At 65.1% G+C, this 115343-nt stretch carries 98 protein-coding genes, 2 tRNA genes, 1 pseudogene and 2 riboswitches (2 of these 103 only partly in view); of the genes and pseudogenes, 65 read left to right on the top strand and 36 right to left on the bottom strand.

Annotated elements, in window-relative coordinates; genetic code table 11:
* On the bottom strand, positions 1 to 1202 hold the 5' portion of the coding sequence (gene ahcY, locus JZZ72_RS00765) for an adenosylhomocysteinase (RefSeq protein WP_054915763.1). 208 nt of this gene lie to the left of the window's left edge; 1202 of the gene's 1410 nt are visible here — the first part of the coding sequence; the start codon lies at positions 1200 to 1202; its stop codon lies beyond the left edge, outside the window.
* A 21-nt stretch (positions 1203 to 1223) separates the two neighbouring features.
* Positions 1224 to 1329, bottom strand: a riboswitch (S-adenosyl-L-homocysteine riboswitch).
* A gap of 183 nt (positions 1330 to 1512) precedes the next feature.
* On the opposite strand from ahcY, the gene JZZ72_RS00760 reads away from it, so the two are divergent.
* Positions 1513 to 1911, top strand: coding sequence for an acyl-CoA thioesterase (locus tag JZZ72_RS00760; protein ID WP_043863612.1), 399 nt, complete (start codon positions 1513 to 1515; stop codon positions 1909 to 1911).
* A 25-nt stretch (positions 1912 to 1936) separates the two neighbouring features.
* On the opposite strand, the gene JZZ72_RS00755 is transcribed toward JZZ72_RS00760, so the two are convergent.
* Together JZZ72_RS00755 and JZZ72_RS00750 are read right to left on the bottom strand one after the other, a co-directional pair.
* Complete coding sequence (locus JZZ72_RS00755) at positions 1937 to 3232, bottom strand: cation:dicarboxylate symporter family transporter (RefSeq protein ID WP_236066208.1); 1296 nt, start codon at positions 3230 to 3232, stop codon at positions 1937 to 1939.
* A gap of 45 nt (positions 3233 to 3277) precedes the next feature.
* Positions 3278 to 3691, bottom strand: coding sequence for a VOC family protein (locus JZZ72_RS00750; protein WP_043863611.1), 414 nt, complete (start codon positions 3689 to 3691; stop codon positions 3278 to 3280).
* A 92-nt stretch (positions 3692 to 3783) separates the two neighbouring features.
* On the opposite strand from JZZ72_RS00750, the gene JZZ72_RS00745 reads away from it, so the two are divergent.
* The gene (locus tag JZZ72_RS00745; RefSeq protein WP_043863610.1) at positions 3784 to 4665 is read left to right on the top strand and encodes a LysR family transcriptional regulator; all 882 of its coding nucleotides are present in this window, start codon (positions 3784 to 3786) and stop codon (positions 4663 to 4665) included.
* Here the strand turns inward: JZZ72_RS00745 and JZZ72_RS00740 are convergent.
* The gene (locus JZZ72_RS00740) at positions 4649 to 5884 is read right to left on the bottom strand and encodes a cation:proton antiporter (RefSeq protein WP_043863609.1); all 1236 of its coding nucleotides are present in this window, start codon (positions 5882 to 5884) and stop codon (positions 4649 to 4651) included. The two genes, JZZ72_RS00745 and JZZ72_RS00740, sit on opposite strands and share 17 nt — an antisense overlap.
* A 170-nt stretch (positions 5885 to 6054) precedes the next feature.
* Between JZZ72_RS00740 and JZZ72_RS00735 the strand changes: the two genes are divergently transcribed.
* The gene (locus JZZ72_RS00735) at positions 6055 to 6888 is read left to right on the top strand and encodes an EamA family transporter (RefSeq protein ID WP_210013894.1); all 834 of its coding nucleotides are present in this window, start codon (positions 6055 to 6057) and stop codon (positions 6886 to 6888) included.
* Positions 6889 to 6911: 23 nt separating this feature from the next.
* Positions 6912 to 7298: an MAPEG family protein gene (locus JZZ72_RS00730; protein WP_054915760.1), complete on the top strand. Its 387-nt coding sequence runs from the start codon at positions 6912 to 6914 to the stop codon at positions 7296 to 7298.
* Position 7299: 1 nt separating this feature from the next.
* On the opposite strand, the gene mltA is transcribed toward JZZ72_RS00730, so the two are convergent.
* Positions 7300 to 8457: a murein transglycosylase A gene (mltA, locus tag JZZ72_RS00725; RefSeq protein ID WP_054915759.1), complete on the bottom strand. Its 1158-nt coding sequence runs from the start codon at positions 8455 to 8457 to the stop codon at positions 7300 to 7302.
* A 131-nt stretch (positions 8458 to 8588) separates the two neighbouring features.
* Between mltA and JZZ72_RS00720 the strand changes: the two genes are divergently transcribed.
* Positions 8589 to 9032 (top strand): c-type cytochrome, encoded by a 444-nt coding sequence (locus JZZ72_RS00720; RefSeq protein ID WP_173925103.1) that lies wholly within the window; start codon positions 8589 to 8591, stop codon positions 9030 to 9032.
* Positions 9033 to 9130: 98 nt separating this feature from the next.
* Here the strand turns inward: JZZ72_RS00720 and JZZ72_RS00715 are convergent, their stop codons facing one another.
* The 4 genes from JZZ72_RS00715 to JZZ72_RS00700 form a co-directional block, all read right to left on the bottom strand.
* Positions 9131 to 9526: a DUF1090 domain-containing protein gene (locus tag JZZ72_RS00715; protein ID WP_043863604.1), complete on the bottom strand. Its 396-nt coding sequence runs from the start codon at positions 9524 to 9526 to the stop codon at positions 9131 to 9133.
* A gap of 59 nt (positions 9527 to 9585) precedes the next feature.
* Positions 9586 to 11238, bottom strand: coding sequence for an NAD-dependent DNA ligase LigB (gene ligB / locus JZZ72_RS00710; RefSeq protein WP_210013893.1), 1653 nt, complete (start codon positions 11236 to 11238; stop codon positions 9586 to 9588).
* A 112-nt stretch (positions 11239 to 11350) separates the two neighbouring features.
* The gene (gene metK / locus JZZ72_RS00705; RefSeq protein WP_210013892.1) at positions 11351 to 12541 is read right to left on the bottom strand and encodes a methionine adenosyltransferase; all 1191 of its coding nucleotides are present in this window, start codon (positions 12539 to 12541) and stop codon (positions 11351 to 11353) included.
* A gap of 19 nt (positions 12542 to 12560) precedes the next feature.
* Positions 12561 to 13556: an ArsR/SmtB family transcription factor gene (locus JZZ72_RS00700; protein ID WP_043863601.1), complete on the bottom strand. Its 996-nt coding sequence runs from the start codon at positions 13554 to 13556 to the stop codon at positions 12561 to 12563.
* Between the two features lie 257 nt (positions 13557 to 13813).
* Between JZZ72_RS00700 and tkt the strand changes: the two genes are divergently transcribed.
* The 9 genes and pseudogenes from tkt to JZZ72_RS00655 all read left to right on the top strand — a co-directional run bounded on the left by tkt (position 13814) and on the right by JZZ72_RS00655 (position 23250).
* On the top strand, positions 13814 to 15811 hold the full coding sequence (gene tkt, locus JZZ72_RS00695) for a transketolase (RefSeq protein WP_210013891.1): 1998 nt from the start codon (positions 13814 to 13816) through the stop codon (positions 15809 to 15811).
* Between the two features lie 150 nt (positions 15812 to 15961).
* The gene (gene epd, locus JZZ72_RS00690) at positions 15962 to 17029 is read left to right on the top strand and encodes an erythrose-4-phosphate dehydrogenase (RefSeq protein WP_043863599.1); all 1068 of its coding nucleotides are present in this window, start codon (positions 15962 to 15964) and stop codon (positions 17027 to 17029) included.
* Between the two features lie 12 nt (positions 17030 to 17041).
* Positions 17042 to 18205, top strand: coding sequence for a phosphoglycerate kinase (locus tag JZZ72_RS00685; RefSeq protein WP_043863598.1), 1164 nt, complete (start codon positions 17042 to 17044; stop codon positions 18203 to 18205).
* 32 nt (positions 18206 to 18237) lie between these two features.
* Positions 18238 to 18456 carry a hypothetical protein gene (locus tag JZZ72_RS00680; RefSeq protein ID WP_043863597.1) on the top strand — a complete coding sequence of 73 codons (219 nt, stop codon included), beginning with the start codon at positions 18238 to 18240 and terminating at the stop codon, positions 18454 to 18456.
* A gap of 51 nt (positions 18457 to 18507) precedes the next feature.
* A complete protein-coding gene (locus JZZ72_RS00675; RefSeq protein ID WP_043863596.1) occupies positions 18508 to 18834 on the top strand; it encodes an MliC family protein in 327 nt (108 codons plus the stop codon).
* A 100-nt stretch (positions 18835 to 18934) separates the two neighbouring features.
* Positions 18935 to 19999, top strand: coding sequence for a class II fructose-bisphosphate aldolase (gene fba, locus JZZ72_RS00670; protein WP_210013890.1), 1065 nt, complete (start codon positions 18935 to 18937; stop codon positions 19997 to 19999).
* Positions 20000 to 20265: 266 nt separating this feature from the next.
* Positions 20266 to 22374 (top strand): annotated as a pseudogene (locus JZZ72_RS00665) (putative bifunctional diguanylate cyclase/phosphodiesterase); the annotation flags it as partial.
* Between the two features lie 61 nt (positions 22375 to 22435).
* The gene (locus JZZ72_RS00660) at positions 22436 to 22936 is read left to right on the top strand and encodes a YgjP-like metallopeptidase domain-containing protein (RefSeq protein WP_043863594.1); all 501 of its coding nucleotides are present in this window, start codon (positions 22436 to 22438) and stop codon (positions 22934 to 22936) included.
* A gap of 17 nt (positions 22937 to 22953) precedes the next feature.
* A complete protein-coding gene (locus tag JZZ72_RS00655; RefSeq protein WP_043863593.1) occupies positions 22954 to 23250 on the top strand; it encodes a winged helix-turn-helix domain-containing protein in 297 nt (98 codons plus the stop codon).
* 68 nt (positions 23251 to 23318) lie between these two features.
* Here JZZ72_RS00655 and JZZ72_RS00650 read toward each other — a convergent pair whose 3' ends face one another.
* Positions 23319 to 23771 carry a GNAT family N-acetyltransferase gene (locus JZZ72_RS00650; RefSeq protein ID WP_054915757.1) on the bottom strand — a complete coding sequence of 151 codons (453 nt, stop codon included), beginning with the start codon at positions 23769 to 23771 and terminating at the stop codon, positions 23319 to 23321.
* A gap of 242 nt (positions 23772 to 24013) precedes the next feature.
* On the opposite strand from JZZ72_RS00650, the gene JZZ72_RS00645 reads away from it, so the two are divergent.
* Positions 24014 to 24751, top strand: coding sequence for a substrate-binding periplasmic protein (locus JZZ72_RS00645; protein ID WP_058541622.1), 738 nt, complete (start codon positions 24014 to 24016; stop codon positions 24749 to 24751).
* Here JZZ72_RS00645 and yccS read toward each other — a convergent pair whose 3' ends face one another.
* The 8 genes from yccS to putA all read right to left on the bottom strand — a co-directional run bounded on the left by yccS (position 24752) and on the right by putA (position 40103).
* Positions 24752 to 26932 carry a YccS family putative transporter gene (gene yccS, locus JZZ72_RS00640; RefSeq protein WP_210013889.1) on the bottom strand — a complete coding sequence of 727 codons (2181 nt, stop codon included), beginning with the start codon at positions 26930 to 26932 and terminating at the stop codon, positions 24752 to 24754.
* 121 nt (positions 26933 to 27053) lie between these two features.
* Complete coding sequence (locus tag JZZ72_RS00635) at positions 27054 to 28235, bottom strand: BaiN/RdsA family NAD(P)/FAD-dependent oxidoreductase (protein ID WP_210013888.1); 1182 nt, start codon at positions 28233 to 28235, stop codon at positions 27054 to 27056.
* A 121-nt stretch (positions 28236 to 28356) separates the two neighbouring features.
* Positions 28357 to 29694 (bottom strand): ATP-dependent RNA helicase DbpA, encoded by a 1338-nt coding sequence (gene dbpA / locus JZZ72_RS00630; RefSeq protein WP_229589801.1) that lies wholly within the window; start codon positions 29692 to 29694, stop codon positions 28357 to 28359.
* 105 nt (positions 29695 to 29799) lie between these two features.
* Positions 29800 to 31227 (bottom strand): multidrug transporter subunit MdtD, encoded by a 1428-nt coding sequence (mdtD, locus tag JZZ72_RS00625; protein WP_043863589.1) that lies wholly within the window; start codon positions 31225 to 31227, stop codon positions 29800 to 29802.
* Between the two features lie 110 nt (positions 31228 to 31337).
* A complete protein-coding gene (locus JZZ72_RS00620) occupies positions 31338 to 32669 on the bottom strand; it encodes a TldD/PmbA family protein (protein WP_210013887.1) in 1332 nt (443 codons plus the stop codon).
* The gene (locus tag JZZ72_RS00615; protein WP_210013886.1) at positions 32669 to 34111 is read right to left on the bottom strand and encodes a TldD/PmbA family protein; all 1443 of its coding nucleotides are present in this window, start codon (positions 34109 to 34111) and stop codon (positions 32669 to 32671) included. The genes JZZ72_RS00620 and JZZ72_RS00615 overlap by 1 nt, the downstream gene beginning before the upstream one ends.
* Positions 34112 to 34142: 31 nt before the next feature.
* Positions 34143 to 35945 (bottom strand): acyl-CoA dehydrogenase, encoded by a 1803-nt coding sequence (locus JZZ72_RS00610; protein WP_104573004.1) that lies wholly within the window; start codon positions 35943 to 35945, stop codon positions 34143 to 34145.
* A 204-nt stretch (positions 35946 to 36149) separates the two neighbouring features.
* Positions 36150 to 40103 (bottom strand): trifunctional transcriptional regulator/proline dehydrogenase/L-glutamate gamma-semialdehyde dehydrogenase, encoded by a 3954-nt coding sequence (gene putA / locus JZZ72_RS00605; protein ID WP_054915752.1) that lies wholly within the window; start codon positions 40101 to 40103, stop codon positions 36150 to 36152.
* Positions 40104 to 40454: 351 nt separating this feature from the next.
* Here putA and putP point away from each other — a divergent pair, with 351 nt between their 5' ends.
* The 9 genes from putP to JZZ72_RS00560 all read left to right on the top strand — a co-directional run bounded on the left by putP (position 40455) and on the right by JZZ72_RS00560 (position 51301).
* Positions 40455 to 41939, top strand: a complete 1485-nt coding sequence (gene putP / locus JZZ72_RS00600; RefSeq protein WP_210013885.1) for a sodium/proline symporter PutP — start codon at positions 40455 to 40457, stop codon at positions 41937 to 41939.
* Positions 41940 to 42067: 128 nt separating this feature from the next.
* On the top strand, positions 42068 to 42904 hold the full coding sequence (locus JZZ72_RS00595; protein WP_043863583.1) for a 23S rRNA (adenine(2030)-N(6))-methyltransferase RlmJ: 837 nt from the start codon (positions 42068 to 42070) through the stop codon (positions 42902 to 42904).
* Positions 42905 to 43115: 211 nt separating this feature from the next.
* Positions 43116 to 44873, top strand: a complete 1758-nt coding sequence (locus JZZ72_RS00590; RefSeq protein ID WP_043863582.1) for a carbamoyltransferase family protein — start codon at positions 43116 to 43118, stop codon at positions 44871 to 44873.
* Positions 44857 to 45987, top strand: a complete 1131-nt coding sequence (locus JZZ72_RS00585) for a glycosyltransferase (RefSeq protein WP_054915750.1) — start codon at positions 44857 to 44859, stop codon at positions 45985 to 45987. The genes JZZ72_RS00590 and JZZ72_RS00585 overlap by 17 nt, the downstream gene beginning before the upstream one ends.
* The gene (locus JZZ72_RS00580) at positions 45987 to 46883 is read left to right on the top strand and encodes an antimicrobial resistance protein Mig-14 (RefSeq protein ID WP_078479858.1); all 897 of its coding nucleotides are present in this window, start codon (positions 45987 to 45989) and stop codon (positions 46881 to 46883) included. The genes JZZ72_RS00585 and JZZ72_RS00580 overlap by 1 nt, the downstream gene beginning before the upstream one ends.
* Positions 46880 to 48289, top strand: coding sequence for a PIG-L deacetylase family protein (locus tag JZZ72_RS00575; RefSeq protein ID WP_078479859.1), 1410 nt, complete (start codon positions 46880 to 46882; stop codon positions 48287 to 48289). The genes JZZ72_RS00580 and JZZ72_RS00575 overlap by 4 nt, the downstream gene beginning before the upstream one ends.
* A gap of 49 nt (positions 48290 to 48338) precedes the next feature.
* Positions 48339 to 49295, top strand: coding sequence for a glycosyltransferase family protein (locus tag JZZ72_RS00570; RefSeq protein ID WP_058541615.1), 957 nt, complete (start codon positions 48339 to 48341; stop codon positions 49293 to 49295).
* A 71-nt stretch (positions 49296 to 49366) separates the two neighbouring features.
* Positions 49367 to 50140, top strand: a complete 774-nt coding sequence (locus JZZ72_RS00565; RefSeq protein ID WP_058541614.1) for a glycosyltransferase family 2 protein — start codon at positions 49367 to 49369, stop codon at positions 50138 to 50140.
* A gap of 48 nt (positions 50141 to 50188) precedes the next feature.
* Complete coding sequence (locus tag JZZ72_RS00560) at positions 50189 to 51301, top strand: glycosyltransferase (RefSeq protein WP_058541613.1); 1113 nt, start codon at positions 50189 to 50191, stop codon at positions 51299 to 51301.
* Here the strand turns inward: JZZ72_RS00560 and JZZ72_RS00555 are convergent.
* Positions 51287 to 51892 (bottom strand): BUD32 family EKC/KEOPS complex subunit, encoded by a 606-nt coding sequence (locus JZZ72_RS00555; RefSeq protein ID WP_058541612.1) that lies wholly within the window; start codon positions 51890 to 51892, stop codon positions 51287 to 51289. The genes JZZ72_RS00560 and JZZ72_RS00555 overlap by 15 nt on opposite strands.
* A gap of 152 nt (positions 51893 to 52044) precedes the next feature.
* Between JZZ72_RS00555 and msbA the strand changes: the two genes are divergently transcribed.
* Together msbA and hldE are read left to right on the top strand one after the other, a co-directional pair.
* The gene (gene msbA / locus JZZ72_RS00550) at positions 52045 to 53853 is read left to right on the top strand and encodes a lipid A export permease/ATP-binding protein MsbA (RefSeq protein WP_058541611.1); all 1809 of its coding nucleotides are present in this window, start codon (positions 52045 to 52047) and stop codon (positions 53851 to 53853) included.
* Positions 53854 to 53975: 122 nt separating this feature from the next.
* Entirely contained in the window at positions 53976 to 55397 is a 1422-nt protein-coding gene (gene hldE, locus JZZ72_RS00545; RefSeq protein WP_210013884.1) for a bifunctional D-glycero-beta-D-manno-heptose-7-phosphate kinase/D-glycero-beta-D-manno-heptose 1-phosphate adenylyltransferase HldE, read from the top strand.
* Between the two features lie 36 nt (positions 55398 to 55433).
* On the opposite strand, the gene JZZ72_RS00540 is transcribed toward hldE, so the two are convergent.
* The 4 genes from JZZ72_RS00540 to JZZ72_RS00525 all read right to left on the bottom strand — a co-directional run bounded on the left by JZZ72_RS00540 (position 55434) and on the right by JZZ72_RS00525 (position 58813).
* Positions 55434 to 56387: a hypothetical protein gene (locus tag JZZ72_RS00540; RefSeq protein ID WP_043863572.1), complete on the bottom strand. Its 954-nt coding sequence runs from the start codon at positions 56385 to 56387 to the stop codon at positions 55434 to 55436.
* A gap of 40 nt (positions 56388 to 56427) precedes the next feature.
* The gene (locus JZZ72_RS00535) at positions 56428 to 57240 is read right to left on the bottom strand and encodes an aldo/keto reductase (protein ID WP_058541609.1); all 813 of its coding nucleotides are present in this window, start codon (positions 57238 to 57240) and stop codon (positions 56428 to 56430) included.
* On the bottom strand, positions 57237 to 58412 hold the full coding sequence (locus JZZ72_RS00530) for an NAD(P)/FAD-dependent oxidoreductase (protein WP_210013883.1): 1176 nt from the start codon (positions 58410 to 58412) through the stop codon (positions 57237 to 57239). The genes JZZ72_RS00535 and JZZ72_RS00530 overlap by 4 nt, the downstream gene beginning before the upstream one ends.
* 68 nt (positions 58413 to 58480) lie before the next feature.
* A complete protein-coding gene (locus JZZ72_RS00525; protein WP_043863569.1) occupies positions 58481 to 58813 on the bottom strand; it encodes a DMT family transporter in 333 nt (110 codons plus the stop codon).
* Positions 58814 to 58898: 85 nt separating this feature from the next.
* On the opposite strand from JZZ72_RS00525, the gene JZZ72_RS00520 reads away from it, so the two are divergent.
* A complete protein-coding gene (locus tag JZZ72_RS00520) occupies positions 58899 to 59789 on the top strand; it encodes a LysR family transcriptional regulator (protein ID WP_043863568.1) in 891 nt (296 codons plus the stop codon).
* Between the two features lie 14 nt (positions 59790 to 59803).
* On the top strand, positions 59804 to 61078 hold the full coding sequence (gene waaA, locus JZZ72_RS00515) for a lipid IV(A) 3-deoxy-D-manno-octulosonic acid transferase (RefSeq protein WP_123753303.1): 1275 nt from the start codon (positions 59804 to 59806) through the stop codon (positions 61076 to 61078).
* 78 nt (positions 61079 to 61156) lie between these two features.
* On the opposite strand, the gene JZZ72_RS00510 is transcribed toward waaA, so the two are convergent.
* Entirely contained in the window at positions 61157 to 62587 is a 1431-nt protein-coding gene (locus JZZ72_RS00510; protein ID WP_043863566.1) for a TolC family outer membrane protein, read from the bottom strand.
* Positions 62588 to 62729: 142 nt separating this feature from the next.
* Positions 62730 to 62835: riboswitch (TPP riboswitch) on the top strand.
* Positions 62836 to 62981: 146 nt separating this feature from the next.
* Between JZZ72_RS00510 and thiC the strand changes: the two genes are divergently transcribed.
* Entirely contained in the window at positions 62982 to 64862 is a 1881-nt protein-coding gene (gene thiC, locus JZZ72_RS00505) for a phosphomethylpyrimidine synthase ThiC (protein WP_054915742.1), read from the top strand.
* Positions 64863 to 64991: 129 nt separating this feature from the next.
* The gene (cytX, locus tag JZZ72_RS00500; RefSeq protein WP_043863564.1) at positions 64992 to 66275 is read left to right on the top strand and encodes a putative hydroxymethylpyrimidine transporter CytX; all 1284 of its coding nucleotides are present in this window, start codon (positions 64992 to 64994) and stop codon (positions 66273 to 66275) included.
* On the opposite strand, the gene JZZ72_RS00495 is transcribed toward cytX, so the two are convergent.
* Entirely contained in the window at positions 66244 to 66990 is a 747-nt protein-coding gene (locus JZZ72_RS00495) for an RsiV family protein (RefSeq protein WP_043863563.1), read from the bottom strand. The two genes, cytX and JZZ72_RS00495, sit on opposite strands and share 32 nt — an antisense overlap.
* Before the next feature lie 182 nt (positions 66991 to 67172).
* On the opposite strand from JZZ72_RS00495, the gene JZZ72_RS00490 reads away from it, so the two are divergent.
* The 9 genes from JZZ72_RS00490 (at position 67173) to JZZ72_RS00450 (ending at position 76487) form a co-directional block, all read left to right on the top strand.
* On the top strand, positions 67173 to 67790 hold the full coding sequence (locus JZZ72_RS00490; RefSeq protein ID WP_043863562.1) for an NUDIX domain-containing protein: 618 nt from the start codon (positions 67173 to 67175) through the stop codon (positions 67788 to 67790).
* Positions 67781 to 68233 carry a DUF1249 domain-containing protein gene (locus tag JZZ72_RS00485; protein WP_043863561.1) on the top strand — a complete coding sequence of 151 codons (453 nt, stop codon included), beginning with the start codon at positions 67781 to 67783 and terminating at the stop codon, positions 68231 to 68233. The genes JZZ72_RS00490 and JZZ72_RS00485 overlap by 10 nt, the downstream gene beginning before the upstream one ends.
* Before the next feature lie 85 nt (positions 68234 to 68318).
* Positions 68319 to 69134 carry a 3',5'-cyclic-AMP phosphodiesterase gene (cpdA, locus tag JZZ72_RS00480; RefSeq protein ID WP_043863560.1) on the top strand — a complete coding sequence of 272 codons (816 nt, stop codon included), beginning with the start codon at positions 68319 to 68321 and terminating at the stop codon, positions 69132 to 69134.
* A 147-nt stretch (positions 69135 to 69281) separates the two neighbouring features.
* Positions 69282 to 69890: a YqiA/YcfP family alpha/beta fold hydrolase gene (locus tag JZZ72_RS00475; RefSeq protein WP_210013882.1), complete on the top strand. Its 609-nt coding sequence runs from the start codon at positions 69282 to 69284 to the stop codon at positions 69888 to 69890.
* A gap of 36 nt (positions 69891 to 69926) precedes the next feature.
* Positions 69927 to 71831, top strand: a complete 1905-nt coding sequence (gene parE / locus JZZ72_RS00470; protein ID WP_043863558.1) for a DNA topoisomerase IV subunit B — start codon at positions 69927 to 69929, stop codon at positions 71829 to 71831.
* Complete coding sequence (locus JZZ72_RS00465) at positions 71828 to 72814, top strand: esterase-like activity of phytase family protein (protein ID WP_058541604.1); 987 nt, start codon at positions 71828 to 71830, stop codon at positions 72812 to 72814. Before parE ends, JZZ72_RS00465 begins: the two co-directional genes overlap by 4 nt.
* On the top strand, positions 72811 to 73329 hold the full coding sequence (locus JZZ72_RS00460) for a retropepsin-like aspartic protease family protein (protein ID WP_043863556.1): 519 nt from the start codon (positions 72811 to 72813) through the stop codon (positions 73327 to 73329). The genes JZZ72_RS00465 and JZZ72_RS00460 overlap by 4 nt, the downstream gene beginning before the upstream one ends.
* 10 nt (positions 73330 to 73339) lie before the next feature.
* Complete coding sequence (gene parC, locus JZZ72_RS00455) at positions 73340 to 75604, top strand: DNA topoisomerase IV subunit A (RefSeq protein ID WP_054915737.1); 2265 nt, start codon at positions 73340 to 73342, stop codon at positions 75602 to 75604.
* A 172-nt stretch (positions 75605 to 75776) separates the two neighbouring features.
* Positions 75777 to 76487 (top strand): PqiC family protein, encoded by a 711-nt coding sequence (locus JZZ72_RS00450; RefSeq protein WP_043863554.1) that lies wholly within the window; start codon positions 75777 to 75779, stop codon positions 76485 to 76487.
* A gap of 17 nt (positions 76488 to 76504) precedes the next feature.
* On the opposite strand, the gene JZZ72_RS00445 is transcribed toward JZZ72_RS00450, so the two are convergent.
* On the bottom strand, positions 76505 to 77998 hold the full coding sequence (locus JZZ72_RS00445) for a HAMP domain-containing protein (RefSeq protein ID WP_104572993.1): 1494 nt from the start codon (positions 77996 to 77998) through the stop codon (positions 76505 to 76507).
* A gap of 135 nt (positions 77999 to 78133) precedes the next feature.
* On the opposite strand from JZZ72_RS00445, the gene serB reads away from it, so the two are divergent.
* Positions 78134 to 79348, top strand: coding sequence for a phosphoserine phosphatase SerB (gene serB, locus JZZ72_RS00440; RefSeq protein WP_104572992.1), 1215 nt, complete (start codon positions 78134 to 78136; stop codon positions 79346 to 79348).
* A gap of 153 nt (positions 79349 to 79501) precedes the next feature.
* Here the strand turns inward: serB and asd are convergent, their stop codons facing one another.
* Genes asd through JZZ72_RS00425 form a run of 3 tightly spaced genes read right to left on the bottom strand, consistent with a single transcriptional unit; the run spans position 79502 to position 82751 of the window.
* On the bottom strand, positions 79502 to 80368 hold the full coding sequence (asd, locus tag JZZ72_RS00435) for an archaetidylserine decarboxylase (protein ID WP_043863551.1): 867 nt from the start codon (positions 80366 to 80368) through the stop codon (positions 79502 to 79504).
* 9 nt (positions 80369 to 80377) lie between these two features.
* Positions 80378 to 81184 (bottom strand): rhodanese-like domain-containing protein, encoded by an 807-nt coding sequence (locus JZZ72_RS00430; RefSeq protein ID WP_043863550.1) that lies wholly within the window; start codon positions 81182 to 81184, stop codon positions 80378 to 80380.
* Positions 81185 to 81230: 46 nt separating this feature from the next.
* A complete protein-coding gene (locus JZZ72_RS00425) occupies positions 81231 to 82751 on the bottom strand; it encodes an HDOD domain-containing protein (protein ID WP_054916178.1) in 1521 nt (506 codons plus the stop codon).
* A 148-nt stretch (positions 82752 to 82899) separates the two neighbouring features.
* Here JZZ72_RS00425 and motA point away from each other — a divergent pair, with 148 nt between their 5' ends.
* Together motA and motB are read left to right on the top strand one after the other, a co-directional pair.
* Positions 82900 to 83751, top strand: a complete 852-nt coding sequence (gene motA / locus JZZ72_RS00420; RefSeq protein WP_043863548.1) for a flagellar motor stator protein MotA — start codon at positions 82900 to 82902, stop codon at positions 83749 to 83751.
* Positions 83752 to 83754: 3 nt separating this feature from the next.
* The gene (gene motB, locus JZZ72_RS00415; RefSeq protein ID WP_043863547.1) at positions 83755 to 84771 is read left to right on the top strand and encodes a flagellar motor protein MotB; all 1017 of its coding nucleotides are present in this window, start codon (positions 83755 to 83757) and stop codon (positions 84769 to 84771) included.
* A gap of 67 nt (positions 84772 to 84838) precedes the next feature.
* On the opposite strand, the gene JZZ72_RS00410 is transcribed toward motB, so the two are convergent.
* Positions 84839 to 85318, bottom strand: coding sequence for a TIR domain-containing protein (locus JZZ72_RS00410; protein WP_078479874.1), 480 nt, complete (start codon positions 85316 to 85318; stop codon positions 84839 to 84841).
* Positions 85319 to 85989: 671 nt separating this feature from the next.
* Between JZZ72_RS00410 and JZZ72_RS00405 the strand changes: the two genes are divergently transcribed.
* Positions 85990 to 86277, top strand: a complete 288-nt coding sequence (locus tag JZZ72_RS00405) for a DUF3077 domain-containing protein (RefSeq protein WP_058541598.1) — start codon at positions 85990 to 85992, stop codon at positions 86275 to 86277.
* A gap of 3 nt (positions 86278 to 86280) precedes the next feature.
* On the opposite strand, the gene rsgA is transcribed toward JZZ72_RS00405, so the two are convergent.
* Positions 86281 to 87312: a small ribosomal subunit biogenesis GTPase RsgA gene (rsgA, locus tag JZZ72_RS00400; protein ID WP_043863544.1), complete on the bottom strand. Its 1032-nt coding sequence runs from the start codon at positions 87310 to 87312 to the stop codon at positions 86281 to 86283.
* A 100-nt stretch (positions 87313 to 87412) separates the two neighbouring features.
* Here rsgA and orn point away from each other — a divergent pair, with 100 nt between their 5' ends.
* Both orn and JZZ72_RS00390 read left to right on the top strand, forming a co-directional pair.
* A complete protein-coding gene (gene orn / locus JZZ72_RS00395) occupies positions 87413 to 87955 on the top strand; it encodes an oligoribonuclease (RefSeq protein WP_043863543.1) in 543 nt (180 codons plus the stop codon).
* Between the two features lie 90 nt (positions 87956 to 88045).
* Entirely contained in the window at positions 88046 to 88660 is a 615-nt protein-coding gene (locus JZZ72_RS00390; RefSeq protein ID WP_173925102.1) for a trimeric intracellular cation channel family protein, read from the top strand.
* 87 nt (positions 88661 to 88747) lie between these two features.
* Here JZZ72_RS00390 and queG read toward each other — a convergent pair whose 3' ends face one another.
* Positions 88748 to 89815, bottom strand: coding sequence for a tRNA epoxyqueuosine(34) reductase QueG (gene queG, locus JZZ72_RS00385; RefSeq protein ID WP_043863541.1), 1068 nt, complete (start codon positions 89813 to 89815; stop codon positions 88748 to 88750).
* 64 nt (positions 89816 to 89879) lie between these two features.
* On the opposite strand from queG, the gene JZZ72_RS00380 reads away from it, so the two are divergent.
* From JZZ72_RS00380 to JZZ72_RS00325, 12 genes are all read left to right on the top strand, one after another.
* Complete coding sequence (locus tag JZZ72_RS00380; protein WP_058541594.1) at positions 89880 to 90740, top strand: NAD(P)H-hydrate dehydratase; 861 nt, start codon at positions 89880 to 89882, stop codon at positions 90738 to 90740.
* The gene (tsaE, locus tag JZZ72_RS00375; RefSeq protein ID WP_043863539.1) at positions 90728 to 91198 is read left to right on the top strand and encodes a tRNA (adenosine(37)-N6)-threonylcarbamoyltransferase complex ATPase subunit type 1 TsaE; all 471 of its coding nucleotides are present in this window, start codon (positions 90728 to 90730) and stop codon (positions 91196 to 91198) included. The genes JZZ72_RS00380 and tsaE overlap by 13 nt, the downstream gene beginning before the upstream one ends.
* A 3-nt stretch (positions 91199 to 91201) precedes the next feature.
* Positions 91202 to 92626 (top strand): N-acetylmuramoyl-L-alanine amidase, encoded by a 1425-nt coding sequence (locus JZZ72_RS00370; protein WP_196932996.1) that lies wholly within the window; start codon positions 91202 to 91204, stop codon positions 92624 to 92626.
* The gene (mutL, locus tag JZZ72_RS00365) at positions 92623 to 94530 is read left to right on the top strand and encodes a DNA mismatch repair endonuclease MutL (protein WP_210013881.1); all 1908 of its coding nucleotides are present in this window, start codon (positions 92623 to 92625) and stop codon (positions 94528 to 94530) included. The genes JZZ72_RS00370 and mutL overlap by 4 nt, the downstream gene beginning before the upstream one ends.
* Before the next feature lies 1 nt (position 94531).
* Positions 94532 to 95506: a tRNA (adenosine(37)-N6)-dimethylallyltransferase MiaA gene (miaA, locus tag JZZ72_RS00360; RefSeq protein ID WP_043863536.1), complete on the top strand. Its 975-nt coding sequence runs from the start codon at positions 94532 to 94534 to the stop codon at positions 95504 to 95506.
* Positions 95507 to 95601: 95 nt separating this feature from the next.
* The gene (gene hfq, locus JZZ72_RS00355) at positions 95602 to 95862 is read left to right on the top strand and encodes an RNA chaperone Hfq (RefSeq protein WP_043863535.1); all 261 of its coding nucleotides are present in this window, start codon (positions 95602 to 95604) and stop codon (positions 95860 to 95862) included.
* A gap of 12 nt (positions 95863 to 95874) precedes the next feature.
* Entirely contained in the window at positions 95875 to 97206 is a 1332-nt protein-coding gene (gene hflX, locus JZZ72_RS00350; RefSeq protein ID WP_058541590.1) for a ribosome rescue GTPase HflX, read from the top strand.
* A 66-nt stretch (positions 97207 to 97272) separates the two neighbouring features.
* Positions 97273 to 98439 (top strand): FtsH protease activity modulator HflK, encoded by a 1167-nt coding sequence (gene hflK, locus JZZ72_RS00345; protein ID WP_043863533.1) that lies wholly within the window; start codon positions 97273 to 97275, stop codon positions 98437 to 98439.
* Positions 98439 to 99308 (top strand): protease modulator HflC, encoded by an 870-nt coding sequence (hflC, locus tag JZZ72_RS00340; protein WP_043863532.1) that lies wholly within the window; start codon positions 98439 to 98441, stop codon positions 99306 to 99308. Before hflK ends, hflC begins: the two co-directional genes overlap by 1 nt.
* Positions 99309 to 99586: 278 nt before the next feature.
* On the top strand, positions 99587 to 100774 hold the full coding sequence (locus JZZ72_RS00335) for an ATP phosphoribosyltransferase regulatory subunit (protein ID WP_043863531.1): 1188 nt from the start codon (positions 99587 to 99589) through the stop codon (positions 100772 to 100774).
* A gap of 54 nt (positions 100775 to 100828) precedes the next feature.
* Complete coding sequence (locus JZZ72_RS00330; protein WP_058541589.1) at positions 100829 to 102118, top strand: adenylosuccinate synthase; 1290 nt, start codon at positions 100829 to 100831, stop codon at positions 102116 to 102118.
* 199 nt (positions 102119 to 102317) lie between these two features.
* Positions 102318 to 104252 (top strand): methyl-accepting chemotaxis protein, encoded by a 1935-nt coding sequence (locus JZZ72_RS00325; protein ID WP_043863529.1) that lies wholly within the window; start codon positions 102318 to 102320, stop codon positions 104250 to 104252.
* Between the two features lie 84 nt (positions 104253 to 104336).
* Here the strand turns inward: JZZ72_RS00325 and JZZ72_RS00320 are convergent, their stop codons facing one another.
* From JZZ72_RS00320 to JZZ72_RS00305, 4 genes are all read right to left on the bottom strand, one after another.
* The gene (locus tag JZZ72_RS00320) at positions 104337 to 105902 is read right to left on the bottom strand and encodes an ABC transporter permease (protein WP_043863528.1); all 1566 of its coding nucleotides are present in this window, start codon (positions 105900 to 105902) and stop codon (positions 104337 to 104339) included.
* Positions 105902 to 106915, bottom strand: coding sequence for an extracellular solute-binding protein (locus JZZ72_RS00315; RefSeq protein WP_043863527.1), 1014 nt, complete (start codon positions 106913 to 106915; stop codon positions 105902 to 105904). The genes JZZ72_RS00320 and JZZ72_RS00315 overlap by 1 nt, the downstream gene beginning before the upstream one ends.
* 222 nt (positions 106916 to 107137) lie before the next feature.
* Positions 107138 to 107224, bottom strand: a tRNA-Leu gene (locus JZZ72_RS00310).
* A gap of 83 nt (positions 107225 to 107307) precedes the next feature.
* Positions 107308 to 107394: transfer RNA gene (locus JZZ72_RS00305), tRNA-Leu, on the bottom strand.
* Positions 107395 to 107658: 264 nt separating this feature from the next.
* Between JZZ72_RS00305 and rnr the strand changes: the two genes are divergently transcribed.
* The 8 genes from rnr to JZZ72_RS00265 form a co-directional block, all read left to right on the top strand.
* Positions 107659 to 110298 carry a ribonuclease R gene (rnr, locus tag JZZ72_RS00300; RefSeq protein WP_058541588.1) on the top strand — a complete coding sequence of 880 codons (2640 nt, stop codon included), beginning with the start codon at positions 107659 to 107661 and terminating at the stop codon, positions 110296 to 110298.
* Positions 110295 to 111047, top strand: coding sequence for a 23S rRNA (guanosine(2251)-2'-O)-methyltransferase RlmB (rlmB, locus tag JZZ72_RS00295; RefSeq protein WP_043863525.1), 753 nt, complete (start codon positions 110295 to 110297; stop codon positions 111045 to 111047). The genes rnr and rlmB overlap by 4 nt, the downstream gene beginning before the upstream one ends.
* A gap of 264 nt (positions 111048 to 111311) precedes the next feature.
* Positions 111312 to 111737, top strand: a complete 426-nt coding sequence (gene rpsF / locus JZZ72_RS00290; protein ID WP_043863524.1) for a 30S ribosomal protein S6 — start codon at positions 111312 to 111314, stop codon at positions 111735 to 111737.
* A 28-nt stretch (positions 111738 to 111765) separates the two neighbouring features.
* On the top strand, positions 111766 to 111996 hold the full coding sequence (gene rpsR / locus JZZ72_RS00285) for a 30S ribosomal protein S18 (protein ID WP_003171373.1): 231 nt from the start codon (positions 111766 to 111768) through the stop codon (positions 111994 to 111996).
* 36 nt (positions 111997 to 112032) lie between these two features.
* Positions 112033 to 112923, top strand: a complete 891-nt coding sequence (locus tag JZZ72_RS00280; RefSeq protein WP_043863523.1) for a hypothetical protein — start codon at positions 112033 to 112035, stop codon at positions 112921 to 112923.
* A 21-nt stretch (positions 112924 to 112944) separates the two neighbouring features.
* The gene (rplI, locus tag JZZ72_RS00275) at positions 112945 to 113391 is read left to right on the top strand and encodes a 50S ribosomal protein L9 (protein ID WP_043863522.1); all 447 of its coding nucleotides are present in this window, start codon (positions 112945 to 112947) and stop codon (positions 113389 to 113391) included.
* Between the two features lie 110 nt (positions 113392 to 113501).
* The gene (gene dnaB / locus JZZ72_RS00270; RefSeq protein WP_043863521.1) at positions 113502 to 114899 is read left to right on the top strand and encodes a replicative DNA helicase; all 1398 of its coding nucleotides are present in this window, start codon (positions 113502 to 113504) and stop codon (positions 114897 to 114899) included.
* A gap of 101 nt (positions 114900 to 115000) precedes the next feature.
* Positions 115001 to 115343, top strand: the start of a protein-coding gene (locus JZZ72_RS00265) for a YgiQ family radical SAM protein (RefSeq protein WP_043863520.1). The gene runs 1961 nt beyond the window's last position; only the first 343 of its 2304 coding nucleotides appear in the window; its start codon is at positions 115001 to 115003; the stop codon falls past the right edge of the window.

Here is a 115343-nt window from a genome sequence, read left to right as displayed (position 1 = left end):
AGGAAGATCTGTGCCAGTACCTGGTTGGCGAACGAACCGTCCATGATGCGGCTCGGGTGGCCGGTGGCGTTGCCCAGGTTCACCAGGCGGCCTTCGGCCAGCAGGATCAGGTAGTCGTCGTTCTGCGCGTCGAAATCGCCAGGGCCGGTACGGTGGATCTTGTGAACCTGTGGCTTGACCTCTTCCCATGCCCAGTTCTTGCGCATGAAGGCGGTGTCGATTTCGTTGTCGAAGTGACCGATGTTGCATACCACGGCGCGCTTTTTCAGGGCCTTGAGCATGTTGGCATCGCACACGTTGACGTTACCGGTGGTGGTCACGATCAGGTCGATCTTGCCCAGCAGGGCCTTGTCGACGCTGGCTTCGGTGCCGTTGTTGATACCGTCGATGAACGGCGAAACGAGCTCGAAGCCGTCCATGCAGGCTTGCATGGCGCAGATCGGGTCGACTTCCGAGACCTTGACGATCATGCCTTCCTGACGCAGCGACTGGGCCGAACCCTTGCCCACGTCACCGTAGCCGATCACCAGCGCCTGCTTGCCCGACAGCAGGTGGTCGGTGCCGCGCTTGATGGCGTCGTTGAGGCTGTGACGGCAGCCGTACTTGTTGTCGTTCTTGCTCTTGGTGACCGAGTCGTTGACGTTGATCGCCGGGATCTTCAGCTCGCCCTTGGCCAGCATGTCGAGCAGACGGTGCACACCGGTGGTGGTCTCTTCGGTCACGCCGTGAACGCGGTCCAGTACCTGCGGGTACTTCTTGTGCAGCAGCTCGGTGAGGTCGCCGCCGTCGTCGAGGATCATGTTGGCATCCCATGGCGCGCCATCCTTGAGGATGGTCTGCTCCAGGCACCACTCGTATTCCTGCTCGGTCTCGCCCTTCCAGGCGAATACCGGGATGCCGGCGGCGGCAATGGAGGCAGCGGCCTGATCCTGGGTGGAGAAGATGTTGCACGACGACCAGCGAACTTCGGCGCCCAGCGCGACCAGGGTTTCGATCAGCACGGCGGTCTGGATGGTCATGTGGATGCAGCCGAGGATTTTTGCACCCTTGAGCGGCTGTTCAGCGGCGTACTTGCGGCGCAGACCCATCAGGGCCGGCATTTCGGACTCGGCGATGATGGTTTCGCGGCGGCCCCAGGCAGCCAGGGACATGTCGGCGACTTTGTAGTCGGTAAAATCTGCAGGCGTGTTTACAGCGCTCATCAAGAGCCTCCATTCGTAGTGTGCGAATGGGCGCCGTTGTGCGTTTAGTGCCCGTGCGGGGAACCCCGTGCAGGCAACGCCCCATCCGAGCCTGACAGGAGAACCTGCTGCAGCGCCCCTCGGACAGGTGGCGGGAACGGCATCGAGTGGTGATGACCGTCTGTGAAGCGTTGGCGATTATAGCTGCGCCCGCGCATCGGCCCAAGGCTTTCTGTCAATTAATCGAGACGATAGTCGATGTTCAATGGAGGCCGCCGGCAGGCTCTGCCATCATTGTCGGCATCGATTGGCAAGACGGTCAGGAGTACGCATGAACTTTCACACCCGCAAATGGGTAAAACCCGAAGACCTCAACCCCAACGGCACCCTGTTCGGTGGCAGCCTGCTGCGCTGGATCGACGAAGAGGCGGCGATCTACGCGATCGTGCAACTGGGCAATCAGCGTGTGGTGACCAAGTACATCTCGGAGATCAACTTCGTCAGCGCTTCGCGCCAGGGCGACATCATCGAGCTGGGCATCACCGCCACCGAATTCGGCCGCACCTCCATCACCCTCAAATGCGAAGTGCGCAACAAGATCACCCGCAAGAGCATCCTCACCGTCGACAAGATGGTCTTCGTCAACCTGGGTGAGGACGGCTTGCCGGCACCCCATGGGCGTACCGAGATCAAGTTCATCAAGGATCAGTTCGATACCTCGGTGGAATGACGGCGGTAGCTGCACAGTTCAAGCTTCAAGCTTCAAGCTTCAAGTCAGGGGCAGCGGGGCTGGCGGGGGCGGTTTGGCCAGGTGCCTTGAGCTGGCCCTCCCAGCGTGCGATCACAAGTGGCGCCAGCGCGTTACCCAGCACGTTGAGTGCAGTGACCGGCATGTCCATCAGCCGATACACCCCGGCGATGATCGCCACGCCCTCGACCGGCAGCCCTGCCGCGGTCAGCGTGGCGGTGAGGATGATGAACATGAAGCCCGGCACCCCCGCCGCACCCTTGGAGGTCAGCACCATGATCAGCACCAGCATCGCCTGGTCAGCCAGGTCCAGGTCGATGCCATAGGCCTGGGCGATGAACAGCGTGCCAAGCGCTGCGAACAGCGACGCGCCATCGAGGTTGAATGAATACCCCAACGGAATGACCATGCTGGTGATCGGGCGTGGCGCGCCGTAGCGCTCCATCTTCTCGATCAGTTGCGGCATCACCGTGGCCGAGGCGGCGCTGCTGTAGGCCAGCAGCAGCTCGCTGCGTATCTCGCGCAACAGGTGGAAGAACCGCACCCCCGCCAGCCTGGCCACCGCCCCCAGCACGCACAGCGCAAACAGCAGCACCGCCACGTAGGTAATGCCGATCAGCTTGGCCAGCGGCAGCAGTGCGCTCAGGCCGAAGCTGGCAACGGTGACGCCGATCAGCCCGAAGATACCGATGGGCGAGTAGTGCATCACCAGGTGGGTGACCTTGAACATGGTGTCCGATACGCCCTGCATCACGCTGATCAGCGGTGCCTTCTGCTGCTGGGGCAGCATCGACAGGGCGCAGCCGAACAGGATGGCGAAGAACAGCACCGACAGCAGCTTGCCCTCGGCCATGGCCAGTACGATGTTGTCCGGCACGATGGCCACCAGGGTGCGCCCCAGGTTCTGCGTTTCGGTGCTGGATGCCAGCGTGGTGACCGGTGCCTGCAGGGTGCTGCTGAAGTCCGCGCCGGCGCCGGGCTGGAACACGTTGCCGACCACCAGCCCGAACAGGATCGCGATGCTGGTGATGGTGAAGAAGTACACGAACGTCTTCATCCCGACCCTGCCCAGGGCGCGCGTGCTGCCGGCGCCGGCGATGCCGACGGTCATGCAGGCGAACACCAGCGGTACCACGATCATCTTCATCAGCTTGATGAACAGGTCGCCGGCCGGCTGCAGCAGGTTGTCGATGAACCAGGCCTTGTGCTCGGGGAACTGGTTGAGAAGGATGCCGACGATCACGCCGGCGACCAGGCCGATCATGATGCGCGTGACCAGGCTGGAAGGTGTGCGAATGCCCATGGGGTGCCCCTTGTTGTTGTGGTTGTGGGGAGTGCGAAGGGTGCGTTACTGCGCGAACAGGCCGGCGAAATCCTTGAAGCCCTTGACCTCGATCGGATTGCCGCTGGGGTCGAGGAAGAACATCGTGCGTTGTTCGCCCGGCTCGCCCACAAAGCGCACCACCGGCGGGATCTCGAATGCCAGGCCACGCCGGGTGAGGCGCACGGCCAGGGTCATCCACTCGTCCAGTGGCAGTACCACGCCGATATGCGGCATCAGTACCTTGTGCTCGCCAACCTGCCCGGTACGGGTGGTGGCGAACGGCGTGCCCAGGTGCAGCGAGAGCTGGTTGCCGAAGAAGTCGAAGTCGACCCAGGTCGCGGTGCTGCGCCCTTCGGTGCAGCCCAGAACATCTCGATAAAAAATACGCGCCTGTTCCAGGTCGCAAACGTGGTATGCAGCGTGAAAGGGTCTGTTCATGGCGTATCCCCCGTGTGGTTGAGCGTTGAGGGTAAGTAGGCCGTGTGACGGGGTAAAACGGCTTTGCCTTGCTCTGAGCGAAAGAAAAACTTATGGATGTGCGCTTTCTGAAAAGCCTGGTGGCAGTGGTGGAAACCGGCTCGATTGCCGCGGCCGCGCGTCGCGAGAACCGCACGGCAGCGGCGATCAGCCAGCGCGTGCAGGCGCTGGAACGCACACTGGGCTGCACCTTGCTGCTGCGTACTGCGCATGCCATCCGCCCCTCGGACCAGTGCCTGCTGCTGTTGCCCAGGATCCAGGCGATCATCGAGCAGGCGCGTGAACTGCAGCACGACCTGAGCCAGGACGGATTGACGGGGGACGTCAGGGTGGGCGCGGTGTCGACGGCGTTGACCGGGGTATTGCCGGGGCTCATCGAGCGTCTGGCGCGATCGGCGCCGGGGCTCAAGCTGCAGATCACCCCGGGTGATTCGCGCAGCCTGTACGAGAAGGTGCTCGGCGGCGAACTGGATGCCGCGATTCTGGTGCGCCCGCCCTTCACGCTGCCCAAGGCACTGGCGCTGCAGGTGCTCAAGGTCGAGCCGCTGATTCTGATCGCGCCGGCTGCACAGGCCGCGCTGACCCCCGATACGTTGCTGCGCGAGCACCCGTTCATTCGCTATGACGCACAGTCGTGGGGCGGGCAGATCGCCCAGCGCTACCTGGATGAGCAACTGATCACGCCGCAGTTGCTGTGCGAGCTGGATGCGCTGGAAACCATCGTGATGCTGGTGGCCCAGGGCATGGGGGTATCGTTGGTGCCGCAATGGGCCGGCATGCCCCATGAGGGCATCTGTGCCTGGCCGCTGGGCGATGACCCGCGCCACGCGCGGGCACTGGTGGTGCTGCACGGCTCGACGCCGCGCCGGCCAGTGGCGATGCGGCATCTGCTGGGGCTGCTGGGCAGCCCCTCGCCGGTCAAGGCTGCTCGGTAACCCCGCGCACCACGCGACCGATGCTCAGGCCCTGCAGCAGGATCGACGACAGCACCACGATGTAGGTGATGCTCAGCAGCAGGTCACGTTCGGGACCCGATGGCAGCGACAGCGCCAGGGCCACGGACACACCGCCGCGCAGGCCGCCCCAGGTGAGCACGCGGATGGTGCCGCGCGGCACCGTTCTCCAGCGGCGCAGCATGACGATCGCCGGTGCCACGGTCAGCAGGCGCGACAGCAGGATCGCCACTGCCAGCACCCCGGCCGCAGCCAGGTGCATCCACGAGAACGGCAGCAGCAACAGCTCCAGGCCGATCAGCGCGAACAGCAGCGCGTTGAGCATGTCGTCGATCAGCTCCCAGAAGCCGTCCATGTAGCGCCGGGTCATGTCGTTCATAGCCAGGTTGCGACCCAGGTTACCGATGATCAGGCCCGCTACCACCATCGCGATGGGCGCCGAGACGTGCAGTTCGTAGGCTGCGGCCGAGCCGCCGATCACCAGCGCCAGGGTCAGCATGACCTCCACCTGGTACTGCTCGATGCTCTTGATCATGCGGTAGGTGACGTAGCCGATCACCGCGCCGAACAGCGCGCCGCCGATGGCCTCGCGGGCGAACAGGATCGCGGTGTCGCTCACGCTCGGGGTCTCGCCCAGTTGTGCGATGCCCAGCAGCACGGTGAACACCACGACCGCGGTGCCGTCGTTGAACAGCGACTCGCCGACGATGGTGGTCTTCAGCGGCTTGGACGCATTGGCGGTACGCAGGGCGCCGAGCACCGCGATCGGGTCGGTGGGCGAGATCAGTGCGCCGAACAGCAGGCAGTACAGCAGGTTCACGTGCCAGCCGAACAGGGCGAAGATCCAGTGTGCCAGGTAGCCGATCACCACGGTGGCGATCAGCACGCCGACGGTGGCCAGGAGGCCGATCGGCCAGCGGTAGTCGCGCAGGTCGGCCAGGTTCACGTGCAGCGCCCCGGCGAACAGCAGGAACGCCAGCATCCAGTGCATCAGCAGGTCGTTGAAGTCGATCTGGCTCATCAGGCCCTGCACCCGTTCTTCCAGGCCCGGGTAGCCGATGACGCTCAGGCCCTGGAGGATCAGGGAAAACAGCAGTGCAGTGACCATCACGCCAATGGTCGGCGGCAGGCCGATAAAGCGGTAGTTCACATAGGTGAGGAGGGTGGTGAGGCAAATAAACGCGGCAACTAGCTCAAGCATCCTAGGTCCTGTAATGGCTTCCAAGTCAGTGCCCGAATGGCTCGGGCAGGGCTTGGATGCGCCGGCGCGAGGTTCAGGACACACTTTTTCGATCAACGTCGACCGCAGGCTGGCTGTTTTGTTGCGCCTGGTTGAAACTGCGCAGCCGTGCACTACCCAGGAACTCAACCGTGCTCGCCACTTCGCTGGTGCTGATCGCCGCCCTGCTGCATGCCACCTGGAACACCCTGATCAAGTTCAGCGGCGAGCGTCTGCTGGTGATTGCCAGCATGGACGTGGTGGCGCTGCTGTTCGCCCTGGCGATGGTGGCGTTCGTGCAGGTACCGCCGCCCGAGATCTGGCCGTGGATGCTGGCCTCGGCGGCGTTCGAGCTGTTGTACCGCTACCTGCTGATCAAGGCCTACCGGGTCGGCGACCTGGGCCTGGTCTACCCCCTGATGCGCGGGTTGTCGCCGCTGGTGGTGCTGGCGCTGACCCTGACCTTTGCCGGCGAGACGCTGAGCACCCAGCAGATCTTCGGCATTCTGCTGGTCCCGTGCGGCATGGCCTGCCTGCTGTGGCAGGGCGGTGGCGGCGAACGTCTGCCCTGGTCGATGCTGCCGGTGGTGGCGCTGATCGGCCTGTGCATCGGCTGCTACACCTGGCTCGACGGCAGCGCGATCCGGCTGTGGTCGCAGCCGCTGGACTACCTGGTGTGGCTGACGCTGATCAGCGCCTGGCCGTTCCCGTTGCTGGCGACGGTGGCCCGGCGCGCGCCGTTTGTGCAGTTCTGGCGCAGCCAGTGGAAGCTGGGCCTGGCCGTGGGGTTGTGCGTGCTGTCCAGCTACGCGCTGGTACTGTGGGCCATGCAACTGGGCTCGGTGGCCGAGGCTGCGGCGCTGCGCGAGGTGAGCGTGATCCTGGTGGTGCTGATGGGCATGCGCTACCTCAAAGAACCTTTCGGCGGGCCGAGGCTCTTAGCTTGTGCACTGGTACTGATCGGCATGCTGATCATGAAACTCTGACCCCAACAACAAGGACCCCTGCCATGACCGTCGCTTTCTGGTGTGTATTGATCGCGTTGCTGCTGCCGTTCGTGTGCACCAGCATCGCCAAGTTCGGCAGTGGTCGCTTCAGCCTGCGACAGAACCATGACCCGCGCGGTTTTCTGGACAAGCTCGAAGGCCTGCCGCGCCGCGCCCATGCTGCGCAGCTCAACAGTTTCGAGTCGATTCCGGCGTTCGTCGCGGCGGTGGTGATCGCCGACATCGTCGGCAATGCCGAGCAGGTCACCCAGGACGTGCTGGCGGTGCTCTACATCACCAGCCGCCTGCTCTACATCATCTGCTACCTGGCCGACTGGGCCGCGCTGCGCTCGGTGGTGTGGTTCGCGGGCATCGGCCTGATCGTCAGCTTCTTCGTGGTCTCGGCCTGAGCTACTTGCCTTCCACCTGCGGCACTACCGGCAGTGCCGCGCCCTTGGGCCACAGCAGCCAGATCTGACCCTGCTGCTTCATGTCCCCGGCCAGAGCGCCGGCCTCGCTGCCGGTACCCCAGAACAGATCGGCGCGCACTTCGCCGGTGATGGCCCCGCCGGTGTCCTGCGCGGCCACCGGGCGTACCACCGGCGCGCCGTCCGGGCGGGTGGTCGACAGCCACAGCAGGCTGCCCAGCGGGATCACCTTGCGGTCGATGGCCACGCTGTAGCCGGCGGTCAGCGGCACGTTCAGCGAACCGCGCGGGCCTTCGTTGCTGTCCGGGCGGGTGCTGAAGAACACGTAGCTGGGGTTGCTGGCCAGCAGCTCGGGCACGCGGCTCGGGTTGGCCTGGGCCCAGGCGTGGATGCTGCCCATGGTCACGTCTTCCTTCTTGAGCTGGCCCTGCTCGACCAGCCAGCGGCCCACCGGGCGATACGGGTGGCCGTTCTGGTCGGCATAGCCCACGCGCAGCTGCTGCCCACTTTCGAGCTGGATGCGCCCGGAGCCCTGGATCTGCAGAAACTGCAGGTCCATCGGGTCGGTCAGCCAGGCCAGCACCGGCGCCTTGACGCCTTGCTGCTGGATCACCCCGGCGGTGTCGTAGGGCTTGAGCACGCGCCCGTCCAGGCGACCGCGCAGGCGCTTGCCCTTGAGTTCGGGGTAGATGCTGTCGAGCGCCACCACCACCAGGTCATCGGGGATGCCATACACCGGCACGTTGGCCGTGGCGGTACGGGTCATGCTGCCGGGGTACACCGGTTCGTAGTAGCCGGTGATCAGGCCGTTGGCGTTGTTTTCGGCCGAGCGCAGGCCGTACACCTCGAGCTGGGTCTGCAAGAAGCCACGCACCTGGGTGGCGTCGTCGGGCACCTGCACCGCAGCAGCGCAGGGGGTGGCCCAGACCGGATCGTTCTTGAGGCGCTCGCACGCACTGCGCCAGGCATTGAAGCCGGCCAGCAGGTCGCTGTCGGAGACCTTGGGCAGGTCTTTCCAGGTGGCGGGGCTGTAGGTGGCGAGCGGATGCGGTGCGGATTTATCCGGGGCGCTGCCGTTGCAGCCGACCAGCAGGGCCAGCAACGCGGCGGTCAGGCCAAGGCGGCTCAGGGCGGTTTTCATGCGGGGTAGTCCTCTACGGTGTGCCTGGCGTTCAGGGCGGCCAGGCAACCCTTGTTTTTGGTAGGGGTATTGGTGTTTGCCGGCAAGGCGGGGATACTGGCCGCCTTTTTCCGTGTGCCGAGCCAAGCATGATGTTCAAGCGAATGACTGTGATCCTGGTGGCCTGCCTGGCCCTGAGCGCCTGTGGCGGTGTCGACCCCAACTCGCCGTTGGGCCAGCGCAAGGCGATTTTCAAGCAGATGCTCAAGACCAGCGAAGACCTCGGCGGCATGCTGCGTGGCCGGCTGGCGTTCGACGGGCAGAAATTTGCCGATGGTGCGGTGAAGCTCGACGCGTTGTCGCACCAGCCGTGGCAGCATTTCCCGCAGGTGCGCGAGGAGGACAGCAGCGCCACGCCCGATGTGTGGCAAAAGCAGGCACGTTTCCAGGAGCTGGCGCGGCAGATGGAGCAGGTGACCGGCGAGCTGGTCGCCCAGACCCGTACCCAGCCATTGGAGCCTGCGGCGGTCGCGGCCCCGATGGGCAAGGTGGAGGCGGCGTGCAAGGCCTGTCATACCGAGTTTCGCAATCATTGATGGGGTGAGCTGGCCGGCCTTTTCGCCGCACGGCCGGCTCCTACAGTTGGCGCGCTGTACGTAGGAGCCGGCCTTGCCGGCGAAGGGTTCAACGCGGACTACTTCTCCAGCTCATCCAGTGCCTGTTGCAGTTCCTTCTTCGACTCGGCCAGTTTGTCCTTGCGCTTGTTGATCTTGTCGGCGTCGCCTTTCTTCATGGCCTTGTCCAGGTCCTTGGTGCGCTGCGTCACTTCATGACGGGCATCCAGCACCTTCTGTTCACGCTGTTTCTTCAGGCCGGCATCGGTGCAGTGCTCGGTCACTTCGCTCAGGGCCTTCTCGAGGCCGGCCTGCTGGGCGCTGTTGCCGTGGGCGCGGGCCTGTTCGATCTGTTCGCTGATCGCCTGCTTCTTGGCAGCGCAGCCGGTCAGGCCGGGTTGTTCCTCGGCAGCCATCAGCGAAGTGGCGAGCAGCGAGCAGGCGGCGAACAGGGCAAGCGGGGAAAGCAGTTTCATAGTGGCTCCGTGGTCGCGGGCTTGGCAGAAACCCATGATGCTGCCCTGATCCGACAAATTTAGAAACCCTCGATTGTATGTTCACGTAACCGCGCCGCCAGGGCCTGCACCTGCGGGTGAGCGAAAAAGGCCAGCAACTGGCCGGCACGGTGGGCACCCACGCCGGGCTCGGCCTGCCATTGCGCCGCATCGCGGGCAGCCAGCGCGGCCCAGGTGTCCCCCGCTGCCAACGCACGCGGGGCCGGCATACCCAGGGCCCGCGCCCAGGTGGTAAAGGGTCGCCGACGGGCCTGTTCGAGGGCGGGGTACAACGGATGTTCGGCGGGCAGTTCCAGCACATCGGCCAGTGTGCGCAACTGGCCGGCGTCGACCAGGCGCTCCCAGCTGGCCGGCCCGGCACCTGGGAGTGCCAGGCCCTGCTTGCCGCCCAGCCATTGCAACCTGGCCAGGAACTGCTGACGACACTCGGCGCTCAGCTCCCAGCAGCTCAACGGATGAAATGCATCGGCCGCCGGTACCTCCATCTCGCGCCGTTCGAGGGCGCGGTGCACCACGCCGTCCAGACGGGGAATGGTCAGGCCTGCCAGGCTGATCGCCACCTGATCGCCCGGGCGAATGTCCAGTTGCTGCCAGCGTCTTAGCGAGCCCACGCTGACCTGGCGCACCGTGCGGTCATCCAACTGCACCGGTGCCAGTTGCAGTACCGGGGTGATGCGACCGGTGCGCCCCACGTTGAACTGCACGCGTCGCACCTCGGCCAGCACCTGGGCGAAGGGGTATTTCCATGCCGCTATCCAGTACGGCGCCCGGGCCTGCCAGCGCTCGCCGGGCGGACGCCGGCCCTGGCGCAGCACCACGCCGTCGCTGGCGAATGGCAGTGGCGTGCGGTACCAGTGCTGGCGCCAGTGGGCGGCCTGGTCGAAGGTCTGCACCGGCTGGCTGAACGCCTCGCTGTAGGCGAAGCCCAGGGCGCTCAGGCGTGCCAGGCGCTCGCGCTGGTCCAGGGGGCCCTGCGGCCAGGCCCAGGCGAACAGCTCGACCACCGCGCCCTGCGCGGGGGTGAGCTGCTTGCGCGCCAGCAACCCGGCGACGTTGCCGCGGGCATTCCGGCTGCCCGCTGCGGCCTGCACATGCCCGTCCAGGCGCCAGAACAGCTCGCCTTGCAGTATCAGGTCCAGAGGTTCGGGCAACGTGTGGGGAAGGGCGCCCAGTGCCGGCAGGTGGCGGCTCCAGTCATGCCCGTAGGCGCCGTCGCCGCGGCTGATCAGGCGCACCAGCCGGCCCTTTGCATAGACCAGCGTGGCGGCCACGCCATCCACCTTGGGTTGTACCCAGAGGTCCTGCTTGCCGTGCATCCAGGCGCGCACGGCGGCTTCGTCGGGCAACTTGTTCAGGCCGGTGTGGGGGATGGGGTGGCGCAACGGGCCGGTGGCGGTTCCGAGCGGGTCTGCCGGGGGCGCACCGGTGCCGGGGAAGCAGGCTTGCAAGTGTTGCAGGCGCGCCCGGCTCTGGTCGTACAGCTCGTCGCTGATCAACGCGACGCCCAGGCGATGGTAATGATCGTCCCAGTCGGCCAGGCGCTCGCCCAGCTGCTTGAGTTCGCTTTGCGCCACTGCCGGTGGCCAGTCGGGGCAGGACCGGGCGAGGGCGGTGGCTGGGGTACAGACGAGCGTGCTGGCGAACAGCAGGCCGGACAACAGCTTGAAGGGCATGGCGAGCGTCCTTGCTCGGCGGGTGGAACTTCAAGCCTAGGCAAGAAAAAGCCCCTGCCAGTCGCCTGGCAGGGGCTCTTGTTTACCGGGTGTTGCTTGTACCGGGTGTTGCTTACAGCCCGGCGGCCGCGCGCAGCGCGTCGACACGGTCGGTGCGTTCCCAGGTGAACGTGGTGAAGGTGTCGTCGCCCACGGTCTTGACCCGCGGGGTGCGGCCGAAGTGACCGTAGGCCGCGGTTTCCTGGTACATCGGGTGCAGCAGGTCGAGCATGGTGGTGATCGCATACGGACGCAGGTCGAAACACTCGCGCACGATCTGGATGATCTTCTCGTCGGCAACCTTGCCGGTGCCGAAGGTGTTCAGCGAGATCGAGGTCGGCTGGGCCACGCCGATGGCGTACGACACCTGGATTTCGCAGCGCTCGGCCAGGCCAGCGGCAACGATGTTCTTGGCCACGTAGCGACCGGCGTAGGCGGCCGAACGGTCAACCTTGGACGGGTCCTTGCCGGAGAAAGCGCCCCCCCCGTGACGGGCCATGCCGCCGTAGGTGTCGACGATGATCTTGCGGCCGGTCAGGCCGCAGTCGCCCACCGGGCCACCGATGATGAAGTTGCCGGTGGGGTTGATGTGAAACTGGGTGTCCTTGTGCAGCAGCTCGGCCGGCAGCACGTGCTTGACGATCAGCTCCATCACGCCTTCGCGCAGGTCGGCGTAGGACACGTCCGGGTTGTGCTGGGTGGACAGCACGATGGCGTCGATGCCCACCACCTTGCCGCCTTCGTAGCGGCAGGTGACCTGGGACTTGGCGTCCGGGCGCAGCCACGGCAACAGGCCGGACTTGCGCGCTTCGGCCTGACGCTGCACCAGCTGGTGCGAGAAGCTGATCGGGGCTGGCATCAGCTCCGGGGTTTCGTTGCTGGCGTAGCCGAACATCAGGCCCTGGTCGCCCGCGCCCTGGTCTTCAGGCTTGCTGCGGTCAACGCCCTGGGCGATGTCTACCGACTGCTTGCCGATGATGTTCATCACCGCGCAGGTGGCGCCGTCGAAACCGACGTCGGAGCTGTTGTAGCCGATGTCGACGATCACGTTGCGCACGATGTCTTCGAGGTCGACCCAGGCCGAAGTGGTCACTTCGCCGGCGATGATGGCCACACCGGTTTTCACCAGGGTCTCGCACGCCACGCGGGCGAACTTGTCTTCGGCGATGATGGCGTCGAGCACCGCATCCGAAATCTGGTCGGCGATTTTATCCGGATGCCCTTCAGACACGGACTCGGAGGTGAAAAGGGAGTATTCGCTCATCTCGACGGGTTCCTAAAATTTACCGATGGTGAGTGTCGCCAGGTGGTCGCTGAAAGTGGCGAACCTGAATCTGGAAACCATTACGTAAGCCCACATAGAGGCTGTCCTCGGGAACCAGCCCCGCGGCGCTGGCCCAACGGGCCAAATCATCCTGTTCAAAGCCCAGCCAGAGATCGCCGCACGCCTGGCGCGCCCAGCTCTGGTCGTGGCTGCACAGTTCTGTTACCAACAGGCTTCCGCCTGGTCTGACACGCTTGGCCAGGTGCCCGAGGGCCTGGGCAGGCTCGCTGAAATGGTGCAGCACCATGTTCAGCACCACGCAGTCGGCCTGTACATCCGTTGCATGCAGTGCATCGGCCAACAGCAGGGTTACGTTAGCCAGGCGCTCGCGCTGGCACACCTGGCGCGCCAGCTCGAGCATGGTCGGGCTGTTGTCCAGGGCGGTGACGTGGGTGAAGCGCCGCGCCAGTTCGGGCAGAAACTCGCCATCGCCGGGGCCGACCTCCAGGGCGCTGGCCAGCGGGTCGAAGCTGAGCTTGTCGAGCAGCGCCAGCAGGCTTTCGCGGTACTGCGCCAGGCCGGCGATCAGGTCCTGCTGGGCGCGGAATTTCTCTTCCACACGCAGGAAGAAGTCCTGGCTGGTGGCGGCCCGGCGCACCTGCACCTGGCCGATGCGCGCTTGCACCTCGGCCGGCAGTTCCAGCGCGTCGACCTCCTCCAGCAGCGCCCCGTGCAGCTTGCCGCCCAGGCGCTGGCTGTCGGGCAGTGCGCGGCGATAGAAGATCGCGTTGCCTTCGCGCCGGGTGGCCACCAGGTCGGCCTGGGCCAGTACCTTGAGATGGTGGCTCATGCCCGACTGGCCGATGGCGAAGATCTGCGCCAGCTCCAGCACCCCGAACGAATCGCTGGCCAGCGCGCGCAGCACGTTCAGCCGCAGCGGGTCGCCGCCGGCCTTGCACAGGGCGGCCAGCGCGTCGCTTTGCTCGGGGTCGATGGAGGGGGCGTGAAGGTTCATGGGCGGCAGTCTAGTCAGCGTGCAGCGGCCTCGCAAGTTCTATATCAAAAAGTTTTGATATTGCTCGATGGGCGGGCCCGGCCCGGCATGGCAGGCGACAATTTCTGCCGTTTTGTCTGCGCAACACGGGATTAGTCGCTCAATCGCACTAAAAACGTCCCTCATCGACCATCCGTGATTGCCCCCGGGCACGTGCCTGGGCGAAAATGGCCGCCTTTTTCCGTTCGTTAATATTCAAGCCCCCCAGGAGACAAGCGATGCCCAGCCGTCGTGAGCGTGCCAACGCCATTCGTGCCCTCAGCATGGATGCCGTGCAAAAAGCCAACAGCGGCCATCCCGGTGCCCCGATGGGCATGGCGGATATCGCCGAGGTTCTTTGGCGTGACTTCTTGAAGCACAACCCGAGCAACCCGCACTTCGCCGACCGTGACCGCTTCGTGCTGTCCAACGGCCACGGCTCGATGCTGATCTACTCGCTGCTGCACCTGACCGGCTACGACCTGTCGATCGACGACCTCAAGGCGTTCCGTCAACTGCACAGCCGCACCCCGGGCCACCCGGAATTCGGCTACACCCCAGGCGTCGAGACCACCACCGGCCCGCTGGGCCAGGGTCTGGCCAACGCCGTGGGCTTTGCCCTGGCCGAAAAAGTGCTGGGCGCCCAGTTCAACCGTCCAGGCCACGACGTCGTCGACCACCACACCTATGTGTTCCTGGGTGATGGCTGCATGATGGAAGGCATTTCCCACGAAGTTGCTGCACTGGCCGGTACCCTGGGCCTGGGCAAGCTGATCGCCTTCTACGACGACAACGGTATCTCCATCGACGGCGAAGTCGAAGGCTGGTTCACCGACGACACGCCGAAGCGTTTCGAAGCCTACCACTGGCAGGTGATCCGCAATGTCGACGGTCACGACCCAGAAGAGATCAAGACCGCCATCGAGACCGCGCGCAAGAGCGCGCAGCCGACCCTGATCTGCTGCAAGACCACCATCGGCTTCGGTTCGCCGAACAAGGGCGGCAAGGAAGACTGCCACGGCGCGCCACTGGGCGATGCCGAAATCGCCCTGACCCGCCAGGCCCTGAACTGGAACCACGGCCCGTTCGAAATCCCGGCCGACATCTATGCCGAGTGGGATGCCAAGCAGGCCGGCGCCGCCGCCGAAGCCGCCTGGGACCAGCGCTTTGCTGCCTACGCTGCAGCCTTCCCTGAACTGGCCAGCGAACTCAAGCGTCGCCTGAGCGGCGAACTGCCGGCCGACTTCGCCGAGAAGGCTGCCGCCTACATCGCCGAAGTGGACGCCAAGGGCGAAAGCATCGCCAGCCGCAAGGCCAGCCAGAACACCCTGAACGCCTTCGGCCCGCTGCTGCCGGAGTTACTCGGTGGCTCGGCGGACCTCGCCGGCTCCAACCTGACCCTGTGGAAAGGTTGCAAGGGCGTCAGCGCCGAAGATGCCAGCGGCAACTACATGTACTACGGCGTGCGCGAGTTCGGCATGACCGCCATCATGAACGGCGTTGCCCTGCACGGCGGCCTGGTGCCTTACGGCGCGACCTTCCTGATGTTCATGGAATACGCCCGCAATGCCGTGCGCATGTCGGCCCTGATGAAGCAGCGCGTGATCCACGTCTACACCCACGACTCCATCGGCCTGGGCGAAGACGGCCCGACTCACCAGCCGATCGAGCAGCTGACCAGCCTGCGCACCACGCCGAACCTGGACACCTGGCGTCCGGCCGACGCGGTCGAATCGGCCGTGAGCTGGAAGCACGCCCTGGAGCGCAAGGACGGCCCTTCGGCGCTGATCTTCTCGCGTCAGAACCTGCAGCACCAAACCCGCGACGCCGGCCAGATCGCCGACATCAGCCGTGGTGGCTACGTGCTCAAGGACTGCGCAGGCGAGCCTGAGCTGATCCTGATCGCCACCGGTTCCGAAGTGGGCCTGGCAGTGCAGGCGTTCGACAAGCTGACCGAGCAGGGCCGCAAGGTGCGCGTGGTATCGATGCCATGCACCAGCGTGTTCGATGCCCAGGACGCCAGCTACAAGCAGTCGGTTCTGCCACTGCAGGTGGGCGCGCGGATTGCCATCGAAGCTGCCCACGCCGACTTCTGGTACAAGTACGTGGGCCTGGAAGGCCGCGTCATCGGCATGACCACCTACGGTGAGTCGGCGCCGGCTTCGGCACTGTTCGAAGAGTTCGGCTTCACCCTGGAAAACATCCTGGGTACGGCTGAAGAGCTGCTGGAAGACTGATAAAACCAGTTGGAGCGGCGTTGAACCCATCGCGGGTCAAGCCCGCTCCCACAGGGATCACGAGTGTCCTTGTGGGAGCGGGCTTGACCCGCGATTGCCGCGACTCGGTTCCTGCAGGTTGCAGATAACATTCTGTTCCGTGAGCATCCCATGCCCCAACCGCGTCCCTACAAAGTTGCACTCAACGGCTACGGCCGCATCGGTCGTTGCGTCCTGCGCGCACTCTTTGAACGGGGGGCCAGCGCGGGCTTCGAGATCGTTGCACTGAACGACCTGGCCGATCAGGCCAGCCTCGAATACCTGACACGCTTCGACTCCACCCACGGGCGCTTTCCCGGTGAGGTCAGGGTCGACGGCGATTGTCTGCATATCAATGGCGACTGCGTCAAAGTACTGCGCAGCGCCACCCCCGAAGGCATCGACTGGGCCGCGCTCGACGTCGACCTGGTGCTCGAATGCTCCGGGGCCTACAACACCCGCGCCGACGGCCAGCGTTTCCTCGACGCCGGCGCACCACGGGTGCTGTTTTCCCAGCCGATGGCCAGCGAGGCGGATGTCGACGCCACCGTTGTCTACGGCATCAACCAGGATTGCCTTGAAGGCGGCGAACGGCTGGTGTCCAACGCCTCCTGCACCACCAACTGCGGCGTGCCGCTGCTGCGTGTGCTCGACCAGGCCTTCGGCATCGAGTATGTGCAGATCACCACCATCCACTCGGCAATGAACGACCAGCCGGTGATCGATGCCTACCACCACGAAGACCTGCGCCGCACCCGTTCGGCGTTCCAGTCGGTGATTCCGGTGTCTACCGGGCTCGCGCGGGGTATCGAACGCCTGCTGCCGGAACTTGCCGGGCGAATCCAGGCCAAAGCGGTACGCGTGCCGACGGTGAACGTGTCGTGCCTGGACATCACCCTGCAGACCGCCCGCGATACCACCGCGGCCGAAGTCAACCAGGTGCTGCGTGAAGCGGCCCTGAGTGGCCCGCTCAAGGGGTTGCTGGCCTACACCGAACTGCCCCACGCCAGCTGTGATTTCAACCATGACCCACATTCGGCCATCGTCGATGCCAGCCAGACCCGCGTTTGCGGCCCCCGCCTGGTGAACCTGCTGGCCTGGTTCGACAACGAATGGGGGTTCGCCAACCGCATGCTCGACGTCGCCGAACATTTTCTGCGCGTCGTGGACTCAACCAGCACCACTCGCAAACAGCCCTGAAGGACTGCATTCATGACCGTTTTGAAGATGACCGACCTCGATCTGCAAGGTAAGCGCGTACTGATCCGCGAAGACCTCAACGTGCCTGTGAAGGACGGTGTGGTCAGCAGCGACGCGCGCATCCTGGCCTCGCTGCCGACCATCAAGCTGGCCCTGGAGAAGGGCGCGGCCGTGATGGTCTGCTCGCACCTGGGGCGCCCGACCGAAGGCGAGTTCTCGGCCGAGAACAGCCTCAAGCCGGTGGCCGACTACCTGAGCAAGGCGCTGGGCCGTGAGGTGCCGCTGGTGGCCGACTACCTGGGCGGCGTGGACGTGAAGGCCGGCGACATCGTGCTGTTCGAGAACGTGCGCTTCAACAAGGGCGAGAAAAAGAACGCCGACGAGCTGGCCCAGCAATACGCCGCCCTGTGCGACGTGTTCGTGATGGACGCCTTCGGTACCGCCCACCGTGCCGAGGGCTCGACCCACGGCGTGGCCAAGTTCGCCAAGGTCGCCGCTGCCGGTCCGCTGCTGGCCGCCGAGCTGGATGCACTGGGCAAGGCGCTGAAGGCCCCGGCCAAGCCGATGGCCGCCATCGTCGCCGGTTCCAAGGTATCGACCAAGCTGGACGTGCTCAACAGCCTGAGCCAGGTGTGCGACCTGCTGATCGTCGGTGGCGGCATTGCCAACACCTTCCTGGCCGCTGCCGGCCACCCGGTGGGCAAGTCGCTGTACGAAGCCGACCTGATCGACACCGCCAAGGCCATCGCGGCCAAGGTCAACGTGCCGCTGCCGGTGGACGTTGTGGTGGCCAAGGAATTTGCCGAAAGCGCCACGGCTACCGTCAAGCTGGTGGGCGAGGTGGCCGAGGACGACATGATCCTGGACATCGGCCCGCAGACCGCCGAACAGTTCGCCGAGCTGCTGAAGTCGTCCAAGACCATCCTGTGGAACGGCCCGGTGGGCGTGTTCGAGTTCGACCAGTTCGGCAACGGCACCAGGACCCTGGCCAAGGCCATCGCCGACAGCGCCGCGTTCTCGATTGCCGGCGGTGGCGACACCCTGGCGGCCATCGACAAATATGGCGTGGCCAGCCAGATCTCCTACATTTCTACCGGTGGCGGTGCATTCCTCGAGTTCGTCGAGGGCAAGGTGCTGCCGGCGGTGGACGTGCTGGAACAACGGGCCAAGGCCTGACTCGCTCAGCCTGGCAAAGGGAGTGTGACCTGATGGTCAAGCGGTTGCCTGTGTTTATCCTGGCCGGTCTGCTCAGCGCCTGCGCTGGCAGCCCGGAGCCTGCGGCGGATGCCCCCGGCAAGCCGAAGGGCGGTTGCTACCAGTCGCAGTGGCAGGCAGAGACCGTGCCGGTGATCAACAAGAGGCTCGGCCCGGACGGGCTGGAGAAGTATGACGAGGAACACCAGCGCCAGGCCCCGGGTTGCCCTTGATCGGTTCGAGGCAACCTGTTGGCCGGTTCGTGGTCTTCTAGAGGATATTCGATGAAAAGCGTTGTAGCCCTGATGGCCCTGGTTCTGATGGCAGGTTGCGCAAGCCTCAAGCCAACCCCGGCCCCGACCGACAACTGGACCCGCTGGGTCTGTGACAGTCAGGCCGAGGTGCTGTGGCGGTTTGCCGATGCCAGCCAGGAAGAGGTGGATGTACGCCTTGGTGGCGGCGATCAGGTCTACCGGCTCAAGCCGGAGCCCGGTGCGTCGGGTGCGCTGTACAGCGATGGCGTGCTGGCCCTGCACACCAAGGGCGATGAAGGCCTGGTGTACTGGGTAGCGACCAACGATTTGATAGGGCGGGGCTGCAAGGCACCGTGACTGGCCGGGCCGACCGCTGTCGGCCCACACTACTTGAATAGCAACCGCCGCTGCGGCAGGCTTGCACGAAAAACGACGCTTGTCGGGAGAGAGATACACAATGGCACTCATTAGCATGCGCCAGATGCTGGACCACGCCGCCGAATTCGGCTACGGCGTTCCGGCTTTCAACGTCAACAACCTCGAGCAAATGCGCGCCATCATGGAAGCCGCCGACAAGACCGACTCCCCGGTGATTGTCCAGGCCTCGGCCGGTGCCCGCAAATACGCCGGTGCGCCGTTCCTGCGCCACCTGATCCTGGCGGCGATCGAAGAATTCCCGCACATCCCGGTGTGCATGCACCAGGACCACGGCACCAGCCCTGACGTGTGCCAGCGTTCGATCCAGCTGGGCTTCAGCTCGGTGATGATGGACGGCTCGCTGGGCGAAGACGGCAAGACCCCGACCGACTACGACTACAACGTGCGTGTCACCCAGCAGGCCGTGGCCATGGCCCACGCCTGCGGCGTTTCGGTAGAGGGCGAGCTAGGCTGCCTGGGTTCGCTGGAAACCGGCATGGCCGGTGAAGAAGACGGCATCGGCGCCGAAGGCGTGCTGGATCACAGCCAGATGCTGACCGACCCTGAAGAAGCCGCCGATTTCGTCAAGCGTACCCAGGTCGATGCCCTGGCCATCGCCATCGGCACCAGCCACGGCGCCTACAAGTTCACCAAGCCGCCTACCGGCGACGTGCTGGCGATCGACCGCATCAAGGAGATCCACAAGCGCATCCCCAACACTCACCTGGTGATGCACGGTTCGTCTTCGGTGCCGCAGGAGTGGCTGGCGATCATCAACCAGTACGGTGGCGACATCAAGGAAACCTACGGCGTACCGGTTGAAGAAATCGTCGAAGGCATCAAGTACGGCGTGCGCAAGGTCAACATCGACACCGACCTGCGCCTGGCGTCCACCGGTGCCATGCGCCGCCTGATGGCCACCAACCCGAGCGAGTTCGACCCGCGCAAGTTCTTCGGTGAAACCGTCAAGGCCATGCGCGACGTGTGCATCGCTCGCTACGAAGCCTTCGGCACCGCCGGCAACGCCTCGAAGATCAAGCCGATCTCCCTCGAAGCGATGTTCCAGCGCTATGCCAAGGGCGAGCTGGCCGCCAAGGTCAACTAAGCCTGGTTGGTTGTACGAAAAACCCGCAGCGATGCGGGTTTTTTTTTGTGCCCGTGCGGCCTGCTTCACCGGCCGGAACCGGGGGTTTTCGGCTGCGGGGCCGCCACGGACACCGGATCTGGCCCAACGCGACAGACCGTTAGTCGGGCAACACTTTGTTTATACCGATGATGCCAATGTGCTGACTTCAGATTTGTTTCAGCCAGGTCTAGAGTAAAGCCTCAAGTTCCATCCGGAATCTGGCGTCGTTACACAAGAGAAGCAGCATGGATTGCGCGCACCCTCACACTCACGACAGCGGTTCGGTTTTACTGATCGTCGATGACTACCCGGAAAACCTGATCAGCCTGCAAGCCTTGCTTGCACGTGAGGACTGGCGTGTGCTGACCGCAAGCTCCGGTACCGAAGCCCTGAGCACGCTGCTCGAGCATGAGGTGGACCTGGTGCTGCTGGATGTGCAGATGCCCGGTATGGACGGCTTCGAAGTCGCGCGCCTGATGCGCGGCAGCCAGCGCACCTGCCTGACCCCGATCATCTTCCTGACCGCCAACGAACAGTCCCAGGCGGCCGTGCTCAAGGGCTATGCCAGTGGCGCGGTGGACTACCTGTTCAAGCCATTCGACCCGCACATTCTCAAGCCCAAGGTCCAGGCCCTGCTCGACCAGCAGCGCAACCGGCGTGCCTTGCAGCGCCTGAGCCGCGACCTGGAGGCCGAGCGCGCATTCAACGCCTCGGTGCTGGACAACGCCGCCGAAGGCATCCTGGTGGTGGCCGAGGACGGTCGCATCCGCTTTGCCAACCCGGCCATCTCGCGCCTGCTCCAGGCCCCGGTGGAGCAATTGCAGGGCGCAGACCTGCTGGGCTTCGTGCAGTCGCCCGTGCCGACCCGGTGGCGCGACTCGGCGTTCTACCAGGCCTACCAGGAGCGCGACATCTACCGCCTGCACGACGCCGTGCTGCTTACCGCCTCCGGGTTGCCGCTGCCGGTGGCGTTGTCGTGCGCGGCGCTGCCCGGCGAACAGCGGGCGATGGTGGTGACGGTGCTGGACATGTCGGTGGTGCGCAACCTGCACCAGCAACTGGAGTTCCAGGCTGTTACCGACCCGCTGACCGGGCTGCTCAACCGCCGCGGGTTCTGCCAGGCCGCCGAAGCTGCGCTGCTGCGCAGCGAGCATTCCGACAAGGCCCAGGCCCTGATGTACATGGACCTTGACGGTTTCAAACGGATCAACGACTCGCTCGGCCATGCAGCCGGCGACCGCGTGCTGCACTGGGTGGGCGAACAGCTCAAGGAATGCCTGGGCGCCTACGCGATCCTCGGGCGCATGGGCGGCGACGAGTTCACGGCCTTGCTCGATACCCTGGAATACCCGGAGCAGGCGGCGCGCTTTGCCGAAAAGCTGATCGAGCGCATGTCCATCTGCCAGCAGATCGACGGCCTGGAGGTGACGCTTGGCGTGAGCATCGGCATCGCCACCTACTCCGATTGCGGGCCGCACCTGGACGGCCTGCTGCGTGCGGCGGACGCGGCCATGTATGCCGCCAAGCAGGCCGGCCGCCAGCAGTACCGCTACTACGACCAGGAGCTCAACGGTCGTGCTCGCTCGCGCCTGATGCTCGAAGACAGTGTGCGTGATGCGATCGAGCGGCACGACTTCAGCCTGGTGTATCAGCCGCAGGTGGCGTTTGCCGATGGTCGCCTGCGCGGGTTCGAGGCGTTGTTGCGCTGGCAGCACCCCAGTGTCGGCGATGTGCCGCCGGGGTTGTTCCTGCCGTTGCTGGAGGAGGCCAGGCTGGTCTCGCGGCTGGCCAGCTGGATCTACACCCAGGGTGCGGCGCAGCGGCGCGCCTGGGAGGCGCGGTTCGAGCCGGACCTGGTGCTGAGCATCAGCCTCAGCCGCGTGCAGTTCGCCATGCCCAACCTGGTCGAGGAACTGGGGCGGGTGATCGCCAGCCATGGCCTGCGCCCGGCCCAGCTTGAGGTGGAGGTGGCGGAAACCTCGCTGGCCGCCAACCTCGACATCGCGCTGCGTCAGTTGCGCAGGCTGCGCGAGCTGGGCGTGCGAGTGGCGCTGGACGATTTCGGCGCCGGAGAGTGCTCGCTGCGCCTGCTGCGCGACCTGCCCATCGACACGCTCAAGCTCGACCGGCACCTGGTGGCGCGCCTGCCCGGTTCGGCGGCGGACGCGGCGCTGGTCCGCAGTGTCATCGGCCTGTGCCGCGACTATGGCGTGTGTGTGGTGGCCGAGGGCGTCGAGACGCGGGAGCAGGCGCAGTGGCTGCAGGCAAACGGTTGCGCCTATGCCCAGGGCTTTCTGGTGGCACGGCCCCTGACGGCGCAGCGCGCCGGTGATTTCCCGGCTTTTTTCGACTGGCGCAACGAGGCGGCCGGGGAATTGAGTACACTGACGCCTTTGCCTGCAATGCCCCGTGCCCATGACCGTACTCAAGTACCTGCAAGCCTATCCGCCTGCCCTGCAAGACCAGGTGCGCCAGATGATTGCCCAGAACCGTCTGGGTGACTACCTGCGCCAGCGCTACCCCGAGCGCCATGCGGTACAGAGCGACAAGGCGCTGTATGCCTATGCCCAGGCCCTGAAGCAGGAGCACCTGCGCAATGCGCCGAACCTGGACAAGGTGCTGTTCGACAATCGCCTCGATCTCACCCACCGTGCGCTGGGCCTGCACACTGCGGTATCGCGCGTGCAGGGCGGCAAGCTCAAGGCCAAGAAGGAAATTCGCATCGCCTCGCTGTTCAAGGACGCGGCGCCGCAGTTTCTGAAGATGATCGTGGTGCACGAACTGGCGCACCTCAAGGAGAGCGACCACAACAAGGCGTTCTACCAACTCTGCGAATACATGCAGCCGGGCTACCATCAACTGGAGTTCGACCTGCGCATCTACCTGACCTGGCGCGACCTGTCCGGCGCCCAGTGAGCGAAAGGGAATTGCCAATGGAAGTGAGCAAGACCAAGACCAGTTTCTATCGTCGCCTGTACGTGGCGTGGCTGATCGACAGCCGTACCGCCAGCAGCGTGCCGGCGCTGATGGAGGCCACCGGCATGCCGCGGCGAACGGCGCAGGACACCATCGCGGCGCTGGCCGACCTGGACATCGTGTGCGAGTTCGAGCAGCAGGAAGGTGCGCGCAACCATGCCGGGCATTACCGGATACGTGACTGGGGCGCGATCGACAAGCAGTGGATCACCCAGCATCTGCGCAGTATCCGCCAGGTGCTGGGCTACCCCTGAAGCCCCTCCGCCGGCAAGCCCGGCCCCTGCACCTACCCCTGTAGGAGCCGGCCTTGCCGGCGAAGCGTCTAGCCCCGGCGCATGCCGATGTGCGGGATGCCATCCTCCAGATACGCCTCCCCGGCCACCTCGAACCCGTGCCGCGCATAGTAGGCCTGCAGGTGCGCCTGTGCGGACAGGTACACCGGCACCCCTGGCCAGTGCTTCTCGGCCTGCGCCAGCCCCTGCACCATCAGTGCATGCCCCAGCCCCTCGCCCCGCGCCGACGGCGCAATCACCACCCGCCCGATCACCACGTCGCCGCCCTGTGACTCGGGGTCCAGCAGACGCAGGTACGCCACCAGCTCGCCATCGCGCCAGGCCATCAGGTGGCAGGTGTCGCCCTCCAGGTCCTGGCCATCGGTTTCCAGGTACGGGCATTTCTGCTCCACCACGAACACCTCGATGCGCAGCGTCAGCAGCGCGTACAGCTGTTGCTTGCCAAGGTCGGTGTGATGCTTGCAGATCCAGTCGATGCTCATCGCGTTTCTCTCCTGTGTAATGCCCCGATCATAACCACGCCGAGCACCTCAGGGCGAAGGTCGCGAATTGCCATGGATCAAGTCGGCGCGGAATCGGCAAAAATAGAGGCAATTAGCTATCACCTGGCACTGCCCGATACCGGAATCTTTGTGTAATCTGGCCGTGCAGCCTAGCTTTGCGCCAACAGAAATCTCATGCCACTCAACAAGAACGCGGACCCGATCCGCTAAGGGATTTGAGCATGCGGCCACTGCTTCGAGCCTTGGGTTTGCTTGGATTGCTGCTCTGTGCCCAGTCGGCCCAGGCCGAAAAACTGCGGCTGGTGGCCGATGCCTGGCCCCCCTTCACCGACGCCCGCCTACCCAGGGGCGGGCTGGCCACCGCCCTTGTCACCACCGCCCTGGAGCGTGCCGGGTTTGCCAGCGAGTTCGAGCAGGCGCCGTGGGCACGCGCGCTGCTGGGCATCGGCGAGGGCCGCTACGATGTGCTGATCAACGCCTGGCAGAGCGATGCGCGTACCCGCATCGGGGCCTTCTCCCAAGGCTACCTGAGCAACCGCGTGCGGCTGCTCAAGCGCAAGGGCGACGTGCTGCGTTTCGATACCCTGAGCGATCTCTACCCGCACGCCATCGCGGTGGTGCGCGACTATGCCTATGCGGCCGAATTCGACAATGACGGGCGTCTGCAGAAGGTGCCGGTGCGCGACTTTTCGGTGGCGGTGGGCATGCTGGCTGCCGGGCGGGTGCGCCTGACCCTGGAGGACGAATACGTGGCGCGCTACTACCTGCAGCGTGAAAGCGCGGACGTGCGCAACCGCGTGCAGTTCTTCGGCAAGCCGGTGAGCGAGAACAGCCTGCACATCCTGGTCAGCCTCAGGCATCCGCAGCATGCCCAGATCGTGGCCGGCTTCGACAAGGCCATCGCCGCCATGAAGGCCGATGGCAGCTATGCCCGGTTGCTCAAGGACTACGGCCTGTAGTCAGGCCGGGGTGTCCTTGATCAGGTGCGCGGCCAGGGTGCGCAGCGGGCCCAGTTGGCGGCAGATCAGTGCCAGCTGGGTCTGCACCAGGCGCTGGTTCTCGTCCATTTCCTCGGGCATCTGCTCAAGGCTCGCCGCCAGGGCTTCCTCGGCGTCGCTGTGGATCGCCACCGGGGTCTTGCTGGCAAGGCCAGTGGCGATTTCGTCGAGGCTGGCGGCCAGGCTGGCACCCGCGCCGTCGATCAACTGCTCGTGGGCCTCGGGTGCCAGTGCGCTGTCACGGTGTGCACCCAGCCCGGAGAGGTAGCTGAGCAGGGTGTGCGAGAGCACCAGGAAGCGAAAGCCCACGTCGGCCTCTTTGCGAAAATGCCCCGGCTCCATGAGCATGTTGGCCAGCGTGGTCGACAGCGCCGCGTCGGCGTTGTGCGCGTTGCGCCGGGCCAGGCGGTAGGCCAGGTCGTCGCTCTTGCCCTGGGCGTACTGCTGCATGATCTGGCGCAGGTAGGTGCTGTTGCAGCTCAGGGTGTTGGCCAGCACCTTGTTCAGCCGACGGCCCTGCCAGTCGGGCAGGAACAGGAACACCGCCAGGATCGCGATCAGGCTGCCCACCAGGGTGTCGAACAGGCGCGGCAGGAACAGACCGTAGCCGTCACCGATCTGGTTGAAGCAGAACAGCACCATCAGCGTGATCGCCGCCGTGGCCAGGGTGTAGCGGGCGGTGCGGTTGACGAAGAACACCACCCCGGCGGCCACCGCGAACAGCGACTGGATGATCGCGCTGGGGAACAGGTCGAACAGCGCCCAGCCCACGGTCAGGCCGATGGCGGTGCCGATGATCCGCTGCACCAGCTTGCGCCGGGTGGCGCCATAGCTGGGCTGGCACACGAACAGCGTGGTGAGGATGATCCAGTAGCCCTGGGTGGGGTGGATCAGGTGCACCATGCCGTAGCCGATCGACAGCGCCAGCGGCAGGCGCAGGGCGTGGCGAAAGATCAGCGAGGTCGGCGTGAGGTGCTGGCGCAGGCGGCTCCACACATCCTTGAGGCTGCGCGGCGAACGGTCGAGCAGGCTCGAGTCGCTGTTGTCGGCCAGGTTGTCGGGGTTGCTGGCATCGCCGAGCAGGCGGTCGAGGGTTGCCAGGTTCGCCGCCAGCGCCCGCAGCGAGCGCAGCAGGCCACGCCAGGCCGGGTTGCTCTGGATGCGCAGGTGCTCGAGCGAGGCGTGCAGGTCTTCCAGTGCGGCGGCGAAGCTGGTGTCGTAGACGAACGGCTGGCGCAGCTGGATCGACTCGGACAATTGCACGCACGCCTTGCCCTGCTGGCGCAGCAAACGCTGGCAGCGAAACAGCACGTCGCTGTGGAAGAACGCCTCGGTGAGAGCGTTGTAGGGGTAGTGCGAGGAACTGGCGCGCTCGTGGATGTCCTGGGCCAGAAAGTACAGCTTCAGGTAGCGGCTCACCTTGGAGCCGGGGCGGCCATTGCCCACGCGGTGCAGGATGATTTCCTTGGCGGCGTTGAGGGCGGCCACCACCTTGCCGTTCTGCTGGGCCAGTTCCAGGCGGCGGGCCTCCACGTCCAGCTGGCGGATGGGCTCGAACAGGGTGGCCTTGAGCTTGAGGTAGCGGCCCAGTTCGCGAAACAGCCGCGCCAGGCTCTGCTGCACCGGCTGGTTGGAGAACAGCGCCTGCCACAGCACCGACAGCAATCCGTACCAGGCGGCGCCTGCCACCAGCAGCAAGGGCTCGTGCCAGAAGTCGGTGACCTGGCCGCCGCGCTGGTCCACGCCGATCATGGTGTACACCGACAGAATCAGTGTGGCCGAGGCGATGGCGCCGTAGCGCTCGCCCAGCGCGCCGAGCATGGTCAGCGCGAACGCCGCCAGCGCCAGGGCGCAGCCGAAGAGGATCGGGTAGGGGAACAGCAGCTCCACCGACAGCGCAGCGACGGTGAAGCACACCAGGGTCACGGCCAGGGCGTTGAGCCGGCCCTGCCAGCTGTCGTCGGTCTCGGCCAGGGCGCTGGCGATGATGCCCAGGAACAGCGGGATCAGCAGCCCCATCTCGTCCTGGTACCAGCACAGCGCCATGCTGCCGGTCAGCGCGATCAATACCCGGATGCTGTAGCTGAACTTGTCCAGGGCCCACAAACGACGCAGCGAGTGACGCAAGGAAGACGATGACATGATAGGGCGGCAGGCCTGCTTGGCGATGATCGAAATTGAGCCGGTCACGGTGGCAGCGAACTGTCACCGTGGTCACGTACCAGCAAAATTTGTTCCGTGATGCGCGATTCTAACGCGAAGGTTAGACGAACTGCGCGGCCGCGTAGGCCGATGCCCAGGCCCACTGGAAATTGAACCCGCCCAGGTGCCCGCTGACGTCCAGCACTTCGCCCACGAAATACAGGCCGGGGCTTTTCAGCGACTCCAGGGTCTTGGACGACACTTCGCGGGTGTCGACCCCGCCCAGGGTGACTTCGGCGGTGCGGTAGCCCTCGGTGCCGGCCGGCACCACCTGCCAGGCCGCCAGTTTGTCGGCGACCTCGGCCAGTTCGGCCGGGGTGTACTGCTTCATCGGCCGGGACACGAACCAGTGCTCGGCCAGCAGGTTGGCCATCTTCTTGGTGAAGACCTCGCCAAGCAGGGTCTTGAGTTCGCTGTTGGGGCGTTCGGCCTGTTGCTGTTGCAGCCAGGCGAGGGCGTCATGCTCGGGCAGCAGGTTGATCTCGACGCTGTCGCCGCTGTGCCAGAACGACGACACCTGCAGGATCGCCGGGCCGCTGAGGCCGCGGTGGGTGAACAGCAGGTTCTCGCGAAAGCTGGTGCCGTTGCAGCTGGCCACGCAGTCCACCGAGGTGCCCGACAGCTCGGTGCACATGGCCTTGAGCTGCGGCTCGGTGATGGTGAAGGGCACCAGCCCGGCGCGGGTCGGCAGCAGGGTGTGGCCGAACTGGCGGGCCACCTGGTAGCCGAAACCGGTGGCGCCCAGGGTCGGGATCGACAGGCCGCCGGTGGCGATCACCAGCGACTGGCATTGCAGCGTGCCCATGCTGGTTTCGAGCAGGTAGCCATGCTCGAGCTTTTCGATCTGCTCGATGCGCGTGTCCATGCGCAGCTCGGCGCCGGCGCTCTGAAGCTCGCTGAGCAGCATGTCGAGGATGTCGTTGGACTTGTTGTCGCAGAACAGCTGGCCGAGTTTTTTCTCGTGATAGGGCACGGCGTGCTTGCCGACCATCTCGATGAAGTCCCACTGGGTGTAGCGGGCCAGGGCCGACTTGCAGAAGTGCGGGTTGTGCGAGAGGAAGTTGGCCGGCTCGGTGTACAGGTTGGTGAAGTTGCAGCGCCCGCCACCGGACATCAGGATCTTCTTGCCGGGCTTGTTGGCATGGTCCAGCAGCAGCACCTGGCGGCCGCGGTTGGCGGCGTGGATGGCGCACATCAGGCCGGCGGCGCCAGCGCCGATGATGATCACTTCGGTGGAACGCACTGCAAAATCCTCAAATAGGTGTTGAAGCTATCGCGGGTCAAGCCCGCTCCCACAGGAGGTACGCAAGTCCTTGTGGGAGCGGGCTTGACCCGCGATGAGGCCCTGATAGGCGATAAACGACTCAGACGATGCGAACCCGCAGCGAGCGCCCCTTGATCTTGCCGCTGTTGAGCCGCTGCAGCGCCTGCTTGGCCACGCCGCGTTCCACCGCCACGAAGGCCTGGAAATCGAAGATCGCGATCTTGCCCACCTGGGTGCCCGGGATGCCGGCATCACCGGTCAGCGCACCCAGGATGTCGCCCGGCCGCAGCTTGTCCTTGCGCCCGGCACCGATGCACAGCGTGCTCATGGTCGGCACCAGCGGGCCGCCGGCCTGGGGCTTGAGGCTGTCGATCTGCTCCCAGCGCAGGGGCGCCTTCTGCAGCTGCTCGATGGCCTGGGCGCGGTGCGCTTCGGACGGGGCCACCAGGCTCGCCGCCAGGCCCTTCTCGCCGGCACGCCCGGTACGGCCCACGCGGTGCACGTGAATTTCCGAGTCCCGCGCCAGCTCCACGTTGATGACCATGTCCAGCGCATCGATATCCAGCCCGCGCGCGGCCACGTCGGTGGCCACCAGCACCGAGGTGCTGCGGTTGGCGAACAGGGTCAGCACCTGGTCACGGTCGCGCTGCTCCAGGTCGCCATGCAGCGACTCGGCGGCGATGCCCTTGGCCTTGAGGTGATCGACCACTTCCTGGCACTGCTGCTTGGTGAAGCAGAACGCCACGCACGACTGCGGACGAAAGTGCGCCAGCAAGGTAGTCACCGCGTCCATGCGCTGCTCGGGCGAGATCTCGTAGAAGCGCTGCTCGATCTGCGTGTCGGCATGCAGCGACTCGGCCTTGACCTGCTGCGGGTTGCGCATGAATGCGGCCGACAGCTGCTTGATGCCGGCCGGGTAGGTGGCCGAGAACAGCAGGGTCTGGCGACGCTCCGGGGTTTGCCCGAGGATGTCGGCGATGGCGTCGTAGAAGCCCATGTCGAGCATGCGGTCGGCTTCGTCGAGCACCAGGGTGTTGAGCCCGTCGAGCACCAGGGTGCCCTTGCGCAGGTGCTGTTGCACGCGGCCCGGGGTGCCCACGATGATGTGCGCGCCGTGTTCCAGCGAGGCGATCTGCGGGCCCAGGGACACGCCGCCGCACAGGGTCAGGATCTTGATGTTGTCTTCGGAGCGGGCCAGACGGCGCAGCTCCTTGGCCACCTGGTCGGCCAGCTCGCGGGTGGGGCACAGCACCAGGGCCTGGCAGCCGAAGTAGCGCGGGTTGATCGGGTTGAGCAGGCCGATGCCGAACGCGGCGGTCTTGCCGCTGCCGGTCTTGGCCTGGGCGATCAGGTCCATGCCCTTGAGGATCACCGGCAGGCTCTGGGCCTGGATCGGGGTCATCTGGGCGTAGCCGAGGGCGTCCAGGTTGGCCAGCATGGCGGCGGACAGCGGCAAGGTGGCGAATTCGGTGGCAATGGTGGTCACGAGGCGGGCCTGCAAAACAAAATGTCGCGCAGTGTACCAGCCTCGTGGCCATTAGCCCTAAGCCTCGATCTCCGGTTCCGGACGACGGGCACGCCTTCCGTCCGCCCTGGACAGCTGCATGAAGATCGCCGCCGCCAGCATCGACATCAGGCCGATGGTCAGGAAGGTCAGCTGGAACGCGCCCAGCGTGGTCTCCACCCCATCGCCGCTGCCAGCGCCGGTAAAGCCGCCCAGCAGTGCGCCAGCGCAGGCCACACCCAGGCTCAGCGAGAGCTGCGCCACCACCGACAGCAGGCTGTTGCCGCTGCTGGCGCTGGCGTCGTCCAGGTCGATCAGGGTCACGGTGTTCATCGCCGTGAACTGCAGCGAGTTCACCGCCCCCAGCAGCCCCAGTTGCACCAGCAGCAGGGCATACGGGGTGTGTTCGTTGACCAGCCCCAGGCTGCACAGCAGCACGCCCAGCAGCAGGGTGTTGCCGGTGAGGATGGTGCGGTAGCCCAGGCGCTCGATCAGCGGCCGGGCGATGGACTTGGCGACCATCGCCGAGGCGGCCAGCGGGATCATGCTCATGCCGGCCTGGGACGGCGAATAGCCCAGCGCCACCTGCAGCAGCAACGGCACCAGAAACGGCAGTGCGCCGCTGCCCAGGCGGGCGAACAGGTTGCCGAGGATGCCCACCGAGAAGGTACGGGTGCGAAACAGCCGGGGCGAGAACAGCGGGTTGTCGATGCTGCCGGCGCGCAGCCAGTAGGCGGCCAGGCACGCCATGCCGGCGAACAGCAGCAGCATCACGCGCAGGTGCGGCAGGTGCAGCTCGCCCAGGCCCTCCATGGCGATGGTGATCAGTACCATCGCGGCGCCGAACAGCACAAAGCCCACGCCGTCGAAGCGTGTGCGCTCGGAGCCGCGCAGGTCGGGGATGAACTTCCACACCGCGTAGCAGCCCAGCGCGCCGACCGGCAGGTTGAGCAGGAAGATCCAGTGCCAGCTCAGGTACTCCACCAGCCAGCCGCCCATGGTCGGGCCCAGCAGCGGGCCGAGCAGGCCGGGGATGGTGATGAAGCTCATGATGCGCACCAGTTCGGTGCGCGGGTAGGCGCGCAGCACCACCAGGCGCCCCACCGGCAGCATCAGCGCGCCGCCCAGGCCCTGGATCACGCGGGCACCGACCAGCATGCCGAGGCTGTTGGACAGTGCACACAGCAGCGAGCCGATGCTGAACAGCAGGATCGCGCTGAAGAAGATGCGCTTGGTGCCGAAGCGGTCGGCGATCCAGCCCGAGGCCGGGATCAGCAGGGCCACGGTGAGCATGTAGGCGATGATCACCGACTGCATGCGCAGCGGGTTTTCCGCCAGGTCGCGGGCCATGGCCGGCAGCGCGGTGTTGAGGATGGTGCCGTCCAGCGACTGCATGAAGAAGGCGATGGCCACCACCCAGGGAATCCAGCGGGCGGTGACGGGGTCCAGCGGGGTGCGGTTGGGCATGCTCTATGTCCTTGAGGGCCCCTTCGCGGGCAAGTCGAAGCGTCGAACCGCAGCTCCCACAGGGGCGGCGGTGATCCCTGTGGGAGCGGGCTTGACCCGCGATGGCGGCATCACAATGTCAGCGTCAGGCGTTTGACCAGCGCCCCCGGCAAATGGCTCGAACTGGTCTGGCGCTGTCCGTAGGTGCTGGTCGACAGGATCAGCTCGCGCTCGGTCGTGAGCGCCTCCAGCTGCGAGCCGAGCAGGCTGTACACGCTGTCGTCGAAGCGCATGGTGCTGACCGGCGCCTGGATCTGACCGTCCTCGACCCAGAATGTCGCAAAGCGCGTCAGCCCGGTCATGCGCGCCGCCGGCAGGTCGGAGTAGTTCAGGTACCACAGGTTGCTGATGTACAGGCCCGTACCCAGCCTGGCGAGCACCTCATCCAGCGCCAGCTCGCCGGCGGCCAGGCTCAAGGCGCTTGGCCACTCGTGGGCCTCGGCGCCATTGGCGACCTGCTCGAACTCGGCGGCGCTGCGCGCGTTGGTCAGCTGTTCGCGCGCCTGCCCTGCGTCCATCAGCTGCACGTCGCTGCGTGGGTAGCCTTCGCCGGAGAACGCCGGGCTCAGCGAGCCGCTGACCTGTTCGGTGATGTTCACCAGCGGGCTCAATGCCGCATCGCCGGCATACAGGCGTTGCAGCGGGCTGTCCTTGCTGGCGATGGCCTGCGCCGAAAAACCGCCCCAGCACAGCATGCCCATGATCTCGTCCATCGCTGCCGGTGCCAGGTAGGCGCGGTACTGGCCGGGGGCGAGGGTCTTGAGTGGACGACCCAGGTACTCCAGCTGCTCGCGGGCCTGGGCCAGGCGCCGGGCGAACGCGGCATTGTCCCACACCTGCCCGGCGTAGTTGGCCTTCACCGCCTGGCCGTTGGCGTGGAACAGGCTGAAGTCGAAATTGAAGCTGTTGGCCTGATGCCAGCCAGAGGCGCCGAACGAACTGGCAAAGCCGCGACTGATCGGCCCGGCGGCATAGATGCCCACCAGGTCCAGCGCGCCGGCGCCGTGTTCGATCTGCTCGAGCACCCGTGCGGTATCCGGCAGCGGGCCGTCCTGTACCTGATGGCTGTGCCAGGCACTGTCGTTGAGCAACAGGTACGGGTCGGCAGGGATCAGCGGCAGGATCTGGCGCAGCTCGGCCAGTGCCTGGTGCAGGCGCTCGCGGTCCAGCGCCGGCTCGCCGCTGAGGGTCAGGTGCAGGTCGGCCTGGCGACCGTCGGCAATCAGCTTCAGGCTCGCACCGGCCTGTTGCACGTCGCCGGCCTGGCGCACCCTGGCATGGTTGAATCGGATGAATTGCGACTGCTCGGCGCTGTAGCTCAGGGTGAACTGTTCGGGGGCGCGCACGTTGTCGCGCAGCCATGCGACCAGGTCCTGGAAGTTGTGCAAAGGGCTGGCGGCCATCAGGCGTCTCCTCCGAATACGTCGATCTGGCTGAACACGCAGGCCGGCGAGGCATGGCCCACGCGCACCACCTGGTTGGGTTCGCCCTTGCCGCAGTTGGGCGTGCCGAGCACCTGGAAGGTACTGGCGTCGCCCACGGCGCTGAGGTTGCGCCAGAAACCGGCGGAAATACCGCGGTAGTTGGGGTTCTTGACCACGCCCTTGAGTTCGCCGTGCTCGATCAACTGGCCCCATTCGCAGCCGAACTGGAACTTGTTGCGCGCATCGTCGATGGACCACGAGCGGTTGGTGCGCATCAGGATGCCGTGCTCGATGCCGCCGATCAGTTGCGCCAGGGACTTGTCGCCCGGCTCGATGTTGAGGTTGGCCATGCGGTCGATCGGTGCGCGGTTCCAGCCGCAGGCGCGGCTGTTGGCCACGCCGTCCAGGCCCGAGCGGAACTGTGACAGCGCACCGCCCAGCGGGCGCACCAGTACACCCTCGCGAATCAGGAACTGCTTGTGGGCCGGGGTGCCGTCGTCATCGTGCGCGTAGCTGGCCAGCTCTTCGGGGATGGCCGGGTCGAAGGTCACGTTGAGCAGTGCCGAGCCGTACTGCAGGTGGCCGAAGTCCTGGGCCTTGATGAAGCTGGTGCCGGCGTAGTTGCGCTCGTCGCCCAGGATGCGGTCCATCTCCAGCGGGTGGCCGATGGACTCGTGGATCTGCAGCATCATCTGGTCGGGCATCAGCAGCAGGTCGCGTACTCCGCTCGGGGTGTTGGGCGCCAGCAGCAGTTGCAGGGCCTGGTCGGCCACCTGGGCCCCGGCACCGAGCAGGCCGCAGCGCTCGATCACATCCACGCCGCCCTGCTGGCCGAAGTTCTCGCGGCCCAGGCTGCGGCTCTGGCTGTCGCTGCCGTCGAAGGCGGTGACGCTCATGCCGGGGAACACGAAGCGTTGCGCCTGGCGCAGTTCGGCGCCGGCACTGTTGAGGTAGATCTGCTCGACCGTGCTCAGGCCCAGGCTGGCCTGCCAGTTCACCAGGCGCGAATCGCCCGGCACGCTGGCCGATTCGCGGGCCAGCAGTTCATAGCAGTCGGCCAGGGCCGGGAAGGTGCTGTTGAGGTTGGGCGAGCAGTAGTCGGCGCGGGCGCTGGACACCGGTTGCTCGCGCAGGTCGAGCAGGGCGTGGCGCGCGATCTGGCGGGCCAGCGCCTCGGCCTGGTCAAGGGCGCGTTGCAGGCCGGCCTGGGACAGGTCGGCGGTGGCCGCGTAGGCCTCCACGCCGTTGACGCGCACGGTGAGCATCGCGCCCTGGTCGCGGGTCAGGCTGGGTGGTTCGGCGATGTTCTTGCGCACCGACAGGTGCTGGTGGGCTTCCTGCACATAGCGCAGGGAGAAAAACTCGGCGCCGCTGTTCAGGCCAGTGAAACGCTGGCGCAGCGGCGCGGTGAAATCGAACATGCGCGAACCTCCGGGTGACGGTGGTTCCCCCTCAGAACCACTCCTCGTGCATGCCCGGGCAGGTGTCGTCGCGGGCCTCGAGCAATGCGAGGTCATTATGGCAGGCCGGTACTTCCCAGGTGAGGAAAAACCGTGCGGCCTGCAACTTGCCCCGATAGAACCCGGTATCGGCCGGGTTGCCGCGGGCCAGGCCCTGTTCGGCGCGAATCGCCTGCTCCAGCCAGCGCCAGCCGATCACGCAGTGACCGAAGGCCTTGAGGTACAGCGCCGAGTTGGCCAGGGCGCTGTTGACCTGGCCTGTGGACAACTCGCCAAGCAGGCCCAGGGTCACGTGCTGCAGGCGGCTGAGCAGTTGTTCCAGCGGTTCGCGCAACGGGTCCAGGCGGGTGTAGGCCTGGGCCTGGGCGCAAGTGCCGGCGATCAGGCGTACCAGCTGCTTGAGGCCGGCGCCACCGTGCTGGGCCAGTTTGCGCCCGAGCAGGTCGAGTGACTGGATGCCGTGGGTGCCTTCGTGGATCGGGTTCAGGCGGTTGTCGCGGTAGTACTGCTCTACCGGGTAATCGCGGGTGTAGCCGTGGCCACCGAGGATCTGGATCGCCAGCTCATTGGCCTTGAGGCAGAACTCGGACGGCCACGACTTGACGATCGGGGTCAGCAGGTCGAGCAGTTGCTGGGCCTGTTGGCGCTCGTCTTCGGTGGCGGCGGTATGGCTGTCGTCGAACAGCCGGGCGGCGTACAGGCCCAGGTCGAAAGCGCCTTCGACGTAGGCCTTCTGCGTCAGCAGCATGCGTTTCACATCGCTGTGCTGGATGATCGGCACGGCGGCGGTGGCGGGGTTCTTGTTGTCGGGCAGGCGGCCTTGCGGGCGCTGGCGGGCGTAGTCCAGCGAGTACAGGTAGCCGGCGTAGCCGAGCATCACCGCGCCCATGCCCACGCCGATGCGCGCCTCGTTCATCATCTGGAACATGCAGGCCAGGCCCTGGTGCGGCTGGCCGATCAGGTAGCCGACGCACTGGCCGTTGTCGCCGAAGTTGAGTGCGGTGGAGGTGGTGCCGCGCCAGCCCATCTTGTGGAACAGGCCGGCCAGCACCACATCGTTGCGCTGGCCCAGGCTGGCGTCCGGGTTGACCAGGAACTTGGGCACGATGAACAGCGAAATGCCCTTTACCCCGGGTGGTGCGTCGGGGAGTTTGGCCAGCACCAGGTGCACGATGTTCTCGGACAGCGTGTGATCGCCCCCGGAGATGAAGATCTTGTTGCCCTTGAGGCGGAAGCTGCCGTCGGCGGCGGGTTCGGCGCGGGTGCGGATATCGGCCAACGAGCTGCCGGCGTGGGGTTCGGTGAGGGCCATGGTGCCGAAGAAGCGGCCCTCGATCATCGGTTGCAGGAACAGGCGCTTTTGCTCGTCGGTGCCGAAGTTCTCGATCAGGTTGGCGGCGCCCATGGTCAGGAACGGGTAGGCGGTGGTGCCGGCGTTGGCGGCCTGAAAGTGGGCGAAGCAGGCTTGCGAGAGCAGGGTGGGCAACTGCATGCCGCCGGCCTCGAAGTCGCGGTTAGCGTTGAGAAATCCGGCGTCGAGGAAGGCGTCGACGGCAGGTTTGACCTCGGGAATCAGTATGGCCTGGCCGTTCTCGAAGCGTGGCTCGTGCTCGTCGCCCTTGCGGTTGTGCGGGGCGAAGTATTTTTCGGCCAGGGTGCGAGCGGTGTGCAGCGCGGCGTCGAAGGTTTCGCGGCTGTGCTCGGCGAAGCGTGGGCGTTGGGTGAGGGCCTCGGCGTCGAGCACTTCGTAGAGTTCGAAGGCCAGGTTGCGGGCGCTGAGCAGGGTGTCGGACATGGCGGCCATACCTTGGTGGGGATGGGGCCGAGTCTAGGCATGCGGGCGGGAGGTGGACAGGTTAATAGGTGGGGGTGATGAGGGGTCAGAACCGTTGTCAGGTGTGTGTCCGCAAAAAAAATCGCGGGCCAGGCCGTCCCCCACAAGAATCTGCATCGATCCTGTGGGGGCGGGCCTGACCCGCGATTGGCAACGCCTCGGTGGTTAGCCGATGGTCATCAGGCTGGCATTGCCGCCCGCCGCGGCGGTGTTCACGCTCAACGCACGCTCGATCACCAGGCGCTCCAGCGCAATCGCGGTTTCACCCGACGACAAGCCCTGCACACCCACGATCGCACCGGCACGCTTGGCCACCTGCTCGCACACTGCGCGCAGCTGGTCCGAATGGCCGTGATGCAGCACCGCGTCGAACACCACCTCGTCCTTGGCCCAGTCGCTCACCAGCTTGATGCGCGCCTGCACATCCTTCGGCAAGCGCCCACGCAAGGCCTTGCCCGGCTCGCCGTCGACGAACACTGCCGAGCTGCCCACCGCCAGTACCGCTGCCAGTTGAGTCAGCAGATCAGCCTCCGACTCGGCCAGGCACAGCACGTGCTCGCGCGGCAGGATGGTGTAGCTGTTGCGCTCGCCGGTCGGGCCGTTGAGCAGGCGGGTGACGCCGCTCTGCGACTGCTGCGCGAACTGCTCGCACAGCTGCGCCAGTTCGGCCTGCTGGTTGCTGCCGGCCCACGCCTTGAGCGATTGCAGCGGCTTGAGCAACTGCTCGCGCAGACGCACGTCCGGGGCAGTACCGGCGTCGCTGCGCTGGAACGACTGCTCGATGGCATCGGCCGGGCGCGTGGACAGCAAACGGTACAGGTACAGCGGGCCACCGGCCTTGGGGCCGGTACCCGACAGGCCTTCACCACCGAACGGCTGCACGCCGACCACGGCGCCGACGATGTTGCGGTTGACGTAGACGTTGCCGGCATGGACGTTGTCGATCACCTTGGCGATGGTCTCGTCGATGCGGGTGTGCACGCCCAGGGTCAGGCCGTAGCCGGATGCATTGATCTGCTCGATCAACTGGTCGAGGTGCTTGCGGTTGTAGCGCACCACGTGCAGGACGGGGCCGAAGATCTCACGCTGCAGTTCGTCGAAGCTTTCCAGCTCGATCAGGGTCGGCATCACGAAGGTGCCGCGCTTGATCTCTTCACCGTCGGCAATGGCCACCTGATACACGTTCCGACCCTTGTCGCGCATGCCCTGGATGTGTTTTTCGATGCCAGCCTTGGCCTCGGCGTCGATCACCGGGCCGATGTCCACGCTCAGGCGCTCCGGGTTGCCCAGGCGGCTTTCGGCCATGGCGCCCTTGAGCATCTCGATCACGCGGTCGGCCGAGTCTTCCTGCAGGCACAGCACGCGCAGGGCCGAGCAACGCTGGCCGGCGCTGTCGAAGGCCGAGGAGACCACGTCGATGACCACCTGCTCGGTCAGCGCCGAGGAGTCGACGATCATCGCGTTCTGGCCACCGGTTTCGGCGATCAGCGGGATCGGACGGCCCTGGCTGTCCAGGCGGCCGGCAATGTTGCGTTGCAGCAGGCGCGCCACTTCGGTGGAACCGGTGAACATCACGCCCTTGACCCGGTCATCGCCTACCAGGCGCGCACCGACGGTCTCGCCACGGCCCGGCAGCAGTTGCACCACGCCTTGCGGGATGCCGGCCTCGAGCAGCAGGCGCACGGCCTGGGCGGCCACCAGCGGGGTCTGCTCGGCAGGCTTGGCCAGTACCGGGTTGCCGGCAGCTAGCGCTGCAGCCACCTGGCCACTGAAGATCGCCAGCGGGAAGTTCCACGGGCTGATGCACACCACCGGGCCCAGCGGGCGGTGGGCGTCGTTGCTGAAGTCGTTGCGTGCCTGCACCGCGTAGTAGCGCAGGAAGTCGACCGCTTCGCGCACCTCGGCGATGGCGTTGGCGTAGGTCTTGCCGGCTTCGCGGGCCAGCAGGCCCATCAGCGGCTGGATCTCGCCTTCCATCAGGTCGGCGGCACGTTCCAGGATCGCGGCACGCTCGGCCGGCGGGGTGGCCTGCCAGATCGGTGCGGCGTTGAGTGCGCACTGGATGGCGTTGTCGGCGTCCTCGACGGTGGCTTCCTGCACGTGGCCGACCACGTCACGGTGGTCGGACGGGTTCAGCACCGGTGCGGCAGCTTCGTCGCTGGACGCGCAACCGAGCATCGGCTCGGCCTTCCAGTCGTTGTGCGCGGTGGCCAGCAGGGCGCACGACAGCGAGGCCAGACGGTGTTCGTTGGCCATGTCGATGCCGCTGGAGTTGGCGCGCTCGGCACCGTACAGGTCACGCGGCAACGGGATGCGCGGGTGCGGCAGGCCGAAGCCGCCTTCCTGGGTGGCCATGCGCTCGATGGTCGCGACCGGGTCGGCCACCAGTTCCTGGATCGAGATCGACTGGTCGGCGATGCGGTTGACGAACGAGGTGTTGGCGCCGTTTTCCAGCAGGCGACGCACCAGGTAGGCCAGCAGCGTTTCGTGGGTGCCGACCGGGGCGTACACGCGGCACGGACGGTTCAGCTTGCCGTCGGCCACCTTGCCCACCACCTGTTCGTACAGCGGCTCGCCCATGCCGTGCAGGCACTGGAACTCGTACTGGCCTGGGTAGTAGTTCTGCCCGGCGATATGGTAGATGGCCGACAGGGTGTGGGCGTTGTGGGTGGCGAACTGCGGGTAGATGGCTTCGGGCACCGACAGCAGCTTGCGGGCGCAGGCGATGTAGGAGACGTCGGTGTACACCTTGCGGGTGTACACCGGGTAGCCTTCCAGGCCTTCGACCTGGGCGCGCTTGATCTCGCTGTCCCAGTACGCGCCCTTTACCAGGCGGATCATCAGGCGGTGACGGCTGCGGCGTGCCAGGTCGATGACGTAGTCGATCACGTAAGGGCAGCGCTTCTGGTAGGCCTGGATCACGAAGCCGATGCCGTTCCAGCCGCTCAACTGCGGCTCGAAGCACAGGCGTTCGAGCAGGTCCAGCGACAGCTCCAGGCGGTCGGCCTCTTCGGCGTCGATGTTCAGGCCGATGTCGTACTGCTTGGCCAGCAGGGTCAGCGACAGCAGGCGCGGGTACAGCTCGTCCATCACGCGCTCGTACTGGGCGCGGCTGTAGCGCGGGTGCAGGGCCGAGAGCTTGATCGAGATGCCAGGGCCTTCATAGATGCCGCGGCCATGGGAGGCCTTGCCGATGGCGTGGATGGCCTGCTCGTAGGAGGCCAGGTATTTCTGCGCGTCGTGCTCGGTGAGCGCGGCTTCACCGAGCATGTCGTAGGAGTAGCGGAAACCCTTGGCTTCGAACTTGCTGGCATTGGCCAGGGCTTCGGCAATGGTCTCGCCGGTGACGAACTGCTCGCCCATCAGGCGCATGGCCATGTCGACGCCCTTGCGGATCATCGGCTCGCCGCTCTTGCCGATGATGCGGCTGAGCGAGGAGGTGAGGCCGGATTCGTTGTGCGTGGACACCAGTTTGCCGGTCAGCAGCAGGCCCCAGGTGGCGGCGTTGACGAACAGCGACGGGCTGTTGCCCAGGTGCGGCTGCCAGTTGCCGGTGCTGATCTTGTCGCGGATCAGCGCATCGCGGGTGCCCTTGTCGGGGATGCGCAGCAGGGCTTCGGCCAGGCACATCAGCGCCACGCCTTCCTGGGACGACAGCGAGAACTCCTGCAGCAGGCCCTGGACGATGCCGGCGCGGCCGCTGGCGCTCTTCTGGTTGCGCAGCTTTTCGGCAATGCCGGCGGCCAGCTTGTGGGTGGCCTCGGCCATGGGCGCGGGCAGGCGTGCCTGCTCCAGCAGCATCGGCACCACTTCCGGTTCCGGACGACGGTAGGCGGCGGTGATCGAGGCGCGCAGCACCGACTGCGGCAGGATGCTTTCGGCGAACTCGAGGAAGCACTGGTGCGAGTGGTCGGCCTGCACATCGCCGGCGTCGTCGCCCTGATTGCCGGGCTGACCGCTGAGTTCGGTCAGGGTGGCGCCACCCTCGAGCTTCTCCAGGTAGTTGAAGATCGCCTGCTTGATCAACCAGTGCGGGGTGCGGTCGATGGACTGCGCAGCCGTTTTCAGTCGCTCGCGGGTAGGGTCGTCGAGTTTGACCCCAAGGGTGGTCGTCGCCATTTCTTATCCTCATTATTGCCACTGGGCCGTGGCTAAGCTGGCGCCAAGATTAGCCGGGCGCCTTTGTGGGTGCAACCTAGTGCAACCCAAATAATCGCGTTGAGGAGTGCAACTCGTCCGGTGGCTAAAACCCCACAGCATAAATGGCTGTTCAAGGTGCATTTGCTTATGTAAACGGCGGTTTTTGCTCCCAAATGGAGCAAAAACACGTTGTTATGCGAAATATCCGACCAGGTGCAACTTGACTGAAGAAACTGGTTGCACCTTGTTTGCGTTGTTGCATAGGATTCGCCGCCTGGGTGCAACCGTTAGCGGCTGTCACTACATAAAAACAAACGCCAGGGCGCAACAATGAGTTTTAGCAATCCAATCACGATCACGTTCGTGATCTATATCGCGGCAATGGTGCTGATCGGCTTCATGGCCTATCGCTCCACCAACAACCTTTCCGACTACATCCTCGGTGGCCGCAGCCTCGGCAGCGTGGTGACCGCGCTCTCGGCCGGTGCCTCGGACATGAGCGGCTGGTTGCTGATGGGCCTGCCGGGCGCCATCTACATGTCGGGCCTTTCCGAAGCCTGGATCGCCATCGGCCTGACCGTCGGTGCCTACCTGAACTGGCTGTTCGTGGCCGGCCGCCTGCGCGTGCAGACCGAGCACAACGGCGACGCGCTGACCCTGCCGGACTATTTCGCCAGCCGTTTCGAAGACCACAGCGGCCTGCTGCGCATCATTTCGGCAATCGTGATCCTGGTGTTCTTCACCATCTATTGCGCCTCCGGCATCGTGGCCGGTGCCCGCCTGTTCGAAAGCACCTTCGGCATGTCGTATGAGACGGCGCTGTGGGCCGGTGCTGCTGCCACCATCGCCTACACCTTCGTCGGTGGCTTCCTGGCGGTGAGCTGGACCGACACCGTGCAGGCCACGCTGATGATCTTCGCGCTGATCCTGACCCCGGTGATCGTGCTGATCGCCACCGGCGGCTTCGACACCACCTTCCTGGCCATCGAAGCCCAGGGCGCGGGCAACTTCGACATGTTCAAGGGCGCCACCTTCATCGGCATCATCTCGCTGATGGGCTGGGGCCTGGGCTACTTCGGCCAGCCGCACATCCTGGCGCGCTTCATGGCGGCAGACTCGGTGAAATCGATCGCCAATGCCCGTCGCATCTCCATGACCTGGATGATCCTGTGCCTGGCCGGTACCGTGGCCGTGGGCTTCTTCGGCATCGCCTACTTCTCGGCACACCCTGAAGTGGCCGGCCCGGTCACCGAGAACCACGAGCGCGTGTTCATCGAACTGGCCAAGATCCTGTTCAACCCGTGGATTGCCGGTGTGCTGCTGTCGGCCATCCTGGCAGCAGTGATGAGTACCCTGAGCTGCCAGCTGCTGGTGTGCTCCAGCGCCCTGACCGAAGACTTCTACAAGACCTTCCTGCGCAAGAACGCCTCGCAGGTCGAGCTGGTATGGGTCGGTCGCCTGATGGTGCTGGCGGTTGCGCTGATCGCCATCGCGCTGGCCGCCAACCCGGACAACCGCGTGCTGGGCCTGGTGGCCTACGCCTGGGCCGGCTTCGGTGCCGCCTTCGGCCCGGTGGTGCTGATTTCGGTACTGTGGAAGGGGATGACCCGCGACGGCGCACTGGCCGGTATCGTGGTGGGCGCGGTGACCGTGATCCTGTGGAAGCAGTTCGACACCATGGGCCTGTACGAAATCATCCCGGGCTTCCTGTTCGCATCGCTGGCGATCTACTTCGTGAGCAAGGCGGGCAGCCCGTCGGCTGCGATGGTCAAGCGTTTCGAAACCGCTGAAGCGGCGTTCCACGCCGACAAGTAACACGGCTGCATCATGCTGCCCGGCAACGGCCCGGCCTCTTCTGGAGGTCGGGCCGTTGTCATTCTGGCGGCTGTCACCTGACGGCGCGGGCCTGACAGGGTAAACTTCCGGGCCTTGCAGGAGTTGCCATGAACTATCGTCACGCCTTTCACGCCGGCAACCACGCCGACGTGTTCAAACACCTCGTATTGACCCGGCTGATTGCGCTGATGTCGCGCAAGGAGCAGCCGTTCGCCTACCTCGACACCCACGCCGGCCTTGGGCTGTATGACCTGCAGGGCGACCAGGCGACCCGCACCGGTGAGTGGCTGGAAGGCATCGGCCGGCTCTGGGGGCGCGACGACCTGCCCGAGGTGACGGCCGATTACCTGCGCATCCTGCGAAAGATGAACCCCGACGGCGAGCTGCGCTACTACCCGGGGTCGCCCGAGCTGGCACGGCGCCTGGCGCGCCAGCAGGACCGCGTGCTGCTCAACGAGAAGCACCCCGAAGACGGGCGCCTGCTCAAGGAAAACATGAAGAAGGACCCACGCGTGGCGGTGCACCTGGGCGAGGGCTGGCACGTGCCGAGGGCCTTGCTGCCGGTGCAGGAGAAGCGCGCGGTGATGCTGATCGACCCGCCCTTCGAGCAGGCCGACGAGCTCAAGCGCTGCACGGTGGCGATGAAGGAGACGATTGGCCGCATGCGCCAGACGGTCGCGGCCATCTGGTACCCGATCAAGGACCAGCGCCAGCTGGTGCGTTTCTATCAGGACCTGACCAGCACCGGTGCGCCGAAGCTGCTGCGGGTGGAGCTGTACGTGCACCCGCAGGACAGCCCGCAGGGCTTGAACGGCTCTGGCCTGGCGATCGCCAACCCGCCATGGGGCCTGGAAGAAGAGCTGCGCGCACTGCTGCCGTGGCTGGCCCAGGTGCTGGGGCAGACCCAGGGCAGCTGGCGCATGGACTGGCTGATTGCCGAGTAGGGTGTTGTGAATGTGTTGGCCTATCGCGGGTCAAGCCCGCTCCCACAGAGGCAATGATGTCCTTGTGGGAGCGGGCTTGACCCGCGATGGGTTCCACGCCAGCAGTGCGCCCTGCACTCCGTACCACGCTTTACGCTATAATCCCGCCCTTTCGCTGCCACCCGCCCATGAGGCCGGGGCGCACATCTACAGATTTGAAGAGGCTAGACCCTTGGCATTGACGATTCTTGGCCTGTCCGGCGCCCTTAGCCATGATCCTTCCGCGGCCCTGTACATCGACGGCAAGCTGATTGCCGCCGCTGAAGAAGAGCGCTTCGTGCGCGACAAACATGCAAAGAACCGCATGCCCTACGAATCGGCGAAGTTCTGCCTCGAACAGGCCGGCATCAAGCCGTCCGATGTCGATGTGGTAGCGATTCCGTTCGCCCCCATCAGCCTGTTCGGCAAGGCCCGCTGGCACTACGCCAAGCGTTACTGGTACGCCCCGGATCGCGCCCTCGACGCGCTGCTGATGGGCAACCGTCGCTACAAGCGCTACCGCAACAAGATCGTCTGGTGCCTGGAGCAACTGGGCTTCGATCCGAAAAAGATCAAGATCGAACCGGTCGAGCACCACCTGGCCCACGCCTCCAGCGCCTACCACTGCTCGGGTTTCAAGGAAAAGACCGCGATCCTGGGCATCGACGGCAAGGGTGAGTACGCCACCACGTTCTTCGGCTACGGCGAAAACGGCAAGATCCACAAGATCAAGGAATTCTTCGACCCGGACTCCCTCGGCGGCCTGTATGGCGCGATCACCGAGTTCCTGGGCTTCGAAATGCTCGACGGCGAGTTCAAGGTCATGGGCATGGCGCCGTACGGCGACGCCAGCAAGTATGACTTCTCGCGCCTGGCCAGCTTCGAAAACGGCGAGCTGGAGATCAACACCGACTACGCCAACGTCATCGGCCTGCGCCGCTATAAAGAGAAGGGCAAGGGTTTCTACTTCTCGCCCAAGCTGATCGAGTGGCTGGGCCCCAAGCGCGAAGGCGACATCGCCGACGAGCCGTACATCCACTATGCGGCCAGCATGCAGGCGCTGTTCGAGAAGCTCGCGCTGCAGATGATCGACTACTACCTGGGTGACGTGCTCAAGGAAACCGGCAAGCTGGCCTTTGCCGGCGGCTGCGCGCTGAACGTCAAGCTGAACCAGAAGATCATCGCCCGTCCCGACGTGAAGGAGCTGTTCGTGCAGCCCGCCTCGGGCGACGCCGGCACCGCAGTCGGTGCTGCCGCCTATGTGTCCCACGCCCGTGGCGTACCGGTCGAGAAGATGGAACACGTCTACCTCGGCCCGGCGTACAGCAACGAGGACGTGATCGCCGCCTGCGCCCGTCACGAGCACAAGCCGACCTGGCGCAAGCTGGACAACATGCCCGAGCAGATCGCCCGGATCATGGTCGACGGCAACCCGGTGGCCTGGTTCCAGGGCCGCATGGAGTTCGGCCCGCGGGCCTTGGGCGGACGTTCGATCATCGGCTGCCCGAGCGTGCCGGGCGTGGCCGACCGCATCAACCACCAGATCAAGTTCCGCGAGCGCTGGAGGCCTTTCTGCCCGTCGATGCTCGACACCGTGGCGCCGCAGATGATCAAGATCGATCACCCGGCCCCGTTCATGACCTTCACCTTCGAAGTGGCTGAAGAGTGGAAGACCCGCGTGCCGGAAGTGGTCCACGAAGATGGCACCTCGCGGGCCCAGGTGCTCAAGCGTGAGTACAACCCGCGCTACTACGACATGATGAAGGCGCTGGAGACCCTGACCGGCAACGGCGTGTCGCTCAATACCTCGCTCAACCGTCGTGGCGAACCGATGATCTGCTCGCCGACCGATGCCCTGAACATGTTCTTCGGCTCGGACCTGCAGTACCTGATCATGGAAGACATCCTGGTGGTCAAGGACGGCGCGAAAGCTTATGACAGCGTTGGCTGAACGGCACGTCCTGCAGTTTTGCCATGGCTATGACGGGCCGTTTCTCGACTGCGCCCGTCAGTACGCCAGCCTGTTCGCGGGCAAGGGCTACCGCGTCACCACGGTGTTTCTCACCGGCGCCGCCGATCCGCAGGTGGCGGCGGGCTGTGCGAGCGATGAAGTGCTGTTTCTCGAGTTCAGCTCCAAGGCCATTCGTGGCTTGAAGCTGGGCGCGATTCGCGAACTGCGCCGCATTGCCGCGTCGCGCCGATTCAGCTTCTGCATCGCCCACCGCTTCAAGCCGATCTACATCGCCCTGCTGGCCACCCGCCTGCCGGTGATCGGCGTGCACCACGCCTTTGGCGACTACCAGCGGCGTACCCGCCAGCTGTTCGCCAACCTGTTCAGCAAACGCCTGAGCCTGCTCGGGGTGTCGGACGCGGTGCGCGACGACATGCGCCAGTGCCTGCCCAAGTGGCCGGCCGAGCGTATCCAGACGCTGTACAACCGCATCGACATCGACGCCCTGCAGGCCAGCCTGGTGCCCGCCGCGCAGGCGCGCCAGGCCCTGGGCCTGGATGCGAAGGCATGGATCGTCGGCAACGTCGGCCGGCTGCACCCGGACAAGGACCAGGCCACCTTGCTGCGCGGGTTTGCCCAGGCGCTGCCGGCACTGCCGGCAGGCGCCCGCCTGGCGGTGCTGGGCACCGGCCGCCTGGAGCACGCGCTCAAGGCGCAGGCCGAGGCGCTGGGTATTGCCGCACAGGTGGACTTTCTCGGCCAGGTACCGGATGCACGGCGCTATTTCAGTGCCTTCGACGTGTTTGCCCTGAGCTCGGACCACGAGCCTTTCGGCATGGTGCTGCTCGAAGCGATGGTGGCCGGCGTGCCGTTGCTGGCCACCGCCTGCGGTGGCGCCAAGGAAGTGGTCGAAGGTGTCGGCATCCTGTTCCCGCTCGGGGATGCCGAGCGTCTGGCGCAAGGCCTGCAACACCTGGCCGAGCTGGACCAGGCGCAACGCCAGGCCTGTGCCGAGCGCATGCTCGAGCGCCTGCGCGAACGCTTCTCCGACACGGCCGTGCGCGAGACTTTCTGGCACCTTCCCCAGGTTGTCGAACTGACGGGGCAGGCCTGATGCTCAATTATGTACAAGGCTGGCGTGAGCGCGGCTGGCGCGTGATCGATGCGCCGGCCTACGCCGACGCCTGGCAGCGCTTTGGCGGCAGTGTGGCGACCCACCCGCTGGTGCTCGCGCAACTGGCCGAGATGGCCGATATTCCGGTGCGTTACCTGGGCTGGTACCAGGGTGACGAACTGAAGGCGGCCATACCCACCTGGGACCGCTACCTGGCACTGTCCAAGGACGTGCTCAAGCGCCGGGGCAAGAAGGGCCTGTTCGACCTGGGCAATGCCGAGCTGATTCTGCCGGCCGCTGCCGATGCACAGGCGCCGCTGCGCCATGCCGGGCGCTACCTGTCCGAGCTCAACCAGGGCCGTTTCAGCGGCCTCAAGGCGCAGCCCGAAGCCCTGGCCATGGCACGCCAGCCCGAAGAACTGTCGAAGAAGTTTCGCTACAACCAGCGCCGCGAACTGCGCTTGCTGGAAGAGGCGGGCGGGCAGGTGCGGGCCATCACCGAGTTCACCAGTACCGAGATCGCGTCGATGTATTGCGACCTGTTCCAGCGCCGCTGGGGCTTTGCGGCCACCGGTGCCGAGCGCATGGCCGAGATGGTCGAACGCCTGCGCGCGTTGCTGATCGGCTCGGTGCTGTTTCTGGAAGACAAGCCGATCGCGATCCAGCTGGTGTACCGCGTCGAGGCTCCCGAGTGGGTCAGCGTCGAGTACGTCAACGGCGGCGTCGACCCCGAGACGCGTGCGTTCAGCCCGGGCAGCGTGCTGAGCTTTCTCAACACCCAGAGCGCCTGGGAAGCCGCGCGTGCGCTGAACAAGCCGCTGCGGTTCTCCTTCGGCCGCGCCGATCGCGAGTACAAGGACCGATGGTGCAACCCCGTGCCGGTGTTTCAGGTGTGAGCCGCAAGCAGCAGTTGCTCAGGCGCCATCGGCGCAACAAGCGCGTGGGCCTGCTGGTCGCTCTGGTGGTGCTGATCGCCCTGGGCGTGCTGGTGAAATGGTGGCTGGCGCTGATGCTGTTGCCGCTGTTGTGGGTGGCTCACGAGGCATGGTTTGCCGATCACCTGTTCTATTCGCCAGGTGATGATTATCTGTACGAGTTCCCTGAACCCTGCGAGCGCGTGCCGGTGTCGCTGGATGGCCTGGTGCTGCGTGCGCCGGCATCATTGAGCCTGTCGGGCGATGAGACGCTGGTGCTGCAGGTGCGTGTCAAAAGCTCGCTGCTGGGGCGTTTTCGCGACCCTGGCGTCGAGGTGTCGGGCGAGGGGGAGGCGGACCTGCAGGGCTTGGAGCGCGGGGTCGACGGGCTGCGCTACCTCAATCTGACCGGGCAGGCGCCGGCGCTGCTGGCCGGCACTCTGCGCATCCGCGGGCGTTGCTGCCGGGTGGTCGAGGCTGCGTCGCTGATCGTGGTGCGCGCCAGCGACCTGCGCCAGCGCCGGGTGATGGTGATTGCGCCCCACGCCGACGATGCGGAACTGGCCGCCTACGGGCTGTACAGCCAGGCCGAAGAGGCGTGGGTCGTGACGCTTACGGCCGGCGAGATCGAGGCCGAGCATTACCAGCAGATGGGCCTGGAGCCTGCGCAGGCCGCACGCCTGAAGGGCCGCTTGCGCGCGTGGGACAGTATCGCCGTACCGCGCTGGGCCGGTGTGCCAGAAGCGCAGTGCGTGCAACTGGGCTATTTCTGCCTGCAGTTGCCCGCCATGCAGGCCGCACCGGATCAGCCCGTCGCCTCACGCGAAGCCGACCTGAGCGATACGCGGCTGTTCCGCCAGCTCAACGCCCTGTCGCTGCCGGGCGACCAGGACGGCGCGCCCACCTGGAACAACCTGCTGGCCGACCTGCGTGCACTGATCATGCAGGCGCGCCCACAGGTGCTGGTGATGCCGCACCCGACCCTGGACCCGCATCCGGACCACCTGTGTGCCCAGGCCGCCGTGCTCGAAGCGTTGCACGGCCTGCAATGGCAGCCCGAGAGCGTGCTGTACTACGCCAACCACCTGCATGACAACGATCGCTGGCCGATGGGTGACAGCGGTTCCGGCATTGCCTTGCCGCCGCAGGTCGAGCCTGGCCAGGCCTGGGCGCCCTACAGCCTGAGCCTGACGCTGGACACCCAGCGCGACAAGGCCATGGCCCTGGGCATGATGCATGACCTGCAGCCGCGTGCACCCTTCAAGCGTCGCCTGCGTCGCCTGCTGCAACGTTGGCTGGCCGGGCGTCAGCCTTCGCCTTACGGTGAGAACGAGTTCTTCCGCAAGGCGGTACGTCGACACGAATTGTTCTGGCGCCGGGACCTCTGAACCCGGTGCATGAATGCATAGCTGTGGCCCGAGCGCCGCAAGGAAGACAATGAAAGTTCTATTTCTGGTGCAGAAGGAACAGCGGGCCATTCTTGACCGGCTGTACGAAGGGGTTGCGGCCCATTGCGAATGCGACCTGCGCTGGTTGAGCAGTGCCGAACAGCGCGACCTGCGCGGGTATTTTCGCCGCGAGGTGGACGTCACCCGGTACGACCGCATCATCTTCTTCCTGCGCTTCAAGCAGGAGATCCGTCAGGTCGGTTTCATCCGTACCGTGCCCAATCTGGTCATTCTGGAGCACGATGCCTACCAGAACTACATTCCGTGCAAGTACACCGGCAAGTTCAGCGCGCATTACCGCAAGCTGCCCTGGGCCCGGGTGATCAGCTCGGGTTACATGGTCAGCGAGCGTCTGCGCCAGGAAGGCTTCGACGCGGTGTTCGTGCCCAAGGGCTACGACCAGCAGTTGCTGGCCGACCAGGGGCGCGAGCGGGACATGGAACTTGCCTTCGTCGGCAGCACCAACAGTGTGGCCTACAGCGGCCGCAAGGCGTTGCTCGACGAGCTGGGGCAAGTCGAGAACCTGGTGGTGACCCGTACCAATTCGGGTGCCGAGTATTGCGACACGCTCAACCGCATTCGTTTCTTCGTCAGCGCCGACGTCGGCATGGGTGAGTACATGATCAAGAACTTCGAGGCCATGGCCTGCGGTTGCGTGCTGCTGGCGTTCGACCAGGGCGAGGCGGAGAATCGTGCGCTGGGTTTGCAGGACATGCACAACGTCGTACTGTATGGCAGCATTGCCCAGTTGCAGGCCAAGTTGAAGGTCCTGCGTGCCGACGAGGCCCTGGTGCAGCGTATCGCCACCAACGGCCGTGATCTGGCGGTTTCACGTTTCAGTTTCGCCCAGGTCGGGCGCAGTATTGTCGAGCAGTTGCAGCCGGTACTCCGTCCTCACCCACCACTGAGCGCTTGGCAGCGTCTGCGTCTGAAACTGGGGGTCTGACTCCACTGGGCGTGCAGCCTGAACGGACTGGAGAGGTTGCAACTGCATGGACGCATTTACCGGGGGTTGCTGTGCAATTTAGTGAAAAGAGTGATGTGACGCTGGTAGTGACCAGCTGTGGGCGGTTCGATCTGCTCAAGCTGACGCTGGACAGTTTCGATCAGTTCAACACAGCGCCTATCCGTGAGGTTTTCATCACCGAAGACAGCGGTGACGAGGCCGTGCACGACGCCATTCCGGAGCACTGGAAGCCTTACTGCACGGTGTTCGTGAACAAGCCCAAGCTTGGGCAGCTGGCGTCGATCGATCTGGCTTACGGTCATGTCAAAACCCCGTACATCTTTCATTGCGAAGATGACTGGCGGTTCTATCGCCCGGCCTTCGTCGAAGATTCGCAGGTGATTCTCGAGGCGCGGCCGAAACTGCTGCAGGTATGGCTGCGCAATTTCGTCTACGACCTCAATGTCAACAGCCCCTACATTCACCTGGGCGAGCGCGAGATCATCGCTGGGGTCCCTTGCTACCCGCTGCTCTCGGACAAGCCCGAGTGGCAGTCTTTCTCGCTGAACCCTGGGCTGCGACGCCTGAGTGACTATCATCTATGTGCACCTTTCGCTGCGCATAGCGGCGAGAAGTCGCTTTCAAAGCGGTATGCCGAACTTGAGCTGACCGCTGTGACCCTTGAAGGCGATGCGGTGCTGCACACCGGATTCGGCAATCATGTCACGGTGCCTGAGGAGCGGCTGCGCAAGGTACGTCGCAAGCAGCGCGAGCGTGTGCGGTTGACGTTGGCGGTAATAGTGGGGTTGGTGGTGGGAGTGGGCCTTGCTCTTCTTTTTTTGTGAGTTGTTTTCTGTCTTTTCAGTAATATGTGAATCAAGGTGGGCTGGCCAGTGAACGTCATCAATATCATGTGGGCTGGTGGCTCGCCGTTCGTCTCGGTGCACAAGGTCCATCAGCAGATCCTTTCATTGGTGCCTCCTGAGATTTCCGTGAACAGCTGGCTGTTGCAAGGTCAGGGGGCGGCGTGTGTTCCTGGGCCGTCTCGAGAATGGAACTTGCCGCAACGCCTGATAAAGGGCCGTCATGTATGGGGGCTGCTGCAGCCTTGGTTACGCGCTCGTCTACGCAAGGCGTTGATCGAAGCCCAAGCCGACGCATTGCTGCTCGATGGGCTGGGGGTATCGCGCCTGATACTGCCTGTTCTCAGGGGGTTGCCTGAGGTGAAGGCTACTGTGGTGTTTCACGGCAAGACCCGTTTGCACCCCAGGGATGTGGCGCTGTTGTGCGGGTTCAAGCCGGCGCAGCTGTCACTGGTGGCGGTGTCGGCCACGCTGGCGGCGTCATTGCAGGCCGAGCTGGGCCTGAAGGTGACGGCCTTGCGTACCGCGTTGGAACCTACCCGTTTTTGTGACGAGCAACTGACAGCACAGCAAGCGCGCGAGGTCATGGGGTTGAGGGAGCCCGGTGTGCGGATCATGGGGGCTGTCGGTCGCCTGGTCATGGACAAGGGGTTCGACTACCTGATCGATGCATTTGCCGCCGCTAGCCGGACGCAACCCGATCTGCGCCTGGTCATTCTCGGCGAAGGCCCCGAGCGGCCATTGCTGCAGCAAAAGATCCAGGCGCTGGGTCTGCAGGGCAAGGTATCGCTGACAGGGCATTGTGACATTCTGGGCCGCCTGTACCAGGCGTTCGACTGGTTGCTCGTGCCTTCCCGGGCCGAGGGCCTGGGCCTGGTACTGCAGGAGGCAGTCATTGCCGGCGTGCCGGTACTGTGCAGTGACCTGCCGGTGTTCCATGAACAGTTGGGTGATAGCGGTCTTTACGCACGGGTCGGTGACGTGCAGGAGTGGGCCGCTGCCATCGAGCGTTGCGCCAGCCTGCCGGCAACCGCCGTTGCCCAGGCGCAGCACCGCTCGCTGGCCCCGGAGCAAGCCTGGGAGTGCTTCAGTCGAACCCTGCGGGAAATGTGGGCGGTCAAGCCTGACTCAGGGAGTCAGTAGAGCCTGCTCCAGCTCGGCGAGGGGGAAGCTCCCGTCGAGTTTTTCACGTGACAGGTAGCGGCCAAAGTGCTGTATGTTGCGCTTGATCATGCGCCGGCTCAGCGGCCCGCGCAGAAAACGCATGTCCGCCACATCGATCAGCCCCCACTGCTGGTCGGGCGTCACCACGATGTTGCCCAGGTGCAGCGAGCGAAAATACACCCCCGATCGATGCAGGGTCCGTACCAGGCGGACCATGTCCGGCAGTGCCTGCTGCCAGCTGAAACCTTCCTTGCGGCTGAGCTGGCTCAGCGTCTGGCCGGGCAGGGGGTGGTACAGCACCGCCGTCATGCCGGGCTTTTCCAGGCGGTAATGCGCCAATACACGCAGAGTCGGAATGCCCAACTGCTCCAGCCTGGCGGCGTTGTCGATGAAGCGGCGGGAGTAGGGCCGCAGCAACGCCGACGACAGCAGGCGCTTGCGCCGGAAAAGTTTAAGGATATTGCCGTTCTCTAGCAGGTAGACTTTCGCACCGTAGCTGTCAGCTTCCAGTATCTGGGCACCGACGATCAGTTGGTTGAGGTCGGCCTGAGGGAGCCGGGAGCATTGCATGTAGATGGCCTTGTCGAAGTAGCGAGCAGGAAAGACAGGGCATAATGCCGAAAACTTCACCAATGCACCACGCCAGCATGCCGGACCGGGCGCGTGCCCAATCGGCAGGCTGTGATAAAATCGATCGTTCAACCTGAACAGTGAGCTCGAAGATGGCTGAAACACCGCGCACGGCGCAGCAGAGCTCCAGTCTGAAGATCTATTTCCGACTGTTGACCTACGTAAAGCCCTACATTGGCATTTTCCTGCTGAGTATCCTCGGCTTCGTGATATTCGCCTCGACCCAGCCCATGCTGGCGGGCATCCTCAAGTATTTCGTCGATGGGCTGAGCAATCCCGAAGCGGTGTTGTTCCCCAACGTGCCTTACCTGCGTGACCTCCAACTGTTGCAGGCCGTGCCGCTGCTGATCGTGCTGATCGCCGCCTGGCAGGGCTTGGGCTCGTTTCTGGGCAACTTCTTTCTGGCCAAGGTTTCCCTGGGCCTGGTGCACGACCTGCGGGTGGAGTTGTTCAACAAGCTGCTGGTACTGCCCAACCGCTATTTCGACAGCCACAACTCCGGACACCTGATTTCGCGTATCACCTTCAACGTGACCATGGTCACCGGCGCCGCCACCGATGCAATCAAGGTGGTGATCCGCGAAGGCCTGACCGTGGTGTTCCTGTTCGGCTATCTGCTGTGGATGAACTGGAAGCTGACCATCGTGATGCTGGCGATCCTGCCGCTGATCGCGCTGATGGTCAGCAGTTCGAGCAAGAAATTCCGCAAGCAGAGCAAGAAGATCCAGGTGGCCATGGGCGATGTGACGCATGTCGCGTCCGAGACCATCCAGGGCTATCGCGTGGTGCGCAGTTTCGGGGGCGAGAACTACGAGCAGCAGCGCTTCGCCGATGCCAGCCAGAGCAACACCGAGAAGCAGCTGCGCATGACCAAGACCAGCGCGGTATACACACCGATGCTGCAACTGGTGATCTACTCGGCCATGGCCGTGCTGATGTTCCTGGTGCTGTACCTGCGCGGCGACTCCACCGCCGGCGACCTGGTGGCCTACATTACCGCGGCCGGTCTGCTGCCCAAGCCGATCCGCCAGCTGTCGGAAGTCAGCTCGACCATCCAGAAGGGTGTGTCGGGGGCCGAGAGCATCTTCGAGCAGCTGGATGTGGAGCCGGAAGTCGACCACGGCACCGTCGAGCGCGACCGGGTTACCGGGCGCCTGGATGTACGCCACCTGAGCTTCACCTACCCGGGTAGCGAGCGCCGCGTGCTCGATGACATCAGCTTCACCGCCGAGCCGGGTCAGATGGTGGCGCTGGTTGGGCGTTCGGGCAGCGGCAAGTCGACCCTGGCCAGCCTGATACCGCGTTTCTACCCGCATGCCGAGGGCGAGATCCTGCTCGATGGCGTGGAGGTGGAGCAGTACCGCCTGCGTAACCTGCGTCGGCACATTGCCCAGGTGACCCAGCATGTGACCCTGTTCAACGACACCGTGGCCAACAACATCGCCTACGGTGACCTGGCCGGTGCGCCGCGCGAGCAGATCGAGGCTGCGGCAGCCGACGCGTATGCCAAGGAGTTCATCGATCAGTTGCCTCAAGGGCTGGACACCGAGGTCGGCGAGAACGGCGTGCTGCTGTCCGGCGGCCAGCGCCAGCGTCTGGCGATCGCCAGGGCCCTGCTCAAGAATGCACCGCTGCTGATTCTGGACGAGGCCACCTCGGCCCTCGACACCGAGTCGGAGCGGCACATCCAGGCCGCCCTGGACCAGGTGATGAAAGGCCGTACCACCCTTGTGATCGCGCACCGCCTGTCGACCATCGAGAAGGCCGACCTGATCCTGGTGATGGATCAGGGGCGCATCGTCGAGCGTGGCACGCATGGCCAGTTGCTGGCCGAAAACGGCTATTACGCGCGCCTGCACGCCATGGGCCTGGATGAGCCGGCCAAGGCCGACATCACCTGAGTCACCCTGCCAGGGCGCGTTCTGCGCCCTGGTTGTCACAGCAGGTTACCGGCGCCGAACAGGCCGGTGCCAGGGCTGTGCTAATATCCCGCCCCTGTTCATTTTGTCTATATGGGTTGCCCATGAAGTTGTCCATGCCGCGTTTCGATCAAGCTCCGGTACTGGTGGTCGGGGATGTCATGCTCGACCGCTACTGGCATGGCGGTACCTCTCGCATTTCACCTGAAGCCCCGGTACCGGTGGTCAAGGTCGAGCAGATCGAGGACCGTCCGGGTGGTGCGGCCAACGTTGCGCTGAACATTGCCGCGCTGGGTGCGCCGGCCTCGCTGGTGGGCGTCACCGGCCAGGACGAGGCCGCCGACAGCCTGGCCAACAGCCTGCAGGCAGCGGGGGTGCGTTCGATCTTCCAGCGCATCGCCCATCAGCCGACCATCGTCAAGCTGCGGGTCATGAGCCGTCACCAGCAATTGCTGCGCATCGATTTCGAAGAACCCTTTGCCACCGACCCGCTGTCGCTGGGCGCCGAAGTCGACGCCCTGCTCGAAGGGGTGAAGGTGCTGGTGCTGTCCGACTACGGCAAAGGCGCATTGAAGAACCACCAGAGCCTGATTCAGGCCGCGCGAGCCAAGGGCATTCCGGTGCTGGCTGACCCCAAGGGCAAGGATTTCTCGATCTACCGCGGCGCCAGCGTCATCACGCCGAATCTGGGCGAGTTCGAGGCCATCGTCGGGCATTGCGCCGACGAGACCGAGCTGGTCTACAAGGGCGGCGAGCTGATGCGCGAGCTGGAACTGGGCGCCTTGCTGGTGACCCGAGGCGAGCACGGCATGACCTTGCTGCGCCCGGGCCATCCGGCCATGCACCTGCCGGCACGGGCGCGTGAAGTGTTCGATGTGACCGGTGCCGGCGATACCGTGATCTCCACCCTGGCGGCGGCGATCGCCGCCGGTGAGGAGCTGCCCCATGCGGTCGGTCTGGCCAACCTGGCTGCCGGCATCGTGGTCGGCAAGCTGGGTACGGCGGCCATCAGCGCGCCGGAACTGCGTCGCGCCATCCAGCGCGAAGAAGGCTCCGAGCGCGGGGTGCTGAGCCTTGAGCAGTTGCTGCTGGCCATCGACGATGCGCGGGCGCACAACGAGAAGATCGTGTTCACCAATGGCTGCTTCGACATTCTGCATGCCGGGCACGTGACCTACCTGGAGCAGGCGCGTGCGCAGGGCGACAGGTTGATCGTGGCGGTCAATGACGATGCTTCGGTCAGTCGCCTGAAGGGGCCGGGTCGGCCGATCAACAGTGTCGACCGGCGCATGGCGGTGCTGGCGGGGCTGGGGGCAGTGGACTGGGTCATCAGCTTCTCCGAAGGCACCCCGGAAAACCTGCTTTCCGAGGTCAAGCCCGACGTGCTGGTCAAGGGTGGCGACTACGGCATCGATCAGGTGGTGGGCGCCGATATCGTCAAGGCCTATGGCGGTACGGTGAAGGTGCTGGGGCTGGTGGCAAACAGCTCGACCACGGCGATCGTGGAGAAAATCCGCAAGAACTGAGTGGTTTGACCCGCGATTAGGGCCTGCAAAAACGTCCTACTTCTGCAACGCCAGCCCCAACAGCTGGCGGGCCTTGCCCGTCAGCCTTTTAAGTTTCGAGTCCGGCCTGGGCGCCACCAGCCCCTGCTGCCTCAGCCAGTCCTTCCAGCGAATCCGCTCTTCACGCACCAGCCAGCCATCCTGCCGGGCAAAGCTTTCGGCCAGGTAGATACCACGGGTACTCGCCGGCACCAATCGGTCCTTCTTCAGGGTGTACAGCTCGGCCTGCGGCTGACCGTCTTCCAGCGGCATCAGGTACAAGTCTGGCCGGCTGCGGTTGAGGCGTGCCACCAGTTGGTCGCCCTCAAGGCGCTCGTCCACATGGAACAGGCTCAATGATTTGGCTTCCCTGGGCACTTGCAGGCGCAGGTCATAAATCAGTTGCAGTGACGCCGTGGGCAGGTGGACATAGGCTCGCGGTCGCTCGATCAACGGCTGGTTGCCACAGCGCACCGGTCGCGCGGCCCCCGAGTGAGGGGTCAGCACGAAGGGCATCGCTTCACGGTAATGCAGCGCGTCGGCGTACGGCGCCGGCAACCAGGTGTCGTTGAAACGCCCGCCAAGCCAGCCTTCCGGGGTCTCCAGCAGGCATTCCTCGGCCACTTCCTGCACGGCCGTGTGCAAGGGCAGGTTCAGCTCCTGAGCGGGGACGTAACCGGAGATCAGCTTGAGCACCACATCACCGCGGTCCTGGCGGCGCTGGCGCACCAGCACCCAGTAGTCGCGGTTCTGCCACTGCAGGGTGAGGCGCACCGAAACGCCCAGGTTGGCCAGCTCCACGGCGAAACGCTCGGGGTCGGCCACCTGGATCGCTTTGCGCCGCTGCAGGGTCTGGGCAAAGTTCAGCGGCATGCCGATGCTCTGGTAGCTCAGGCCCTCGGGGCCGGCTTCCACATGCAGGGGCAGGGTCTTGAAGTTGCTGGGGTTCTTGCGGATCAGCGTGCGCGGCATCTCGGCTCCTTCTTGCGTTGGGGTCGGCCGCGACGGCGGCTCAGCGCTGGCTCAGGATCTTGGCAACCACGCCCACGTTGTGGGCCAGGTGCACGGGATTGATGGTGCCGACAATAGCACTGCTCACCCCGGGGTGGGCAAACAGCAGCTCGAAGCTGGCCCGCACCGGGTCGACGCCCGGGGCCAGACAGGCATGACCACTGGCCAGGGCCTTTTTCACCAGGATGGCCTTGCCGTGTTCGGCAGCATAGTCCAGCACCGGGCGTTCGCCCTGCTCGTCGAGGTTGTAGGTAACCATCGCGCAATCGCCTGATTGCAGGGCCTGCAGCCCACCTTCGACGGTTTTGCCGGACAGCCCGAAGCCGCGGATCTTGCCTTCCTGCTTGAGTCGGGCCAGGGTTTCGTACACCGCTTCCTGCTGCAGAATGCGCAGATCGTTGCCGTCGGAATGCACCAGTACAAGATCGATACAATCTGTTTCAAGGCGTTGGAGGCTGCGTTCTACCGAGCGGCGCGTGTGGGCGGCGCTGAAGTCGAAGTGCGAGTGGCCGTCGTCGAACTCTTCGCCGACCTTGCTGACGATCACCCAGTCGTGGCGCTGGCCGCGCAGCAATGGGCCCAGCCGCTCTTCGCTGCGGCCATAGGCCGGTGCGGTGTCGATCAGGTTGATGCCCAGCTCACGGGCCTGGCGCAGCAGCAGGCGGGCCTCGTCGTCGTCGGGGATGGTGAAGCCGTTGGGGTATTTGACGCCCTGGTCGCGGCCCAGCTTGACCGTGCCCAGCCCCAGCGGGGAAACGCTCAGGCCGGTGCTGCCCAGCGGGCGGTGATAGGGGTGCAGGGTCGGCAGGCTCATGGCAGCAGTTGCTCCCATACCGGTTGTGCCAGGGGCGGTTTTGGCAGGGGCGGCAGGGCAGGCAGGTTGCCTGGCTTGATACCGTCACGTTCCAGGCTGTTCAGCACGCGGTCAGCGAAGTCCGGTGCCAGGGCCAGCTTGGTCGGCCAGCCCACCAGCAGGCGCTGCTGGTCGGCGAGGAAGGCGTTGTCGGGGCGCACCAGGCCCGATTGCGCGGGTTCGGCGCGGTCGACACGCACGGTGGCCCACTGCACCTGGCTGAGGTCGACCCAGGGCAGCAGCCCCGCGACCTCCTTGCGGGCGGCAGCGATCTGCGCTTCGGGTTCGCGGGCAACGCCCTCGGCTTCGGCCAGGTCGCCGCCCAGGTACCACACCCACTGGCCGTCGGCGGCCGGGTGGGTGGTCACGGTGATGCGCGGCTTGGGCCCGCCGCCCAGGCAGTGGGCGTACAGGGGCTTGAGGCTCGGGCCCTTGGCCATGACCATGTGCAGCGGTCGGCGCTGCATGGCCGGCTGGCTCAGGCCCAGGCTTTGCAGCAGCGCGGCATTGCCGGCACCGGCGCTGAGCACCACGCGCTGGGCGCGGATATCGCGGCCATCGACACGCAAGCCGACCAGTTCGTTACCTTCATGCAGTGGTTCGATGTGTTCACCGGCCAGCAGGCTGTCGCCGGCCAGCTCTGCCAGGCGCGCGAGCAGGCTCGGCACGTCCACCACCAGTTCGGCCAGGCGGTACACCTTGCCCTTGAAGGCAGGGTCCTGCAGGGCAGGGGGCAACTGGTCGCCCTTGACCTGGTCGACCCGGCCGCGTACCGCCTTGCTGGCGAAGAAGCTGGTGAGGTTGCCGGCCAGGGTGCCGGGCGACCACAGGTAGTGCGCCTCGGACAGCAGGCGCACGCCGCTCAGGTCCAGTTCGCCGTTGCCGGCCAGGGCCTCGCGCCAGCGCCGCGGCATGTCGGCAATGGCCTCGGAGGCGCCGGTGAGCGCACCGTGCAGGGCGTACTTGGCACCACCGTGGATGATCCCCTGGGACTTGAGGGTCTGCTCGCCACCGAGGCTGGCGCGTTCCACCAGCACCGTCGAGTAGCCCAGGCGGCGCAGGCGGGCATTGAGCCAGAGGCCTGCGACCCCTGCGCCGACGATCAGCACGTCGGTGGAAATAACGGATGACATGCACGCACCTCACAAGCAAAGACAGGAGCGCAGTATACAGCCTGTGAGGTTTCGTACCCTGTCGCTCATCAATGCCCGGTGGTTTTGGAGAACACCTGGATCACCACCACGCCGCCGACGATCATGGCCATGCCGAGCATGGCCGGCACATCCAGTTTCTGCCCGTAGATCACCAGCGCCGCGATGCTGATCAGCACGATGCCCAGGCCCGACCAGATGGCGTAGGCAATGCCTACCGGAATGCTGCGCACCACCAGGGTCAGCATCCAGAACGCCACGATGTAGCCGCACACCATCAGAAGCAGGGGCAGCGGCGTACTCAGGCCCTTGACCGCCTTCATCGAGGCGGTGGCAATGACTTCGGCGCAGATGGCGATGGCCAGGTAGGTATAGGCGTTCATGGTAGTCCTCTGTTCTGGTCGCGCATTCTAGAGGATGGCGCAATGGGGTAAAGTCATTACCTATCTATTCTGGAGATAGGCTGGCATGCACGGTCAATGGAACCTCGAACAGCTGCGCACCTTCGTGCGGGTCGCCGAACTGCGCTCGTTTTCGGCGGTGGCGCGTGAGCAGCGCAAGGCCCAGTCGGCGGTCAGCAACGCCATCGCGTTGTTCGAGGCCGACCTTGGGGTCACGCTGTTCGAGCGTAGCAGCGGGCGTCAGCCGCGCCTGACCGATGCCGGCCAGGCGTTGCTCGAGGAGGCACGCGAGCTGCTGCGCCAGTGCGAGCGCCTGGACGGCCGGGCGCAGGCGCTGATGCGCGGGCAGGAGGCGCAACTGCGCCTGGCGCAGGACGAGGCCATGCCCTTCCAGCCGGTGCTCGACAGCCTCGACGAGCTGGCCGTGCAGTACCCGCTGCTGGAAATCCAGGTGGCCAGCGGGGCCCAGGGCGATGTGGCGCGCAAGCTGCTGGAGCGCCGTGCCGACCTGGGCCTGATGTTTCACCACGAGCACATGCCTGCAGCGCTGGAGCGCCAGGCGCTGGGCAGCGTGGAGATGGTCACCGTGTGCGCGGTGCATCACCCGCTGGCGCAACTGGCCAGCGTCAATCGCCAGCAGCTGGCGCAGCACCGTCAGTTGCTGATCACGCCCCAGCAGAGCGGCTACCCTGGCGGCGAACCGATCAGCCCGCAGATCTGGCGCGCCGACAGCTTCTACGTGATGGCCGAGATGCTCATGCGCGGGCTGGGCTGGGCCTGGCTGCCGCGCCATGTGGTGCAGTACCCGGCCTACCAGCAGCAGATGGTGGAGCTTGCCAGCGAGTGGCGCCCGCCGGCGCTGGTGGTGGAGTTGGCGTGGCGCCGCGACGAGCCGCTGGGGCCGGCCGCGCGCTGGCTGGCCGAGCGCTTCGCAGTGCATTTGTGCGCCATTGGCTAGTACACTTCGGCGCCATGAACAGAACCCTATATACCCTGCTGTTTCACCTGGGCCTGCCGCTGGTCGCGCTGCGCCTGTACCTGCGCTCGCGCAAGGCGCCGGCCTATGCCCGGCGCATCGCCGAGCGCTTCGGCCTGAAGCTGCCGCCCCTGCAGCCGGGGGGCATCTGGGTGCATGCGGTGTCGGTGGGCGAGAGCATCGCCGCCGCGCCGATGGTGCGTGCCCTGCTGCAACGTTATCCACAGTTGCCGATCACCATCACCTGCATGACGCCCACCGGTTCCGAGCGCATCCAGGCGCTGTTCGCAAACGAGCCACGCATCCAGCACTGCTACCTGCCGTACGACCTGCCGTGGGCGGCGGCGCGGTTTCTGGAGCGTGCTCGCCCGCAACTGGCGGTGATCATGGAGACCGAGCTGTGGCCCAACCATATCCACCAGTGCGCCCGACGTGGCATACCGGTGGCGCTGGCCAATGCGCGGTTGTCGGCGCGTTCGGCCAAGGGCTATGCGCGTTTTGCCGGGTTGACCCGGCCGATGCTGGCCGAGATGAGCCTGATCGCGGTGCAGACCGAAACCGAGGCCGAGCGTTTTCGCCAGCTCGGTGCGCGGCCCGAGTGCGTGCAGGTGACCGGCTCGATCAAGTTCGACCTGACCATCGATGCGCAGCTGCCGGTGCGCGCCAGGGCGCTGCGTGAAGAGTGGCAGGCGCTGCAACGGCCGGTGTGGATTGCCGCAAGCACCCATGAGGGCGAGGACGAGGTGATCCTGGCAGCGCATCGGCAGTTGCTGGCGCACCATTCGGACGCGCTGCTGATGCTGGTACCGCGCCATCCGGAGCGCTTCAACGCGGTGCATGGGTTGTGCGCAGCGCAGTTTTCCACGGTGCGCCGCTCTGGCGGTGCGCCGGTGACGGAGGATTGCCAGGTATTGCTGGGCGATACCATGGGCGAGCTGCTGTTTCTGTATGCGCTGGCGGACATCGCGTTCGTCGGCGGCAGCCTGGTGCCCAACGGCGGGCACAATCTGCTGGAGCCGGCTGCACTGGCCAGGCCAGTGCTGAGTGGGCCGCATCTGTTCAACTTTCTCGAGATCGCGGCAATGCTGCGCGAGGCGGGGGCGTTGTGCGAAGTGGATGATGCCCAGGGGCTGGCGGCCGAGGTGCGGCGCCTGATCGAGCTGCCCAGTGATGCACTGAAGATGGGCGAGGCGGGGGTCGGGGTGATGCGGGCCAATCAGGGGGCGTTGAAGCGCCTGCTGGATGGGCTGGGGAATCTGCTCAAGGCGTGAGGCCTGTTCGCCGGCAAGGTCGGCTCCTACACGGGGTGCGCAACACCTGTAGGAGCCGGCCTTGCCGGCGAAGCTGTTTCAGGGCCTTTCGAAATTGGCTTGCGCCGCCTTGGCCAGGTCCGGCGGCAGGAAGTCCTTGTCCGGGTTGTAGTCGGGCTTGAGGTAGCGACCCAGGTCATTCAGGTCTTGCGGGCTCAAGGTCCCGGCGGCCTGCTTCAGGCGCAGGTTGTCGAGGATGTAGTCATACCGGGTGTTGTTGTAGTCGCGCACCGAGGTGTACAGCTGGCGCTGTGCATCCAGCACGTCGACGATGTTGCGCGTACCCACCTGGTAACCGATTTCGGTCGCTTCCAGCGCACTCTGGTTGGAAATGATCGACTGCTTGCGCGCCTGCACCTGCTCCACGTCGGTGTTCACCGCGCGGTGCAGGTTGCGGGTGTTTTCCACCACCTGGCGACGCAGGCTCTCGCGCTGCTGTTCGCTCTGGCTCAGGCGCTGGTACGCCTCGCGCACCTGCGAGCTGGTCAGCCCGCCACTGTAGATCGGGATGTTCAGCTGCAGGCCGATGCTGGTCTGCTCCACGTCGCCGCGGTAGTTCTGGCCCGTCAGGTTGGGGTTGCTGAAGCCCAGGCTGTCGTTGTCACCCTTCTGGTAGCGCGCCACCGCGTCCACCGTCGGCGCGTGCCCGGCCTTGCGCTGGCGCAGGGTTTCCTCGGCCGCGTTGACCGCGTAGTTGGTGGCCTGCAGGTTCAGGTTCTGCTTTGCGGCGGTTTCTACCCAGGCCTTGGCGTCATTGGGCGTGGGTACCTGCACCGGCAGGGTGTGCACGATGCCCTGCACCGAGTTGTAGTCGCGGTTGGTCAGGGTCACCAGGGCCTCGAAGGCGTCGTCCACCTGGCGCTGCGCGACGATGCGGTTGGCGCGTGCGGTGTCGTAGCTGGCCTGGGACTGCAGCACGTCGGTCTTGTCCGACAGGCCCACGTCGAAGCGCTCGTTGCTCTGGTCGAGCTGGCGCTTGAACGCGGCTTCTTCGGCCTTGGTCGAGGCCAGGGTGTCCTGGGCGCGCAGCACGGCGAAGTAGTTCTCGGCACTTTGCAGAATCAGGTTCTGTTCGGTGGCCGACAGCTCCAGCGCCGCCTGTTCGTTCACCGCTTCGGCTGCCTGCAACTGGAACCAGCGGTCGGCGCGGAAGATCGGCTGGGCCAGGGTGGCCTGCCAGGAGTTGCCGCTGCGGTTGGCGGTGATCGAGGGGTGATCGATCTTCGTACGGCTGTTCATCATCTCGGCGCCGGCCGAGAGGTTGGGCAGCAGGCCGGCACGGGCCTGGGGCACCACTTCCTTGCGGGCGCCGTAGTCGGCGCGGGCAGCGGCCAGGTCGGCGTTGTTGTTCACCGCTTCCTGATACACGCTGACCAGATCGGTGCGTACCGACAGGGGCGGTTCTGCTGCCCAGGCCATTCCGTTGGTAGCACACGACACGGCGAGGGCCAGTGAAAGTTTGCGCAGCATAGGGCAGTCCTTGAACGGTTGAGTATTTCTGAACCGATGAGTGTAGTTGCGCAGGCATTTTGCAACAATCCGCTATTTGCGCCTTTTATCATGCTTGTGCTTGGACTGTTGGCGTTTCGCGTCGCACCGGTCTATGCTGGGCGCGTTCTTGTCGGGGTGCCTTGCGTTGAGGCTGAGATCGGATAATTCCGGATCCCGTTGAACCTGATCAGGTTAGCGCCTGCGTAGGGAACAAGATTGCTCGTCTCCCGCGAGCCCTCTTGTGTCGGCTGCGGGATTGTCATTTCAGCTTTTTGGCTGGTGTGGCATCTTCCGTTTTCGGCACAGCACCAGCCCTGGTGCGCCCGTGCCTTTCAGGTTCACTCCGACTGCCAACCCGTCTGGAGAGCCTGTGATGAGCCAAAAACAAAAATACCCCGCGCACCTGAGTGAATCGGCCAAGGTCGACGAGCAGTCCGTGCAGCCGTTCACCCGTTCGCGCAAGATCTACGTGCAGGGCTCGCGCCCCGATATCCAGGTGCCGATGCGCGAAATCAGCCTGGACGACACCCCCACCGATTTCGGCGGCGAAGCCAACGCGCCGGTGCTGGTGTACGACACCTCCGGCCCCTACACCGATCCTACCGTGCAGATCGACGTGCGCAAGGGCCTGGGCGATGTGCGCTCGGCCTGGATCGACGCGCGCGGCGACACCGAGCGCCTGGCCGGGCTGTCCTCCAGTTTCGGCCAGATGCGCCTGAACGACGTGGAACTGACCAAGCTGCGCTTTGCCCACGTGCGCAACCCGCGCCGGGCCAAGGCCGGCGCCAACGTCAGCCAGATGCACTACGCGCGCCAGGGCATCATCACCGCCGAGATGGAGTACGTGGCCATCCGCGAGAACATGAAGCTGCAGGAGGCCCGCGCCGCCGGCCTGCTCGACCAGCAGCACGCCGGGCACAGCTTCGGCGCAAGCATCCCCAAGGAGATCACCGCCGAATTCGTGCGCGAGGAAGTCGCTCGCGGCCGCGCGATCATTCCGGCCAACATCAACCATGTGGAGCTGGAGCCGATGATCATCGGCCGCAATTTCCTGGTGAAGGTCAACGGCAACATCGGCAACAGCGCGCTGGGCTCCTCCATCGAGGAAGAAGTGGCCAAGCTGACCTGGGGCATCCGCTGGGGCTCGGACACGGTAATGGACCTGTCCACCGGCAAGCACATCCATGAAACCCGCGAGTGGATCATCCGCAACTCGCCGGTGCCGATCGGTACGGTGCCGATCTACCAGGCACTGGAGAAGGTCAACGGCGTGGCCGAGGACCTGACCTGGGAGCTGTTTCGCGACACCCTGATCGAACAGGCGGAGCAGGGCGTGGACTACTTCACCATCCATGCCGGCGTGCTGCTGCGCTACGTGCCGCTGACCGCCAAGCGCGTGACCGGCATCGTCAGCCGCGGCGGCTCGATCATGGCCAAGTGGTGCCTGGCGCATCACAAGGAAAACTTCCTCTACACCCATTTCGACGAAATCTGCGAAATCATGAAGGCCTACGACGTCAGCTTTTCGCTGGGCGACGGCCTGCGTCCGGGCTCGATCGCCGACGCCAACGACGCGGCGCAGTTCGGCGAGCTGGAGACCCTGGGCGAGCTGACCAAGATCGCCTGGAAGCATGACGTGCAGTGCATGATCGAAGGCCCCGGCCACGTGCCGATGCAGTTGATCAAGGAGAACATGGACAAGCAGCTCGAGTGCTGCGACGAGGCGCCGTTCTACACCCTGGGCCCGCTGACCACCGACATCGCGCCGGGGTACGACCACATCACCTCGGGCATCGGTGCGGCGATGATCGGCTGGTTCGGTTGCGCGATGCTCTGCTACGTGACGCCCAAGGAGCACCTGGGGCTGCCGAACAAGGACGACGTCAAGACCGGCATCATCACCTACAAGATCGCCGCGCACGCGGCGGACCTGGCCAAGGGGCACCCGGGCGCGCAGATCCGCGACAACGCTTTGAGCAAGGCGCGGTTCGAGTTCCGCTGGGAAGACCAGTTCAACCTGGGCCTGGACCCGGACACCGCACGCTCGTTCCACGACGAGACCCTGCCCAAGGATTCGGCCAAGGTCGCGCACTTCTGCTCGATGTGCGGGCCGAAGTTCTGCTCGATGAAGATCACCCAGGAAGTGCGTGAATACGCCGCCAACCAGCCGGTCGAGGTGGCGGTAGAAGAGGGCATGCGCGAGCAGGCCGAGCGGTTCCGCCAGGAAGGCAGCCAGTTGTACCAGAAGGTCTGAAAGCATCGCGGGTCAAGCTCGCTCCCACAGGTATGCCGCTGCCCTAGAGATCAGCGATACCCCGTGGGAGCGGGCTTGACCCGCGAAAGGGCCTTCCATCCAACCCACATTTCCTGCCGAGTCTTCATCGTGAGCACACCCAGCCACTACTCCCCCGATTCCCCCATTCCCGACAGCCAGCGCGTCTTCGGCGCGCGGGACCTGTTCTCCCTGTGGTTCTCCCTCGGCATCGGCCTGATGGTGCTGCAGACCGGCGCCTTGCTCGGCCCCGGTCTGGGCCTGTCCGGCGCGTTGCTGGCCATCACCCTCGGCACGCTGGTCGGCGTTCTGCTGCTGGCCGCCGCCGGCGTCATCGGCAGCGACACCGGCCTGTCGGCCATGGGCACCCTGCGCCTGAGCCTGGGCCGCCACGGCGTGGCGCTGCCGGCCATTCTCAACCTGCTGCAACTGGTTGGCTGGGGCGCGTTCGAAATCATCGTGATGCGCGACGCCGCCAGTCTGCTCGGTGCGCGGGCCTTCGGCGCCGATAGCCTGTGGGTCAGCCCGCTGTTGTGGGCACTGTGCTTCGGCGCCCTGGCCACCGCGCTGGCGGTGGCCGGCCCGCTGACCTTCGTGCGCCGCATTTTGCGCAAATGGGGCATCTGGCTGCTGCTGGGCGCCTGCCTGTGGCTGACCTGGAACCTGTTCGCCAAGGCCGACCTGGCCGCCCTGTGGGCCCGCGCCGGGGATGGCTCGATGTCGCTGGGGGTGGGCTTTGACATCGCCATCGCCATGCCGCTGTCGTGGCTGCCGCTGATTGCCGACTACTCGCGCTTCGGCAGGCATTCGGGGCAGGTGTTCGTGGGTACCGCACTGGGCTACTTCATCGGCAACCTGTGGATGATGAGCCTGGGGGTGGCCTACATCCTGGCCTTCGCCACCGATGGCGAAGCCAGCACCCTGCTGCTGGCGCTGGCCGGCGCAGGCTTTGGCATCCCGCTGTTGCTGGTGCTGCTCGACGAGTCGGAAAAGGCCTTTGCCGACATCCACTCGGCGGCGGTGTCCAGCAGCCTGCTGTCAGGCGTGAAGGTCGAGCACCTGGCACTGGTGATCGGCGTGGTGTGCACCCTGATCGCCTGCTTCGCGCCGCTGGGCCAGTACGAGAACTTCCTGCTGCTGATCGGCTCGGTGTTCGCGCCGCTGTTCGGTGTGGTGCTGAGCGACCACTACGTGCTGCGCCGGCGTCGCCTGCCCAGTGTGGTCGACGGCCTGCACTACGGGGCGCTGGTGGCGTGGGCCTGTGGCGTGGCGACCTACCATGTGCTGGCGCATTACGCCGCAGACGTTGGCGCCACCCTGCCAGCCTTGCTGCTGGCAGGGGCGCTGCATCTGTTGCTGGGCTTCAACCGCGGCCGGGAAACAGCTCGGGCCTGATCACGCCGTTCAGGCGCGGGTAGGGGATCTTGAGCTCGATGTGGCCCATGGAGTACGGGGCGATGGCATACACCTCGTACTTCACCACCACCGCGCCGTAGGTCAGGGCGACGTGCGGTGACTTCTGGAATGGCCAGTTCTTCACGAACTCGGCGTCCTTGTCCATGCCGGTGCTGATCAGCCAGCCCTTGTGGGCCTCTTCGACGGTCTTCCAGAAGGTTGCCTCCTGGCCCGGCACCAGCATGTCCTGCAGGGTCAGCACCTTGTCCTGCTGGCGCGAATAGTTGATGAAGCCGCGCCCCGGCATGCCGTGCGCGCCGCCGGTGTCCAGGTAGCTGGACAACTCGATGATCACCAAGCCGTCATGCTGCTCGCGTACCTTGGCCTGCAGGTAGCTGCTGTTGCGGCTCTGGGCCGATTGCAGGTAGCTGTCCTCGTAGGACTTGAGCGAGGCCGGCAACGGTGCGCCCTCGCCATCGCTGGTGAGCTTGAGCAGGCTGCGCTCGACGATCGCATCGAGCTTGGGGTTGGTGGGGAAGTGCACCGTGTCGATGTTCACCAGCGGGCAGTCGGCTGCGGTGCAGCCCGGCTTGATGTGCTCCCACCTGTCGCGCTTGACCTCGAGCGGCACGCGCATGTTGGGCTGGAACAGGCTCTGGCAGGCGCCCAGGGTCAAGGCCAGGGCGGTCACGCAGGCTAATTTCGCAAGTGACATGATGATCCTTGTAGTGCAACGGTAATCGGGCTTGGACCGTCGGCAATGCCGTCGGTTCGCCACTAAGCTGACAAGAAAGGCTGCGCCTATCCTCGCAGCCCGCACGATTGTTTTAAAGGGGTGAAACCGCGCAGTGTGCAGGTTAGGATGGCGCGACGTGGTAATGGGGTAACGAGGTATCCATGACAGACAAGCCAAAGGCCATGCCGACCGACGTACAGATCGTGCGGCGCGAAAACTGCTTCAAGGGCTTTTACCGGCTCGACCGGCTGCACCTGCGCCACGAGCTGTTTGCCGGCGGCATGGGCCGCGAGATCAGCCGTGAGCTGTTCGTGCGCCACGACGCAGTGTGCGTGCTGCCCTATGATCCGCAGCGTGACGAAGTGGTGCTGATCGAGCAGTTTCGTGTCGGCGCCATGGGCAAGGTCGACAACCCCTGGCTGGTGGAACTGGTCGCCGGTCTGATCGACAAGGACGAACAGCCCGAGGAGGTTGCGCACCGCGAGGCGCAGGAGGAAGCTGGGCTGACATTCAGTGCGCTGTGGCCGATGACCAAGTACTTTCCGTCGCCCGGCGGCAGCGATGAATTCGTGCACCTGTACCTGGGGCGTTGCCACAGCGACGGCGCAGGCGGCCTGCACGGGCTGGAAGAAGAGGGCGAAGACATTCGCGTGAAGGCCTGGGCGTTCGAGGATGCGTTGCAGGCCGTGCGCGATGGGCGCATTGCCAATGCCGCGAGCATCATTGCCCTGCAATGGCTGGCGTTGAACCGTGATGAAGTCAGGGGGCTGTGGTCGTGAATCTGTTGCGCGAGCGCTACCGGGTCGATCTGGTCGGCTTGCAGGCTGCCTGCGAGGCCAACTATGCGCGCCTGATGCGACTGTTGCCCGACATGCGCACCACCCAGAGCTCGCGCCGCATCGGCATGACCCAGGGTGACCAGATGCTCGGCGTGCTGGTGCTCGACGTGGTGCTGGCCTGCCCTTACACCACCACCCTGCGCGTGCGCCAGGAGCACAGCCTGCCGTGGCTGCCGGTGCCGCAGTTGGAGGTGCAGGTGTACCACGACGCGCGCATGGCCGAGGTGGTCAGTGCCGAGCATGCGCGGCGCTTTCGCAGTGTCTATCCGTACCCCAATGCGGCCATGCACCAGCCGGACGAAAAGGCCCAGCTCAACCTGTTCCTGGGCGAGTGGCTGAGCCATTGCCTGGCCTGCGGCCACGAACTGGAAGCGGTTCGCTGAAAATGTGACCGGTGTCGTGGGCGCGGGGTTTGCCGTTGCCTGCATTCCCACCATAATCGTGCAGAATCCGCCCAAGGAGACGGCCTTGCCGCACTCGATCATCCCTTCCCGTGACGCCTCGGTGCTGCTGGTGCAGCTCTCCGACAGTCATCTGTTCGCCGAAGCCGAAGGCACGCTGCTGGGCATGAACACCCGCGACAGCCTGCGCCGGGTGGTCGAGCGGGTACTCGACGAACAGCCGGTGGTCGACCTGGTGCTGGCCACCGGCGACCTGTCGCAGGATGGCAGCGTCGAATCCTATCTGCAGTTTCTGGCCCTCAGCGGCAGGATCCCGGCCCCGGCCCGCTGGCTGGCCGGCAATCACGACGAGCCGTTCCCCATGGCCCAGGTGGCACGCGGCAGTTCGCTGCTCGAGCCGGTGGTGGATGCCGGCGCCTGGCGGGTGATCATGCTCAACTCGGCCGTGTGCGGCTCGGTGCCGGGGCTGCTGGCAGACGATCAGCTGCAACTGCTCAGGCAGGCCCTGGAGGCCGCACCGCAGCGCCATTGCCTGATCTGCTTCCATCACCAGCCGGTTTCCATCGATTGCGCCTGGATGGCGCCCATCGGGCTGCGTAACGCCGATGCGCTGTTCGACCTGCTCAAGGGTTATCCACAGGTGCGCGCGCTGCTCTGGGGGCATATCCACCAGGAGTGGGACCAGCTGCGTGACGGTGTGCGTCTGCTCGCCTCGCCGTCCACCTGCATTCAGTTCGAGCCGGGCAGTGAAGACTTCAAGGTGGGCGACCAGGCCCCGGGGTATCGCTGGCTGCGCCTGCATGACGACGGCAGGCTCGAGACCGGGGTCTCGCGCGTGACCGACTTTGCCTTCACCGTCGATTACGGCAGCAGTGGGTACTGAGCGCTGCAAGCTGCAAGTGAACGCGAATATCACCGCCCGGTTGTAACCTGATGTTTGAAAGTTGCCGCTCAAGGCTTCTCGAACAGGCTAAACTGCGCGTCTTTTGTGCTCGTTGCGACGGGCGTTGCATGGGCATCGGGGGCGATCATGTCGGGTTCGATTCTTTATATCCACGGGTTCAACAGTGCGCCCAGTTCGACCAAGGCCAGCCAGCTGAGCAGTGTGATGCAGCAGCTGGGGCTGGCCGGGCAGCTGCGCGTGCCCCTGCTGGACAACCATCCGCGCCAGGCCGTGGCGCAGCTTGAACGTGCCATCGCCGAGCTGGGTTCGCCATTGCTGGTCGGCAGCTCGCTCGGGGGCTACTATGCCACCCACCTGGCCCAGCGCCACGGGCTCAAGGCCCTGCTGATCAACCCGGCCGTCAATCCGCACCAGCTGTTCGACGGCTACCTGGGCCCGCAGCAGAATTTCTACACCGGGGAAACCTGGGAGCTGACACTGGACCACGTGCAGGCCCTGGCCGAGCTGGAAGTGCCCGCACCGAGCGACCCCGAGCGCTTTCAGGTATGGCTGCAGACGGGCGATGAAACCCTGGACTACCGCCGTGCCCAGGCCTTCTATCGGACCTGTGCGCTACGCATCGAGGCCGGTGGCGACCACAGCTTCCAGGGCTTCGCGCAGCACCTGCCGGCCATGCTGAGCTTTGCCGGCATTGCACCGCAGGTGTACCAGGCGTTCGATTTTTCTGTACTTTGACTGATTATTTTCACCTACGACTGACGACGAGAACCCATGGCCAATCCCAGCGCTAGCGCCTATAACGCAGACGCCATCGAAGTCCTCTCCGGCCTTGACCCGGTGCGCAAGCGCCCGGGCATGTACACCGACACCAGCCGGCCCAATCACCTGGCCCAGGAAGTCATCGACAACAGCGTCGACGAAGCGCTGGCCGGCCACGCTCGCACCGTGCAGGTCATCCTGCATGCAGACCATTCGCTGGAAGTGTCCGACGACGGTCGCGGCATGCCCGTGGACATCCACCCCGAAGAGGGCGTGTCGGGCGTCGAGCTGATCCTCACCAAGCTGCACGCCGGCGGCAAGTTTTCCAACAAGAACTACCAGTTCTCCGGCGGCCTGCACGGGGTGGGCATTTCGGTGGTCAACGCCCTGTCCAACCAGGTACGGGTACGGGTCAAGCGCGACGGCAACGAGTACCAGATGACCTTCGCCGACGGCTTCAAGGCCACCGAGCTCGAAGTGATCGGTACCGTCGGCAAGCGCAACACCGGTACCAGCGTGTACTTCGCGCCCGATCCCAAGTATTTCGACTCGCCCAAGTTTTCCATCAGCCGCCTCAAGCATGTGCTCAAGGCCAAGGCTGTACTGTGCCCGGGGCTGCTGGTCAGCTTCGAGGACAAAGGCACCGGCGAGAAGGTCGAGTGGCATTACGAGGACGGCCTGCGCTCGTACCTCGAAGACTCGGTAAGCGAGTTCCTGCGCCTGCCCGACGCGCCGTTCTGCGGCAGCCTGGCGGGCAACAAGGAGGCCGTGGACTGGGCCTTGCTGTGGCTGCCCGAAGGCGGCGACAGCGTGCAGGAAAGCTACGTCAACCTGATCCCCACCGCCCAGGGCGGCACCCACGTCAACGGCCTGCGCCAGGGCCTGCTCGATGCCATGCGCGAGTTCTGCGAGTTCCGCAACCTGCTGCCGCGCGGGGTCAAGCTGGCCCCCGAGGACGTGTGGGAGCGCATCAGCTTCGTGCTCTCGATGAAGATGCAGGAGCCGCAGTTCTCCGGCCAGACCAAGGAGCGCCTGTCGTCTCGCGAGGCCGCCGCATTCGTTTCCGGCGTGGTCAAGGATGCCTTCAGCCTGTGGCTCAATGCCCACCCCGAAGTGGGCATGCAACTGGCGGAACTGGCGATCAACAACGCCGGGCGCCGGCTCAAGGCCAGCAAGAAGGTCGAGCGCAAGCGCGTGACCCAGGGCCCGGCACTGCCGGGCAAGCTGGCCGACTGCGCCGGGCAGGACCCGATGCGCGCCGAGCTGTTCCTGGTCGAGGGTGACTCGGCCGGTGGTTCGGCCAAGCAGGCGCGCGACAAGGAGTTCCAGGCCATCCTGCCGCTGCGCGGCAAGATCCTCAACACCTGGGAAGTCGACGGCGGCGAAGTGCTGGCCAGTCAGGAAGTGCACAACATCGCGGTGGCCATCGGCGTCGACCCCGGTGCCACCGACATGAGCCAGCTGCGCTACGGCAAGATCTGCATCCTGGCCGACGCCGACTCCGACGGCCTGCACATCGCCACTTTGCTCTGCGCCCTGTTCGTGCAGCACTTCCGCCCGCTGGTGGAGGCCGGCCACGTGTACGTGGCGATGCCGCCGCTGTACCGCATCGACCTGGGCAAGGAGATCTACTACGCCCTGGACGAGGCCGAGCGCGACGGCATCCTCGACCGCCTGGTGGCCGAGAAGAAGCGCGGCAAGCCGCAGGTCACCCGATTCAAGGGCCTGGGCGAGATGAACCCGCCGCAGCTGCGTGAAACCACCATGGACCCGAACACCCGGCGCCTGGTGCAGTTGACCCTGGAAGACCTCGAAGGCACCCGCGAGATCATGGACATGCTGCTGGCCAAGAAACGTGCGGGCGACCGCAAGAGCTGGCTGGAGTCCAAAGGCAACCTGGCCGAGGTACTGGCTTGATCGCTCGGTGCCTGGCAGCGCTGTTGTCACTGCTGGGCGTGCCGGCGCTGGCCGAAACCTGGCCGGAGCTGGCGATGCAGAGCGAGCATCCGGTAGAGGGCATGCGTGGCGGCAACCTGTCGGGGCTGGCCCTGTGCAACGGCGAGCTCTGGACCGTCTCGGACCGCGACGACGACCTGCTGTACCGCCTGGACACCACCCAGACGGTGTGGCAGGCCGAAGGTATTCGCCTGGAGGTGCCGCCGGTGCCGGACAGCGGCCTGCCCTGGGGCCTGCGCTCGAGCAACTGGGCAATGTCCTACGTGCGCGGCGGCGAGCTGGATTTCGAAGGCATCAGTTGCGATGCCGCAGGCAATCACTACCTGGTCAGCGAAACCCATGTGGCGGTGCTCAAGGTACCAGTCGCAGGCGACCCCAGCTGGCTGAAGATCGACCCGAGCATGGTCCGCCAGGCGCGCGCCAGCGGCATGCTGCTGCACTTCAATGCATTGTTCGAAGGCATCGCCGTGAACCCGGCCGGCGATCGCCTGTGGCTGGCCGCCGAGCGCGAGCGCCGCGGGCTGATTTCGATCAATCGCCAGCAGACCACCTGGCACTGCGGTGATGGCTGCGTGCTGCTCAGCGAGGCCGGCACCGAGATGCAGCCTGCGCAGATGCCCAACGCCCGCGAGCGGCCCCGGGATTTTGCCGACCTGGCGCTGTTCGAAGGCAAGCTTTTCACCCTGGAGCGCAACGCCTACCGTATCTGCCGGCGTGATGCCGACACTGGAAGCGTGGAGCGCTGCTGGTCGTTCGCTGCCGATGCCCTGATCGAATCGCGGCAGTATTCGCAGCCGTTCGGCCTGGCCGAGGCCCTGGTGATCGATGCCAAGGGTGCCTGGATAGGCCTGGACAACAACGGCGGTCGCCGCGCCGATGGTGAAAACCGCCCGATCGTGTGGCGCTTTGCAGCGCCCCAGGGCGGCTGGAGCGCCAAACCGTGAGCCAGGCACCGGGCAAGCGTGCCGGCCGGGTGATGCTGGTGCTGGCGTGGGCGGCCGGCCTGTTCCTGGCCACGCGCTTTTTCGGCGACTGGGAACAGCGCCAGGCCAACCCCAACAGCCAGATCAGCTCGCAGCACGGCGATGGCTATGTCGAGGTGCGGCTGCTGGGCAATGGCCAGGGGCATTTTGTGGCCGACGGTCTGATCAACGGCCAGGCCGTGCATTTTCTGCTGGATACTGGCGCCACCGACGTGGCGATCCCCGAGAGCCTGGCCCGGCAGTTCAGCCTGGAGCGTGGTGCGCCCGTGACCCTTAGTACCGCCAATGGTCGTACCGAGGGCTATCGCACCCGCCTCGACAGCCTGCAACTGGGCGATATTCTGCTGCGCGACGTACGCGCCCTGGTGGTGCCGGGGCTGGACGGCGAGCAGGTACTGCTGGGCATGAGTGCCCTGAAACGACTCGAATTTACCCAGCGCGGCGGCACCTTGCTGCTGCGCCAGACCTTGAAATGATGAGGCCCGCATGAGCGACTCCCTTGATCTCAGCCTCGATGGCGTAGAGCGCCGGTCACTGGCTGACTTCACCGAACAGGCCTACCTCAACTACTCCATGTACGTGATCATGGACCGTGCGCTGCCGCATATCGGCGACGGTTTGAAGCCGGTGCAGCGACGCATCGTCTACGCCATGAGCGAACTGGGCCTGGACGCCGATTCCAAGCACAAGAAATCGGCGCGTACCGTCGGTGACGTGCTCGGCAAGTTCCACCCGCATGGCGATTCGGCCTGCTATGAAGCCATGGTGCTGATGGCGCAGCCCTTCAGCTATCGCTACACCCTGGTCGACGGCCAGGGCAACTGGGGTGCGCCGGACGATCCCAAATCCTTCGCGGCCATGCGCTACACCGAAGCGCGCCTGTCGCGCTATTCCGAGGTGCTGCTCAGCGAGCTGGGCCAGGGCACTGCGGACTGGGGCCCGAACTTCGACGGTACCCTCGACGAGCCCCTGGTGTTGCCGGCACGTTTGCCGAACATCCTGCTCAATGGCACCACCGGTATCGCCGTGGGCATGGCCACCGACGTGCCGCCGCACAACCTGCGCGAAGTGGCCACAGCCTGCGTGCGCCTGCTCGACGAGCCCAAGGCCACGGTCGAACAGCTGTGCGAGCACATCCAGGGCCCGGACTACCCGACCGAAGCAGAGATCATCACCCCGCGCGCCGACCTGCTGAAAATCTACGAAACCGGCCGTGGCTCGGTGCGCATGCGCGCCGTGTACCACATCGAGGACGGCGACATCGTGGTCACCGCGCTGCCGCACCAGGTGTCGGGCGCCAAGGTGCTGGAACAGATCGCCGCGATGATGCAGGCCAAGCCGTCCAAGGCGCCGCAGGTGGCCGACCTGCGTGACGAATCGGACCACGAGAACCCGTGCCGCATCGTGATCATCCCGGTGCACAGCCGCGTCGACCACGAAGCGCTGATGCAGCACCTGTTCGCCAGTACCGACCTTGAGTCCAGCTACCGGGTCAACATCAACATCATCGGCCTGGACGGCAAGCCGCAGTTGAAGAACCTGCGCACGCTGCTGGTCGAGTGGCTGCAGTTCCGTGTGCAGACCGTGCGCCGTCGCCTGCAGTTCCGCCTGGACAAGGTGGAGCGTCGCCTGCACCTGTTGGACGGCTTGCTGATCGCCTACCTCAACCTGGATGAAGTGATCCACATCATCCGTACCGAGGAGCACCCACGGGCCAGGTTGATCGAGCGCTTTGCATTGAGCGAGATCCAGGCCGACTACATTCTCGACACGCGCCTGCGCCAGTTGGCCCGTCTGGAAGAGATGAAGCTGCGCAACGAGCAGGACGAACTGCTCAAGGAACAGGCCAAGCTGCTGGCGCTGCTGGGCAGCGAAGCCAAGCTCAAGAAACTGGTGCGCACCGAACTGCTGCAGGACGCCGAAACCTATGGTGACGACCGTCGCTCGCCGATCGTCGAGCGCGCCGAAGCCCGTGCGATGACCGAGCACGACCTGCTGCCCAACGAAAAGGTCACGGTGGTGCTGTCCGAGAAGGGCTGGGTACGTTCGGCCAAGGGCCACGACATCGATGCCACCGGGCTCTCGTACAAGGCCGGCGACGGCTTCAAGACCGCAGCCGCGGGGCGCTCGAACCAGTACGCGGTGTTCATCGACTCCACCGGCCGCAGCTACTCGGTGCCGGCGCATACGCTGCCGTCGGCACGGGGCCAGGGTGAACCGCTGACCGGTCGCCTGACCCCGCCGCCGGGTGCTTCGTTCGAGTGCGTGCTGATGCCCGAGGATGACGGCTTGTACGTGATTGCCTCCGATGCCGGCTACGGCTTCGTGGTCAAGGGCGAAGACCTGCAGGCCAAGAACAAGGCCGGCAAGGCCCTGTTGAGCCTGCCGAACAACGCCAAGGTGATCCTGCCGCGCCCGGTGGGCAACCGCGAGCAGGACTGGCTGGCGGCGGTGACCACCGAAGGGCGCCTGCTGGTGTTCAAGATCAGCGACCTACCACAGCTGGGCAAGGGCAAGGGCAACAAGATCATCGGCATTCCGGGCGATCGCGTGGCCAGTCGTGAAGAATTTGTCACCGACCTGGCAGTGATTCCCGAAGGTTCGACCCTTGTATTGCAGGCCGGCAAGCGTACCCTGTCGCTCAAGGGCGATGACCTGGAGCACTACAAGGGCGAGCGTGGGCGGCGTGGCAACAAGCTGCCGCGCGGCTTCCAGCGGGTCGATGCGCTGCTGGTGGAAAACGTCGAATAAGCGACCTGGTGGCCGCAAACGGGTATTTTAGTGACCGTTTGCGGCTTAAACACTGGAGTCGCACGGAACTTTCGCGGATGATAGGCCCCTTGTGGTGCCAGCGTAGCTGCGTGCCCGACGTATTCATGAGTATCACTGCGGCAAGCCGTGTGGCGGCCGCCTGGATGGGATGATGACTTTTCTGCGCCTTCCATTTGTTCTACTGCTCAGTGGCGTGCTGGGCTTGGCCGGGTGCAGCATGCACCAGCCGGTAGCGCTGTATCAGCTCGACAGTGGCGAGCCGGGGCAACCTGGCCAGAGCAACGGCATGGCCGTGGTGCTGGGGCCGGTCTCGGTGGCCGACTACCTGCAACGCGAAACCCTGCTGCAACGCCAGCGTGACGGCAGCCTGACGGCGGCGACCGATGGTCGCTGGGCGGGCAGCCTGTCGGCCGACATCGACCAGTTGCTGGTGCGCCAGCTGGCCTGGCGCCTGGACAGCCAGCGTGTGGTGCTGGCACCGGCCAGCACCGGGTTCAACCCGGATGTGCAGGTGCTGCTGTCGATCACGCGCCTGGATTCGGGCGTCGGCCAGCCGGCGATCCTCGATGCCCAATGGCGCTTGCTTGATCGTCGCGGTCAGGTGCGTGACAACCGCATCGTGCATTTCGAGCAGCCCCATGAAGGCAGCTCGGCGGCGCAGGTACAGGCGCAGGGGCAACTGCTGCAGCGTCTGGCCGAGCAGCTGAGCGTGGCGTTGAAGCCGTTGGCCAATCAGCCGCCGATCGTGCAGGAACAGCCGAAGAAGGCCACGCCGGTACAGCAGGTGCGCAAGGAGCCGGAGAAGCCGAAGATTCCGATGGCGACACCGATTCGTACCGAGATGGAAGTGTTCCGGTTTTAACCGGCTCCTACGGGGCCTCAGGTCTTGATCTGGCGCTCGTGCATCCGTGCCAGCTGACGCTCCAGCATCGACGGATACGGCTCCATCAGGCGCTCCACACAGCACGCCCCTTCAGGGCTGGCAATCGGGCGGATGCGGGCACGCTGGCGAATCAGCGCATCATCACTGACCTTGCGCTCCACCAGCAGCAGGTTGCGGCTGTGTTGCGACAACGCCAGGGCATCCTGGGCCTTGTCGGTCAGCAGCAGGTCGATCTGGCTCAGGCCGTGCAGGTCTTCACCCAGCGCCAGGCCCAGCTGCAATTGCAGGGTAATCCCGCTGTCGGCCACTTCCACCTGCAACGCATGCCCCAGGGCACGCAGCAGTTCGCCACAGCAGATGGCGTTGGTCAGGTAGTCCTCGCCGCTTTCCGAGCTGTGGAACAACAGCAGCGTGCTGCCATCGTTGAGCGTGTGCACTTCGCTTTCATACAGCGACGCGGCCTGGTCGAGGCAGTCGCGGTAGCGGTCCAGCAGTTCGGTCAGACGTGCCCGAGGCAGGCGGCGCAGTTGCTCCTGGGAGCCCAGTTGCACCGCCAGCACCGCACTGGCCTGCGGCTCGCGTGGCGCAGTGGGTACTAAAGCCTGCGGCGCGGCATCGCTGTCGTCGCGCAGGTCGGCAAACGCCTCGTCGTCGTCTTCATCATGCGCTACTGGCCTGGGCAGCGCCGGCTTGGGCTCCAGCGCCGGCTCGCGCAGGTTGCGCACCTGCAAGGCCGGCTGCGCTTCATGTTCGTCGTAGTCGTCTTCTTCCTCGGGCTCTGCTTCAGGCTCCGGCGGTGGCGGGGCAAAGCGCGAATGCAGCTGGCGCGCCAGGTCGCCGATCTCGTCCTGGCGGTCGGTGGCCGGGGTGTAGGCATCCAGGTCGCGCAGCCACACCCGCAGTTGCAGCAGCGGCGTCGAAATAAAGCGCCCCAGGCGCAGGCTCAAGGCCAGGGCCAGGGCCAGCAGGATCGCCGCCAGAATGCCCATGCTCTGCAGGCTGATGGTCAGCGGCTGCTGGAACTGGCTCATGTCTAGGCTGATGCGCAGTTGCCCGGCCGTCACGTCCTGGAAGGTGATCTTGGTCTGGTACAGGCCCTCGACCTCGCCCAGCAGGCCGTTTTTCGGGCGCTGGCCGGCTTCGGCGAGGATCCGGTTGTCGACGCTGTAGATGGCGGCATGGGCCACCAGCGGGTTCTTCACCAGGTTGCCGAGCAGCACGTTGAGGCTGAGGATGTCGTTGGACACCAGCAGTTCGGTGGCAGACGTGGCGGTCTGCGTGGTCAGGCTCTGACCCAGGGCGTCGGCCTGCTCGTGCATGGCCTGCTTGAACTGCAGGCCCATGACCCCGGCGTAGATGACCAGCGCCAGCGCTACCAGAAACACGTTGTGGCAGGCGATCCGCAAGGCCAACGGCACACGGCGCTGGCGCAGGGCACGGAAGATCAGCAGGAAGAAATTGTCGGTTTTAACTGGCGTGGGCCGGTTCACAGAGCGCGGCTCTTTATGTCGGAGAAGGTGCTGCGCAGTATAGCGACAGGGCATGGGCCGGCAAAGTATCGACTGCGCCCGATGGTCTGCGAAAGTGGGTAGAATGCGCGTTTTGTCACTGTGTCGGAGCCCGTTTTGCGCGAAATCGTTCTGATTAACATCACCGGCGAGGACCGTCCGGGTCTCACCGCGGCCATTACCGGCGTGCTCGCCCAGGGCGGGGTGAACATCCTCGACATCGGCCAGGCGGTCATCCACGACACGCTGTCGTTCGGCATCCTGGTGGAAATCCCCAGCACCGAGCAGGCCAGCGCCGTGCTCAAGGACATCCTCTTCACCGGGTACAAGCTGGACCAGCAGGTGCGCTTCACCCCGGTTTCCGAGCAGGACTACCAGCAGTGGGTCGACGGCCAGGGCAAGGCCCGCCACATCGTGACCCTGCTGACGCGCAAGGTCACTGCCGAGCAGTTGCAGCGGGTGAGCTCCATCACCGCCCAGTACGGGTTGAACATCGACCATATCGACCGTCTGTCGGGTCGTATCGCGTTGGACACCCCGGCCGACCAGGGCAAGGGCTGCATCGAGTTCTCCGTGCGTGGCGAGCCGGCCGACCCGCAGGCCCTGCGTGCCGAGTTCCTCAGCGTGGCGCAGGAGCTGAACGTCGACATCGCCTTCCAGCAGGACTCGCTGTTCCGCCGCAACCGTCGCCTGGCGGTGTTCGACATGGACTCCACCCTGATCGAGGCCGAGGTCATCGACGAGCTGGCCAAGGCGGCAGGCGTGGGCGAGCAGGTGTCGGAAATCACCGAGCGTGCCATGCGTGGCGAGCTGGATTTTCGTGCCAGCTTCAAGGAGCGCCTGGCGCTGCTCAAGGGCCTGGACGTCAGCGTGCTGGACGAGATCGGTGCTTCGCTGCGCCTGACCGAGGGCGCCGAGGTGCTGTTCGCCGAGCTCAAGCGCCTGGGCTACAAGACCGCGATCCTGTCGGGTGGCTTCACCTACTTTGCCAAGCAGCTGCAGGCCAAGCTGGGCATCGACTATGTGTTTGCCAACGAGCTGGAAGTGGTGGACGGCAAGGTGACCGGCGTGGCCGTGGAGCCGATTGTCGACGCGCAGCGCAAGGCTGACCTGTTGACCGAGCTGGCACGCAAGGAAGGCTTGCAGATGGAGCAGACGATTGCCGTGGGCGACGGTGCGAACGACCTGCCGATGCTGGCGATTGCCGGCCTGGGCGTGGCGTTCCGGGCCAAGCCGCTGGTCAAGCAGTCGGCCAAGCAGGCGATCTCGACGCTGGGGCTGGATGGGGTGCTGTATCTGCTGGGCTTCAGGGATCGCGACGGTCGCGACTGAGAAAGCGCGGCCGCTGCGCGGGTCAAGCCCGCTCCCACAGGTTTGCCATCGCTCCAGAAGGCCGTGCAGCCCCTGTGGGAGCGGGCTTGACCCGCGATGAGGCCCGACAGCCAGGCACAAAAAAGCCCGCATCGCTGCGGGCTTTTTGTTGGGTCAGGCGTGCTGCGCCGGCAACCCCAGGCATTCGCCCATGTTCACCACCGACCCCGCACCCAGCGATTCGGCCCACTTCACCTGCTCTGGCCCGAACAGCACCACAGCCGTCGAACCCAGCTTGAAGCGGCCCAGCTCGGCGCCTTTTTCCAGGTGGATCGGTGCACGCGCTGCCTCGTCGTAGCGGAAGGTCTTCAGCTCGCGCTTGGGCGGCGTGACCAGCCCGGCCCATACCGTCTCGACCGACGCCACGATCATCGCGCCCACCAGCACCACGGCCATCGGCCCGCGCTCGGTATCGAACAGGCACACCACGCGCTCGTTGCGCGCAAACAGTTCCGGCACGTTTTCGGCGGTGGTCTGGTTGACCGAGAACAGCCGGCCCGGCACGTAGATCATCTCGCGCAGGGTACCGGCCAGCGGCATGTGCACGCGGTGGTAGTCCTTGGGCGACAGGTAGATGGTGGCGAATTCGCCACCCATGAACGGCGCGGCATTGGCCGGGTCGCCGCCCAGCAGCTCAAGGGCGCTGAAGCTGTGGCCCTTGGCCTGGAAGATGCGGCCATGCTCGATCGGGCCCAGCTGGCTGACAGCGCCGTCGGCCGGGCACAGGATCGCCCCCGGGGTCTGGTCCAGCGGGCGGGCATCCGGCTTGAGCGCGCGGGTGAAGAATGCGTTGAAGTGCTCGTAGGCGGTCAGGTCTTCGACCTGGGCCTGGGACATGTCGACCTGGTAGCGCTTGGCGAACCAGGCGGTGAAGGCATTCTTGAACCATTTAACGCGGCATTCGGCCACGCAGCCGGCCAGGCGCGACAGCAGGTGGTGGGGCAGCAGGTACTGGCTGATGATGAACAAGCGGGATTTCATTGAATTTCCTTAAACTTCTACAGGCGTGTCGGGGTGGTTGCCCCATTCGCCCCATGAGCCGGCATAGGCCTTGACCCGTGGGTAGCCCAGGTGTTTGGCCACAAGATAGGTGAAGCCGGAGCGGTGGTGGGTCTGGCAGTGGGTGATCACTTCCTTGTCGCGGGTGATGCCCAGCTGCTCGAGGATCTGGGGCATGTCCTTGCGGATGCGCAGGTGATCGTTCTGGTCCATGCCGGCCGTCCACTCGAAGTTGACCGCGCCCGGGACGTGTCCGCCCTTGGCGGCCAGCACTTTCTCACCCCGGTATTCCTGCGGGCTGCGCGCATCCCAGACCGCCAGGTCGGCAGCGCCCAGGCGGCTTTGCAGGTATTCGCGGGTGGCGGTGGGGGCTTCGTGCAGGGTCAGGCTGACGCTGCCGGCAGCGGGCGCGGGCACATCGGTCGAGAGCTCGCCGGTCCAGCCCAGCGCGCCACCGTCGAGGTAGTGGTAGCGGGTATGGCCGATCACATCCAGCAACCAGATGAAGCGCCCGGCCCAGCCGCCGCCTTCGTCGTCATACACCACATACACGGCGTCCGGGTTGTGCCCCAGCTCGCCGAACAGCTTTTCCAGGTCGCCTTGGCTCGGCAGCAGCCCGGGCGCCGGTGGCTGGCCCAGCTGGGTGCGCTTGGGGTCGACGAAGCGCGCACCGGGAATGTGCCCGCTGCCATAGCGTTTCGTGCTGGTCAGGTCGACCAGGATCAGCCCCGGCGCATCCAGGCGGGCTTGCAGGTCGGCGGGTTCAATCACCAAGGGCAAGCCGGAAAAGTCAGTCATCCAGAGTCTCCAGATCGGAACAGAGTGGGCGATTGTAGCGCATGGGTCAGGTGCTGCGGTTGCTGAAGGCGGTGAGGGCGCGCTCGATGCACTGGGCGGTCTTGCCGAACGCCTGCACGCTGATCTCCGAGAACGGGCCGCCGCCCTGGTCGGCCAGCACCACCATCACCACCTTGCCGTTGCTCGACAGCGAGCGCAGTAGCAGGTGCTGGCCACGGAACAGCACGCGCAGGGTGCCGGGCAGCAGGGCACCGAACTGGGCATAGTTGTCCGGGGTCAGGCGCAGTTGTGCCGACTGGGTCAGCAGGCGTTGCAGCAGCTTGCTCTGGGCGAGCGGCACCACCAGGCCGCCGGCCTCGGCGGGCAGCCCGGCGATCTGGTGCACGCGCAGGTGGGTCATGCCCTTGTCGGCCATCAGCATCATCACCCGCTGCATGCCGCAGGCCACCAGGGCATCGCGGGCGTAGGTGGTCAGGTGCATGGCGTTGGTGAATGCACTGGGCTCTACCAGCAGGTCGGCGCAGTACTTGCGCCAGGCCCCCAGCGATTCGGTCGAGGGCACGTCGGCAGGCCGCAGGCGGCGGTGCACGTAGTGCGAGCCGGTCGGCCAGATCAGCGATTCGGCGGGGTGGTAGAGGTCGTCGTCGGCGTGCAGGCGCGCACTGTTGGCGGCCTGCTGGTGCACCTGTTGCTGCACGTCGCTCAGCGGCACCTGCAGGTACAGGCTGGTCAGGCGTTGCCAGCGCTGGCTGTGCGGGCAGTCCCAGGCGTGCTGCGCCGCCAGGGCCAGGCCGTTGGCCAGCAGTACGGTGTTGGCCGGCTGGTTGAGCCAGCGGCGCAGGGCCGGGTCGGCGTCCAGCAGCTGTTGCTGGCGCAGCGGGTTGTCGTGCAGGCGGGCGATGTGCATGACCTTGACCAGCAGGCGGCGTTCTTCGCTGAGCACGTGGTAGCCCTGGGTGACCCAGTTGGGCAGGCGCCAGTAGTCGGCCAGGGCGCGGCACAGCGCCAGCAGGGGTACACCGAACAGTTCGCGCTCCACGCGCAGGGCCGGCTCGCCGCGGTGCACCACGCGCACTTCCCATTCCTCGATCAGCTTGGGGTGCGCCAGGGCCAGGGTCCACAACGGCGAGAGGAACAGCAGGCTGCCCCAGTGGATCTCCTGCCACAGCCGTGCCAGTTGGCTGGCGAACAGGCCGCTGGCCTGCTGGCTGGCATGCAGGCTGATCATCTGCAGGTGGCGCAGGGCCTTGGGGATCTGCGCCGGCGGCGCGGTGGGCAGGCGCAGCAGCAGTTCTTCGGCGCGCTTGAGGCCAAGCCGGTTGAGGGCGATTTCCAGGCTTTCGGCCGGCTCGGCCATGCTGGCGTGGGTATGCCGGTTGGCTTCGCGCATCACGCTGAGCACCAGCGCGGGGCTGTCCTGCATCAGATCGGCGATGTCACGCAGCGAGCGGCGGCTGTCGCCGATGGCGGCTTTTACCCGCTCGTGACTGTCCAGCGGCACCGGCAGTTGCACGCTGTCGAGCAGTTTGATCCAGGCGTCTAGGGTCTTTGGAATTTGAGTTGGCACGTGAGTTCACTAGGCATGCTGGGAGGTGGCCGAACTGGCTTTTCGCCTTGACTGGCTATAGTCTGGCGCAGAACTGCCGATAAGTAGAAGAAGAGTTTTACGAACTTCCGCCCCCGACCCTGACCACGACAGTAAGTGCTTCCAATCTATGGCTAAAATTATCGGCATCATTGTCGTATTCGCGAGCGTGCTTGGCGGATACGTTCTTTCTCACGGCAAGATCGCGGCCCTGATTCAGCCTTTCGAGGTGCTGATCATCGGCGGTGCCGCCTTTGGTGCGTTCCTGCAGGCCAACCCCGGCTACATGACCATGCATGTGATCAAGAAGTCGCTGAGCATGTTCGGCTCGCGCTTCTCGCACACCTTCTATATAGAAGTGCTGGGCCTGATCTACGAGATCCTCAACAAGAGCCGGCGCGAAGGCATGATGGCGATCGAGGGCGATATCGAAGACGCCGCGGCTAGCCCGATCTTCGCCAAGTACCCGGCGGTACTCAAGGATGAGCGCATGACCGCGTACATCTGCGACTACCTGCGCATCATGTCCACCGGCAACATGGCCCCGCACGAGCTCGAAGGCCTGTTCGACATGGAACTGCTGAGCATGAAGGAAGAGCTCGACCACCCGTCCCATGCCGTGACCGGCATCGCCGACGGCATGCCCGGCTTCGGTATCGTGGCGGCGGTACTGGGTATCGTGGTGACCATGGCCTCGCTGGGCGAAGGCGACCAGAAGTCCATCGGCCTGCACGTGGGTGCGGCGTTGGTGGGTACCTTCTTCGGTATTCTGGCGGCCTACGGCTTCTTCGGCCCGCTGGCCACCTCCCTGGCCCACGACGCCAAGGAAGAGGTCAACGTGTACGAGGCGATCAAGGCCGCACTGGTGGCGTCGGCCTCCGGCATGCCGCCATCGCTGGCGGTGGAGTTCGGTCGCAAGGTGCTGTTCCCCAAGCACCGTCCAAGCTTTGCCGAGCTGGAACAAGCAGTTCGCGGTCGCTGATCCATGGAAAACAATCAGCCGATCATCATCAAGCGCGTAAAGCGCTTCGGCGGCGGCCATCACGGCGGCGCCTGGAAAATCGCGTTCGCCGACTTCGCCACGGCGATGATGGCGTTCTTCCTTGTGCTGTGGCTGCTGTCCACCGCCACGCCCGAGCAGAAGATCGCGATTGCCGGCTACTTCAAGGACCCTATCGGGTTCTCCGAGAGTGGCACCCCGTACATCATCGACCTGGGCGGCTCGCCGGAGCTGGCCCCGGAAAAGACCATCAACCCTGAAGTGCAGTCCGAGCCGACGCCTGACACCAGCATCCAGCTGGACAAGGACGCGGTCGAGAGCATGGCCGAGCAGGTCGAGAAAGACCGCTTGAACCTGGTGCTGCAGGAGCTGCAGAACAAGGTCGAAGAAAACCCGCAACTGCAGAAGTTCAAGGACCAGATCCTGTTCGAGATCACCCAGGACGGCCTGCGCATCCAGATCATGGACGCCGAGAACCGGCCGATGTTCGACCTGGGCAGTGCGCGCCTGCAGCCGTACTTCGAGGACATCCTGCTGGCCATGGCCGACACCATCAAGGCGGTGCCGAACAAGATCAGCATCAGCGGCCACACCGATGCCAAGCCCTACGCCGGCACCGGTGATTACGGCAACTGGGAGCTGTCGGCCAACCGTGCCAACGCGGCGCGTCGGGCGCTGGTGGCCGGTGGCTATCCGGATGCCCAGGTGGCGCGGGTGGTGGGGTATGCATCGTCGTCGCTGTTCGACCGCGAGAACCCGCTCAACCCGGTGAACCGTCGTATCGACATCATCGTGCTGACCAAGAAGGCCCAGCGCACCATCGAGGGCGAACAGACCTCGCCGACGCCGCCGGACGCAGCCCAGCCGGGCGCGGCACCTGCGCCGGGCGCTGCGGCACCGACGCCCGAGCCCGAGCCGATGCAGCCGCGTGAACTGCGCGAGAAGCTGAACATCTTCGAGGATGGCGTGTTGAAGATGGACGAGCCCAACAAGCCGCAGTGAGCCGGCAGCCGACAACGCCCGCATGGAGTGATCCGTGCGGGCGTTGTGCTGTGTGGGGTTCGGCATTTCAGTAGCCGCGACCGATGCTGGCCTTGAGCTCGGCCTGGAAGTGCTGGGCATTGCAGCGATTGTCGCCAGGTGCGGCCTGCGTGGGCAGGTTGAGGGCACGGCCAAGGGTGTGTTCCAGGCGGTACGCGCTGACGAACAGGTCCAGGTCGGCGGCTTGCGCCATGGTCGGCAGTTCGCCCAGGTAGGTGGGGCTGGCCGGCTCGCCCAGCTGGAACGTGGCGACCCGTCGGTCGGCCAGCGCTGCGGCGCCCAGGGCGAAGGGCACCCACCAGGCGCCGCAGGTGTTGCCCGACACCAGTACGATCAGGTGGGTGCAGCCGTGCAGGCTGCGGCTGATGAGGGTGGTGAGGGTGCAGGCATCGTCGGCCTGGGGGTCGATGGCCTCCAGGCAGGTGGCGAGGCCCTCGAGGCGCAGGTGCTCGCCGATGGCCATGGCGGCGGCCAGGTCGTTGCGGCAGTAGAGGAGTGAGACTGGCATCCGGAGGTCCCTGGTGGGCGCAAATCTGGTGCGGGATACCTTTGATGATTACGACGCGTGGTGCAAGGCGTGGGATTGAATCAGGAGGTGGACTACATGCCTGGGTGAAAAGGCCTACAAATGTGTTGCGACAACTGACGCCTTCGCCGGCAAGGCCGGCTCCTACAGGTGTCCGCGTAAGGCGAATCTTCGGAATTTCCCTATTCCCTGTAGGCCCCTTCCCAATCATACTTTTGCCGCTTTCCCGCCATTGCGGTGGTCACGGTAGCGCTCTAGTCTGCGTCGCGTCGTTGGTGTTCAACGACCGGTTTTGACAGGCCGTATTTATCGTGGGCATGCGCAGCCTTTATGGCGACTGTGCGTGGGGCACATTCGTGTGCGCCGAGTCCCGGTGATCGGTCTGTCAACCCGCGTACAGTTGCCACCCATTTGTTTGACAGCAGATGTGGGCGACTCCACCACCGGAGGTCCCATGTTGAAAATCGTCCCCGATCCACCCCAATACGCCAATCTGCCCCTCGAAGACATCCTCTCGTGCACTGATCGCGAGCGCTGCGCGCTCGTTCGCCGGCAAGGCCGGCTCCTACAAAGGCTCGCAGTACCTGTAGGAGCCGGCCTTGCCGGCGAAGACGCCCGTAGAGCCAATTAAGAAAGTCGTCGGGAGATAACAGATGGAAAACAGCTCAGTCTTCAAGACACTAGGCGTCGGCACTTTCGGCGAAGGCGAGGGGGGCCCGAGCGCCGAGCGCCTGTTTCGCGTGCAAGCCGGCCACAACGCCGACTTCGCCCTGGAACAATCGGCCCTGCTGCTCAGTTGCGCCTACAAGCTCACCTTGCAAGCCGGCATCGAGCCGGATGGCACGCTTGTCTGGGCGGCACATTACCTGAGCGGCATGTCCAAGGCCCTGGTCGAGGATGTGGCGCACGCGATGTTCATCGAACAAACGCCTGCGCCATGACCGTCAGTAGCTGTCCTGCGGCAGGCTGGCAATGATCGAGCGATAGCTGTTCATGCGCTGCTGCTGCACGCGCCCGTCTTCCAGCGCCTTGAGCAGCGCACAGCCCGGCTCGCGGTCGTGCTTGCAGTCGCGGAAGCGGCAGGTGCCGATCAGGTCGTTGAACTCGATGAAGCCGGCCTCCACGTCCGCCCGGCTCACGTGCCCCAGGCCGAACTCGCGAATGCCCGGCGAGTCGATCAGCTCACCGCCACCCGGGAAGTGATACAGCCGCGCGGTGGTGGTGGTGTGCTGGCCCTGGCCCGACCACTCCGACAGCTCGCCCACGCGGGTGTCGACATCGGGCAGCAGGCTGTTGACCAGCGACGACTTGCCCACCCCGGACTGGCCGACGAACACGCTGATGTGCCCATCGAGCAAGGTCTGCAACTGCTGCATGCCGTCGCCATGGTGCGCCGACACTTCCAGCAGCGGGTAGCCCAGCTGACGGTACACCGCCAGCAGCGCATTCAGCGCCGGGGCGTTCTGCTCGTCGATCAGGTCGGCCTTGTTCAGCAGCAGCAGCGGGCGGATACCGGCATGCTCGGCGGCCACCAGGTAACGGTCGATCAGGTTGGCATGCGGCTCGGGGGCCGGGGCGAACACGATCACGATCAGGTCGACGTTGGCCGCCACCGGCTTGAGCTGGCCACGGCTGTCGGGGCGGCACAGCTCGGTGCTGCGCGGCATCTGCGCCACGATCACGCCGATACCCTGGTTGCCGGCGCGCCATACCACCTTGTCACCAGTGACCAGCGCCGGCAGGTTGGCGCGCAGGTGGCAACGGAACACCTGGCCGGCCACGTCGCCGTCCTGTGCTTCGACTTCTACCTGCACGCCGAAGTGTGCAATCACCAGGCCCAGTTGTTCAGGCCCCAGGTCGCCGCCTTCGAGGGTGTCCAGCGTGTGCTGTTCGCGTTTGGCAGCGCGGGCGGCGCGCTCACCCTGGATTTTTTCGATGCGCCAGTTCTGGCGGCGATTGAGCTGGCGTTTGGCCATGTAGGTCTCGTTTCGTCAAGCAAAGCATGTGAGGGTGCAACGGCGTCGAGTCTAGCACGCTCCACTAGGCTAAACTGCGCGCCTACCGAGGAGCAGAATCATGCAGAACCCACAGAACCTGATCTGGATCGATCTGGAAATGACCGGCCTGGATCCGGACAGCGACGTCATCATCGAGATGGCCACCATCGTCACCGACAGTGACCTGAACACCCTGGCCGAAGGCCCGGTGATCGCCATCCACCACAGTGACGAGGTGCTGGCGCGCATGGACGAGTGGAACACCCGTACCCACGGCAACTCCGGCCTGACCCAGCGCGTGCGCGAGAGCAAGGTGAGCATGGCCGAGGCCGAGGCCGAGACGATCCGCTTCCTGGAGCAGTGGGTGCCCAAGGGCAAGTCGCCGATCTGCGGCAACAGCATCTGCCAGGACCGTCGCTTCCTGTACCGCCACATGCGCGAGCTGGAAAATTTCTTCCACTACCGCAACCTGGACGTGTCCACCCTCAAGGAGCTGGCCGCACGCTGGGCTCCCGAGGTGCGCGACAGCTTCAAGAAGGGTGGCACGCACCTGGCGCTGGACGATATTCGCGAATCCATCGCCGAGCTGCGCCACTACCGCGAGCACTTCATCAAGTTCTGACCCGCACTGCGCCAACAATCGTTGGCGCGCCCCCTTTTGGTGCCTGGGGCAACTGGGTAGACTGCGCGCCTCTTTGCACGGACCTGCGCCATCATGCTGTTGATGCTCTATTTGATCGCCATTACCGCCGAAGCCATGACCGGGGCGCTGTCGGCCGGGCGGCGCGGCATGGACTGGTTCGGCGTGGTGCTGATCGCCTGCGTCACGGCCCTGGGCGGAGGCTCGGTGCGCGACGTGCTGCTTGGCCACTACCCGCTGACCTGGGTGAAGCACCCGGAGTACCTGGTGCTGACCAGCGTGGCGGCCTTGATCACCATTTTCATCGCGCCGCTGATGCGCCACCTGCGTTCGCTGTTTCTGGTGCTCGATGCGCTGGGGCTGGTGGCGTTCACCCTGATTGGCTGCATGACCGCGCTGGAAATGGGCCAGGGCATGCTGGTGGCATCGATCAGCGGGGTGATCACCGGCGTGTTTGGCGGCATCCTGCGGGATATCTTCTGCAACGACATTCCGCTGATCTTCCGGCGTGAGCTGTATGCCAGCGTGTCGTTTCTGGCGGCGTGGTTCTACCTGGGGTGCGTGTACTTCAAGGTGCCGGGGGAGCAGGCGATTCTGCTGACGCTGTTTGGCGGGTTGCTGCTCAGGCTGCTGGCGATACGGTTTCGCTGGGAAATGCCGAAGTTCCAGTACAACGACGAGCATTGAGGGCCTGTTCGCCAGCAAGGCTGGCTCCTACAGACGGTACCGGCCTGTGTAGGAGCCGGCCTTGCCGGCGAAGGCCGCACCGCCTGCCTAGAGGCGTGCCTGATGCTGACGCAGCGCCCACTCCACATGCTCCCTCACCAGCTCCGACGGATACTCCCGCCGCGCCTGGAGCGCCTCCAGCACCGGGATGGTCGAGGGCGCATTGCCCAGCCCCACCGCCAGGTTGCGCAACCAGCGCTCATACCCCGCCCGGCGCAGCGGCGAGCCTTCGGTGCTGGCCAGAAACGTCTCTTCATCCCACATGAACAGCTCCGCCAGCCCGGCATTGTCCAGCCCGTGGCGCGGCTTGAAATCCGCTTCGCCGGTGGGCCGGGCAAAGCGGTTCCACGGGCACACGATCTGGCAATCGTCACAGCCGAACACCCGGTTGCCGATCAGCGGCCGCAGCTCTTCGGGGATCGCGCTCTTCAGTTCGATGGTCAGGTACGAAATGCAGCGCCGCGCATCCAGCACATACGGCCCCACGAAGGCCTGGGTGGGGCAGATGTCCAGGCATGCACTGCACCGCCCGCAATGCTCGGTGGCCTGCGCCTCGTCCACCGGTAGCGGCAGGTCGACGAACAGTTCGCTGAGGAAGAAGTAGCTGCCCGCCTTGCGGTTGAGCAACAAGGTGTTCTTGCCGATCCAGCCCAGCCCGGCCTGTTCGGCGATGGCCTTTTCCAGCACCGGCGCGCTGTCGACGAAGGCGCGGAAGCCGAACGGCCCGATGTCTTTCTGGATGCGCTCGGCCAGGTGTTGTACGCGCTTGCGGACCAGCTTGTGGTAGTCGCGGCCCAGTGCATAGCGCGAGATGTAGGCCTTTTCGGGCTGGGCGAGCATCTGCGCCATCTGCGTGTCGCCCGGCAGGTAGTCCATGCGCAGCGACACCACGCGCAAGGTGCCCGGCACCAGCTCGTCGGGGTGCGAGCGTTTGCTGCCATGGGCGCCCATGTACTCCATCTCGCCGTGATAGCCCTCGGCCAGCCAGCGTTCCAGGTGTTTTTCGTGTTCGCCCAGCTCCACACCGGCAATGCCGACGTGCGCAAAGCCCAGTTCACGGCCCCAATCCTTGATCGATTGGGCGAGGGCGGGTAGATCGAGGGGGGAAGCAGACATGCGAAATAGGGCAACGATGACTCAGGTGCGTATAATTCTGCCAGACATCGGAGCCGAACGACGCATGCCTCAGACCAAACACCCTGCAAATCAGCCATTGGTGCTCACCAGCGTCACCCTGGCGAGCCTCGCGCCGCGCTCGAATGCCGCGCACAAGGGCGACTTCGGCCATGTGCTGGTGGTCGGTGGCGACCGTGGCACGGGCGGTGCGGTGCTGCTCAGTGCCGAGGCGGCGCTGCGCTGCGGCGCCGGCCTGGTGTCACTGGCCACCCGCAGCGAGCAACTGCCCGCCGCGCTGGCCCGCCTGCCCGAGGTGATGAGCCTGGGCGTGCATTCGGCCAACCAGTTGATGGCGCCGATTGAACGCGCCACCGTACTGGTGGTCGGACCCGGACTGGGGCAGGCCGCCTGGGGGCGCAGCCTGCTCTCGGCGGTGGTGCCGGCCAGGCACGCCCAGGTGTGGGATGCCGATGCGCTGAACCTGCTGGCGCAAGCACCCTTGCCGCTGGCGGCGGGTAGCATCATTACCCCGCATCCGGGGGAGGCGGCGCGCCTGCTGGGGATTTCCACCGAAGCGGTGCAGGCCGATCGCTCCTGGGCGGCGCTCAAGCTGGCGCGCAAGTACGCGGCGGTGTGTGTGCTTAAAGGCGCCGGCACGCTGGTGGCCGACCCGGCCGGGCAATTGGCACTGTGCCAGCGCGGTCACCCGGCCATGGCCGGTGCCGGCCTGGGCGATGTGCTCAGCGGCGTGCTGGGTGCGCTGCTGGCCCAGGGCATGCCGGCCTGGGACGCCGCCTGCCTGGGGGTGTGGCTGCACGCCTGTGCCGGCGAGCGCCTGGGCGTACAAGGTCGCGGGCTGGCGGCCAGCGACCTGATACCGGTCATTCGTCAAGTTCTGGAGGAGCATTCAGCGTGTCAGGTGTAACCCTGTTTATGGCCGACGAAGCGGCCATGTGTGAGTTCGGTGCCCGTATCGCCCAGGTGACCAAGGGTCACGGCGTGATTTTCCTCGAGGGTGACCTGGGGGCCGGCAAGACCACCCTGTCACGGGGCATCATCCGTGGTCTGGGACACATCGGCGCGGTGAAAAGTCCTACCTTCACCGTGGTTGAGCCCTACGAGATTGGCGACATTCGTGCCTTCCATTTCGACCTGTATCGCCTGGTCGATCCGGAGGAGCTGGAGTTCATGGGCATTCGCGACTACTTCGAAGACGACGCCCTGTGCCTGTTCGAGTGGCCCCAGAAGGGGGCGGGCATTTTGCCAAAGCCCGACCTGACCATTACCATAAGCCCCCAGGCGGACGGGCGTTCGCTGAACCTGTTGCCGCAGGGCTCTCGCGGTGAAGCCTGGTGTGCCGCTCTGGCCTTGGATATCAATTAGAAAATGGGGATAGGTATGCGCTTTCGCGCACTGTTTGGCGTTGTAGGACTGCTGCTGGCGGCAGTAACCGTCGATGCCTTCGCGATCACGCAAGTCAAGAGTGTCCGTTTATGGCGTGCGCCGGACAACACACGCCTGGTGTTCGACCTGTCCGGCCCGGTGCAGCACAGTGTGTTCACCCTGACGGCCCCGGATCGCTTGGTGATCGACATCAATGGCGCAACCCTGGGTGCGCCTTTGAACGTGTCCACCTCCAATACCCCGATCACCAGCGTGCGCTCGGCGCAGCGCACCCCTACCGACCTTCGCGTGGTCATCGACTTGAAAAAGTCGGTGACGCCCAAGAGCTTCACCCTGGCGCCCAACGCCCAGTACGGCAACCGTCTGGTGGTCGACCTGTTCGATCAGGAATCCGACGCCACGCCACCCACCCCGACCCCGTCGGTGGCCACCACGCCGGCCGTGCCGGTGACCCCGACGCAGCCGGCGATCAAGCTGACCCCGGTGCCCAGCGGCAAGCGTGACATCGTGATCGCCATCGACGCCGGTCACGGCGGCGAAGACCCGGGTGCGTCCGGCTCGCGCGGCCAGCATGAGAAAGACATCGTGCTGGCCATCGCCAAGGAACTGCAGCGCCAGATCAACAGCGAGAAGGGCTTTCGCGCCGAGCTGACGCGTACCGGCGACTACTTCATCCCGCTGCGCAAGCGTACCGAGATTGCGCGCAAGAAGGGCGCCGACCTGTTCATCTCGATCCACGCCGACGCCGCGCCGTCCAAGGCGGCCTTCGGTGCCTCGGTGTTCGCCCTGTCCGACCGTGGCGCCACGTCCGAGACGGCGCGCTGGCTGGCCGACAGCGAAAACCGCTCCGACCTGATCGGTGGTGCCGGCAACGTCAGCCTCGACGACAAGGACCGCATGCTTGCGGGCGTGCTGCTCGACCTGTCGATGACCGCCTCGCTCAGCTCCAGCCTCAACGTGGGGCAGAAGGTGCTGGGCAATATCGGCCGGGTCACCCCGCTGCACAAGCGCCGCGTGGAACAGGCCGGGTTCATGGTGCTCAAGTCGCCGGACATCCCGTCGATCCTGGTGGAAACCGGGTTCATCTCCAACGCCAACGAAGCCTCCAAGTTGGCCACTGCCAGCCATCAGCAGGCCCTGGCACGCTCGATCCACAGTGGCGTGCGCCAGTTCTTCCAACAAAACCCGCCGCCGGGCACCTACATCGCCTTCCTGCGTGACAGCGGCAAGATCGCCCAGGGCCCGCGCGAGCACACCGTGCGTCCGGGCGAGACCCTGGCCATGATCGCCGTGCGCTACCAGGTCAGCGTGGCCAGCCTGCGCAGCACCAACGGTCTGAAAACCGATGAGCTGAAGGTTGGCCAGAACCTCGACGTACCGGCCACCACGCTGGCTGGCCAGCCATGAGCAGCGGCGCTCGCATCGAGCTGCTCAGCCCGCGGCTTGCCAACCAGATCGCCGCAGGCGAGGTGGTCGAACGCCCGGCCTCGGTGATCAAGGAGCTGCTGGAAAACAGCCTCGACTCCGGTGCCCGGCGCATCGACGTCGAGGTGGAGCAGGGCGGGGTCAAGCTGCTGCGGGTGCGCGATGATGGCAGCGGTATCGCTGCCGACGACCTGCCGTTGTCCCTGGCGCGGCACGCCACCAGCAAGATCCGCGACCTGGAAGACCTCGAGCGGGTAATGAGCCTGGGCTTTCGCGGCGAGGCACTGGCGTCGATCAGCTCGGTCGCGCGCCTGACCCTGACCTCGCGCACCCGCGACGCCGACCAGGCCTGGCAGGTTGAAACCGAAGGCCGCGACATGTCCCCGCGGGTGCAGCCGGCAGCGCATCCGGTGGGTACCTCGGTCGAGGTCCGCGACCTGTTCTTCAATACCCCGGCCCGGCGCAAGTTCCTCAAGACCGAAAAAACCGAATTCGACCATCTGCAGGAAGTCATCCGGCGCCTGGCGCTGGCGCGCTTCGACGTGGCCTTCCATTTGCGCCACAACGGCAAGAGCGTCCTCAGCCTGCATGAAGCCCATGACGACACGGCCCGCGCACGGCGCGTGGCCTCGATCTGCGGCCCGGGCTTTCTGGAGCAGGCGCTGCCGATCGAGGTGGAGCGCAACGGCCTGCATCTGTGGGGCTGGGTCGGCCTGCCGACCTTCTCGCGCAGCCAGGCCGACCTGCAATACTTCTTCGTCAACGGCCGTGCCGTGCGCGACAAGCTGGTCGCCCACGCGGTGCGTCAGGCCTACCGCGACGTGCTGTTCAATGGTCGGCACCCGACCTTCGTGCTGTTTCTGGAGGTCGACCCCACCGGCGTGGACGTGAACGTGCACCCCACCAAGCACGAGGTGCGCTTTCGTGACGGGCGCATGGTGCACGACTTCCTGTACGGCACCCTGCACCGGGCGCTGGCCGATGTGCGCCCGCAGGATCACCAGCCGGGTGCAGCCGCTGCCCCCGAGGTGGAGCGCCCCAGTGGCCTGCAGGCCGGCGAGTTCGGCCCCCAGGGCGAGATGCGCCTGGCCGCCAACCTGCTCGAACAGCCCCCGGCGCAGCCGATGCTGAACACGGCAGGCAGCGCCGCGGGCAGTGGCTCGGGCGCCGGCTACCAGTACCAGTACACCCCGCGTCCGGCCCAGGCATTGCCCGCGGCCGAGGCCCAGGGGGTGTATCGCGAATTCTTCGCCCCGCTGCCCGGCAGCGAGCCGGCCAACCTGCCCCAGGGCCAGGGCGATGTTCCTCCGCTGGGCTATGCGCTGGCGCAGCTCAAGGGCATCTATATTCTTGCCGAGAACGCCCAGGGCCTGGTGCTGGTGGACATGCATGCGGCCCACGAGCGGATCATGTACGAGCGGCTCAAGGTGGCCATGGCTAGCGAGGGCCTGAGCGGCCAGCCGCTGCTGGTGCCCGAGTCCCTGGCCCTGAGCCAGCGCGAAGCCGATTGCGCAGAAGAACACGCGGCGTGGTTCCAGCGCCTGGGCTTCGAACTGCAGCGCCTGGGCCCGGAAAGCCTGGCTATTCGGCAGATCCCTGCGTTGCTCAAGCAGGCCGAGGCCAATCGCCTGGTGCAGGACGTGCTGGCCGACCTGATGGAATACGGCACCAGTGACCGTATCCAGGCACACCTGAACGAGCTGCTCGGCACCATGGCCTGTCATGGCGCGATTCGCGCCAACCGGCGCCTGGCCCTGCCGGAAATGAACGGCCTGCTGCGCGACATGGAAAACACCGAGCGCAGCGGTCAATGCAACCATGGCCGACCGACCTGGACCCAGATGGGCCTGGACGATCTGGACAAACTGTTCCTGCGCGGTCGCTGATATGGCAGTTCGCAATCCCCCGGCCATCTTCCTGATGGGCCCCACCGCCGCCGGCAAGACCGACCTTGCCATCGAGCTGACCAAGGTGCTGCCGTGCGAGCTGATCAGCGTCGATTCGGCGCTGGTCTACCGCGGCATGGACATCGGCACCGCCAAGCCGTCCAAGGCGTTGCTGGCCGAGCACCCGCACCGGCTGATCGACATCCTCGACCCGGCCCAGAGCTATTCGGCAGCCGATTTTCGCCGCGATGCGCTGCAGGCCATGGCCGAGATCACCGCGCGCGGCAATATCCCGCTGCTGGTGGGCGGCACCATGCTGTATTTCAAGGCGCTGCTCGAAGGCCTGGCCGATATGCCTGCGGCCGATGCGCAGGTGCGTGCCGAGCTTGAAGCCGAGGCTGCACAGCTGGGCTGGCAGGCCTTGCACGCCCAGCTGGCGGCGGTCGACCCCGAATCGGCGGCGCGCATTCACCCCAACGATCCGCAGCGGTTGGTACGGGCGCTGGAGGTGTACCGGGTCAGCGGCATGACGATGACGTCACATCGCGAGCGTCAATCGGCGCAAAGTAGCGTCGCAGGCGCTTCGGGCCAGGAACAATTGCCCTATACTGTCGCCAGCCTGGCAATCGCCCCGCAGGATCGAAAGGTGCTGCACGAGCGAATTGCGCTACGATTTGGGCAAATGCTGGAACAGGGCTTCGTCGACGAGGTCCGATCACTGCGTGCCAGAAGTGACTTGCATGCAGGGCTGCCGTCTATACGGGCAGTCGGTTATCGCCAGGTCTGGGATCACCTTGATGGCAAGTTGAGTGCAGCTGAAATGCAGGAGCGCGGCATCATTGCCACTCGCCAATTGGCGAAGCGGCAGTTTACCTGGTTGCGCAGTTGGGCCGATCTGCACTGGTTGGACAGCCTGGCTTGCGACAATCTGCCACGCACCTTGAAATACCTGGGATCGGTCTCCATATTGGGCTGAGTCCCTGCAATTGCCGTCTACTCTTGGGGGTGGGGCGGCCTGAGCCATCATATTTCTTTGATTTTTTACTATTGATCCTTACAGGAGTGCGGCATATGTCAAAAGGGCATTCGCTACAAGACCCTTACTTGAATACTTTGAGAAAAGAGAAGGTCGGCGTCTCGATCTATCTGGTCAACGGCATCAAGCTGCAGGGCACGATCGAGTCGTTCGACCAGTTCGTGATTCTGCTGAAGAACACCGTCAGCCAGATGGTCTACAAGCACGCGATCTCGACAGTGGTGCCGGTTCGTCCGATTCGTCTGCCAAGCGCAGCCGACGCCGAACAGGGCGACGCTGAGCCAGGTAACGCCTGATAGGAGTCTGCTTTGTTCTTTGAGCGCCACGGTGGTGGTGAACGGGCAATCCTCGTTCACTTGGAAGGTCAGAGCCCTGAGGCGCGCGAAGACCCGCAGGAGTTCCGCGAGCTGGCCCTGTCGGCCGGTGCCGATATTGTCGCGTTCGCCAATGTGGCGCGACACCAGCCTACCGCCAAGTTCCTGATTGGCAGCGGCAAGGTCGAGGAATTTCGCGACCTGGTCAAAGCCGAACAGGCCGATTTGGTCATTTTCAATCACACCCTCACGCCCAGTCAGGAACGTAACCTCGAACGTATCTTCGAGTGTCGCGTGCTTGACCGCACGGGTCTGATTCTCGACATCTTCGCCCAGCGGGCACGTACCCACGAAGGCAAGCTGCAGGTCGAACTGGCCCAGCTCGAGCACATGAGCACGCGCCTGGTGCGCGGTTGGACTCACCTCGAGCGGCAGAAGGGCGGTATTGGTCTGCGCGGGCCGGGTGAAACCCAGCTCGAAACCGACCGGCGCCTGCTGCGCATACGCCTGCGCCAGATCAAGGGCCGCCTGGAGAAGGTGCGCAGCCAGCGCGAGCAGGCACGGCGCGGGCGCAAGCGCGCGGATATCCCCTCGGTGTCGCTGGTGGGGTACACCAACGCCGGCAAGTCCACCCTGTTCAATGCGCTGACCCAGTCCGAGGTGTATGCGGCCGACCAGCTGTTCGCCACTCTCGACCCGACCCTGCGTCGGCTCGAGCTGGATGACGTCGGGCCGGTGGTGCTGGCCGACACCGTGGGCTTCATCCGTCACCTGCCGCACAAGCTGGTCGAGGCATTTCGGGCTACGCTCGAAGAGTCGAGCAACTCCGACCTGCTGCTGCACGTGATCGACGCCCATGAGCCGGAGCGCATGGAGCAGATCGAGCAGGTCATGGCGGTGCTCGGCGAGATCGGTGCCGAAGGCTTGCCGATCCTCGAGGTGTATAACAAACTCGACCTGCTCGAAGGGGTCGAGCCGCAGATCCAGCGCGATGCCGACGGCAAGCCGCAGCGGGTATGGGTGTCGGCCCGTGACGGTCGTGGCCTGGAGCTGGTGGGGCAGGCGATTGCAGAACTGCTGGGGGATGACCTGTTCATCGGTACCCTGCGCCTGGAACAGCGTTTCGCGCGGTTGCGCGCGCTGTTCTTCGATCTGGGGGCGGTGCAGAGCGAAGACCATGACGAAGACGGCAACACCCTGCTGGCGGTACGCTTGTCCCGGGTCGAGTTCAATCGCCTGGTAAGCCGCGAGGGGATGAAACCGCTGGAGTTCATCGAGCAACACACTTTGCAATACAAGCCCGACCTCGCGGTCGGGCAGCCGTGACAGGCATTCTGTAGCATTGGACGGCGCGCCGTGGGCGCGTCTTTGCTTTATCAGATGGAGAGCGCTATGGCTTGGAATGAGCCGGGTGGCAACTCGAACAATCAGGATCCTTGGGGTGGGCGCCGTGGTGGCGGCGACAAGAAGGGACCACCGGATCTCGACGAGGCCTTCCGCAAGCTGCAGGATAGCCTGAACGGCATGTTCGGCAGTGGCAAGAAACGGGGCGGCGACAGCGGCTCCGGCAAGGGTGCCGGTTTCGGTCTGCTGGGTATCGGCCTGGCCGTACTGGCGGCCATATGGCTGTACAGCGCCGTGTACGTGGTGGACGAACAGGAGCAGGCCGTGGTGCTGCGCTTCGGCAAATACTACGAAACCGTAGGGCCGGGCCTGAACATCTACTTCCCGCCGATCGATCGCAAGTACATGGAGAACGTCACCCGCGAGCGTGCTTATACCAAGCAGGGCCAGATGCTGACCGAAGACGAGAACATCGTCGAAGTGCCGCTGACCGTGCAGTACAAGATCACCAACCTGCAGGATTTCGTGCTGAACGTCGATCAGCCTGAAGTCAGCCTGCAGCACGCGACCGACAGTGCCCTGCGCCACGTGGTGGGTTCCACCTCGATGGACAAGGTGCTGACCGAAGGTCGTGAGCAGATGGCCGTGGAAATCAAGGAGCGTCTGCAACGCTTCCTCGACACCTATCGCACCGGCATCACCGTGACCCAGGTCAACGTGCAGAGCGCGGCAGCCCCGCGTGAAGTGCAGGAAGCCTTCGACGACGTGATCCGTGCCCGTGAAGACGAGCAGCGTGCGCGCAACCAGGCCGAGTCCTACGCCAACGGCGTGGTGCCGGAAGCCCGTGGTCAGGCACAGCGCATCATCGAGGATGCCAACGGCTACCGCGATGAAGTGGTCTCGCGTGCCAAGGGTGAGGCCGACCGCTTCACCAAGCTGGTGGCCGAGTACCGCAAGGCTCCAGAGGTGACCCGTCAGCGTCTGTACCTGGACACCATGCAGGAAGTGTATAGCAACACCAGCAAGGTCCTGGTATCCGGCAAGGACGGTCAGAGCAACCTGCTCTACCTGCCGCTGGACAAGATGATCGACAGCCGCCGCAGTGGCAGCACCCCGGTCACCAGCGTCACGCCGTCGGCCAATGACGCCGCCAACCGTGCCGCCGCAGACCTGCAACAGCAACAGCGCGAGACGCGCTCCAGGGAGAGCCGCTGATGAGCAATAAATCCCTGATCGCCGTGATCGTCGCCGTGGTGCTGGCGATCGTCGCCTGGAACAGCTTCTACATCGTGGCCCAGACCGAACGCGCCGTGCTGCTGCAATTCGGCCGTGTGGTACAGGCCGATGTGCAGCCTGGCCTGCATGTGAAGGTTCCCTACGTCAACCAGGTGCGCAAGTTCGACGCGCGGCTGATGACCCTTGACGCACCGACCCAGCGGTTCCTGACCCTGGAGAAGAAAGCGGTGATGGTCGATGCCTACGCCAAGTGGCGCGTGCAGGACGCCGAGCGTTTCTACACCGCGACTTCGGGCCTCAAGCAGATCGCCGACGAACGTCTGTCGCGCCGTCTGGAAAGCGGCCTGCGCGACCAGTTCGGCAAGCGCACCCTGCATGAGGTGGTATCCGGTGAACGTGACGCGCTGATGGCTGACATCACCGCTTCGCTGAACCGCATGGCCAGCAAGGAGCTGGGCATCGAAGTGGTCGACGTTCGCGTCAAGGCCATCGACCTGCCCAAGGAAGTGAACCGCAGCGTGTTCGAACGCATGAGCACCGAGCGTGAGCGTGAAGCTCGCGAGCACCGCGCCAAGGGTAACGAGCTGGCCGAAGGCATCCGTGCTGACGCCGATCGTCAACGCCGCGTGTTGCTGGCTGAAGCCTATCGCGAGTCGGAAGAAACCCGTGGTGATGGTGATGCCCAGGCAGCAGCCATCTACGCCAAGGCCTATGGCCAGGACCAGGAGTTCTACGCGTTCTATCGCAGCCTGAAGGCCTACCGCGAGAGCTTCGCCGACAAGAGCGACGTGCTGGTGCTGGACCCGAGCAGCGAGTTCTTCCGCTTCATGGGCAAGACCAAACCGTAAGCATGCACACCCCGCCCGGCGGCTAAAACGTCGGGCGGGGTGCCTCCCGCGAGAAAACGGGTGTATGATGCGGCAGCCGGGAAATTCCCGGCTTTTTTGCGTCTGCAAGATCGATTGGCCTTTATCGGGCCCGGGCTTGTGGCGCACTTCAGGTTTTACGAGGGTATCGGTACTGCGGTTTCGCTGGAATCAGCGCTGCCCGTCATTGTGTGCCGATAGCTGCTTCACTCAAGGCTCGCCCGCGGGCAGGCCGCCCGGACCATAGGGGAAATGGCGTAATGGCAACGGTAGACCGCTGGCTGCTGCCAGATGGCATCGAAGAAGTACTGCCACCTGAGGCGGCGCGCATCGAGATCGCGCGTCGTCAGGTGTTGGACCTGTTCCAGAGCTGGGGTTACGAGTTTGTCGTGACCCCGCATATCGAGTACCTGGAATCGCTGCTCACCGGTGCCGGCCAGGACCTGGATCTGCGCACCTTCAAGGTCATCGACCCGCAATCCGGGCGGCAGATGGGCTTTCGGGCCGACATCACGCCACAGGTGGCGCGCATCGACGCGCACACCCTGCGCCGTGAAGGGCCGAGCCGCCTGTGCTATGCCGGCAGCGTGCTGCACGCCTTGCCACGTGCCCTGTCGACCTCGCGCAGCCCGATTCAGCTGGGCGCCGAGCTGTACGGCGATGCCAGCCCGGTCAGCGACGTCGAGGTCATCAGCCTGATGCTGGCCATGCTGCAACTGGCCGACGTGCCGGATGTGCACATGGACCTCGGGCATGTCGGTATCTACCGCGGCCTGGCCCGTGCGGCCGGCCTGTCGGGCGCGGTCGAGCAGCAGTTGTTCGACGCCCTGCAGCGCAAGGCCATCGACGAAGTGATCGAGCTGACCGCCACGCTGCCGGCTGACCTGGCCGGCATGCTGCGTTCGCTGACCGAGCTGTGCGGTGGGCGCGAAGTGCTCGAGCAGGCACGTGTGCGCCTGGGCCGTGCCCCGGCCGCAGTGCTGGCGGCGCTGGATGACCTGATGGCGATCGCCGAGCGCCTCGCCACGCGTTACCCCGAGCTGCCGCTGTATTTCGACCTGGGCGAGTTGCGCGGCTACCACTACCACACCGGTGTGGTGTTTGCCGCCTTCGTGCCAGGCGTCGGCCAGTCGATCGCCCAGGGCGGTCGCTATGACGACATCGGAGCGGACTTTGGCCGGGCACGCCCGGCTACCGGTTTCTCCACGGATTTGAAGACCCTGGTCACACTGGGGCGAGCCGAGGTGGTGTTGCCGTCTGGCGGGATCTGGATGCCCGACAGCAGCGATGCAGCACTTTGGCAGTTGGTCTGCCAATTGCGCAGTGAGGGCCAGCGGGTGGTTCAGGCCTTGCCTGGGCAGCCGCTGACCGCCGCCGTCGAGGCGGATTGCGATCGGCAATTGATTCAGCAAAACGGGCTTTGGCAGGTTCTGCCGCTGGCCATTTGAGATTCCACGCCGGCACGAGCCGGCGCCAAGTTTGCGCGAATGAGGACAAGTGTTATGGGTAAGAATGTCGTAGTCCTGGGCACCCAGTGGGGTGATGAGGGCAAAGGCAAGATCGTCGATCTGCTGACCGAACATGCTGCCGCCGTAGTGCGCTACCAGGGTGGCCACAACGCCGGCCACACCCTGGTGATCGACGGTGAGAAGACCGTGCTGCACCTGATCCCTTCGGGCGTGCTGCGCGAAGGCGTGCAGTGCCTGATCGGCAACGGTGTGGTGGTTGCTCCCGACGCCCTGCTGCGCGAGATCACCAAGCTGGAAGAGAAGGGCGTACCGGTGCGCGAGCGCCTGCGCATCAGCCCGTCCTGCCCGCTGATCCTGTCCTTCCACGTGGCCCTGGACCAGGCCCGCGAAAAGGCCCGTGGCGAGCTGAAGATCGGCACCACCGGTCGCGGCATCGGCCCGGCCTACGAAGACAAGGTTGCGCGTCGTGGCCTGCGTGTGGGCGACCTGCTCAACATGCCACGCTTCGAAGACAAGCTGCGCGAGCTGGTGGACTACCACAACTTCATGCTGGTGGGTTACTACAAAGAGCCGGCCATCGAGTTCGAAAAGACCCTGGCCGAGTGCAAGGAATACGCCGAACTGCTCAAGCCGCTGATGCTGGACGTGACTGCCGAGCTGCACGACCTGCGTCGCGCCGGCAAGGACATCATGTTCGAAGGTGCCCAGGGTTCGCTGCTGGACATCGACCACGGTACCTACCCCTACGTGACCAGCTCCAACACCACCGCCGGTGGCGTTGCGACCGGTTCGGGCGTTGGTCCGATGTTCCTGGACTACATCCTGGGCATCACCAAGGCCTACACCACCCGCGTGGGTTCGGGCCCGTTCCCGACCGAGCTGTTTGACGACGTTGGTGCGCACCTGGCCAAGCAGGGCCACGAATTTGGCGCAACCACCGGCCGTGCCCGTCGTTGCGGCTGGTTCGACGCCGTCATCCTGCGTCGCGCCATCGACGTGAACAGCATCTCGGGCATCTGCCTGACCAAGCTGGACGTGCTCGACGGCCTGGAAACCATCAACATCTGCGTCGGCTACAAGGACGCAGAGGGCAAGGACGTTGCACCTACCGACGCCGACAGCTACGTGGGCCTGCAGCCTGTGTACGAAGAAGTGCCGGGCTGGAGCGAGTCGACCGTGGGCGCCAAGACCCTGGAAGAACTGCCGGCCAACGCCCGTGCCTACATCAAGCGTGTGGAAGAGCTGATCGGTGCGCCGATCGACATCGTCTCCACCGGCCCGGACCGTAACGAGACCATCGTGCTGCGCCATCCGTTTGCCTGATTCGCTGTAGGCAGTAAAGAACGCCGCTGTCCCTCCGGGCCAGCGGCGTTTTTTTTGGCCAGTTGGTGAAAGGGTCATAAAGGTCAGCCCTGGCTATAAATTTGACCGGTATGCCTGCTGCCCGGCACGGCCTTTGCTGTAAGAATCGTCCTATAAGGTGCCATCACTATAATGGCCCCGCGATACGGAGGGTTCTTGTGTGTCGGCCGTTCTCTCATTGTTACGAAGCCGCCTGTTGCGGCCTGTCTTTGTTGCGTTGGGTATCGCTCTTTTGGTGCAGGTGCTGGTTGCGGTCGCGCTGACGCGGAGCACGGTGACTGCGCTGGAGGCCGATCTGGGTAATCGCCTGGGTGCAGATAGCCAGAAACTGTCGGGTGAACTGGAGCAAGCCGGGCGTGAGCTCAGCTCGGGCCTGGACAGCCTTTCGGCCAGTACCCGCCAGCGTTTGTCCGCCGGGCTATCCGCACGCCTTCAGGAGGAGCAGGCGCAACTGCGCGTCACCCTCGAAAAAAGCCTCAAGGAGTCGGCCAATCACATGGCCGAACTGCTGGCATCGGTTGCGCCGCGGGCCATCTGGGATGACGACATACCGGCACTGTCGGAGTTTTCCCGGCGCGCCCAGCGCAATGCCAACGTGCTCTTCGTGGTCTACGACGACGCCCAGGGCCAGCACCTGACCCGCTACCTGAACCGGCAGAACCCGATCAACCAGGCCCTGATGGAAAAGGGCCAGGGCGAACGGGCGCTCGACAAGGTGCTGGATGCGGCGCGCAACGACCCGGCGGTGTACATGATCGAAGCCTCGATCAACCCCAACGGCACCGAGATCGGCAAGGTGGTGATGGGCGTCTCCACGGCGTCGGTCGACAACGAGCTCAAGGCGCTGGACGCGCGCTTCTCGGCGCTGATCGCCAGCGGCGACCAGTTGGTCGGCGACAGCCTGGTGGGCGCTGCGGCCGACAGCAACAAGGCCCTGAGCGCCCGCCTGCAGGCGGCCCAGGCCAGTGCTGCGGCGATGCAGGCCAACACCTCGCAGACCGTGCAGCAAGCAGCGGCGACCCTGCGCTGGAACATCGGCCTGGGGCTGGTGGCGGTGGGCTTCGGCGTATTGCTGGTGGTGGCCGTGGTACTCGGCCGGCGCGTGCTGAGCAAGCTGCGCCTGCTGATTGCCGCGCTCAACGACCTGGCGGCCGGCGACGGCGACCTGACCAAGCGCGTGCCGATCGACAGCCGAGACGAGATCGGCGACATGGCTGCAGCGGTCAACCAGTTCGTCGACAAGCTGCAGCCCATCGTGCGCGAAGCGGGCGAGGTGGCGCAGCGCACCGGGGTCGAGATCGGCACCATGGCGCAGAACAACGCGGGCGCCGATGCGGCGGCCGCTTCGCAGCGCGATGAAGTGGCCGAGAGCCTGCGTGCCCTGTCGAGCATGGCCGATGAAGCCCAGGCCGAAAGCCAGGCCATGCAGGCAGCGTTGCAGCAGGTGGTGGACATTCGCCAGGCCACCGACGAGAACAGCCGTACCTCGGCCCAGGTGGCCAAGCTGATCGAAGCGTTGGCCGGGCAGGTGGGGGCGGGCTCCAAGGTGATCGAGCGGCTGGCCGAGCAGAGCCAGCAGATCGAGGTGGTGCTGGAGGTGATCCACGGGATTGCCGAGCAGACCAACCTGCTGGCGCTCAATGCCGCCATCGAGGCGGCGCGGGCTGGCGAGACCGGGCGCGGGTTTGCCGTGGTGGCCGACGAAGTGCGGGCGCTGGCGAGCAAGACCCAGAGCTCGACCGGCGATATCCAGGCGCACATCGGTGCCTTGCAGCAGGGCGCGCGAGAGGCGGTGGCAGCCATCAGCCAGGCCGGGCGTCAGGCCAGCGAAGGCTTGACCGTGCTCAAGGACAACGCGCGCCTGCAGCAGTCGGTGCAGGTGTCGGTGGAGCAGGTGCATGCGGCGATCGGCCTGGCCACCCGGGCGGCCGAGCAGCAGGCGCAGGGGGCGCAGGCGGTGCGTGGGCGGGTCGAGACGATTCATGCCCAGGCCGAGCGTGCAGCGCAGGTGGTGATGCAGACCACGGCCAGCAGCAAGGTGCTGGATGACCTGGCGGCGCAGTTGAAGGCCAGCCTGGGGCAGTTCAGGGCGTGAGCCACGTTCGCCGGCAAGGCCGGCTCCTACAGGGTTTGCGTCGTCTGTAGGAGCCGGCCTTGCCGGCGAAGGATGCGTCGCGGTCTAGGCGCGGTTCAGGTACATCCGCGTCGTCAGCAGGTACACCGGCAACCCCGACACCACAATCAACAGCGCCGCATAGGGCGCCGCCGCCGCGAATTCGACGTTGGCGGTATGCGCCCACACTTCGGTCGCCAGCGTGGTCATGCCGGTGGGGCTGAGCAGCAGGGTGGCGGTCAGTTCCTTCATCGCATCCAGGAACACCAGCGCAAACGCTGCCGCCAGGGCCGGGAAGATGATCGGCAGGGTCACCTTGCAGAACGCCTTGAACGGCGTCGCGCCCAGGGTGCGCGCCGCCTCTTCCAGCTGTGGTGCGGCCTTGGTCAGCGCGGTACGCACCGGCGCCTGCGCCAGCGGCAAGAACAGCAGCGCATAGGCCAGCAACAGCAGGCCGGTGGTCTGGTACAGCGCCGGCACATAGTGCAGGGCGAAATACACCAGGGTCAGCGCAATCACCAGCCCCGGCAGCGCGTGCAGCAAGTAGGGCAGGCGCTCGGCCCAGATCGCCAGGCGGCCCTTGTAGCGCACCACCAGAAAGCTCACCGGTAACGCCAGCAGCAGGCTCACCCCCGCGCCGCCCAGTGCCAGCGACAGCGACGAGAACAGCGCCCGGCTGATGTCGGCCACCGGGAAGGCCGCCGACGATCCCACGCTCAGCCAGTAGCCCAGCATGCCCAGCGGGATGCCGCTGCCCAGCACTGCCAGCAGCAGGCAGCTCAACTGCCCCAGTACGCTCCAGCCACCCAGGCGGATCGGCTTGGCGCGGCGTGCCACGCCCTGGCCGATGCGCACGTGCCGCGCCTTGCCGCGTACCCGCAGCTCGAACCACAGCAGCAACAGGCACATGAACAGCAGCACCGCCGAGAGCATCGCCGCATTGGCGTTGCTGAACTCCAGCTCGAACTGCTGGTAGATCGCGGTGGTGAAGGTCTGCAGGCCCAGGATCGACAGCGCGCCGAATTCCACCAGCATGTGCAAGGCAATCAGCAGGCTGCCGCCCAGGATCGACGGCCACAGCAGCGGCAGGGTGACCCGGCGGAACACCCCCCAGCGGTTGTAGCCCAGGGTGCGGGCCGATTCTTCAAGCGAGGTGTCGAGGTTGCGCAGGGTCGCGGCCACCGGCAGGAACACCAGTGGATACTTGGACAGCGCCATCACCAGGATCGCCCCGCCCAGCCCCTCGAAGCGCGGGCTCAGCGAGACCCAGGTGAAGCCGCTGACGAACGCCGGCACGGCAAACGGCAGGCACAGGATCACGCCCCACAAACGCCGCCCGCGCAGGTCGCTGCGCTCCAGCAGCCAGGCCAGGGCCAGGCCGACCACGGCGCAGGCCACGGTCACCCCGGCCATCAGCAGCAGGGTGTTCTTCATCAGGCCCCAGACGAAGGGCCGCCACAGCAGGTACAACGCCTCGCGCCAGCCGGCCTGCCAGGCCTTGAGGCCCACGTACAGCAACGGCAGCAGGCTCAGGCCCACCAGCAGCAGCACCGGCAGCACCACCCAGATCGAGGGGCGCTTGCGGCGCGGAACATAACGCGCCACAGACGGCGCAGGCAGCACGGCTTCCATCAGAGCAGGCCGACCTCGCGCTCAAGTTCCAGGGCTTCCTCGGCATTGCCCAGGTCGGCCGGGGTGATCTTCGGCGGGCGCAGGTCTTCGAACGGCTTCAGGCCCTGGTCCGAGACCATGCCCTTGTGCAGCGGATACTCGGCGGTGGTCTGGGTGATCACGCGCTGGCCTTCTTCGCTGGCCATCCAGGCGAGCAGGGCCTGGGCTTCCTTGGGGTGCTTGCTGGCCTTGACCGCCGCGGCGCTGGAGATGGTCACCAGGCCACCGACGTCGCCGTCGGCCAGGTAGTAGAGTTTGGAGTCCAGCTGGCCGCGCTCTTTCTTGAGGGCGTACCAGTAGTAGTTGTTCACCAGTACGGCAGCCACTTCGCCGTTTTCCACGGCCTTGAGGGCAACCATGTTGTTGGTGTAGGTCTTGCCGAAGGCCTTGAGGCCGGTCAGCCATTCTTCGGCCGCTTCACGCCCGTGCAGCTTGAGGATGGCCACGGCCTGTTCCTGGAACGCGCCGCTGGTGGGCACGAAGCCGACCTTGCCGTCCCACTCGGGGTCGGCGAAGTCCATCACCGATTGGGGCAGGTCTTTTTCGTCGATCACCTTGGGGTTGAAGGCCACCACGCGGGTGCGTGCGGTCACGCCCATCCAGGTGCCGTTGCTGGCCACGTATTCCTTTGGCAGCACTTGCAGGGTCGAATCGTCGATCTTGGCCAGCAGGCCCTTCTCGCCCAGGTTGTTCAGCGGCGGCGATTCTTCGGTATAGATGACGTCGGCCGGGGAGCGTGCGCCTTCCTCCTCGATCTGGCTGGCCAGCTGGTTGCTGCTGCCCTTGCGGATATTGATGTGAATGCCGGTCTTGGCCTCGTAGGCCTTGGCGATGGCTTCGCCGATTTCCTTGTGCTGGCCGTTGTACAGGGTCAGCGTCACAGGGTCGGCGGCCATGGCGGCGGGTGCTGCGAGCACCAGGCTGAACACGGAAACGGCCAGGCCGCGCAAAATCGGGTTGATGCGGATCGTCATGCGGGTGGTTCCTCGCTTGCGGGCTACAAATCTTGAAACAATGATAAACGATATAGTTTCTCAAGTACGCCCGTGAGGAAAAATTCATGAGCTGACTATCGGTTAACTCACTTGATTTGTTGGGCGGGGCGGGGTGGCAACGCAGCGTCCGAATGGGCGGCAGTGGGGTGAGCTCGAATCGCAGGCATAAAAAAACCCGCTTTCGCGGGTTTCTCTAGAATATGGTGCCCAGAAGAAGACTCGAACTTCCACGACCGTAAGGTCACCAGCACCTGAAGCTGGCGTGTCTACCAATTTCACCATCTGGGCAAAGTTGAAGCATTGAAACATGAAACGGTGTAGCGTGTGTTGCGTAAATTCCAGACAGGCAAGCTAATCTGAAACTTGAAAATTGGTGCCCAGAAGAAGACTCGAACTTCCACGACCGTAAGGTCACCAGCACCTGAAGCTGGCGTGTCTACCAATTTCACCATCTGGGCATATCGTCGAGGCTTCATGATGCTTCACATCGCGCCGCTTCTCAACTATAACGACGCTGTCCGTCGTTGTGGTGCGCACTATACGGATGCCCTCGAAGGCTGTAAAGCCCCGTTCAGAAAAAATCTCAAAAATTTCAAGTCGTTGTTCCTTGGGCTGTTTTGGCATCACTCAAGGGCCCTGACGGGGCTGTCAAAGCCTCGGATTTCCGGTTTCAATACGGCTATGCCAAACTAACCCTATATAGACAAGGTGAACCCCTACTAATGGCCGATTGGCAGACCCTCGATCCCGAGGCCGCTCGTGAAGCGGAAAAATACGAAAACCCCATTCCTAGCCGTGAGCTGATCCTCCAGCGCCTTGACGAGCGCGGCTCTCCCGCCGCCCGCGAGCAACTGGTGGAAGAGTTCGGCCTGCAGACCGAGGACCAGATCGAGGCCTTGCGTCGCCGCCTGCGCGCCATGGAGCGCGACGGCCAGCTGATCTACACCCGGCGCGGCACCTATGCCCCGGTAGACAAGCTGGACCTGATCCTGGGTCGCATCTCGGGCCACCGCGACGGTTTCGGTTTTCTCGTCCCCGACGATGGCAGCGACGACCTGTTCCTGAGCCCGGCGCAGATGCGCCTGGTGTTCGATGGCGACCGAGCGCTGGCGCGCGTGTCCGGGCTTGACCGGCGCGGCCGGCGTGAAGGCGTGGTGGTCGAAGTGATCTCCCGTGCCCACGAAAGCATCGTGGGGCGCTACTTCGAGGAAGGCGGGGTGGGCTTCGTGACCCCCGACAACCCCAAGGTCCAGCAGGAAGTGCTGGTAACCCCGGGCCGCAATGCCGGCGCCAAGGTCGGCCAGTTCGTCGAGGTGAAGATCACCCACTGGCCGACCCAGCGCTTCCAGCCGCAGGGCGATATCGTCGAAGTGATCGGCAACTACATGGCGCCGGGCATGGAAATCGACGTGGCGCTGCGCAGCTACGACATTCCCCATGTATGGCCCGAGGCGGTCATCAAGGAAGCGCGCAAGCTCAAGCCTGAAGTCGAAGAGAAGGACAAGGAACACCGCATCGACCTGCGTCACCTGCCGTTCGTCACCATCGACGGCGAAGACGCACGGGACTTCGACGATGCCGTGTACTGCGAAAGCCTGGGCAAGTTGCGCCTGTTCTCCGGTGGCTGGCGCCTGTTCGTGGCGATTGCCGACGTGTCCAGCTACGTGCGCCTGGGCTCTGCCCTGGACAACGAAGCCCAGGTGCGCGGCAACTCGGTGTACTTCCCCGAGCGGGTGATCCCGATGCTGCCCGAGGAACTTTCCAACGGCCTGTGCTCGCTGAACCCGAACGTCGACCGGCTGGCGATGGTCTGTGAAATGACCATCAACAAGTCCGGCCAGATGGTCGATTACCAGTTCTACGAAGCGGTCATCCACTCCCACGCGCGCCTGACCTACAACAAGGTCAGTAGCATGCTCGAACATGCCCGTACCCGTGAAGGCAAGGCGCTGCGCGAGCAGTACAGCCACGTGGTGCCGGACCTCAAGCAGCTGTATGCGCTGTACAAGGTGTTGCTGGCGGCCCGTCACACCCGTGGCGCGATCGACTTCGAAACCCAGGAAACCCGCATCATCTTCGGTGCCGAGCGCAAGATCGCGGAAATTCGCCCGACCGTGCGCAACGATGCGCACAAGTTGATCGAAGAATGCATGCTCGCGGCCAACGTGGCGACGGCCGAGTTCCTCAAGAAGCACGAGATCCCTGCGTTGTACCGCGTGCACGACGGTCCGCCGCCGGAGCGCCTGGAAAAACTGCGCGCCTTCCTCGGCGAGCTGGGGCTTTCGCTGCACAAGGGCAAGGATGGTCCGTCGCCCAAGGACTACCAGGCGCTGCTGTCGCAGATCGCCGGTCGCCCTGACTTCCACCTGATCCAGACCGTGATGCTGCGCTCGCTGAGCCAGGCGGTGTACAGCGCCGACAACAACGGCCACTTCGGCCTGAACTACGAGGCGTACACCCACTTCACCTCGCCGATCCGGCGTTACCCCGACCTGCTGACCCACCGTGCCATCCGCAGCGTGATCCGTTCGCGCCAGGAAACCCCGCACGTCAAGCGGGCCGGCGCGATGAGCATTCCCAAGGCGCGCATCTACCCGTACGACGAGGCGGCCCTGGAGCAGCTGGGCGAGCAGTGCTCGATGAGCGAGCGACGCGCCGACGAAGCCACCCGCGACGTGACCAACTGGCTCAAGTGCGAGTACATGAAGGATCGCGTGGGCGAAAGCTTCCCGGGTGTGATCACCGCGGTGACCGGTTTCGGCCTGTTCATCGAGCTGACCGACATCTACGTCGAAGGCATGGTGCACGTCAGTGCCTTGCCGGGTGACTACTACCACTTCGACCCGGTACACCACCGCCTGGCGGGCGAGCGCACCGGTCGCAGCTTCCGCCTGGGCGACACGGTCGAAGTGCGCGTGATGCGCGTGGACCTCGAACAGCGCAAGATCGATTTCGAGATGGCCGAAAACACCCTGAATGCGCCGATCGGTCGCAAGCAGCGTGGTGCCGAGCCTGCCGCCAAGGGCAAGACGGGCGCTGCCCCGGCCAAGTCCAATGGTGCCGCCAAGCCCTACAGCGCGCCGGCCAAGGCCGCCAAGGTCGAAGCGGCGCCGGCCGAGCCGCCGCGCCGCAGCCGCAAGAACGAAACCTCCGAAGCCTATTTCCCGGCCGATGCCGCAGCCAAGAACGCCGAAGTGCGCAAGAGCCGGGAAATGAAGAAGGCGTTGCTGTCCGATGCCAAGAACGCCGTGGGCAAGCCTGCGGCCAAGGGCTCGAAGACGTCTTCGGAGAAACCGAGCAAGCACCGCAAGGGGCCGCCAAAAGCCGGTTCCGCTTCACGTAAACCCAAGGGCAAGTCATGAGTCAGCTGGAAAAGATCTACGGTGTGCATGCGGTGGAGGCCCTGTTGCGCCACCACCCCAAGCGGGTCAAGCAGATCTGGCTGGCCGACAGCCGCAGCGAACCGCGGGTGCAGGCCCTGCTGGAGCTGGCCGCACAGAACCGAGTGACGGTCGGCCAGGCTGAACGCCGCGAGATGGACGCCTGGGTCGAGGGCGTGCACCAGGGCGTGGTCGCCGAGGTCAGCCCGAGCCAGGTGTGGGGCGAGGCGATGCTCGAAGAGCTGCTGGACCGCACCGAAGGCGCGCCGCTGATTCTGGTGCTGGACGGTGTGACCGACCCGCACAACCTGGGCGCCTGCCTGCGCACCGCCGATGCGGCCGGTGCGCTGGCGGTGGTGGTGCCCAAGGACAAGTCGGCGACCCTGACCCCGGCGGTACGCAAGGTGGCGTGTGGCGCTGCCGAGGTGATTCCGCTGGTGGCCGTGACCAACCTGGCGCGTACCCTGGAGAAACTCCAGCAGCGCGGCCTGTGGGTGGTGGGCACGGCGGGGGAGGCCGAACAGGAACTGTATCAGCAGGACCTGACCGGCCCGACCATCCTGATCATGGGCGCCGAGGGCAAGGGCATGCGCCGCCTGACCCGCGAGCACTGCGATTTTCTGGTGAAGCTGCCGATGGCCGGCAGCGTCAGCAGCCTGAACGTGTCGGTGGCCACGGGCGTGTGCCTGTTCGAGGCGGTGCGTCAGCGTCAGGCCAAGCGCAAGGCCTGATAAGGCGTTGCCACTTTCGCGGGTCAAGCCCGCTCCCACAGGGCTTTCGGTGGCCTGTGTGGGGGCTGGCTTGGCCCGCGATGCTTTCAAGGCTGTTCAAATAATCACCAATTACCTTGCGTGCGCCCCGGCGCTTCTCTACAATTGCGCCCCTTGCCCCGCTGGCAGGCGCGCATGCGCCCACCGCACAAGGCAAGACAAACAGTGTCATTCACTCCTTGTCTGACCACCCTGGTGGCAGACTACAACCCGTAAGGAGCATTCATGCGTCATTACGAAATCATCTTTCTGGTCCACCCTGACCAGAGCGAGCAAGTCGGCGGCATGGTTGAGCGTTACACCAAGCTGATCGAAGAAGACGGCGGCAAGATCCACCGTCTGGAAGACTGGGGCCGTCGTCAACTGGCCTATGCAATCAACAATGTTCACAAGGCTCACTACGTGATGCTGAACGTTGAGTGCACCGGCAAGGCCCTGGCCGAGCTGGAAGACAACTTCCGCTACAACGATGCCGTGATCCGTAACCTGGTCATCCGTCGCGACGAAGCCGTTACCGGCCAGTCCGAGATGCTCAAGGCTGAAGAAAACCGCAGTGAGCGCCGTGAGCGTCGCGACCGTCCTGAGCACGCTGACAACGCCGAAGGCGATGACAGCGACAACAGCGACAACAGCGATAACGCTGACGAGTAATCCACGGACCTTTTGAGGAGCCTATTACATGGCACGTTTCTTCCGTCGTCGTAAATTCTGCCGCTTCACTGCTGAAGAAGTGAAAGAGATCGATTACAAAGATCTCAACACCCTGAAAGCTTATGTATCCGAAACCGGCAAGATCGTTCCAAGCCGTATCACCGGTACCAAAGCTCGTTATCAGCGTCAGCTGGCTACCGCTATCAAGCGCGCCCGCTTCCTGGCCCTGCTGGCCTACACCGACAGCCACGGCCGCTGAGACCGGGTCGTCGACAGGTAGCAAGGGATAAAGTGCATGCGAGCGTTAGCTGATTTCATCATGCGCGGTCGCGTGCAGGCCACTCTGGTAGTGGTCGGTTGTGCGGCATTGCCGCTGTTGTTCTGGTTGAGTGCCGCCGCCGGGAGCCTGGTGTTCCTGCGGCGCGGTTTCAAGGACGCCTCCGGGATCCTCGCCTGGGCATTGCTGCCCGCGCTGGTCTGGTGGTTCTTCGGTGAACCGCGCACCTTGATGGTGTTGCTGGGAACCTTCGGTCTGGCTGCGTTGCTACGCGCCGGACAGTCCTGGAGCCGGGTGCTGTTGTTCAGCATCGCCTGGGGCCTGGTGTATGGCGTCATCCTGGGTTCGGTGTTCCGCGAACCGATCGAAGCGCTGGCGCAGGTGCTTGAAAAAGCCCTGCCGCAGATGCTCGACGGTCTCTACCAGCAGTTGACGGTAGAAGAGCGGGCCCGCCTGGGGAGCGTGATCGCACCGGTGCTTACCGGCCTGATTGCGGCATTGCTGCAGGCAGTCAGTCTGCTGGCCCTGATGTTGGGTCGCTACTGGCAAGCCGCGTTGTACAACCCGGGAGGCTTTGGCAGCGAGTTTCGCGCCATACGGCTCCCGCTGGTACCGGCGCTGTTGCTGCTGGTGTGCATGCTGATAGCGCCGAATTTCGGCAGCGAACTGGCGATGTTGACACCGTTGTGCAGCGTACCGCTGGTATTCGCCGGGCTGGCCCTGATTCACGGGCTGGTCGCGCAGAAGCGCCTGGCCAGGTTCTGGCTGGTGGGGATGTACGTGACGCTGGTGCTGTTCATGCAGCTGATTTATCCGTTGCTCGTGGTTCTGGCCATTGTCGACAGCCTGATTGATTTTCGCGGTCGTTCTGCATCGAAAGATGCCGGTGACGCGAACGGTGAAGGTTAAAAGTTAAGAGGTTTATACCTAATGGAACTGATCCTGCTGGAAAAAGTCGCCAACCTGGGCAACCTGGGCGACAAGGTAAATGTTAAGGCCGGGTACGGTCGTAACTTCCTGCTGCCATTCGGCAAGGCTACCGCTGCGACCGCTGCCAACCTGGCTGCGTTCGAAGAGCGTCGCGCCGAGCTGGAAAAACTGGCTGCTGACAAGAAAGCTTCGGCTGAAACCCGCGCTGCCCAACTGGCCGAGCTGGAAGTGACCATCACTGCCACCGCCGGTGACGAAGGCAAGCTGTTCGGTTCGATCGGCACCCACGACATCGCTGACGCCCTGACCGCCTCCGGCGTTGAAGTGGCCAAGTCTGAAGTGCGTCTGCCGAACGGCACCATCCGCAACGTTGGCGAATTCGACGTAGCCGTGCACCTGCACAGCGACGTAGAAGCCACCGTTCGCGTGGTTGTCGTCGCAGCCTAAGCTGGACCAATCGACTGGCACCCTGGGTGCCAGCCGGTTAACATCGGGCACGATCCTGCATTGCAGGTCGTGCCCTTTGTCTTTTTCAACACCCTGATTCCCAAGTGGCCATGAACGAGATAACCGCCCCCGAGCAATATGATCTGCAAACCGCTGCCCTGAAGGTGCCGCCGCATTCCATCGAGGCCGAACAGGCCGTACTCGGTGGCCTGATGCTGGACAACAACGCCTGGGAGCGCGTGCTCGATCAAGTCTCCGACGGCGACTTCTACCGGCATGACCATCGCCTGATCTTCCGCGCCATCTACAAGCTCGCCGACCTCAACACCCCGTTCGACGTGGTGACGCTGCACGAGCAGCTCGACAAGGAAGGCCTGAGCTCCCAGGTCGGTGGCCTGGGTTACCTGGGCGAGCTGGCCAAGAACACCCCGTCGGTGGCCAACATCAAGGCCTATGCGCAGATCATTCGCGAGCGCGCCACACTGCGCCAGCTGATCAGTATCAGCAGCGAGATCGCCGACAGCGCGTTCAACCCCCAGGGCCGCAACGCCGCCGAGATCCTCGACGAGGCCGAACGGCAGATCTTCCAGATCGCCGAAGCACGGCCCAAGACCGGTGGTCCGGTAGGGGTCAACGAACTGCTGACCAAGGCCATCGACCGCATCGACACGCTGTTCAACTCCGACAGCGCCATCACCGGTATTTCCACCGGCTACACCGACCTGGACGAGAAGACCAGCGGCCTGCAACCGGCCGACCTGATCATCGTGGCCGGCCGTCCGTCGATGGGCAAGACCACCTTCGCCATGAACCTGGTGGAGAACGCCGTGTTGCGCAGCGACAAGGCGGTGCTGGTGTACTCACTGGAGATGCCAGGCGAATCGCTGATCATGCGTATGCTCTCCTCGCTGGGGCGCATCGACCAGACCAAGGTGCGTTCCGGCCAGCTGGACGACGACGACTGGCCGCGCCTGACTTCGGCGGTCAACCTGCTCAATGACCGCAAGCTGTTCATCGACGACACCGCCGGCATCAGCCCGTCGGAAATGCGCGCACGTACCCGGCGGCTGGTGCGTGAGCATGGCGAGATCGCCATGATCATGATCGACTACCTGCAACTGATGCAGATCCCGGGCTCCAGCGGCGACAACCGTACCAACGAGATTTCCGAGATCTCGCGCTCGCTCAAGGCCCTGGCCAAGGAATTCAACTGCCCGGTCATCGCCCTGTCGCAGCTCAACCGCTCCCTCGAGCAGCGCCCCAACAAGCGCCCGGTGAACTCCGACTTGCGTGAATCGGGTGCGATCGAGCAGGACGCCGACGTGATCATGTTCGTGTACCGCGACGAGGTGTACCACCCCGAGACCGAGCATAAGGGCATCGCCGAGATCATCATCGGCAAGCAGCGTAACGGCCCCATCGGCTTCGTGCGCCTGGCGTTCATCGGCAAGTACACGCGCTTCGAGAACCTGGCACCGGGCAGCTACAACTTCGACGACGACGAATAAGGTGCCGATGGCCAATTCCGACTTCTGACGTCGGAATTGGTCAAAATTTGTGCTATATTCCGCGCCCGCGATTTCCCTGATACCAAGAACCGGTCACTGACATGCAAGCAGCCAAACCACTTTTCGACTATCCCAAGTACTGGGCCGAATGCTTCGGGCCAGCGCCATTCCTGCCGATGAGCAGGGAGGAGATGGATCAGCTCGGCTGGGATTCCTGCGACATCATCATCGTGACCGGTGACGCCTACGTCGACCACCCGTCGTTCGGCATGGCCATCATCGGCCGGCTGCTCGAAGCCCAGGGCTTCCGGGTGGGCATCATTGCCCAGCCGAACTGGCAGAGCAAAGACGACTTCATGAAGCTGGGCGAGCCGAACCTGTTCTTCGGTGTCGCGGCCGGCAACATGGACTCGATGATCAACCGCTACACCGCCGACAAGAAGA

The organism is Pseudomonas palmensis, from assembly GCF_017848315.1.
GTDB classification, from domain to species: domain Bacteria; phylum Pseudomonadota; class Gammaproteobacteria; order Pseudomonadales; family Pseudomonadaceae; genus Aquipseudomonas; species Aquipseudomonas palmensis.
The sequence above is the reverse complement of the archived record's forward strand: the minus strand, read 5'-3'. Positions and strand labels throughout refer to the sequence as shown.

Coding starts and splice junctions, on each gene's coding strand:
- JZZ72_RS00330 (WP_058541589.1), top strand. CDS start 100,829: ATGGGTAAGAATGTCGTAGTCCTGGGCACCCAGTGGGGTGATGAGGGC.
- tkt (WP_210013891.1), top strand. CDS start 13,814: ATGCCCAGCCGTCGTGAGCGTGCCAACGCCATTCGTGCCCTCAGCATG.
- waaA (WP_123753303.1), top strand. CDS start 59,804: ATGAACAGAACCCTATATACCCTGCTGTTTCACCTGGGCCTGCCGCTG.
- rlmB (WP_043863525.1), top strand. CDS start 110,295: ATGAGTCAGCTGGAAAAGATCTACGGTGTGCATGCGGTGGAGGCCCTG.
- hfq (WP_043863535.1), top strand. CDS start 95,602: ATGTCAAAAGGGCATTCGCTACAAGACCCTTACTTGAATACTTTGAGA.
- JZZ72_RS00685 (WP_043863598.1), top strand. CDS start 17,042: ATGACCGTTTTGAAGATGACCGACCTCGATCTGCAAGGTAAGCGCGTA.
- rsgA (WP_043863544.1), bottom strand. CDS start 87,312: ATGGCCAAACGCCAGCTCAATCGCCGCCAGAACTGGCGCATCGAAAAA.
- mutL (WP_210013881.1), top strand. CDS start 92,623: ATGAGCAGCGGCGCTCGCATCGAGCTGCTCAGCCCGCGGCTTGCCAAC.
- JZZ72_RS00700 (WP_043863601.1), bottom strand. CDS start 13,556: ATGAACCTTCACGCCCCCTCCATCGACCCCGAGCAAAGCGACGCGCTG.
- JZZ72_RS00555 (WP_058541612.1), bottom strand. CDS start 51,892: ATGCAATGCTCCCGGCTCCCTCAGGCCGACCTCAACCAACTGATCGTC.
- JZZ72_RS00595 (WP_043863583.1), top strand. CDS start 42,068: ATGAACTATCGTCACGCCTTTCACGCCGGCAACCACGCCGACGTGTTC.
- JZZ72_RS00450 (WP_043863554.1), top strand. CDS start 75,777: ATGACTTTTCTGCGCCTTCCATTTGTTCTACTGCTCAGTGGCGTGCTG.
- JZZ72_RS00405 (WP_058541598.1), top strand. CDS start 85,990: ATGGAAAACAGCTCAGTCTTCAAGACACTAGGCGTCGGCACTTTCGGC.
- JZZ72_RS00645 (WP_058541622.1), top strand. CDS start 24,014: ATGCGGCCACTGCTTCGAGCCTTGGGTTTGCTTGGATTGCTGCTCTGT.
- JZZ72_RS00495 (WP_043863563.1), bottom strand. CDS start 66,990: ATGTCACTTGCGAAATTAGCCTGCGTGACCGCCCTGGCCTTGACCCTG.
- JZZ72_RS00750 (WP_043863611.1), bottom strand. CDS start 3,691: ATGAACAGACCCTTTCACGCTGCATACCACGTTTGCGACCTGGAACAG.
- JZZ72_RS00580 (WP_078479858.1), top strand. CDS start 45,987: ATGCTCAATTATGTACAAGGCTGGCGTGAGCGCGGCTGGCGCGTGATC.
- JZZ72_RS00680 (WP_043863597.1), top strand. CDS start 18,238: ATGGTCAAGCGGTTGCCTGTGTTTATCCTGGCCGGTCTGCTCAGCGCC.
- JZZ72_RS00760 (WP_043863612.1), top strand. CDS start 1,513: ATGAACTTTCACACCCGCAAATGGGTAAAACCCGAAGACCTCAACCCC.
- dbpA (WP_229589801.1), bottom strand. CDS start 29,694: ATGCTGGCCAACCTGGACGCCCTCGGCTACGCCCAGATGACCCCGATC.
- ligB (WP_210013893.1), bottom strand. CDS start 11,238: ATGCCCTTCAAGCTGTTGTCCGGCCTGCTGTTCGCCAGCACGCTCGTC.
- thiC (WP_054915742.1), top strand. CDS start 62,982: ATGAGCCAAAAACAAAAATACCCCGCGCACCTGAGTGAATCGGCCAAG.
- JZZ72_RS00615 (WP_210013886.1), bottom strand. CDS start 34,111: ATGTTCGATTTCACCGCGCCGCTGCGCCAGCGTTTCACTGGCCTGAAC.
- putP (WP_210013885.1), top strand. CDS start 40,455: ATGAGTTTTAGCAATCCAATCACGATCACGTTCGTGATCTATATCGCG.
- queG (WP_043863541.1), bottom strand. CDS start 89,815: ATGTCTGCTTCCCCCCTCGATCTACCCGCCCTCGCCCAATCGATCAAG.
- JZZ72_RS00650 (WP_054915757.1), bottom strand. CDS start 23,771: ATGAGCATCGACTGGATCTGCAAGCATCACACCGACCTTGGCAAGCAA.
- JZZ72_RS00535 (WP_058541609.1), bottom strand. CDS start 57,240: ATGAGCCTGCCGACCCTGCACCCCTATCACCGCCCGCTGGGCAGCACC.
- JZZ72_RS00660 (WP_043863594.1), top strand. CDS start 22,436: ATGACCGTACTCAAGTACCTGCAAGCCTATCCGCCTGCCCTGCAAGAC.
- JZZ72_RS00490 (WP_043863562.1), top strand. CDS start 67,173: ATGACAGACAAGCCAAAGGCCATGCCGACCGACGTACAGATCGTGCGG.
- JZZ72_RS00335 (WP_043863531.1), top strand. CDS start 99,587: ATGGCAACGGTAGACCGCTGGCTGCTGCCAGATGGCATCGAAGAAGTA.
- JZZ72_RS00745 (WP_043863610.1), top strand. CDS start 3,784: ATGGATGTGCGCTTTCTGAAAAGCCTGGTGGCAGTGGTGGAAACCGGC.
- rplI (WP_043863522.1), top strand. CDS start 112,945: ATGGAACTGATCCTGCTGGAAAAAGTCGCCAACCTGGGCAACCTGGGC.
- JZZ72_RS00380 (WP_058541594.1), top strand. CDS start 89,880: ATGCCTCAGACCAAACACCCTGCAAATCAGCCATTGGTGCTCACCAGC.
- JZZ72_RS00620 (WP_210013887.1), bottom strand. CDS start 32,669: ATGGCCGCCAGCCCTTTGCACAACTTCCAGGACCTGGTCGCATGGCTG.
- putA (WP_054915752.1), bottom strand. CDS start 40,103: ATGGCGACGACCACCCTTGGGGTCAAACTCGACGACCCTACCCGCGAG.
- parC (WP_054915737.1), top strand. CDS start 73,340: ATGAGCGACTCCCTTGATCTCAGCCTCGATGGCGTAGAGCGCCGGTCA.
- JZZ72_RS00655 (WP_043863593.1), top strand. CDS start 22,954: ATGGAAGTGAGCAAGACCAAGACCAGTTTCTATCGTCGCCTGTACGTG.
- epd (WP_043863599.1), top strand. CDS start 15,962: ATGCCCCAACCGCGTCCCTACAAAGTTGCACTCAACGGCTACGGCCGC.
- JZZ72_RS00320 (WP_043863528.1), bottom strand. CDS start 105,902: ATGGAAGCCGTGCTGCCTGCGCCGTCTGTGGCGCGTTATGTTCCGCGC.
- JZZ72_RS00510 (WP_043863566.1), bottom strand. CDS start 62,587: ATGCTGCGCAAACTTTCACTGGCCCTCGCCGTGTCGTGTGCTACCAAC.
- JZZ72_RS00585 (WP_054915750.1), top strand. CDS start 44,857: ATGACAGCGTTGGCTGAACGGCACGTCCTGCAGTTTTGCCATGGCTAT.
- JZZ72_RS00730 (WP_054915760.1), top strand. CDS start 6,912: ATGACCGTCGCTTTCTGGTGTGTATTGATCGCGTTGCTGCTGCCGTTC.
- parE (WP_043863558.1), top strand. CDS start 69,927: ATGGCCAATCCCAGCGCTAGCGCCTATAACGCAGACGCCATCGAAGTC.
- dnaB (WP_043863521.1), top strand. CDS start 113,502: ATGAACGAGATAACCGCCCCCGAGCAATATGATCTGCAAACCGCTGCC.
- JZZ72_RS00675 (WP_043863596.1), top strand. CDS start 18,508: ATGAAAAGCGTTGTAGCCCTGATGGCCCTGGTTCTGATGGCAGGTTGC.
- asd (WP_043863551.1), bottom strand. CDS start 80,368: ATGAAATCCCGCTTGTTCATCATCAGCCAGTACCTGCTGCCCCACCAC.
- JZZ72_RS00430 (WP_043863550.1), bottom strand. CDS start 81,184: ATGACTGACTTTTCCGGCTTGCCCTTGGTGATTGAACCCGCCGACCTG.
- metK (WP_210013892.1), bottom strand. CDS start 12,541: ATGAGCGAATACTCCCTTTTCACCTCCGAGTCCGTGTCTGAAGGGCAT.
- yccS (WP_210013889.1), bottom strand. CDS start 26,932: ATGTCATCGTCTTCCTTGCGTCACTCGCTGCGTCGTTTGTGGGCCCTG.
- motA (WP_043863548.1), top strand. CDS start 82,900: ATGGCTAAAATTATCGGCATCATTGTCGTATTCGCGAGCGTGCTTGGC.
- JZZ72_RS00530 (WP_210013883.1), bottom strand. CDS start 58,412: ATGTCATCCGTTATTTCCACCGACGTGCTGATCGTCGGCGCAGGGGTC.
- JZZ72_RS00755 (WP_236066208.1), bottom strand. CDS start 3,232: ATGGGCATTCGCACACCTTCCAGCCTGGTCACGCGCATCATGATCGGC.
- rpsR (WP_003171373.1), top strand. CDS start 111,766: ATGGCACGTTTCTTCCGTCGTCGTAAATTCTGCCGCTTCACTGCTGAA.
- msbA (WP_058541611.1), top strand. CDS start 52,045: ATGGCTGAAACACCGCGCACGGCGCAGCAGAGCTCCAGTCTGAAGATC.
- JZZ72_RS00740 (WP_043863609.1), bottom strand. CDS start 5,884: ATGCTTGAGCTAGTTGCCGCGTTTATTTGCCTCACCACCCTCCTCACC.
- hldE (WP_210013884.1), top strand. CDS start 53,976: ATGAAGTTGTCCATGCCGCGTTTCGATCAAGCTCCGGTACTGGTGGTC.
- JZZ72_RS00370 (WP_196932996.1), top strand. CDS start 91,202: ATGGGGATAGGTATGCGCTTTCGCGCACTGTTTGGCGTTGTAGGACTG.
- rnr (WP_058541588.1), top strand. CDS start 107,659: ATGGCCGATTGGCAGACCCTCGATCCCGAGGCCGCTCGTGAAGCGGAA.
- JZZ72_RS00720 (WP_173925103.1), top strand. CDS start 8,589: ATGTTCAAGCGAATGACTGTGATCCTGGTGGCCTGCCTGGCCCTGAGC.
- mdtD (WP_043863589.1), bottom strand. CDS start 31,227: ATGCCCAACCGCACCCCGCTGGACCCCGTCACCGCCCGCTGGATTCCC.
- orn (WP_043863543.1), top strand. CDS start 87,413: ATGCAGAACCCACAGAACCTGATCTGGATCGATCTGGAAATGACCGGC.
- mltA (WP_054915759.1), bottom strand. CDS start 8,457: ATGAAAACCGCCCTGAGCCGCCTTGGCCTGACCGCCGCGTTGCTGGCC.
- JZZ72_RS00475 (WP_210013882.1), top strand. CDS start 69,282: ATGTCGGGTTCGATTCTTTATATCCACGGGTTCAACAGTGCGCCCAGT.
- hflC (WP_043863532.1), top strand. CDS start 98,439: ATGAGCAATAAATCCCTGATCGCCGTGATCGTCGCCGTGGTGCTGGCG.
- JZZ72_RS00520 (WP_043863568.1), top strand. CDS start 58,899: ATGCACGGTCAATGGAACCTCGAACAGCTGCGCACCTTCGTGCGGGTC.
- motB (WP_043863547.1), top strand. CDS start 83,755: ATGGAAAACAATCAGCCGATCATCATCAAGCGCGTAAAGCGCTTCGGC.
- JZZ72_RS00610 (WP_104573004.1), bottom strand. CDS start 35,945: ATGTCCGACACCCTGCTCAGCGCCCGCAACCTGGCCTTCGAACTCTAC.
- JZZ72_RS00540 (WP_043863572.1), bottom strand. CDS start 56,387: ATGCCGCGCACGCTGATCCGCAAGAACCCCAGCAACTTCAAGACCCTG.
- JZZ72_RS00570 (WP_058541615.1), top strand. CDS start 48,339: ATGAAAGTTCTATTTCTGGTGCAGAAGGAACAGCGGGCCATTCTTGAC.
- fba (WP_210013890.1), top strand. CDS start 18,935: ATGGCACTCATTAGCATGCGCCAGATGCTGGACCACGCCGCCGAATTC.
- JZZ72_RS00280 (WP_043863523.1), top strand. CDS start 112,033: ATGCGAGCGTTAGCTGATTTCATCATGCGCGGTCGCGTGCAGGCCACT.
- JZZ72_RS00525 (WP_043863569.1), bottom strand. CDS start 58,813: ATGAACGCCTATACCTACCTGGCCATCGCCATCTGCGCCGAAGTCATT.
- JZZ72_RS00315 (WP_043863527.1), bottom strand. CDS start 106,915: ATGACGATCCGCATCAACCCGATTTTGCGCGGCCTGGCCGTTTCCGTG.
- hflK (WP_043863533.1), top strand. CDS start 97,273: ATGGCTTGGAATGAGCCGGGTGGCAACTCGAACAATCAGGATCCTTGG.
- JZZ72_RS00410 (WP_078479874.1), bottom strand. CDS start 85,318: ATGCCAGTCTCACTCCTCTACTGCCGCAACGACCTGGCCGCCGCCATG.
- JZZ72_RS00715 (WP_043863604.1), bottom strand. CDS start 9,526: ATGAAACTGCTTTCCCCGCTTGCCCTGTTCGCCGCCTGCTCGCTGCTC.
- rpsF (WP_043863524.1), top strand. CDS start 111,312: ATGCGTCATTACGAAATCATCTTTCTGGTCCACCCTGACCAGAGCGAG.
- miaA (WP_043863536.1), top strand. CDS start 94,532: ATGGCAGTTCGCAATCCCCCGGCCATCTTCCTGATGGGCCCCACCGCC.